This is a genomic window from Streptomyces sp. NPDC028635, assembly GCF_040637635.1.
Lineage (GTDB): Bacteria > Actinomycetota > Actinomycetes > Streptomycetales > Streptomycetaceae > Streptomyces.
Genome location: NZ_JBEZWX010000002.1, coordinates 266,887 through 382,229, shown reverse-complemented (window position 1 = coordinate 382,229; position 115,343 = coordinate 266,887). Strand labels below are relative to the sequence as shown.

95 protein-coding genes, 1 tRNA gene and 2 pseudogenes (2 of these 98 only partly in view) are annotated in these 115,343 nt (G+C 73.5%); 47 read left to right on the top strand and 51 right to left on the bottom strand.

The annotated features are described in order from the left end of the window. Both pepN (AB0E88_RS03880) and AB0E88_RS03875 read left to right on the top strand, forming a co-directional pair. A protein-coding gene (gene pepN / locus AB0E88_RS03880) for an aminopeptidase N (protein WP_361623260.1) crosses the window boundary here: on the top strand, positions 1–1,300 show its 3' portion. 1,280 nt of this gene lie to the left of the window's left edge; the window shows 1,300 of its 2,580 coding nt (coding positions 1,281–2,580); its start codon lies beyond the left edge, outside the window; the stop codon is at positions 1,298–1,300. 446 nt (positions 1,301–1,746) lie between these two features. Next, the gene (locus AB0E88_RS03875; protein ID WP_361623257.1) at positions 1,747–2,814 is read left to right on the top strand and encodes a hypothetical protein; all 1,068 of its coding nucleotides are present in this window, start codon (positions 1,747–1,749) and stop codon (positions 2,812–2,814) included. A gap of 78 nt (positions 2,815–2,892) precedes the next feature. On the opposite strand, the gene AB0E88_RS03870 is transcribed toward AB0E88_RS03875, so the two are convergent. Beyond that, positions 2,893–4,032, bottom strand: a complete 1,140-nt coding sequence (locus tag AB0E88_RS03870) for a serine hydrolase domain-containing protein (RefSeq protein WP_361623254.1) — start codon at positions 4,030–4,032, stop codon at positions 2,893–2,895. Between the two features lie 106 nt (positions 4,033–4,138). Then, positions 4,139–4,609: an NUDIX hydrolase gene (locus tag AB0E88_RS03865; RefSeq protein ID WP_361623251.1), complete on the bottom strand. Its 471-nt coding sequence runs from the start codon at positions 4,607–4,609 to the stop codon at positions 4,139–4,141. A 181-nt stretch (positions 4,610–4,790) separates the two neighbouring features. Between AB0E88_RS03865 and AB0E88_RS03860 the strand changes: the two genes are divergently transcribed. Continuing rightward, positions 4,791–8,081 carry a S8 family serine peptidase gene (locus AB0E88_RS03860; protein WP_361623248.1) on the top strand — a complete coding sequence of 1,097 codons (3,291 nt, stop codon included), beginning with the start codon at positions 4,791–4,793 and terminating at the stop codon, positions 8,079–8,081. Positions 8,082–8,224: 143 nt separating this feature from the next. On the opposite strand, the gene AB0E88_RS03855 is transcribed toward AB0E88_RS03860, so the two are convergent. Both AB0E88_RS03855 and AB0E88_RS03850 read right to left on the bottom strand, forming a co-directional pair. Continuing rightward, entirely contained in the window at positions 8,225–9,148 is a 924-nt protein-coding gene (locus AB0E88_RS03855) for a hypothetical protein (protein WP_361623245.1), read from the bottom strand. Position 9,149: 1 nt separating this feature from the next. Continuing rightward, positions 9,150–9,677 (bottom strand): sigma-70 family RNA polymerase sigma factor, encoded by a 528-nt coding sequence (locus tag AB0E88_RS03850; protein WP_361623409.1) that lies wholly within the window; start codon positions 9,675–9,677, stop codon positions 9,150–9,152. A 331-nt stretch (positions 9,678–10,008) separates the two neighbouring features. Between AB0E88_RS03850 and AB0E88_RS03845 the strand changes: the two genes are divergently transcribed. Continuing rightward, positions 10,009–11,025, top strand: a complete 1,017-nt coding sequence (locus AB0E88_RS03845; protein ID WP_361623242.1) for an aspartate-semialdehyde dehydrogenase — start codon at positions 10,009–10,011, stop codon at positions 11,023–11,025. A 12-nt stretch (positions 11,026–11,037) separates the two neighbouring features. Here AB0E88_RS03845 and AB0E88_RS03840 read toward each other — a convergent pair whose 3' ends face one another. Beyond that, entirely contained in the window at positions 11,038–11,511 is a 474-nt protein-coding gene (locus tag AB0E88_RS03840) for a DUF1203 domain-containing protein (RefSeq protein ID WP_361623239.1), read from the bottom strand. 154 nt (positions 11,512–11,665) lie between these two features. On the opposite strand from AB0E88_RS03840, the gene pepN (AB0E88_RS03835) reads away from it, so the two are divergent. After that, positions 11,666–14,239 carry an aminopeptidase N gene (gene pepN, locus AB0E88_RS03835; RefSeq protein ID WP_361623236.1) on the top strand — a complete coding sequence of 858 codons (2,574 nt, stop codon included), beginning with the start codon at positions 11,666–11,668 and terminating at the stop codon, positions 14,237–14,239. Between the two features lie 430 nt (positions 14,240–14,669). On the opposite strand, the gene AB0E88_RS03830 is transcribed toward pepN (AB0E88_RS03835), so the two are convergent. The 4 genes from AB0E88_RS03830 to AB0E88_RS03815 all read right to left on the bottom strand — a co-directional run bounded on the left by AB0E88_RS03830 (position 14,670) and on the right by AB0E88_RS03815 (position 18,794). After that, positions 14,670–15,566, bottom strand: a complete 897-nt coding sequence (locus AB0E88_RS03830) for a LysR family transcriptional regulator (RefSeq protein ID WP_361623233.1) — start codon at positions 15,564–15,566, stop codon at positions 14,670–14,672. A 43-nt stretch (positions 15,567–15,609) separates the two neighbouring features. Further along, entirely contained in the window at positions 15,610–16,464 is an 855-nt protein-coding gene (locus tag AB0E88_RS03825; RefSeq protein ID WP_361623406.1) for a DMT family transporter, read from the bottom strand. A gap of 97 nt (positions 16,465–16,561) precedes the next feature. Then, positions 16,562–17,500 (bottom strand): EamA family transporter, encoded by a 939-nt coding sequence (locus AB0E88_RS03820; RefSeq protein ID WP_361623230.1) that lies wholly within the window; start codon positions 17,498–17,500, stop codon positions 16,562–16,564. Positions 17,501–17,519: 19 nt separating this feature from the next. Then, entirely contained in the window at positions 17,520–18,794 is a 1,275-nt protein-coding gene (locus AB0E88_RS03815; RefSeq protein ID WP_361623227.1) for an MFS transporter, read from the bottom strand. Positions 18,795–18,917: 123 nt separating this feature from the next. On the opposite strand from AB0E88_RS03815, the gene AB0E88_RS03810 reads away from it, so the two are divergent. Beyond that, entirely contained in the window at positions 18,918–19,469 is a 552-nt protein-coding gene (locus AB0E88_RS03810; protein WP_361623224.1) for a MarR family transcriptional regulator, read from the top strand. A 31-nt stretch (positions 19,470–19,500) separates the two neighbouring features. Here AB0E88_RS03810 and AB0E88_RS03805 read toward each other — a convergent pair whose 3' ends face one another. Then, positions 19,501–20,970, bottom strand: coding sequence for an FAD-dependent monooxygenase (locus AB0E88_RS03805; protein ID WP_361623221.1), 1,470 nt, complete (start codon positions 20,968–20,970; stop codon positions 19,501–19,503). Between the two features lie 281 nt (positions 20,971–21,251). On the opposite strand from AB0E88_RS03805, the gene AB0E88_RS03800 reads away from it, so the two are divergent. The 4 genes from AB0E88_RS03800 to AB0E88_RS03785 all read left to right on the top strand — a co-directional run bounded on the left by AB0E88_RS03800 (position 21,252) and on the right by AB0E88_RS03785 (position 24,845). Continuing rightward, entirely contained in the window at positions 21,252–21,887 is a 636-nt protein-coding gene (locus AB0E88_RS03800; RefSeq protein ID WP_361623218.1) for a TetR family transcriptional regulator, read from the top strand. Between the two features lie 295 nt (positions 21,888–22,182). Beyond that, positions 22,183–22,455 carry a hypothetical protein gene (locus AB0E88_RS03795; protein WP_361623215.1) on the top strand — a complete coding sequence of 91 codons (273 nt, stop codon included), beginning with the start codon at positions 22,183–22,185 and terminating at the stop codon, positions 22,453–22,455. Beyond that, positions 22,456–24,537 (top strand): 4-alpha-glucanotransferase, encoded by a 2,082-nt coding sequence (gene malQ / locus AB0E88_RS03790; RefSeq protein ID WP_361623212.1) that lies wholly within the window; start codon positions 22,456–22,458, stop codon positions 24,535–24,537. It abuts the gene before it with no gap. Positions 24,538–24,593: 56 nt separating this feature from the next. Beyond that, entirely contained in the window at positions 24,594–24,845 is a 252-nt protein-coding gene (locus tag AB0E88_RS03785) for a hypothetical protein (RefSeq protein WP_361623209.1), read from the top strand. A gap of 346 nt (positions 24,846–25,191) precedes the next feature. On the opposite strand, the gene AB0E88_RS03780 is transcribed toward AB0E88_RS03785, so the two are convergent. Then, complete coding sequence (locus tag AB0E88_RS03780; RefSeq protein ID WP_361623206.1) at positions 25,192–25,728, bottom strand: HNH endonuclease; 537 nt, start codon at positions 25,726–25,728, stop codon at positions 25,192–25,194. A gap of 318 nt (positions 25,729–26,046) precedes the next feature. On the opposite strand from AB0E88_RS03780, the gene AB0E88_RS03775 reads away from it, so the two are divergent. The 18 genes from AB0E88_RS03775 to AB0E88_RS03690 all read left to right on the top strand — a co-directional run bounded on the left by AB0E88_RS03775 (position 26,047) and on the right by AB0E88_RS03690 (position 53,597). Continuing rightward, on the top strand, positions 26,047–27,141 hold the full coding sequence (locus tag AB0E88_RS03775) for a mechanosensitive ion channel family protein (RefSeq protein WP_361623203.1): 1,095 nt from the start codon (positions 26,047–26,049) through the stop codon (positions 27,139–27,141). A 238-nt stretch (positions 27,142–27,379) separates the two neighbouring features. Beyond that, positions 27,380–28,591 carry an ROK family transcriptional regulator gene (locus tag AB0E88_RS03770; RefSeq protein WP_361623200.1) on the top strand — a complete coding sequence of 404 codons (1,212 nt, stop codon included), beginning with the start codon at positions 27,380–27,382 and terminating at the stop codon, positions 28,589–28,591. 88 nt (positions 28,592–28,679) lie between these two features. Beyond that, positions 28,680–30,023, top strand: a complete 1,344-nt coding sequence (locus AB0E88_RS03765; RefSeq protein WP_361623197.1) for an ABC transporter substrate-binding protein — start codon at positions 28,680–28,682, stop codon at positions 30,021–30,023. A 2-nt stretch (positions 30,024–30,025) separates the two neighbouring features. Further along, entirely contained in the window at positions 30,026–30,967 is a 942-nt protein-coding gene (locus AB0E88_RS03760; protein ID WP_361623194.1) for a sugar ABC transporter permease, read from the top strand. 3 nt (positions 30,968–30,970) lie between these two features. Continuing rightward, entirely contained in the window at positions 30,971–31,864 is an 894-nt protein-coding gene (locus AB0E88_RS03755) for a carbohydrate ABC transporter permease (RefSeq protein ID WP_361623191.1), read from the top strand. 6 nt (positions 31,865–31,870) lie between these two features. Continuing rightward, positions 31,871–33,136 (top strand): 6-phospho-beta-glucosidase, encoded by a 1,266-nt coding sequence (locus tag AB0E88_RS03750; protein ID WP_361623188.1) that lies wholly within the window; start codon positions 31,871–31,873, stop codon positions 33,134–33,136. Further along, entirely contained in the window at positions 33,127–34,107 is a 981-nt protein-coding gene (locus AB0E88_RS03745) for a BadF/BadG/BcrA/BcrD ATPase family protein (protein WP_361623185.1), read from the top strand. The genes AB0E88_RS03750 and AB0E88_RS03745 overlap by 10 nt, the downstream gene beginning before the upstream one ends. Before the next feature lie 243 nt (positions 34,108–34,350). Further along, the gene (locus tag AB0E88_RS03740) at positions 34,351–35,802 is read left to right on the top strand and encodes a hypothetical protein (RefSeq protein ID WP_361623182.1); all 1,452 of its coding nucleotides are present in this window, start codon (positions 34,351–34,353) and stop codon (positions 35,800–35,802) included. 29 nt (positions 35,803–35,831) lie between these two features. After that, on the top strand, positions 35,832–36,851 hold the full coding sequence (locus AB0E88_RS03735; protein WP_361623179.1) for a glutamate ABC transporter substrate-binding protein: 1,020 nt from the start codon (positions 35,832–35,834) through the stop codon (positions 36,849–36,851). 52 nt (positions 36,852–36,903) lie between these two features. After that, positions 36,904–38,226 carry a hypothetical protein gene (locus tag AB0E88_RS03730; protein ID WP_361623176.1) on the top strand — a complete coding sequence of 441 codons (1,323 nt, stop codon included), beginning with the start codon at positions 36,904–36,906 and terminating at the stop codon, positions 38,224–38,226. After that, positions 38,223–40,805, top strand: coding sequence for a tetratricopeptide repeat protein (locus AB0E88_RS03725; protein ID WP_361623173.1), 2,583 nt, complete (start codon positions 38,223–38,225; stop codon positions 40,803–40,805). The genes AB0E88_RS03730 and AB0E88_RS03725 overlap by 4 nt, the downstream gene beginning before the upstream one ends. A 3-nt stretch (positions 40,806–40,808) precedes the next feature. After that, positions 40,809–42,374 (top strand): PP2C family serine/threonine-protein phosphatase, encoded by a 1,566-nt coding sequence (locus tag AB0E88_RS03720; RefSeq protein WP_361623170.1) that lies wholly within the window; start codon positions 40,809–40,811, stop codon positions 42,372–42,374. A gap of 114 nt (positions 42,375–42,488) precedes the next feature. Then, positions 42,489–43,835: a VWA domain-containing protein gene (locus AB0E88_RS03715; RefSeq protein WP_361623167.1), complete on the top strand. Its 1,347-nt coding sequence runs from the start codon at positions 42,489–42,491 to the stop codon at positions 43,833–43,835. An 84-nt stretch (positions 43,836–43,919) separates the two neighbouring features. Continuing rightward, positions 43,920–45,689, top strand: coding sequence for an FHA domain-containing protein (locus AB0E88_RS03710; RefSeq protein ID WP_361623164.1), 1,770 nt, complete (start codon positions 43,920–43,922; stop codon positions 45,687–45,689). Positions 45,690–45,876: 187 nt separating this feature from the next. Continuing rightward, positions 45,877–46,290, top strand: coding sequence for a globin (locus AB0E88_RS03705; RefSeq protein ID WP_361623161.1), 414 nt, complete (start codon positions 45,877–45,879; stop codon positions 46,288–46,290). 186 nt (positions 46,291–46,476) lie between these two features. Then, the gene (locus tag AB0E88_RS03700) at positions 46,477–49,719 is read left to right on the top strand and encodes an FtsX-like permease family protein (protein WP_361623158.1); all 3,243 of its coding nucleotides are present in this window, start codon (positions 46,477–46,479) and stop codon (positions 49,717–49,719) included. 1 nt (position 49,720) lies between these two features. Further along, positions 49,721–52,471, top strand: a complete 2,751-nt coding sequence (locus tag AB0E88_RS03695) for an FtsX-like permease family protein (RefSeq protein WP_361623403.1) — start codon at positions 49,721–49,723, stop codon at positions 52,469–52,471. Positions 52,472–52,637: 166 nt separating this feature from the next. Then, positions 52,638–53,597, top strand: coding sequence for an ABC transporter ATP-binding protein (locus AB0E88_RS03690; RefSeq protein WP_361623155.1), 960 nt, complete (start codon positions 52,638–52,640; stop codon positions 53,595–53,597). A 106-nt stretch (positions 53,598–53,703) separates the two neighbouring features. Here the strand turns inward: AB0E88_RS03690 and AB0E88_RS03685 are convergent, their stop codons facing one another. From AB0E88_RS03685 to AB0E88_RS03655, 7 genes are all read right to left on the bottom strand, one after another. Continuing rightward, entirely contained in the window at positions 53,704–54,399 is a 696-nt protein-coding gene (locus AB0E88_RS03685; RefSeq protein ID WP_361623152.1) for a hypothetical protein, read from the bottom strand. Beyond that, on the bottom strand, positions 54,396–54,821 hold the full coding sequence (locus AB0E88_RS03680) for a thioesterase family protein (RefSeq protein WP_361623149.1): 426 nt from the start codon (positions 54,819–54,821) through the stop codon (positions 54,396–54,398). The genes AB0E88_RS03685 and AB0E88_RS03680 overlap by 4 nt, the downstream gene beginning before the upstream one ends. Positions 54,822–54,823: 2 nt before the next feature. Continuing rightward, positions 54,824–56,488 carry an energy-dependent translational throttle protein EttA gene (gene ettA / locus AB0E88_RS03675; protein ID WP_361623146.1) on the bottom strand — a complete coding sequence of 555 codons (1,665 nt, stop codon included), beginning with the start codon at positions 56,486–56,488 and terminating at the stop codon, positions 54,824–54,826. Between the two features lie 236 nt (positions 56,489–56,724). Continuing rightward, entirely contained in the window at positions 56,725–58,113 is a 1,389-nt protein-coding gene (locus AB0E88_RS03670) for a TQXA domain-containing protein (protein WP_361623143.1), read from the bottom strand. 311 nt (positions 58,114–58,424) lie between these two features. Continuing rightward, complete coding sequence (locus AB0E88_RS03665) at positions 58,425–58,901, bottom strand: single-stranded DNA-binding protein (protein ID WP_361623140.1); 477 nt, start codon at positions 58,899–58,901, stop codon at positions 58,425–58,427. 379 nt (positions 58,902–59,280) lie between these two features. Further along, positions 59,281–61,662, bottom strand: coding sequence for a YfjP family GTPase (locus AB0E88_RS03660; RefSeq protein ID WP_361623137.1), 2,382 nt, complete (start codon positions 61,660–61,662; stop codon positions 59,281–59,283). A 3-nt stretch (positions 61,663–61,665) separates the two neighbouring features. Further along, on the bottom strand, positions 61,666–63,276 hold the full coding sequence (locus AB0E88_RS03655) for a dynamin family protein (RefSeq protein ID WP_361623134.1): 1,611 nt from the start codon (positions 63,274–63,276) through the stop codon (positions 61,666–61,668). Between the two features lie 314 nt (positions 63,277–63,590). Between AB0E88_RS03655 and AB0E88_RS03650 the strand changes: the two genes are divergently transcribed. After that, positions 63,591–63,663, top strand: a tRNA-Arg gene (locus AB0E88_RS03650). Positions 63,664–63,986: 323 nt separating this feature from the next. After that, positions 63,987–64,703 (top strand): DUF1963 domain-containing protein, encoded by a 717-nt coding sequence (locus tag AB0E88_RS03645; protein WP_361623400.1) that lies wholly within the window; start codon positions 63,987–63,989, stop codon positions 64,701–64,703. Positions 64,704–64,745: 42 nt separating this feature from the next. Here the strand turns inward: AB0E88_RS03645 and AB0E88_RS03640 are convergent. From AB0E88_RS03640 to AB0E88_RS03620, 5 genes and pseudogenes are all read right to left on the bottom strand, one after another. Continuing rightward, a pseudogene (locus AB0E88_RS03640) lies at positions 64,746–65,357 on the bottom strand (histidine phosphatase family protein); the annotation flags it as partial. An 11-nt stretch (positions 65,358–65,368) separates the two neighbouring features. Further along, entirely contained in the window at positions 65,369–65,848 is a 480-nt protein-coding gene (locus tag AB0E88_RS03635) for an SRPBCC family protein (protein ID WP_361623131.1), read from the bottom strand. Between the two features lie 28 nt (positions 65,849–65,876). Continuing rightward, positions 65,877–67,643: a carbamoyltransferase C-terminal domain-containing protein gene (locus AB0E88_RS03630; protein ID WP_361623128.1), complete on the bottom strand. Its 1,767-nt coding sequence runs from the start codon at positions 67,641–67,643 to the stop codon at positions 65,877–65,879. 55 nt (positions 67,644–67,698) lie between these two features. Next, positions 67,699–68,745: an FAD-dependent oxidoreductase gene (locus AB0E88_RS03625; RefSeq protein WP_361623125.1), complete on the bottom strand. Its 1,047-nt coding sequence runs from the start codon at positions 68,743–68,745 to the stop codon at positions 67,699–67,701. Positions 68,746–68,944: 199 nt separating this feature from the next. Continuing rightward, entirely contained in the window at positions 68,945–69,904 is a 960-nt protein-coding gene (locus AB0E88_RS03620; RefSeq protein ID WP_361623122.1) for a hypothetical protein, read from the bottom strand. A 381-nt stretch (positions 69,905–70,285) separates the two neighbouring features. Here AB0E88_RS03620 and AB0E88_RS03615 point away from each other — a divergent pair, with 381 nt between their 5' ends. From AB0E88_RS03615 to AB0E88_RS03605, 3 genes are all read left to right on the top strand, one after another. Further along, the gene (locus AB0E88_RS03615) at positions 70,286–71,281 is read left to right on the top strand and encodes an alpha/beta hydrolase (RefSeq protein WP_361623119.1); all 996 of its coding nucleotides are present in this window, start codon (positions 70,286–70,288) and stop codon (positions 71,279–71,281) included. A gap of 107 nt (positions 71,282–71,388) precedes the next feature. Continuing rightward, the gene (locus tag AB0E88_RS03610; RefSeq protein ID WP_361623116.1) at positions 71,389–72,348 is read left to right on the top strand and encodes a D-2-hydroxyacid dehydrogenase family protein; all 960 of its coding nucleotides are present in this window, start codon (positions 71,389–71,391) and stop codon (positions 72,346–72,348) included. 184 nt (positions 72,349–72,532) lie between these two features. Then, positions 72,533–72,823, top strand: coding sequence for a chaplin (locus tag AB0E88_RS03605; RefSeq protein WP_361623114.1), 291 nt, complete (start codon positions 72,533–72,535; stop codon positions 72,821–72,823). A 90-nt stretch (positions 72,824–72,913) separates the two neighbouring features. On the opposite strand, the gene AB0E88_RS03600 is transcribed toward AB0E88_RS03605, so the two are convergent. From AB0E88_RS03600 to AB0E88_RS03570, 7 genes are all read right to left on the bottom strand, one after another. Then, positions 72,914–73,780 (bottom strand): tyrosinase family protein, encoded by an 867-nt coding sequence (locus AB0E88_RS03600; protein WP_361623112.1) that lies wholly within the window; start codon positions 73,778–73,780, stop codon positions 72,914–72,916. Beyond that, a complete protein-coding gene (locus AB0E88_RS03595) occupies positions 73,764–74,288 on the bottom strand; it encodes a tyrosinase cofactor (RefSeq protein WP_361623109.1) in 525 nt (174 codons plus the stop codon). The genes AB0E88_RS03600 and AB0E88_RS03595 overlap by 17 nt, the downstream gene beginning before the upstream one ends. Before the next feature lie 248 nt (positions 74,289–74,536). Beyond that, positions 74,537–75,046: a hypothetical protein gene (locus AB0E88_RS03590; RefSeq protein WP_361623106.1), complete on the bottom strand. Its 510-nt coding sequence runs from the start codon at positions 75,044–75,046 to the stop codon at positions 74,537–74,539. A 162-nt stretch (positions 75,047–75,208) separates the two neighbouring features. After that, the gene (locus AB0E88_RS03585; protein WP_361623103.1) at positions 75,209–75,706 is read right to left on the bottom strand and encodes a DUF5949 family protein; all 498 of its coding nucleotides are present in this window, start codon (positions 75,704–75,706) and stop codon (positions 75,209–75,211) included. A gap of 287 nt (positions 75,707–75,993) precedes the next feature. Then, a complete protein-coding gene (locus tag AB0E88_RS03580) occupies positions 75,994–76,281 on the bottom strand; it encodes a hypothetical protein (RefSeq protein WP_361623100.1) in 288 nt (95 codons plus the stop codon). A gap of 198 nt (positions 76,282–76,479) precedes the next feature. Then, on the bottom strand, positions 76,480–77,151 hold the full coding sequence (locus tag AB0E88_RS03575) for a hypothetical protein (RefSeq protein ID WP_361623097.1): 672 nt from the start codon (positions 77,149–77,151) through the stop codon (positions 76,480–76,482). 297 nt (positions 77,152–77,448) lie between these two features. Beyond that, a complete protein-coding gene (locus tag AB0E88_RS03570; protein ID WP_361623094.1) occupies positions 77,449–77,688 on the bottom strand; it encodes a chaplin in 240 nt (79 codons plus the stop codon). A gap of 434 nt (positions 77,689–78,122) precedes the next feature. Between AB0E88_RS03570 and AB0E88_RS03565 the strand changes: the two genes are divergently transcribed. Genes AB0E88_RS03565 through AB0E88_RS03530 form a run of 8 tightly spaced genes read left to right on the top strand, consistent with a single transcriptional unit; the run spans position 78,123 to position 87,469 of the window. Further along, a complete protein-coding gene (locus AB0E88_RS03565; RefSeq protein ID WP_361623091.1) occupies positions 78,123–79,298 on the top strand; it encodes a glycosyltransferase in 1,176 nt (391 codons plus the stop codon). Then, entirely contained in the window at positions 79,295–80,698 is a 1,404-nt protein-coding gene (locus tag AB0E88_RS03560) for an exopolysaccharide biosynthesis polyprenyl glycosylphosphotransferase (RefSeq protein WP_361623088.1), read from the top strand. The genes AB0E88_RS03565 and AB0E88_RS03560 overlap by 4 nt, the downstream gene beginning before the upstream one ends. Positions 80,699–80,704: 6 nt before the next feature. Beyond that, a complete protein-coding gene (locus AB0E88_RS03555; RefSeq protein ID WP_361623085.1) occupies positions 80,705–82,015 on the top strand; it encodes an O-antigen ligase family protein in 1,311 nt (436 codons plus the stop codon). Continuing rightward, positions 82,012–83,733, top strand: coding sequence for a lipid II flippase MurJ (locus AB0E88_RS03550; RefSeq protein ID WP_361623082.1), 1,722 nt, complete (start codon positions 82,012–82,014; stop codon positions 83,731–83,733). The genes AB0E88_RS03555 and AB0E88_RS03550 overlap by 4 nt, the downstream gene beginning before the upstream one ends. Further along, a complete protein-coding gene (locus AB0E88_RS03545; protein WP_361623079.1) occupies positions 83,717–84,553 on the top strand; it encodes a polysaccharide deacetylase family protein in 837 nt (278 codons plus the stop codon). Before AB0E88_RS03550 ends, AB0E88_RS03545 begins: the two co-directional genes overlap by 17 nt. After that, positions 84,550–85,716, top strand: a complete 1,167-nt coding sequence (locus tag AB0E88_RS03540; protein WP_361623076.1) for a glycosyltransferase — start codon at positions 84,550–84,552, stop codon at positions 85,714–85,716. Before AB0E88_RS03545 ends, AB0E88_RS03540 begins: the two co-directional genes overlap by 4 nt. Then, positions 85,713–86,372 carry a lipopolysaccharide biosynthesis protein gene (locus AB0E88_RS03535; RefSeq protein WP_361623073.1) on the top strand — a complete coding sequence of 220 codons (660 nt, stop codon included), beginning with the start codon at positions 85,713–85,715 and terminating at the stop codon, positions 86,370–86,372. Before AB0E88_RS03540 ends, AB0E88_RS03535 begins: the two co-directional genes overlap by 4 nt. Continuing rightward, complete coding sequence (locus tag AB0E88_RS03530) at positions 86,369–87,469, top strand: GNAT family N-acetyltransferase (RefSeq protein WP_361623070.1); 1,101 nt, start codon at positions 86,369–86,371, stop codon at positions 87,467–87,469. The genes AB0E88_RS03535 and AB0E88_RS03530 overlap by 4 nt, the downstream gene beginning before the upstream one ends. 42 nt (positions 87,470–87,511) lie before the next feature. Here AB0E88_RS03530 and AB0E88_RS03525 read toward each other — a convergent pair whose 3' ends face one another. The 4 genes from AB0E88_RS03525 to AB0E88_RS03510 form a co-directional block, all read right to left on the bottom strand. After that, a complete protein-coding gene (locus AB0E88_RS03525) occupies positions 87,512–88,870 on the bottom strand; it encodes a glycosyl hydrolase (RefSeq protein ID WP_361623067.1) in 1,359 nt (452 codons plus the stop codon). Positions 88,871–89,074: 204 nt separating this feature from the next. Beyond that, a complete protein-coding gene (locus tag AB0E88_RS03520) occupies positions 89,075–90,073 on the bottom strand; it encodes a chaplin (RefSeq protein ID WP_361623064.1) in 999 nt (332 codons plus the stop codon). 135 nt (positions 90,074–90,208) lie between these two features. Continuing rightward, positions 90,209–90,442 (bottom strand): chaplin, encoded by a 234-nt coding sequence (locus tag AB0E88_RS03515; protein WP_361623061.1) that lies wholly within the window; start codon positions 90,440–90,442, stop codon positions 90,209–90,211. 311 nt (positions 90,443–90,753) lie between these two features. Beyond that, on the bottom strand, positions 90,754–91,152 hold the full coding sequence (locus tag AB0E88_RS03510; protein WP_361623058.1) for a rodlin: 399 nt from the start codon (positions 91,150–91,152) through the stop codon (positions 90,754–90,756). A gap of 256 nt (positions 91,153–91,408) precedes the next feature. Between AB0E88_RS03510 and AB0E88_RS03505 the strand changes: the two genes are divergently transcribed. Then, complete coding sequence (locus AB0E88_RS03505; RefSeq protein ID WP_361623055.1) at positions 91,409–91,807, top strand: rodlin; 399 nt, start codon at positions 91,409–91,411, stop codon at positions 91,805–91,807. A 259-nt stretch (positions 91,808–92,066) separates the two neighbouring features. Then, the gene (locus tag AB0E88_RS03500) at positions 92,067–92,462 is read left to right on the top strand and encodes a rodlin (protein ID WP_361623052.1); all 396 of its coding nucleotides are present in this window, start codon (positions 92,067–92,069) and stop codon (positions 92,460–92,462) included. A 127-nt stretch (positions 92,463–92,589) separates the two neighbouring features. On the opposite strand, the gene AB0E88_RS03495 is transcribed toward AB0E88_RS03500, so the two are convergent. The 9 genes and pseudogenes from AB0E88_RS03495 to AB0E88_RS03455 all read right to left on the bottom strand — a co-directional run bounded on the left by AB0E88_RS03495 (position 92,590) and on the right by AB0E88_RS03455 (position 103,706). Next, positions 92,590–93,453 carry an ABC transporter permease gene (locus tag AB0E88_RS03495; RefSeq protein WP_361623049.1) on the bottom strand — a complete coding sequence of 288 codons (864 nt, stop codon included), beginning with the start codon at positions 93,451–93,453 and terminating at the stop codon, positions 92,590–92,592. Then, positions 93,450–96,107 (bottom strand): CocE/NonD family hydrolase, encoded by a 2,658-nt coding sequence (locus AB0E88_RS03490; RefSeq protein WP_361623046.1) that lies wholly within the window; start codon positions 96,105–96,107, stop codon positions 93,450–93,452. Before AB0E88_RS03490 ends, AB0E88_RS03495 begins: the two co-directional genes overlap by 4 nt. 137 nt (positions 96,108–96,244) lie before the next feature. Beyond that, entirely contained in the window at positions 96,245–97,702 is a 1,458-nt protein-coding gene (locus AB0E88_RS03485) for an APC family permease (RefSeq protein ID WP_361623043.1), read from the bottom strand. Between the two features lie 429 nt (positions 97,703–98,131). Then, a complete protein-coding gene (mmsA, locus tag AB0E88_RS03480; RefSeq protein ID WP_361623040.1) occupies positions 98,132–99,634 on the bottom strand; it encodes a CoA-acylating methylmalonate-semialdehyde dehydrogenase in 1,503 nt (500 codons plus the stop codon). Between the two features lie 227 nt (positions 99,635–99,861). After that, a pseudogene (locus tag AB0E88_RS03475) lies at positions 99,862–99,951 on the bottom strand (5-deoxy-glucuronate isomerase); the annotation flags it as partial. Positions 99,952–100,076: 125 nt separating this feature from the next. Beyond that, complete coding sequence (locus tag AB0E88_RS03470) at positions 100,077–101,072, bottom strand: deoxyribose-phosphate aldolase (protein ID WP_361623037.1); 996 nt, start codon at positions 101,070–101,072, stop codon at positions 100,077–100,079. Continuing rightward, entirely contained in the window at positions 101,069–102,019 is a 951-nt protein-coding gene (gene iolC, locus AB0E88_RS03465; protein WP_361623034.1) for a 5-dehydro-2-deoxygluconokinase, read from the bottom strand. Before iolC ends, AB0E88_RS03470 begins: the two co-directional genes overlap by 4 nt. 185 nt (positions 102,020–102,204) lie before the next feature. Beyond that, positions 102,205–102,405, bottom strand: a complete 201-nt coding sequence (locus AB0E88_RS03460) for a MerR family transcriptional regulator (protein WP_361623031.1) — start codon at positions 102,403–102,405, stop codon at positions 102,205–102,207. Positions 102,406–102,668: 263 nt separating this feature from the next. Continuing rightward, positions 102,669–103,706 carry a zinc-dependent alcohol dehydrogenase family protein gene (locus tag AB0E88_RS03455; protein WP_361623028.1) on the bottom strand — a complete coding sequence of 346 codons (1,038 nt, stop codon included), beginning with the start codon at positions 103,704–103,706 and terminating at the stop codon, positions 102,669–102,671. 164 nt (positions 103,707–103,870) lie between these two features. Between AB0E88_RS03455 and AB0E88_RS03450 the strand changes: the two genes are divergently transcribed. Next, entirely contained in the window at positions 103,871–104,110 is a 240-nt protein-coding gene (locus AB0E88_RS03450) for a heavy-metal-associated domain-containing protein (protein ID WP_361623025.1), read from the top strand. A 102-nt stretch (positions 104,111–104,212) separates the two neighbouring features. Next, entirely contained in the window at positions 104,213–106,474 is a 2,262-nt protein-coding gene (locus tag AB0E88_RS03445) for a heavy metal translocating P-type ATPase (RefSeq protein ID WP_361623022.1), read from the top strand. A 722-nt stretch (positions 106,475–107,196) separates the two neighbouring features. On the opposite strand, the gene AB0E88_RS03440 is transcribed toward AB0E88_RS03445, so the two are convergent. The 4 genes from AB0E88_RS03440 to AB0E88_RS03425 form a co-directional block, all read right to left on the bottom strand. Then, positions 107,197–108,486: a citrate synthase gene (locus tag AB0E88_RS03440; protein ID WP_361623019.1), complete on the bottom strand. Its 1,290-nt coding sequence runs from the start codon at positions 108,484–108,486 to the stop codon at positions 107,197–107,199. Positions 108,487–108,665: 179 nt separating this feature from the next. Further along, positions 108,666–110,957 carry an ATP-dependent RecD-like DNA helicase gene (locus AB0E88_RS03435; protein ID WP_361623016.1) on the bottom strand — a complete coding sequence of 764 codons (2,292 nt, stop codon included), beginning with the start codon at positions 110,955–110,957 and terminating at the stop codon, positions 108,666–108,668. Positions 110,958–110,995: 38 nt separating this feature from the next. Beyond that, on the bottom strand, positions 110,996–111,175 hold the full coding sequence (locus tag AB0E88_RS03430; RefSeq protein ID WP_361623013.1) for a DUF397 domain-containing protein: 180 nt from the start codon (positions 111,173–111,175) through the stop codon (positions 110,996–110,998). Between the two features lie 8 nt (positions 111,176–111,183). Then, entirely contained in the window at positions 111,184–112,020 is an 837-nt protein-coding gene (locus tag AB0E88_RS03425; protein WP_361623010.1) for a helix-turn-helix transcriptional regulator, read from the bottom strand. A 205-nt stretch (positions 112,021–112,225) separates the two neighbouring features. Here AB0E88_RS03425 and AB0E88_RS03420 point away from each other — a divergent pair, with 205 nt between their 5' ends. Continuing rightward, positions 112,226–112,636: an ATP-binding protein gene (locus tag AB0E88_RS03420; protein ID WP_361623007.1), complete on the top strand. Its 411-nt coding sequence runs from the start codon at positions 112,226–112,228 to the stop codon at positions 112,634–112,636. A 13-nt stretch (positions 112,637–112,649) separates the two neighbouring features. On the opposite strand, the gene AB0E88_RS03415 is transcribed toward AB0E88_RS03420, so the two are convergent. The 4 genes from AB0E88_RS03415 to AB0E88_RS03400 all read right to left on the bottom strand — a co-directional run bounded on the left by AB0E88_RS03415 (position 112,650) and on the right by AB0E88_RS03400 (position 114,488). Then, positions 112,650–113,102, bottom strand: coding sequence for a hypothetical protein (locus tag AB0E88_RS03415; RefSeq protein WP_361623004.1), 453 nt, complete (start codon positions 113,100–113,102; stop codon positions 112,650–112,652). After that, positions 113,099–113,611 (bottom strand): RNA polymerase sigma factor, encoded by a 513-nt coding sequence (locus AB0E88_RS03410; protein ID WP_361623001.1) that lies wholly within the window; start codon positions 113,609–113,611, stop codon positions 113,099–113,101. Before AB0E88_RS03410 ends, AB0E88_RS03415 begins: the two co-directional genes overlap by 4 nt. Further along, complete coding sequence (locus tag AB0E88_RS03405; protein WP_361622998.1) at positions 113,601–114,053, bottom strand: DUF3995 domain-containing protein; 453 nt, start codon at positions 114,051–114,053, stop codon at positions 113,601–113,603. Before AB0E88_RS03405 ends, AB0E88_RS03410 begins: the two co-directional genes overlap by 11 nt. A gap of 99 nt (positions 114,054–114,152) precedes the next feature. Beyond that, positions 114,153–114,488 (bottom strand): hypothetical protein, encoded by a 336-nt coding sequence (locus tag AB0E88_RS03400; RefSeq protein WP_361622995.1) that lies wholly within the window; start codon positions 114,486–114,488, stop codon positions 114,153–114,155. A 170-nt stretch (positions 114,489–114,658) separates the two neighbouring features. On the opposite strand from AB0E88_RS03400, the gene AB0E88_RS03395 reads away from it, so the two are divergent. Continuing rightward, positions 114,659–115,343 carry the 5' portion of a ribokinase gene (locus tag AB0E88_RS03395; RefSeq protein ID WP_361623397.1) on the top strand. The gene runs 218 nt beyond the window's last position, so only the first 685 of its 903 coding nucleotides appear in the window; the start codon lies at positions 114,659–114,661; its stop codon lies beyond the right edge, outside the window.

Genomic DNA, 115,343 nt, shown 5'->3' with positions numbered 1-115,343 from the left:
CACCCGCCTCGGCGACCTGCTGGCGGTGCTGGAGGAGACCTCCGGCCGGGACATGGGCGCGTGGGCGCGCTCCTGGCTGCAGACGGCCGGGGTGAACGCGCTGACCCCGCAGGTGCTGCTGGACTCCGGGGGCCGGATCGAGGAGCTGGCGGTGGTGCAGGAGGCCGCCGAGTCGCACCCGGAGCTGCGCCCGCACCGGGTCGCGGTCGGCCTCTACCGGCGCGAGGGCGACGCCCTCGTGCGCTACGCCCGGACGGAGACCGACGTGGAGGGCGCGCGCACGGTCGTCGCGGAGCTTGCCGGGGAACAGGCACCTGAGCTGATCCTGGTCAACGACGACGACCTCACCTACTGCAAGATCCGCTTCGACACGACCTCGCTGGAGACCCTCAAGGGCCACCTCGGCGCGATCACCGACCCTCTCGCGCGTGCCCTGTGCTGGTCGGCGCTGTGGAACATGACCCGGGACGCGCTGCTGCCGGCCCGTGAGTTCGCGGACCTGGTGCTGCGGTTCGCGGGCCGCGAGTCGGAGATCGGCGTGGTGCAGATGCTGCACGCGTGGGCCGGTTCGGCGCTGACGCACTACGCGGCGCCGGCCTGGCGGGAGACCGGGGCCGCGCTGCTCGCCGACGGCGCCCTGCGGGAGCTGCGGGCGGCCGGGCCGGGCAGCGAGCACCAGCTGGCGTGGGCGCGGTTCTTCGCGACGGTCGCCTCGCGGGAGGCGGACCTCGACCTGCTGAAGGCGCTGCTGGACGGCACCGAGAAGATCGACGGGCTGGAGGTGGACCAGGAGCTGCGCTGGGCGTTCCTGGAGCCGCTGGCCACGCACGGGGTGGCCGGCGAGGACGTCCTGGCCGCCGAGCTGGCGCGCGACGACACGGCGTCCGGCAAGCGGCACCAGGTGCGCTGCCTGGCCTCCCGGCCGTCGGCGGCGGTCAAGGCGCAGGCGTGGGCACAGGTCGTGGAGTCGGACGCGCTGTCCAACGCGCTGACCGAGGCGGTCATCGCGGGCTTCGGCCGGCCGTCGCAACGCGAGCTCCTCGCGCCGTACGCGGACAGGTACTTCGCGGCGATCGAGCGGGTGTGGGCCGAGCGGTCGATCCAGATCGGCATGCATGTGGTGTCGGGTCTGTTCCCGATGCTCCAGGACTCCGAGGAGACCCTGGCCGCGGCCGACGCGTGGCTCACCGCCCACGAGGACGCCGCCCCGGCCCTGCGCCGCCTGGTCCTGGAGTCCCGCGACGACCTGGCCCGCGCCTTGCGGGGCCAGGCCTGCGACGCGGCGGCCGCCGGCAGCTGAGAAGGACACCGCGCCCGGCGCTCTCCTGCGCCGGGCGCGGCGACGGCACGGTCCGGGCCGACGGCAGGACAGCCGGTCGGCTCGCTCGCGGGGCCGCTGCGGCGGGCCGCCCCAGGGGCGGCGGGGAACTGCGCGACCGGCCACGGCGAAACCCGGACGGGCCGCCGCAGGCACAAAGGGGCGCGGGGAACTGCGCGACGAGCCACGGCGCACTCGCGGACAAGGACCAGCCCCACCCAAGCTTTGGCCAGCGCCTTAGCGTCTCGTAGCCGTTACGGAATTCAGGCAATCGGAACCGTAACCTCGGAGCCCACCCGATCGGACCTGGCGTTTTCGCCTCCTACTCGGCATCCGAACACTCGTCCTTTAGTGCAGGGTTGTCCGGATTTGTCGACGGCCGTGTAACAGCGGTTAAGGGGCGGATCGGACGCGGGAATCTCCCGGACATGAACCACAACACCCCGCTCCCCCCGGCCACCCCCCACCCCCCGCGTCACCTGCGTCACCTCCCCGACGCCCACCGCCGGGTGCTGACGGTCGCCCAGCTGCGCGCCCACGGCGTGACCACCGCCGACCTGAACGAGCAGTGCCGCTCCGGCGGTTCCTGGCAGCAGCTGCTGCCCGGCGTGGTGCTGCTGCACCCCGGCCCGCCGACCACCGACGAGCGGCTGCACGCGGTGCTGATGTACGCGGCCAGGGAGTCGGGCCCGGCCGCCCCCGGGGTGCCCGTGCAGCCCGGCGCCGGGGACGCGCACCGCCCGCCCGCCTACCGGGAGGCGATGATCACCGGGCTCGCCGCCCTCACCCTGCACGGCTTCGCCGCCACTCCCCCGCTGCTGTCCCTGGACACGATCGACGTCCTGGTCCCGCGGCTGCGCCGGCTGCGCTCCACCGGCTGCGCCACGATCGTGCGCACCGCCGTCCTGCCGGACCCGGAGGAGGTCACGGGGGTCCCGGTCGCCCCGGTGCCGCGCGCCGTGGCCGACGCGGTGGCCGGGCTGTCGGACGCCGCCACGGTGCGCCGGCTGCTCACCGAGGCCGTCCGTGCCGGGCACTGCGATCCCGCCTCGCTGGTGCGCGAGCTGCACGAGGCCCGGCTGCTGACCCGCCCGCACGTGGTGGACGCTGTCGACCTGCTGCTGGCCGAGGGCCGCGCGATCGCCGAGGACCGTCTCTACGCGATGGTCCGTGACCACGGCCTGCCCGACCCGGTGTGGAACGTCGACCTGCGGCTGCCGGGGGGCCCGCACATCGGCGGCGTGGACGCCTACTGGCCGGAGCAGGCGGTGGCGGTGGAGCTGGACACCCGGGCGCCCCGCGAGGAGGACGACGCGCTGTGGTCGGAGTACGTCCGCACCCGGGAGACGCTGGAGCGGCTCGGCATCACGGTCGTCCATGTGACGCCGAAGAAGCTGCGCGAGTCGCCGGAGCAGCAGGCCACGGTGGTCCGCACGGCGCTGATGGCGGCCGCGGACCGGGATCCGGCCGCCTATGTGGTGGTACTGCCCCGATAGCCGGGAACCTGTGCAGGGGTCAGGAGGGGACGGGAGGGGCCGCCGGCGGGAATCGGCGGCCCCTCCCGCTGAGTGGCGTCAGCCGCAGAACTCCGCCTCGACCACCGCGTCGGTGTCGCCGGTCCAGTCGGAGTTGAGGTTGAACGCCAGCGAGTGGCGCCCGTCGGCGGTGGTGACGGCCTCCGACGCGGAGCCGTGGATGCCGCCGCCGTGGCCCCAGACACGCACGCCGCAGCTCAGCTCGCGTTCCATGAGGCCGAGGCCGTAGCGCGCGTGCGGGATGTCCCCGGCGTCCACGGTCGTCTTCATCTCGGCCAACTGCCGCGGCGGGAGCAGGGTTCCGCCGAGCAGGGCCCGGTAGAAGCGGTTCAGGTCGGCGGAGTCGGAGACCATCTCGCCCGAGCCGTAGGCCAGCGCCGGGTTCAGCTCCGTGACGTCGTACGTCGGGCCGGTGGTCACCTCGGCCAGTTTGCCGTAGGCGCGGCTGCTGGGCCGGGGCAGGGTCGGGCGGGTGCCGGGCACCGAGGTGCCGGTCAGGTGCAGCGGGGCGATGACGCGGCGGCGGATCTCCTCGCCGTAGGGGCGGCCGGTGACCTTCTCGACGACCTGCGCGGCCAGCAGGTAGTTGGTGTTGGAGTAGTGCCAGGAGGCACCCGGCGCGAAGTAGGGCTCGTGGGCCAGGGCGATCGCCAGGAGCTGCCGCGGCGCGACCCGGTCGAACCGGTGGGTGTAGAAGCCCTCCTTGGTGAAGTACGTCGCGGCGACGGACTTGTCCTCGGTGTAGTTGAACACGCCGCTGGTGTGGTTGAGCAGCATCCGCAGGGTGATCTTCGAACCGTCGTAGCCGTTCGTGCCGAGCACGCCCGGCAGCCAGTGCTCGACGCTGTCGTCGAGCGACAGCCGGCCCTCCGCCTCCAGTTGCAGCAGCACGGTCGCCACGAACGTCTTGGTGATGGAGCCGACACGGTAGTGGTCGGCCGTCGAGCGCGGTGCGCCGGTGCGCAGGTCGCCGACGCCCGCCGTGGTCCGCCAGGTGTGCCGCCCGTCCTGTGCCGTGAGGGTGACGCCCGGGACGCCGGCCGCCACCTGGGCCTGGACGGCCCCGCGGGTGGCGTCGTGCCCGTGGCCGCCGCGGGCGGCCGCCGCCGTCGCGGGCGCGGCGAGCGCCAGGGACAGCAGGGCGGCGGCCGTGCCCGCCAGTGCGGAACGTGCTCTCATGTCTTCCCCCTTCGCGGTGGCCGGGTCACCCCGTGATGACCCGGTCGCGGGGAGGGACCGGCCGCCGCACCGCAGGGTTGAGCGACCCGCCGGGGTTGACCGTTTTTCAGCCGTGCTCCGGCGCGGGCACGACCACGCGTCCCGTGGCGGGCCGTTCGCGCCACAGCCGCAGGCCGACCTCGACCATCCGGGCCCGGGGCAGGCCGGGCACCGCGTCGAGGTCGTGCCAGGCGGCCATGTCCGTGGAGCCGTTCACCTCGAACGACAACTCGCCGCCGGTCACCCGGGCCTCGTAGACCAGGCGCAGCCCGTGGTGGTCCACGGGGCGGCGCAGGCCGCGGCGGCGGAAGACGCGGTGGGAGGAGTGCACCCCGAGCAGGGCAGTCGGCTCGACGTCGTAGCCGGTCTCCTCGGCGAGTTCACGCACCACGGCATCCGCCGGGTCCTCGCCGTGCTCCACCCCGCCGCCGGGCAGCACCCATTCGGGACTGCCGTCCAGGCCCGGTGAACGGGCCAGCAGCAGCTGCCCGTCGCGCACGCACACGGCGTAGGCCGCCACCCTCGATTTCCGACGCACGTCTGCCCCTCCATAGCGGGTTTTCCCCATACATCCATTTCGATTGGGTCAACTCTCCCCAAACAATCGGACCTTGCGTAAAGCTGTCCGCTCATCCGGGATCGCTTTCCGGACGACCCTCGACCTGGACTGATCGGTCCCGGTCGGTCCTCGCACGCTCCTTTACCGACAAGGGATGCCGATGACCCTCATCCCCCAGCGCGACCCCATACCGGCCGGCAGACGCGTGGCCCGCATCGCCGTGGCCGCGGGTGTGGTGGCCGCGCTCTGCGCCGCCGGGCCGATACCCCTGGCGCTCGCCGCGACCGGCGCCCCCGCCGCCGTCCCGGCCGCCGACCCGGGCGTGAAGCCCGCGCACGACAAGCTCGGCGCCGACGACGCCGACCGGCTCGCCGAGGCCAAGGCCGACGGCGACAAGACGGTCACGATGATGATCGCGACCGCTCCGGGCCAGACCGAGCAGGTCGCCGACCAGCTGGACGGCCAGGGCGGTCTCGTCGGCCGCACCTACGACAAGCTGGGTTACGTCCGCGCCACCGTCCCGACCGGCAAGGCGGACGCGGCCATCGCCGCCGCCGCGAAGCTGTCCTCGGTGCACGCGATCGACCTCAAGCAGGAGATCCCGCTCGACGACCCGGCGCCGAACGCGCAGTCCGCCAAGGGCGCCGCGGGCACCGCGAAGTACCCGGGGCCGGGCAAGGACACTCCCGCCGAGAACCCGTACAACCCGTCCTTCGAGACGGGCGCCGTCGACTTCGTCAAGGACCACCCGAAGGCGGACGGCCGCGGCATCACCATCGGCATCCTCGACTCCGGCGTCGACCTCGGCCACCCGGCGCTGCAGAAGACCACCACCGGCGAGCGCAAGATCGTCGACTGGGTCACCGCGACCGACCCGGTCGTGGACGGCGACGCCACCTGGCGGCGGATGACCACCAAGGTCGACGGCCCGGCCTTCACGGCGGCCGGCCAGACCTGGACCGCGCCCGCCGGGAACTACGCCTTCAACCTGTTCAGCGAGGCCGCGACGGCCGGCGGCGACGCCAAGGGCGACGCGAACCGCGACGGCGACACCACCGACACCTGGGGTCTGCTGTACGACGCGGCGGCCGGCACGGTCCGCGTCGACCTGAACAACAACCACGACTTCACCGACGACACCCCGATGAAGCCGTACAAGGACGGTTTCCAGGTCGGGTACTTCGGCACCGACAACCCGGCGACGGACGTCGTCGAGCGGCAGCCGTTCGTCGTCGAGGTCCGCAAGGACGTCACCTACAACTCCTCCGGCGCCAAGGCCGACTACGTCAACATCGGCGTGATCGAGTCCGAGCACGGCACCCACGTCGCCGGCATCACCGCCGCCAACGGCCTGTTCGGCGGGAAGATGAACGGCGCCGCGCCCGGCGCCAAGATCGTCTCCTCGCGCGCCTGCACCTGGAGCGGCGGCTGCACCAACGTCGCGCTCACCGAGGGCATGATCGACCTCGTCGCCAACCGCGGCGTCGACATCGTCAACATGTCCATCGGCGGTCTGCCCGCGCTCAACGACGGCAACAACGCGCGCTCCGAGCTGTACACGCGGCTCATCGACACCTACGGCGTGCAGCTGGTGATCTCCGCGGGCAACTCCGGCCCCGGCGCGAACACCATCGGCGACCCGGGTCTGGCCGACAAGGTCATCTCGGTCGGCGCGGCCATCTCCAAGGAGACCTGGGCCGCCAACTACGGCTCCGTCGTGGACAAGAAGTACGCGATGATGCCGTTCTCCTCGCGCGGCCCGCGTGAGGACGGCGGGTTCACGCCGACCCTGACCGCGCCCGGCGCGGCCATCAACTCCACCCAGACCTGGCTGCCGGGCTCCCCGGTCGCCGAGGCGGGCTACTCCCTGCCGGCCGGCTACTCCATGCTGCAGGGCACCTCGATGGCCTCCCCGCAGGCCACGGGCGCGAGCGCGCTGCTGCTGAGCGCCGCCAAGCAGAAGGGCATCGCCCTCACCCCGGCGACCCTGCGCACGGCGCTCACCTCGACCGCCGACCACATCAAGGGCACGCAGGCGTACGAGGAGGGCGCGGGCCTGATCAACATCGTGGACGCCTGGGACGCCATCAAGGACGGCGCCACCGCCCACGACTACACGGTCAAGGCCCCGGTCGACACCGCGCTCGACCAGGCGCTGAAGACGCCGGGCTTCGGCACCGGCCTCTACGACCGTGAGGGCGGTCTGAAGGCCGGCCAGAAGAAGACGTACGACATCACCATCACCCGTACGTCCGGCCCGGACAAGGCGCTCCGGCACGAGCTGCACTTCGAGAACAACGCCGACCACACCTTCCGGATCGTGGGCGACGACGAGGTGAAGCTGCCGCTGAACCAGCCGGTGACCGTGAAGGTGCAGGCCGCTCCGAGGTCGGCCGGCATCAAGAGCGCGATCCTCGAGGTCGACGACCCGAGGACGGAGGGCGTCGACAAGCAGATCCTGTCGACGGTCGTCGTCTCCAAGCCGGTCGCCTACACCGTCACCGAGTCCGCCTCGGTGCAGCGCAACAGCACCCAGTCGTACTTCGTGACCGTGCCCGAGGGCGCCAAGTCGCTGGAGGTGGCGATCGGCGGACTGAAGGACAAGAGCCAGACCCGGTTCATCGCGATCCACCCCTACGGCACGCCGGTGGACAACACCTCCACGCCGTACTGCTACAACAACTACCTCGACGGCAACGGCTGCAAGCCGGACGTGCGCTCCTACGCCGACCCGCAGCCGGGCGTGTGGGAGATCGAGGTCGAGGCGCGCCGCACCTCGCCGCTGCTCGACAACCCCTACACCCTGGACGTCGCCGTCCTCGGCGCCGCGTTCGACCCGCAGACGGTCACCGTGCCCGAGGCCAAGGTCGGCACGCCGGTCGCCGCGTCCTGGAAGGTGACCAACCAGTTCGCCGCGCTGGAGGGCAAGCTGGTCGGCGGGCCGCTCGGCTCCGCCAAGGACGCCCGCCCGTCGATCAAGCAGGGCGAGACGCAGACCGGCACGGTCGTGGTGCCGGAGGGCGCGAAGTCCCTCGACGTCGCCATCGGTTCGGTCTCCGACGCGTCGGCCGACCTGGACCTGACGGTCAAGGACGCCTCCGGCAAGGTCGTCGGCCAGTCCGCCGACGGCGACTCGGAGGAGGCGGTCTCCATCCCGTCGCCGGCCGCCGGTACGTACACGATCGAGGTCGCGGGCTACTCGGTGCCGTCCGGCACCACCGCCTACGACTACCGTGACGTGTTCTTCGCCGCCTCCCTCGGCACCGTCTCGGTGGACGGGGCGGCGCCGGTGAAGCTCGGCACGGGCGACAGCGCGTCGGTGTCCGCCACGGTCACCGCCGCGGCGGCCGCGCCGGAGGGCCGCGAGTTCTTCGGCCAGGTCCAGCTGGTCGACGCGCGCGGCACGGTCGCGGGCACGGGCAGCGTGAAGATCGAGAAGGTCACGTCGTAGTCGTTCGTACGACGGTGGGGCGGGCGTCCGGGAACGGGCGCCCGCCCTTTGCCGTACCGGCCGCCGTGCCGGCCGTCGTGTCCGCCTCGGTGCCAGCCGTCGTGCCGGCCGTCGTGTCCGCCCCGGTGCCGGCCGTCGTGTCGTCACGGGCAGGCCGTGGGGGCGGCCCCGGACGCCCCGGGCGCCGCGGAGAGCCCCCCGTCGAGCCGGTCGCGCTCCTGGGCCAGCTCCTGCGGGTCGACGACCCAGGTGTCGGGCACGTCGGCGTTGCGCGGGATGCCGACGAGCGCGTGATCGCCCTTGGCGGGCCGCGGGCCGAGGAACTCCTCCCAGGTGAAGGTGACGGCGGCGGGGGCCTTGGCGGGTTTGTAGGAGCGGGTGACGCGCAGCGTGACCCGCTGCTGCCCGGCCCCGCCGCCCGGCTGTACGGCGGTGACCGTGCCCTCGACGACCAGCCGGGCGCAGGCCAGGTACGCGGCGGCACCTTCCCGGGCCGCGCCGGCGCCGGCGTCCGCCGCCTTGGAGGAGGCGCCGTCCGCGGAGACGTCTCCGCCCGGTGCGTGGGTGATCAGCCAGCTCGCGCCGAGCGCGCCTGAGACGGCGACGGCCGTCACCAGCGTGCCGAGCGCGAGGGCGCGCCCGCGGGGCCGCCGGCGGGTACGGCCGGGACCACGGTTCCCCGCGTCTGCGCCCGCGGGTCCGTTGTGGCCGGTCGCGCAGTTCCCCGCGCCCCTGGGTTGGCTGCCGTGGCCGTCAGCACGGTCGGCACCCTGGGGTGGGGCGCCGTGGCCGTCAGCGCGGTCCGCACCCTGGGGTGGGCCGGCCTCGCCGGTGGCGCGGTCCGCTCGCCGGGGTGGGCTGGCGTCACCGGCGGGTCGGGCCGTGGGCGGGGCGGCGTCGGCCAGGGTGTCGCCGAGCCGCTTCAGCTGGGCTCGGAGCAGGGTCACGTCGGCCTCGGCGGCGTGGTGGGCGGCCAGGAGAGACGGGTCGGTCCGGGCCTCGTCGGGCAGGCCCTCGCCGGTGAGGACCGCCATCAGGGGATCCGGGCCCTCGTGTTCCGCGGGCATGTCACACCACCTCGTCCTCGTGCAGGCGCGTCCGCAGCGCGCGTACCGCCGCGTGCAGGCGGCTCTTGACCGTGCCCTCCGGGATGCCGAGCTGCTCGGCGATGGTGCGCACCGGCAGATCGCCGTAGAAGCGCAGGACGAGGATCTGCCGTTGGGCGTCGGGCAGCTCGTCCAGGCCGCGGGCGACGGCGAGGGAAAGCACACGGGACTCCTCGCCACCGCCGGGGGGCTCGCGCAGCGCCGCCAGGCGCTCACCGAGCCGTTCCTGGCGGCGGCGGGCGCGGTGCCAGTCCATGGCCAGGTTCGAGGCGACGACCGCCGCCCACGCGGAGACGTCCCGCGGGCTCTCCTCGCCCTTGGCGGCGCGTTCCAGCAGCCGCAGGCGTACCTGCTGTACCCCGTCCGGCAGGTCCGCCTGCGGCACTCCCCCGAGCGCGAGCACCGCCCGCACCCGGCGTTCCTGGGCCGCGTCCAGCGGGTCGTCCCCGGCGTTCGTCCCCCGGCCGCGCCGGGCCCTTCTGCGCAGCACAAGCCACCCCCTCACCGTGTCGCTCCTACGACGCCGCGGCGGCCCGGAACGTTCGGCCCGGGTCCCTCCGCACCGGCGAGGCGTACGTCACACTCCGTGTGGGCGAGGGCGCGATGGGCAGGCGAGCTTGCGGTGCGGGAAGCCCGCGGAATGAATTTCTCCAGCTCAGCCGGGGTGGACGCCGAATGTCCGGAACCGTTCACGGGTCCGGGGCGTCCCATTCCGCGGGCACACCGCGCAAAGAATTGGACAGGCGGACCGGGGTCGGCCGCATGATGGAAAGGCCTCGGCCACATGAGCCTCGGCCAAGTGTGAGAGACAGGGAGTCGCCGTGAGGGTCGGAATCGTCGGAGCCACCGGACAGGTCGGCACGGTCATGCGCAGGATCCTCAAGGAGCGGAACTTCCCCCTCACCGAGCTGCGCCTGTTCGCCTCGGCCCGCTCGGCCGGCTCGGTCGTCGACGGCATCACGGTCGAGGACGCCTCCACCGCCGACTACAGCGGCCTGGACATCGTGCTCTTCTCGGCGGGCGGCGCGACCTCCAAGGCGCTGGCCGAGAAGGTCGCCTCCCAGGGCGCCGTCGTGATCGACAACTCCTCCGCCTGGCGCAAGGACCCCGAGGTCCCGCTGGTCGTCGCCGAGGTCAACCCGCACGCGCTGAAGGACCGCCCCAAGGGCATCATCGCCAACCCGAACTGCACCACCATGGCCGCCATGCCGGTGCTGCGTCCGCTGCACGCCGAGGCCGGCCTCGAGGCGCTGATCGTCGCCACCTACCAGGCGGTGTCGGGCTCGGGTCTGGCCGGTGTGGCCGAGCTGCACGGCCAGGCGCAGAAGGTGATCGCGGACGCCGACCAGCTCACCCACGACGGCGAGGCCGTCGACTTCCCCGAGCCCGGTGTCTACAAGCGCCCCATCGCGTTCAACGTGCTGCCCCTCGCCGGCAACCTCGTCGACGACGGTCTCAACGAGACCGACGAGGAGCAGAAGCTGCGCAACGAGTCCCGCAAGATCCTCGAGATCCCCGGGCTGAAGGTCTCCGGCACCTGTGTGCGCGTCCCCGTCTTCTCGGGCCACTCCCTCCAGGTCAACGCCCGCTTCGCCCGTCCGATCAGCCCGGAGCGCGCGGTCGAGCTGCTGAAGGACGCCCCCGGGGTGGAGCTGTCCGACATCCCCACCCCGCTGCAGGCGGCCGGCAAGGACCCCTCGTACGTGGGCCGCATCCGCAAGGACGAGACCGTCGACAACGGCCTCGCCCTGTTCATCTCCAACGACAACCTCCGCAAGGGTGCCGCGCTGAACGCGGTGCAGATCGCGGAGCTGGTGGCGGCCGAGCTGAAGGGCTAGGGGGTTTCCGCCCTAGGCCCGGCGGACCTCGTAGTAGAAGCAGCCGTACTCGACGGCCCGGACGTGGACGAGCGCCACGGACGGGTCGTCGAACGCTTTGTGCAGGTCCTCGTCGCCGAAACCCTCCTCGACCAGCTCTCCGCCGAGGATGCGCCCTTCGGCGGAGTAGCGGCGCAGGACGCGGTGGGCGTTCGTGAACGCCAGGCCGTCCTCCCGCGGGCCCGCGCACTCCTCGGCGTGGATGAACACCGGGCCCTGCTCGTCGTACGGCCCGGGCTCGGCGCCGGTCTCGGCCGCCCAGCGGCGCAGGGGCGCGTAGGAGACCAGGGCGATCCTCTCGCCCGGCTCGCTGTGGCGCAGGCAGCAGCGCAGCGGGGCGCCGCCCTCGTCGTCGGTGATCGCGGAGACGGGGCGGCCCGCGTCGTCGGTGGTGCGCAGGTCCTTCAGGACCTCGGGTGCGATGGGTCGTGCGGTGTACGTGGTCATGTGCTCAGGCTCGCGCGCGGGGGCGGCCGGCACCGGCGGGATCCGGACGTCGTGTCCGGGCGCCGACGTGGCGGCGGGGGTCGTCGGATCATCGCCGAAGCCGGAGCTGACGTGGAAGGATGGCGCAACCGACACATCACGAGGAGATGACCGCGTGCCTGGCACAAACCTGACTCGCGAAGAGGCGCAGCAGCGGGCGAAGCTGCTCACCGTTGACTCGTACGAGATCGATCTCGACCTCTCCGGCGCGCAGGAGGGCGGCACCTACCGGTCCGTGACCACGGTGCGCTTCGACGTCGCCGGGACCGGCGCCACGTCCTTCATCGACCTGGTCGCGCCCACCGTCCACGAGGTGACCCTGAACGGGGACGCGCTCGACCCGGCGGAGGTCTTCCAGGACTCCCGGATCGCGCTGCCCGGGCTGCTCGAGGGCCGCAACGTCCTGCGCGTCGTCGCCGACTGCGCCTACACCAACACCGGTGAGGGCCTGCACCGGTTCGTCGACCCGGTCGACCAGCAGGCCTACCTGTACACGCAGTTCGAGGTGCCGGACGCGCGGCGTGTGTTCGCGTCCTTCGAGCAGCCCGACCTGAAGGCGACCTTCCAGTTCACCGTGAAGGCGCCCGAGGGCTGGACCGTCGTCTCGAACTCGCCGACGCCGGAGCCCAAGGACAACGTGTGGGTCTTCGAGCCGACCCCGCGTATCTCCAGCTACATCACGGCGCTGATCGTCGGCCCGTACCACGCGGTGCACAGCGTGTACGAGAAGGACGGGCAGTCCGTGCCGCTCGGCATCTACTGCCGGCCCTCGCTCGCCGAGTACCTCGACGCGGACGCGATCTTCGAGGTCACCCGGCAGGGCTTCGACTGGTTCCAGGAGAAGTTCGACTACGCCTACCCGTTCGCCAAGTACGACCAGCTCTTCGTGCCGGAGTTCAACGCGGGCGCGATGGAGAACGCCGGCGCGGTCACCATCCGCGACCAGTACGTCTTCCGGTCCAAGGTGACCGACGCGGCGTACGAGGTGCGCGCGGAGACGATCCTGCACGAGCTGGCCCACATGTGGTTCGGCGACCTGGTCACCATGGAGTGGTGGAACGACCTGTGGCTGAACGAGTCGTTCGCCACGTACACCTCGATCGCCTGCCAGGCCGCCGCGCCGGGCTCGCGGTGGCCGCACTCGTGGACCACGTTCGCCAACTCCATGAAGACCTGGGCGTACCGGCAGGACCAGCTGCCGTCCACGCACCCGATCATGGCGGACATCCGCGACCTGGACGACGTCCTCGTCAACTTCGACGGCATCACCTACGCCAAGGGCGCGAGCGTGCTCAAGCAGCTCGTCGCGTACGTCGGTGAGGACGAGTTCTTCCGGGGCGTGCAGGCGTACTTCAAGCGCCACGCGTTCGGCAACACGCGGCTGTCGGACCTGCTGGGCGCGCTGGAGGAGACCTCCGGGCGCGACCTGAAGACCTGGTCGCAGAAGTGGCTGCAGACCGCCGGCATCAATGTGCTGCGGCCCGAGATCGAGACGGACGGCGAGGGTGTCGTCACGTCCTTCGCCGTCCGGCAGGAGGCGCCCGCGCTGCCCGCCGGCGCCAAGGGCGAGCCCGTGCTGCGGCCGCACCGGATCGCCGTCGGGTTCTACGACCTCGACGACGCGGGCAAGCTGGTGCGGGTGGAGCGCGCCGAGCTGGACGTCGACGGTGAGCTGACGGCCGTGCCGCAGCTCGTCGGCAAGCGGCGGCCGGCCGTCGTGCTGCTGAACGACGACGATCTGTCCTACGCCAAGGTGCGCCTCGACGAGCAGTCGCTGGCCGTGGTCACCGAGCACCTCGGGGACTTCACGGAGTCCCTGCCGCGTGCGCTGTGCTGGGCGTCGGCGTGGGACATGACGCGGGACGCGGAGCTGGCGACCCGGGACTATCTGTCGCTGGTGCTGTCCGGCATCGGCAAGGAGTCCGACATCGGTGTGGTGCAGTCCCTGCACCGGCAGGTGAAGCTGGCGATCGACCTGTACGCCGACCCGGCCGGGCGGGACGCGCTGCTGGCCCGCTGGACCGACGCGACGCTCGCCCACCTGCGGTCCGCCGCACCGGGCAGCGACCACCAGCTGGCGTGGGCGCGGGCCTTCGCCGCGACGGCCCGTACGCCCGAGCAGCTGGATCTGCTGGAGGGGCTGCTGGACGGCTCGCAGTCGGTCGAGGGGCTCGTCGTGGACACGGAGCTGCGATGGGCGTTCGTGGAGCGGCTCGCCGCGGTGGGGCGCTTCGACGAGGCGGAGATCGCGGGCGAGTACGAGCGGGACAAGACGGCCGCGGGTGAGCGCCACGCGGCGACCGCGCGGGCGGCGCGGCCGACGGCCGAGGCCAAGGCCGAGGCGTGGGCGTCCGTCGTGGAGTCCGACAAGCTGCCGAACGCCGTGCAGGAGGCGGTGATCGCGGGGTTCGTGCAGACCGATCAGCGGGAGCTGCTCGCGCCGTACACCGAGAAGTACTTCGCGGCCGTCAAGGGCGTGTGGGAGTCGCGGTCGCACGAGATGGCGCAGCAGATCGCGGTGGGGCTGTATCCGTCGCTGCAGGTGTCGGAGGAGACGCTGCGGGCGACGGACGCGTGGCTGTCCTCCGCGTCGCCGAACGCGGCGCTGCGGCGGCTGGTGTCGGAGTCGCGGTCGGGTGTCGAGCGGGCGCTGCGGGCTCGGGCGGCGGATGGTCGCGGAGCGGTCTGAGCGGTCTTAGCGGGCTGAGCGGGCTGAGCGGGCTGAGTCGTCGTTCGGCTGCGGGTGCGTGGGGGGCTGGTCGCGCAGTTCCCCGCGCCCCTTTTTTGCCTGCGGCGGCCCGTTGCCGTCCGGTGGCCGGTTGCGGTCTCGCCTGCGGTGCGTTGTGGGTCGGGGCCGGGGTGGGGGGTGTCCGTCCTCGGTCCGGCCGCCCGTCACTCGATACGGCGCCCTCCGCCGGTGCCGGCCGCTGCGGGCGGACACCCCCCACCCCGTCCCCTTCCCGCCGTACGCGGGTGCGGCCCGTCGCCACTTCCGGGTCCGGTGCGGGGCGCGGGGCGTGCGGTCCGTTCAGGCGGTCGGTCACCGTGGACACCTAGGGGCGCGGGGAACTGCGCGACCAGCCACGACGGACCCGCACAGGGCCTCGCGTGCCGGAGGCCTACGCCAAGGACACCTCGCGTAGCGCTTGCAGGACGCGGGACACCGCCGGTGCCTCCGTCGTGCCTCGGCGGGTTGCCGCCAGGACGTGGCGGACCGGGCGGTCCTCCGTGAGGTGGCGCATCGCCACGCCCGCTCGGGGGACCGCTGCCATCCGGGGGACCAGGGCCACCCCCATGCCCGCCTCCACCATCGCCAGGATCGCCGTCCAGCCGGACGCCGCGTGGCCCTGGGCGGGGCTGAAGCCGGCCGCCTCGCAGGCGGCGCGGGTGATGTCCGACCAGGGGCCGCTGCCGCCGAAGATCCACGGTTCGGCCGCCAGGTCGGCCAGGCGCAGGGCCGGGGCGGAGGCGAGGGGGTGGTCGCGGGGCAGGGCCACGTCCAGCGGGTCGGCCAGGAGGGGGACCAGGTGGAAGCGGGCGTCGCGGGCCGTGGGCGCGTGGGCCGCCAGGGAGAGGGCCACGTCGACCTCGCCGGCCGCGAGGAGGTCGTAGGCCTGTGCCGCCTCCGCCTCGCGGACGCGGACGGTCACGCCGGGCGCCGACGCCTTCAGGCTGCGGACGGCCGGTACGACCAGCGCCGGTACGGCCGTGCTGAAGGCGCCCACTCTCACCTCGCCCGCCTCCCCCTGTACGTAGGCCGTCAGTTCGCTCTCGGCGCGCCGGAGCTGTTCGAAGACCGCTTCCGTGTGGTGCAGGACCAGCCGGGCCGCCGCCGTCAGCCGTACCCGGCGGCCGTGGGCCTCCAGCAGGGGCACACCGAGCTGCCGGGCGAGGTTGGTCAGCTGCTGGGAGACGGCCGACGGGGTCATCCGCAGGGCCTCGGCGGTCGCGGTGACCGTGCCCTCCTCCCGCAGCGTGCGCAGGATCTGCAGTTTCCGGATGTCCCAGTCGACCATGGGCGGCAACCTATCCGGCTCCCGGGCCGAGGGTGGGCCGCGGTCAGCGGCGGGGTGCCGCGCCCAGGACGACACCGCCGAGGATCAGCGCCATGCACAGCACCTGCCACGGGCCGATCGCCTCGCCGAGCAGTGCCCAGGACAGCAGGGCCACGCACACCGGCTGGAGGTAGTAGACGACGCCGGCGCGGCTCGGGCCGACCAGGGAGACCGCCTTGTTCCAGGAGAAGAAGGCGACGGCGGAGGACGCCACGCCGACGTAGAGGAGGGGCAGGACGGTGCCCGGGGTCAGGGCGAAGCCGCCCTGGACGGTCACGCTCGCCGCCTGGGCCGGGAGCAGCATCACCATGCCGAGGAGGAACGTGGTGAACAGGAACGCCGTCCCGTCGATGCCCGCCGGGCGGCGGCGCAGCAGGGCGCTGTAGGAGCCGAAGCAGCAGGCGGCGGCGATCATCCACAGGTCGCCGGTGGAGAAGGCGGCCGTGCCGCCGCGGCCGACGAGCAGCAGGACGCCCGCGCAGGCCAGGAGCAGCCCGGCGACGCGGCGTCCGCCGAGCCGTACGCCGCCCGCCCGTTCCCAGACCGCCATCAGGACCGGTGAGGCGGCCATGATCATGCCCATGTTGGCGGCCGGGGTGGTCACGGCCGCCTGGTTGACGAGGGTGTTGTAGACGGTGATGCCGAGGAGCGAGGCGAGCGTGACGTAGCCGAGGTGGCGGCGGATCAGGTGCCGTTGCCGCCAGGCGTCGCGGGCGCCGAAGGGGGCGACCGCCACGAGCGCGATCACCCAGCGCCAGAACGCGTGCTGCACCGGCGGGACGGTCTCGCCGAGGGCCCGTGAGGCGACGAAGCTGCCGGACCAGACGACGGTGGCCACGGCGGCAAGGGCGATCCCCAGGGCGGCGGCCCTGGGGACGGGGGTGGTGGGGGTGGTGCGGGGTGAGTCGGTGCGGGTGACGGCGACGGTCACGAACCTTCCTTCCTGGGGGGTGCCTCTACCGTCGCAGCGGTTCGACCGTCAGGTCCATCGAAAGTTTTTGAGCCTTTTGTTCAGTTGAGCTGAACGGTTGGGTGGGGGCGGAGACGCGCCGGCCCAGCTGGCCTGCCAGGGTCGCGGTGAAGGCCACGGCCATGCCCGCCAGTTGCAGGGGCGTGAGGCTCTGTCCCAGCGCGGCCCATCCGACGATCGCGGCGGTCAGCGGGGAGAGCGGGCCGAGGAAGGTGACCTGGGTGGCGCTGAGGCGGCCGATGCCGCGGAACCAGAGCCAGTAGCCGACGGCCGTGTTGGCGAGCGCCAGGTAGAGGTAGCCGCCGATCGCCGGGGCGTCCAGGGCGGGCGGGGCGCCCTCGACGAGGAGGGCGAGCGGGGCGATCAGCAGTCCGCCGGCCGTCAGCTGCCAGCCCGTCAGCGCCAGCGGGCCGACGCCCTCGGGGCGGCCCCACTTCTTCGTCAGGACGGTGCCCGCCGACATCGACGCGGTGGAGGCGAGCGCGGCGAGCACTCCGACGGGGTCGAGCGCGCCGGCCGCCTTCAGGACGACCAGGCTCACCCCGAACGCGGCGGCCAGCCCGGTGAGGACGGACCGGGCCGTGGGCCGCTGTCCGAGCAGCAGCGCGGACAGTCCGACCACGAACAGCGGGCCGATCGAGCCGACCACCGCGGCCATGCCGCCGGGCAGCCGGTAGGCGGACAGGAACAGCAGCGGGAAGAACGCGCCGATGTTCAGCGCGCCGAGCACGGCCGCCTTGCCCCACCAGGCGCCGCGCGGCAGCACCCGGGTGAGGGCGAGCAGCAGCAGACCGGCGGGCAGGGCCCGCATCAGGCCGGTGAACAGCGGGCGGTCGGGCGGCAGGAACTCGCTGGTGACGGCGTAGGTGGTGCCCCAGGAGACGGGGGCGAGGGCGGTGAGCAGGACGGTGGCGGTGCGGGACATCGCTGTGTCTCCTTCGGGGTTACGCCGCGACCGGCGCGGTGGCGGTGGCGGGGCCGTGGGCGACGGTGACGGGGCGGGGCCGTACGGCCTCGGCGGGCAGCCGGCGCTCCACGCGGATCAGCAGGGCGGCGGCGACGGCGGAGGTGGCGATCAGGACCGCCCAGGGCAGCCGGCCGTCCGCCGCGAACAGGGTGGTGAACAAGGAGGGTGCGACGGCCTTCGCCAGCGACCAGGAGACCTGGTAGGCGGCCATGTAGCGGCCGCGCGCCTCCTCGGGCGCCGCCGACACGGCGAGCACCTCGGCGGCGGGGCTGTGGATCAGTTCGCCGAGCGTGTAGAGGACGACCACGGCGGTCAGGGCGGTGCCGAGCACCGGGCCGGAGGTGGGCCGCAGGGTGCCGAGCACGATCTGCGCGGCGAACGCGGCCGAGAACAGGGTGGCGCCGAGGGCCGCGGCCCGGGTGCGCCGGGCGCCCGCCCGCCGTACCCGGCTGCCGACGTACACGCCGGCCAGCGCGCACAGCACGGTGTTGACCGTGAACGCGGATCCGGTGAGCGCGCCGGGCGCGTGCAGCCACTCCAGCAGGAACAGCGGGAAGAGGACGGAGAGGGCCGAGTAGCTGAGCGCGTTGAGGAAGTTGGCGCCGGTGACGACGAGGAAGGGCCGGTCGGCCAGGACCATCCGGTAGCCGGCGCGGCGCCGGGCCGTGGCGGCCGTCGTGGACCGCACCGGCTTCAGCGGGCGCAGCAGCAGCGCGGCCAGGGCGAAGGACAGGGCGTTGCCCCAGGCGGTGTAGGTGTAGCCGGTGGGGCCGGCGAAGGCGATGACCAGCGAGGCGAGGAGGGCGCCGGCGCCGTTGCCGCCGTTCTGCAGGGCGCGGGTGGCCGCCTGGAGCCGGTCGCGGTCCGCGCCGCGGGCCACCTCGCCGATCAGCGCCTGCTGTGCGGCGGGGAAGGCGCGGTCGGCCGCCGCGGTGACCAGGGCGACCGCGGCGAACGCGGGCAGGGCGTGGGCGAAGGGGTAGAGCGCGAACCCGGCGACCCGCACGCCGTACAGCACGTACTGCACGCGCTTGGCCCCGTACCGGTCGACGGCCGCGCCGGCGAGCGGGAGTGCGGTGAGGCCGATGAGCCCGGTGACGGTGAGGACGGCACCGACGACGGTGAACGACAGCCCGGTCACGCTGTGGAAGAACACCAGCGTGAACGGGACGTACAGACCGGTGCCGACGCCGTTGACCGCGGCGGCGACGGGCAGGGCCCACTGGCCCGGTTGGCGATCCGGCTTCTTCACGGCGACATCCCCCTCGGTGATTGCTTGGTAGAAAGTAGCTTAGCAGTGAGCTACTTATAGTCAAGCCACTTAGCCGGAAGCCACTTTCTTGCAACTCATCGAGGTGGTGCGGATACTCGGCCCATGACTGCGAAGCCTCAGCCCGGCCCTCAGCCCGATCCCGGCCCCCAGGTCTCCCGGGACCCGGTCGACACGATCATCGAGCAGTGGGCCACCGTGCGCCCCGACCTCGACACCCGGGCGATGGAGGTCTTCGGCCGCATCTACCGGCTCGCGCGCACCATGGGCGACCGCATGGAGAAGGCCTACGCCCGCTTCGGCATCTCCCGCGGCGAGTTCGACGTGCTGGCCACGCTGCGCCGCGCGGGCGAGCCGTACACCCTCTCCCCGCGCCAGCTCTCGGCGACGCTGATGCTCACCACCGGGGGAATGACCGGGCGTCTCGACAAGCTGGAGCGGGCCGGCCTGCTGCGCCGCTCCCCCGACCCGCACGACCGCCGGGGACTCCAGGTGACGCTGACCGACGAGGGCCTGCGCCTGATCGACGAGGCCGTCGGCGCGGGGCTCGCCGTACAGACGCAGGCCGTGTCGGCGGCCCTCGACGACGAACAGGCCGGCCGACTGGCCGACCTGTTGCGGGACCTGCTGGCGGGGACACGGCAGGCGGGCAGCTGACCGCCCCGACCCGGCCCACGTGGGCCGGGGTTCAGCCCACGTGTGCCGCGAGCGCGGCGTCGATCGCCGCCGGGCTCGGCTCGTCGCAGGCCCAGGCCGTGTATCCGTCGGGGCGGACCAGGAGGGCGGTGCGGCGGGCGCTCGCCCAGTGGGCGAGCGTCAGACGGTCCTTGCGGGTGGAGCCCACGTCGTGGGCATCCGGGGTGATCAGGACGAAACGGCCGTCGCGCAGGGCCTCGTAGAGGCGGCCGCCGCCGGCCAGCGCGACGTCGGGGACCCGCGTACCGGTCAGGGGGTGGGCGCCGCGCGGTGCCGGGTAGCGATAGCCGATGCCGGTGATCCGGCCGACGGCACGGCGGCGGGCGGGTGCGGCGTGGTCGAGGACCGTGGTCAGCGCGGCACGCAGCGCGAGGGTCCAGGGGCGCTTGGCCATCGCCAGGCGGACGATGCCGCCGCTGCTGCGCAGCACCGACCTGCCGACGGGATGACGTTCGGCCTGGTAGGTGTCCAGCAGGGCGTCCGGGGCGTGGCCGTGCAGCACCTGGGCGAGCTTCCAGCCCAGGTTGGCGGCGTCCTGCAGCCCGGTGTTCATGCCCTGGCCGCCGGCCGGGGTGTGGACGTGCGCGGCGTCCCCGGCGAGGAAGACCCGGCCCACCCGGTAGGCGGGCGCCTGGCGCTCGTCGCTGTGGAAGCGGGACATCCAGCGGGCGTCGTGCATCCCGTAGTCCCGGCCGAGGGCGAGCCGGGTGATCTCCTTGACCTCCGCGAGGTCGAGGGGCGTGTCGTCGGGGACGTTGCGGCCGCGGTGCCAGCCGATGACCCGGTGGTAGCCGTCACCGAACGGCGCCAGGAAGGCGAACGCGTCACCGACGGCGTTGACCGTCAGCACGTTCGCCGGTTCCTCGGCCAGCCGTACGTCCGCCAGCACGACCGAGCGGATCGCGCTGCGGCCGGGGAAGGGCAGACCGAGCGCCGCGCGTACGGCGCTGCGCATGCCGTCGGTGCCGACGACGTACGCCGCCCGGAGTTCCCCGGTGGCGCCGCTCGCGGTGCGGACCTCGGCCGTCACACCGTCCGCGTCCTGGGTGAGGCCGGTCAGCTCCGTCTCGTACCGGAAGTCCACGCCCGCCGCGACGGCCCGTTCCTGGAGCGCCTTCTCCACCTCGTACTGAGGGATGACCAGCAGGTGGTTGAAGCGGGAGGGGAGGCCGCCGAGGTCTACGGCGAGGCGGCCGAAGAGGCGGAGGCTGTCCAGGGGGCGGCCGACGGCCTCGAGGCCGTCGGCGAGCCCGCGGGCGTCGAGCTGCTCCAGGGTGCGGGCGTGCAGGACGAAGGCGCGGGAGAGGTTGCTGATCTTGCGCGGGCGCTTCTCCACGACGGTGACGGGGATTCCTGCGGCGGCCAGGTCGCCGGCCAGGAGCAGACCGGTGGGGCCGGAGCCCACGACGACGATCTGCGCAGCGTGTCCGGTGGTTCCGGTGTTTCCCGTGGTGCCGTTCATGGGGGCCTCCTGGGGGCGACGCTCACTCGACGACGCGTGCCGGCCGGTGTCCGGCGGCCCACGCTTGCTTGCCAACGCTTGCTTGCCAACGCTTGCTTGCCAACGCTTGCTTGCCAACGTCTGTTTGCCAACGCCTGTTCGCCAACGCCTGTTCGCCGACGCCGGCGCGTCAACGCCTGTTTGCCAACAACTGTTGACCAACGCTTGCCGACCACCGTAGAGGCCCGCCTCGGCGACGTCAACGCTTGTTGGCCAACGGATGTTGGCCTACCCTCGTCGCCATGCAAGCAAGCACGTCCGGTCCCCCCGGCTCCACCTCCGGTCCCCCCGGCTCCACTTCCTCCCGCTCCGGCACCGGCTCCGCCCCCTCCCGCTCCGACGCCACCCGGGCCGCCATCCTCGCCGCCGCCCGTGAGCGCTTCGCCGCCGACGGCTACGAACGGGCCACCATCCGGGCCATCGCCAAGGACGCCCGCATCGACCCGTCGATGGTGATGCGCTACTTCGGCAGCAAGGACGGCCTGTTCGCGGCGGCCGTGGCGATCGATCTGCGACTGCCCGACCTGTCCCGAGTGCCGCGCGACGAGGTCGGGCGGGCTCTGGTGCTCCACTTCCTCGATCTGTGGGAGCAGAAGGAGGAGTTCACCGCCATGCTGCGGGTCGGCGTCACCAACCCGGCGGGGGCGGAGCGCATGCAGGGCATCTTCCGTGACCAGATGCTCCCCGTCGCCCGACAGATCTGCCCCGACCCCGAGCAGACCCCGGCCCGTGCCGCGCTGGTCGCCACCCAGCTGCTCGGCCTCGCGCTGACCCGCTTCGTGCTGCGCCTGGAGCCGGCCGTCGCGCTCGCCCGCGAGGAGGTCGTGGCGTGGCTGGCACCGACGGTGCAGCGGTATCTCACCGCGCCGCACCCGTGACCGCCGCCCGCGCGGCGGGGCCGGCACCCCCCGCCGCGGCACCTTGGACGCCCCCCTTCCCGCCGCCGGCGACGCGACCGCGCTCCACCGCGGCGATGCCGTCGATGTGACCCGTGCGATACCGACAAGAGGCGCACTGCCCCCTATGCCCTGGTCTGTGGCGTATACATAGGCGGGGAAACGGGTCGATGTCGGCGTCGTTCGTCCCGGGGACGTCTGCCGTCGCGCCCGCTGGGTAGGGCTGCGGTAACCCGTTCCGACGCCGCACCCGGCACACGCGACAAGGAGGCCCCCCGTGGCCGCATCGGCACACCTTCTGCTCTCGGCCCTGTCCAAACCCGAGCCGGAGGCCGCCCTGCCCCGCCAGGCCCCGGCCCCGGACATCGAGTACGACACCGCCCTGGCCTGCGTCTTCAGCGCCGAGAGCGCCTGCGTCGAGGCCCCGCTGACCAGCGAACCCCCCCTGCCCGACGCCGAGCCCCTGACCAGCGAGCCGCCCCTGTCCGACGCGGCCCCGCTCACCAGCGAGTCCGACGCGTCCCTGGACCCCGGCACCACGAGGCCGTAGATGACCGCACCCGCGCCGCACGCCGCCGCCCCGGACCCCGATCTGGCGCGCCTCGCCGAACTGCACGGCGTGACGCCCTCCTACCAGCCCTCCCCGGACCGCACGGTGGCCGCGTCGCCGGCCGCGCTCGTGCGTGTGCTCGGCGCCCTCGGCGTGGACGCGAGCAGCCCCGCGGCCGTGGCCGCGGCGCTCGCCGCGCGGGAGCGGGAACTGGCCGAACGACTGCTGCCGCCGACGCTGGTGAGCTGGGACGGCGCCGTTCCCGAGCCGCTGGCCGCGCTGCCGCCCGGCACCCGGCTGGAACTGGTCACCGAGCAGGGCGAGACACGCCCCGACCTGCATGTACTGCCGCAGGGCGTGCACCGGCTGACCGCGACCGCGCCCGACGGCCGCCAGGCGCGGTCGCACCTGGTCGTGGCCCCGCCCCGGCTGCCCACGCCCACCGACCGCTCCTACGGCCTGCTGGTGCAGCTGTACTCCCTGCTGTCCCGGCGTTCGTGGGGCATGGGCGACCTCGGTGACCTCGGCGAGCTGGCGGCCTGGGCCGGGCGGGCGCTGGGCGCCGGGTTCGTGCAGGTCAACCCGCTGCACGCGGCGGTACCGGGCGCGCCGACCGATCCCTCGCCGTACCGGCCGTCCTCCCGCCGCTTCCCCGACCCGGTGCATCTGCGGGTGGAGGACGTCCCCGAGTACGCCTACGCCGACGACCACGGCGCCCTGCGCGGTCTGCTCCAGCGGGCGGCGGGGCTGCGCGAGGCGGTGCTGGACAAGGGCGCGCTGATCGACCGGGACGCGGTGTGGGAGCTGAAGCGCGCGGCCCTGGAGACGGTGCGGCAGGTCCCGCTCGGTCCGGGCCGGCGCGCCGCCTACGCCGACTTCCTCGCCGAGCAGGGGCAGGCCCTGGAGGATCACGCGACGTGGTGCGCGCTGGCGGAGGTGCACGGCTCGGACTGGAGCCGCTGGCCCGAGGGGCTACGCGATCCCCGGTCGGCCGAGACGGCACACGCGCGTGCGGAGCTGATGGACCGGGTGGACTTCCACAGCCATCTCGCCTGGCTCACCGACGCTCAGCTGCGGGCCGCGCAGCGGGCGGCGCGGGACGCCGGGATGGACGTGGGCGTGGTGCACGACCTGGCGGTCGGGGTGCATCCGCGGGGTGCGGACGCGTGGGCGCAGCAGGAGTTCTTCGCCGCCGGGATGTCGGTGGGCGCGCCGCCGGACGCGTTCAACGCGCGCGGGCAGGACTGGGGGCTGCCGCCGTGGCGGCCGGACCGGCTGGCCGCGTCGGGGTACGCGCCGTACCGGGATCTGCTGCGGACGCTGTTCCGGTACGCGGGAGCGCTGCGCATCGACCATGTGATGGGGCTGTTCCGGCTGTGGTGGGTACCGCAGGGCGAGGCACCGACCGAGGGCGCGTACGTCCGCTACGACGCGGAGGCGATGCTGGCCGTGCTGGTGCTGGAGGCGTCCCGGGCCGGCGCGGTGGTGGTGGGCGAGGACCTCGGCACGGTGGAGCCGGGGGTGCGGGAGGCGCTGCGCGAGCGCGGGGTGCTGGGCACGTCGGTGCTGTGGTTCGAACGGGACTGGACGGGCGACGGGCGTCCGCTGGCACCGGAGCGCTGGCGCGCGGACTGCCTGGCGACGGCGACGACGCACGATCTGCCGCCGACCGCGGCCCGGCTCACCGGTGAGCATGTGGACCTGCGCGAACGTCTCGGGCTGCTGACGCGTCCGCTGGAGGTGGAGCGGGAGGAGGCGTCCGCGGACACCGGGGAGTGGCTGGCGCTGCTGACCCGGCTGGGGATGCTGCGCGGGGCGGGCGGTGCGGACGGGTCGTCGGAGGAGGCGGAGATCCAGGCGGTGCACCGGTTCCTGCGGCGTACGCCCGCGCGGCTGGTCGGGGTGTGGCTGCCGGACGGCGTCGGTGACCGGCGGCCGCAGAACCTGCCGGGGACCTGGGACCAGTACCCGAACTGGCGGCTGCCCGTCGCGGACGCGGCGGGCCGCCCGGTGACGCTGGAGGAGCTGGCCGCCTCGCCACGGCTGCACGCGCTGATCGAGGCGGTGCGGGAAGAGCCGTGAGCCCCGTACGGCACCCCGGGCGCGCGGCCCGCGGAGGCGTTCGCTACTTTGGCACCGTGGACAAGAAGAACGCCCTGCGCGCCGGCGCCCTGGCCGCCGGTACGACGCTGATGATGCTGCTCATGTCGTCCCCCGCGCTCGCGCTGACGCGCGACGACGGTGACGACCCCGGCAAGGGCCTCAGCGTCGGCGAGACGCTGGGCCTGTACGTGTTCGCCCCGCTGGTGATCTTCGCGGTGATCACGGGCCTGGTGATGGTCCTGGACCGCTCCAAGATCCGCGTGACGAAGCCGAAGGCACGCGCCTGACGCACGAGCGTGCGAAGACCCGGCCGCACCCGCGGCCGGGTCTTCGCTGTGCCTGCCCGCCTCTGGCCGTGCGGGACCGCCAGGCCGGAGCAGCGGCGGGCAGCCACGACGGCCCCGCCCAGCACGTCACTGGCCCCCGCCACAGGACCCTCCTGCCGTACCGCCGTGCGGAGAGGCCGCGATCCGGGCACCGGAGACCCGCCGTGGTCCGGGCACGGGAAGCCGTCCCGGCGGCTGGGCCGGTCTCAGCCCGGCCGGGGCGGGCCCGGCTGAGACCGGCCCGGCCCGGCGCTGCTCCACGCCCGGCTGATGCGCCCCGCTGGACACGCGGCCGCCCGGGTCGGAGTCAGGCGGAGATGCCGTCGATCCGGGCCAGGGCGTCGTCCGCGCCGAACGGCTGCAGGTAGGGCAGCCAGCGCGGATCCCTGTGGCCCGTGCCGATGATGCGCCAGGCCAGCCCGGTCGGCGGAGCCGGTTTGTGCCGCAGCCGCCAGCCCAGTTCGATCAGGTGGCGGTCGGCCTTGATGTGGTTGCAGCGGCGGCACGAGGCCACCACGTTGTCCCAGACGTGCTTGCCCCCGCGTGAGCGCGGGATGACGTGGTCGACGCTGGTTGCGACGCCACCGCAGTACATGCACCGGCCCCCGTCGCGGGCGAACAGCGCCCGGCGGGTCAGAGGAACGGGCCCCCGGTAGGGAACCCGCACGAATCGCTTGAGCCGGACCACGCTGGGTGCGGGGACGGTGACGGTTGCGCTGTGCAGAAAGGCGCCGGACTCCTCGAGGCAGACAGCCTTGTTCTCGAGGACGAGGACGAGCGCGCGGCGGAGCGGTACGACGCCGAGCGGCTCGTACGACGCGTTGAGGACCAGGACATGCGGCACGGATGCCTCCTTGTACGCCGGCGGCGCGTGGCTCGCGCCGGGACGATCCGTAGTCAGTCTCCCCTCATGCCTGGTGGCGGCGCCACCATGTCCCGGTAACGGGCTGGGAGTGTTTTCGACCACATCTGCAGCATCCCCCGGCGTGCGGCCGGTTCAAGCCCAGGTGAGCACGGTCTCTCCTTGCGGCATCCGGCGGATGCACACACCGTGCCCCGTTAGTGTGGTGCTCCTGCCCTCCGGTGACCTTTCCGTGACCTTGACGACCGGGACCACCGTCCCGTGCCCGGGGGCAGACCGCTGCGCCTGGAGGTATCCGCCGTGTCCTTGTCCGCCGTCCTGTCGGCCGCCGGTCCCTCGCCGTCACCGTCCGGTTCCGAGACGCCGTCGGTGACCGTACCCACGCTCCAGGACGCGCAGGAGAGCGCGACCAACGCGGCGAGCTGGATAGAGCAGAACTGGTCGACGTGGCTCGCGATCGGTCTGCGCGTGCTGCTGATCCTGGTGATCGCGACGGTGCTGCGGGTGGCGGTGCGGCGGGCGATCACCAAGCTGATCGACCGGATGACCCGCACGGTCCAGGCGGTGGACGGCACCGCGCTCGGCGGCCTGCTGGTGAACGCCGAGCGACGCCGCCAGCGCTCGCAGGCGATCGGCTCGGTGCTGAGGTCGGTGGCGTCGTTCCTGATCCTCGGCACCGCCGCGCTGATGGTGCTGGCCACCTTCGACATCAACCTGGCGCCGCTGCTGGCCTCCGCCGGTGTCGCGGGCGTCGCGATCGGTTTCGGCGCGCGCAACCTGGTCACGGACTTCCTGTCCGGCGTCTTCATGATCCTGGAGGACCAGTACGGCGTCGGCGACACGATCGACGCGGGTGTCGCCTCGGGCGAGGTGATCGAGGTCGGGCTGCGCGTGACGAAGCTGCGCGGCGACAACGGCGAGATCTGGTACGTCCGCAACGGCGAGGTCAAGCGCATCGGCAACCTCTCGCAGGGCTGGGCGACGGCCGGGGTGGACGTCACGGTGAAGACGTCGGAGGACCTGGACCGGGTGAAGGCCACGCTCGACGAGGTCGCCGAGACGATGGGCAAGGAGGAGCCCTGGAACGAGCTGCTGTGGAGCCCGATCCAGGTGCTCGGCCTGGACAGCGTGCTGATCGACTCCATGGTCGTCCGGCTCTCGGCCCGGACCATGCCGGGCAAGTCCCTCTCGGTGGAACGGGAGCTGCGCTGGCGCGTCAAGCGCGCCTTCGACGCCGCCGACATCCGCATCGTCGGCGGGGCGACGGCTCCCGCCGAGGAGGAGGCCGCGGACCCGTCGGCCTCGGTCGCGGCCCCGTCCGCGTTCGCCAGCTCCTCCTCTCCGCAGGCTCAGGCGGCCACGCCGCTCGTCCCGCCGCCGAGCTCGTCGAAGTAACCACCGGCGCAGCCCCGCCCCGCACCCCACCGGCGCAGCCCCGCCCCGCACCCCGCCGACGCCCCCGCAGGTAACGACTCCGTTGCCGCGGGGGCGTCGTGTCTTGACGGCCCCTTCCCGGCGGGCTTACGTTCCTGCTCGGCGATAGGAAACTTTCCTAACAGTGTCCGAGGCGGGCTGGACAGCCCAACCCGCGCACTGGAAGGCTGTCCCGCTGGAAAGGCAGGTGTCGCACCCCATGGCAGGAACCGCCGGTACGCCGGGCACCCCGCGCGTGCTGCGCGCCATGAACGACCGTGCCGCCCTGGACCTGCTGCTGGAACACGGCCCGCTCTCCCGCACCCGCATCGGCAAACTCACCGGCCTGTCCAAGCCGACCGCCTCGCAGCTGCTGGCCCGGCTGGAGGCGGCCGGCCTGGTGCTGGCCACCGGCAGGGCCGAGGGCCGCCCGGGCCCCAACGCCCAGCTGTACGAGGTCAACCCCGGCGCCGCCCACGCCGCCGGCCTCGACGTCGCCCCCGGCCGCATCCGGGCCGCCGTCGCCGACATCACCGGACACACCGTCGGCCAGTACGAGCTGCCCACCCCCGGCCGGCGCCCCGCGCAGCCCGTCGCCCAGCAGGTCACCGACGCCCTCGACGGCGCCGTCAAGGCCGCGGGCCTGGCCCGCGCCGACGTCCACCGGCTCGTCATCGGCACCCCGGGCGCCTTCGACCCGGGCACCGGCCGGCTGCGCTACGCCTCCCACCTGCCCGGCTGGCACTCCCCGACCCTGCTCGACGAACTCGCCGCCGCGCTGCCGATGCCGGTGGAGTACGAGAACGACGTCAACCTCGTCGCGCTCGCCGAACAGCGGCTCGGCGCCGCCCGCGGGCACGAGGACTTCGTGCTGCTGTGGAACCAGGAGGGCCTGGGGGCCGCGCTGGTCCTCGGCGGCCGGCTGCACCGGGGCTTCACCGGCGGCGCCGGAGAGGTGGGTTTCCTTCCGGTCCCCGGCACCCCGCTGGTGCGCGGGGTGAGGAAAGCCAACAGTGGCGGCTACCAGGAGCTGGCCGGATCCCAGGCCGTCCCCCGGCTCGCCCGCGAGCTCGGCATGAGCGACGTCCCCTCCGGGCCGTACGACGAGGCCGCGGCGGTGCTTCTCGCCCGGGCCGCCGCCGAGGAGACCGTGCTGGGCCGGCTGCTGCTGCAGACGTACGCCACCCGGCTCGCCACCGGTCTCGCCTCGCTCGTCTCCGTGCTCGACCCCGAGCTGGTCGTACTGTCCGGCACCTCGCTCACCAGCGGCGGGGAGGTGCTGCGCACCCTGATCCAGGACGAGCTGCAGGAGCTGGCCGCCTCCCGGCCGCGGCTGGTGGTCGGTGAGGTCACCGACCATCCCGTCCTGCGCGGCGCGCTGGAGCGCGCGCTGAGCGTCACCCGCGACGAGGTCTTCGACACCTCGCGCTAGCACCGGAGCACCTCCTCCTTCTCTCCCGGCCCCACCCCCTCAAGAGCACCTCCTCCTTTCCCGACCCCGCCCCCTGGGAGGCCTCGCCATGCCCGAAGTCATACCCTCGCTCGCCCGGAAGACGGCGTGTGCCCTGACCGCGTCGCTGGCCCTGCTCGCCACCGCCTGCACCGGCCAGTCCGGCGCCGGGGCGGGCGACGACCCGTCGAAGGAGACGACGATCACCTTCTGGCACGCCTGGAGCGCGCCGAACGAGGTGAAGGCCGTCAAGGAGCTGATCGACGGCTTCCAGAAGGCGCACCCGAACATCCACGTCGACGTCGTCGGCAACATGACCGACGACAAGATCAACCAGGCGCTGCGCGCGGGCGGCACCAAGGCGCCCGACGTCATCTCCTCCTTCACCACCAACAACGTGGGCAAGTTCTGCTCCTCGGGCGCCCTGGTCGATCTGAACCCCTTCTTCAAGAAGGCGGGGATCGACCCGCAGCGGACCTTCCCGAAGGCGATGAACGAGTACACGCAGTTCGAGGGCGACCGCTGCGCGGTCCCGCTGCTCGGCGACGCCTACGGCCTGTACTACAACAAGACGGCGTTCGCGAAGGCCGGCATCAAGAGCCCGCCGAGGACCTGGTCGGAGTTCGAGGCCGACGCCAGGAAGCTGACCCTCCCGCAGGGCGACTCCTTCCGGCAGCTCGGCTTCATGCCGGACTACCACGGCTGGGAGTCCACCACCGAGCACTACCTCGGCCAGTTCTCCCCGACCTACTTCGACCGGGACGGCACGTCGAACCTGGCGAAGGACCCGGCGTTCGAGAAGGGCTTCACGCTGCAGAAGCGGCTCGTCGACGAGCTCGGCGGCTTCGCGAAACTGGAGCGCTACCGGGCGCGGCTGGGGGACGAGTGGGGCCCCAAGCACCCCTTCCACACCGGCCAGGTCGCCATGCAGCTCGACGGCGAGTGGCGGCTCGGCATGGCCCTGGACGCGAAGCCCGGCTTCGACATCGGCGTGGCCCCGCTGCCCGTCCCGGACGACCAGGCCGACCAGTACGGCAAGGGGTACATCACCGGCACGATCGCCGGGATCGCCGCCACCAGCACCAAGCAGAACGCCGCGTGGGAGCTGGTGAAGTACATGACCACCGACACCGACGCGGTGGTGGGCTTCTCCAACGCGATCCACAACGTCCCGTCCACCCTGGCCGCCCTGAAGTCGCCCGAGCTCCACTACGACCCGCGCTTCCGGACGTTCCTGGACATCGCCGCGAACCCGCACTCCACGTCCACGCCCGCGTCCCTCAACGGCGGCCAGTACCTGGTGACGATCCAGCAGCTCGGCTACGACTACGAGAGCGGCAAGGTGACCGATCTGAAGGCCGGCCTGAAGAAGGCGGCGGCGCAGATCGACACGGACATCGCGCAGGCGAAGTAGCGATGAGCACGATCACCCTGGCGTCCAAGCACCGCCGCGCGGCGCTGCGCAACCTCGCCTTCCTGTCGCCCTGGCTGATCGGGTTCGCGGTCTTCTTCGCCTACCCGCTGCTGTCCACGGTCTACTTCTCGTTCATGCACTACGACGGCTTCCGGCCGCCGGCGTGGAGCGGGACCAAGAACTGGTCCTACGTCTTCTCGCACTACCCGCTGTTCTGGCCCGCCCTGCGCAACACGCTGTGGCTGGTCCTCGTCATGGTGACCCTGCGGGTGCTCTTCGGACTGGGCGTCGGCCTGCTCATCACGAAGATCAAGACGGGCACGGGCGTCTTCCGCACGCTGTTCTACCTGCCCTACCTCGCCCCGCCCGTGGCCGCCACGATGGCGTTCGCGTTCCTGCTCAACCCCGGTACGGGCCCGGTGAACTCGATCCTGCAGAAGGCGGGCGTCCCGGCGCCCGGCTGGTTCAACGACCCCGCCTGGTCCAAGCCGGCGCTGACCCTGCTCGCGCTGTGGGGCATCGGCGACCTGATGGTGATCTTCATGGCGGCGCTGCTCGACGTGCCCACCGAGCAGTACGAGGCGGCCGAGCTGGACGGGGCGTCGGCCTGGCAGCGGTTCCGGTTCGTGACCCTGCCGAACATCTCCCCCATCGTGATGTTCGCCGTGGTCACCGGCGTCATCCAGGCGATGCAGTGCTACACGCAGCCGCTGATCGCCGGGAAGGTCGCCTCCGGTGTGATCCAGGGCGCGGGCACCCAGTTCGAGCCCGGCTACCCGGACAAGTCCACGCTCACCCTGCCGCAGCTCGTCTACAACCTCGGCTTCCAGCGCTTCGACTACGGCTCCGCCTGTGTCGTCGCCCTGGTGCTGTTCGCCCTGTCGATGGTGTTCACCGCGTTCCTGATGCGGCGCCGCGGCGGTCTGATCCAGGCAGGTGACTGACCCATGACCCACGTGCTGGACAAGCCGGCGCAGGCCACCGCCGTGCGTCCCGCGGCCGAGCGCGCCGCCCGCCGCCGGGCCCTGCTGGAGTGGATCGCGGTGCACGCCCTCGGCGTCGCCGCCGCGCTCTTCTTCGTCCTGCCGTTCGTGTTCGTGTTCCTGACCTCGCTGATGAGCGACAGCCAGGCCCTCAGCCGGGACCTGATCCCGCACACCTGGGAATGGGGCAACTACCGGAAGGTCTTCGACACCCCCGGCTTCCTCACCTGGTGGAAGAACACGCTGCTGTACGCGGGACTGGGAACAGTCCTCACCGTCGTCTCCTCGGTCCCCGTGGCGTACGCGCTCGCCAAGTTCCGCTTCCGCGGCCGCAATCTGGCGCTGATGCTGGTGATCTCGATGATGATGCTGCCGCCGCAGGTCGTCGTCATCCCCATGTACCTGTTCTGGGCCAAGCAGCTGGACCTGTCCGGCTCTCTGTGGCCGCTGATCGTCCCGATGGCGTTCGGTGACGCGTTCTCCGTCTTCCTGCTGCGGCAGTTCCTCACCACGATCCCGAACGAGTACCTGGACGCGGCGAAGGTCGACGGCTGCGGCGACCTCAGGACCCTGCTGCGGGTCGTCCTGCCGATGGCACGGCCCGGCATCGCCGCCGTCGCCCTGTTCCAGTTCTTCTACGCCTGGAACGACTACTTCGGCCCGCAGATCTACGCCTCCGAGAACCCCGGCGCGTGGACGCTGAGTTACGGCCTGGAGTCCTTCAAGGGCGCGCACCACACCGACTGGAACCTCACCATGGCCGCCACCGTGCTGGTCATGGCCCCTGTGATCCTCGTGTTCTTCTTCGCGCAGAAGGCGTTCGTCGAGGGCGTCACGCTGACCGGAGTGAAGGGTTAACCGCATATGAAACTCACCGTGGTAGGGGGCGGCTCGACCTACACCCCCGAACTCGTCGACGGCTTCGCACGCCTGCGCGACACCCTGCCCGTCGAGGAACTGGTCCTCGTGGACCCGGCCGCCGAACGGCTGGAGCTGGTGGGCGGCCTGGCCCGCCGCATCCTCGCCAGACAGGGCCACCCGGCCCGCGTCGTCACCACCGCCGACCTCGACGCCGGTGTGGACGGCGCCGACGCCGTGCTGCTCCAGCTGCGGGTGGGCGGGCAGGCCGCCCGCGAGCAGGACGAGACATGGCCGCTGGAGTGCGGCTGCGTCGGCCAGGAGACCACCGGCGCGGGCGGCCTCGCCAAGGCGCTGCGCACCGTGCCCGTCGTCCTGGACATCGCCGAACGGGTCCGGCGCGCCAACCCGCACGCCTGGATCATCAACTTCACCAACCCGGTCGGCATCGTCACCCGGGCCCTGCTCCAAGCCGGCCACAAGGCGGTCGGGCTGTGCAACGTGGCGATCGGGCTGCAGCGCAAGTTCGCCGCCCACCTCGGCCTCTCCCCCGACGAGGTGCACCTGGACCACGTGGGCCTGAACCACCTCACCTGGGAGACCGGGGTGCGCCTGGGCGGCCCCGAGGGCGAGGACGTGCTGCCCCGGCTGCTCACCGAGCACGGCGACGCCGTCGCCGCCGACCTGCGCCTGCCGCGCGGCCTGCTCGACCGCCTCGGCGTCGTCCCGTCGTACTACCTGCGCTACTACTACGCCCACGACGAGGTCGTCGGCGAACTGCGCACCAAGCCGTCCCGGGCGGCCGAGGTCGCCGCCATGGAGCGGCGGCTGCTCGAGATGTACGGCGATCCGGCGCTGGACGTGAAGCCGGAGCTGCTGGCCAAGCGGGGCGGCGCCTACTACTCGGAGGCCGCCGTCGACCTCGCGGCGGCGCTGCTGGGCGGTGCGGGCAGCCCGTACCAGGTGGTGAACACCCTCAACAACGGCACGCTGCCCTTCCTGCCCGACGACGCGGTGGTCGAGGTGCAGGCCGCGGTGGGCGCCAAGGGTGCCGCCCCGCTGCCGGTACCGCCCCTGGACCCGCTGTACGCGGGCCTGATCGCGGGTGTCACCGCGTACGAGGACCTGGCCCTCCAGGCGGCCCTGAAGGGGGGCCGCGACCGTGTCTTCCGCGCGCTGCTCGCGCACCCGCTGATCGGGCAGTACGCCCTTGCCGACACCCTCACCGAACGGCTGATCGCGCACAACCGGGAGCACCTTTCGTGGGCCTGACCGGGGGCGTCCTCGCCATCGACGCCGGCAACAGCAAGACCGACGTGGCGGTCGTGGCCGCGGACGGCACCGTCCTCGCCACGGCCCGCGGCGGCCCGTTCCGGCCACCGGCGGTCGGCGTCCAGGCCGCGGTGGACACGCTCGCGCGGGCGGTCGGGGAGGCGTACGCGCGTGCCGGGGTGAGCGCGGTGGAGCATGTCGCGGCCTGCCTGGCCAACGCCGATCTGCCGGTGGAGGAGGAGCAGTTGGCGGCGGCCCTGCACGCACGCGCGTGGGGGGAGTCCGTCGAGGTGCGCAACGACACCTTCGCGATCCTGCGGGCCGGTGTCGCCGAGCCGCGCGGGGTGGCCGTGGTGTGCGGCGCCGGCATCAACTGCGTCGGCATGCGCCCCGACGGCCGCACCGCCCGCTTCCCGGCGATCGGCCGCATCTCCGGGGACTGGGGCGGGGGGTGGTTCCTCGCCGAGGAGGCGCTGTGGCACGCGGCGCGCGCGGAGGACGGGCGCGGCGACCCCACCGAGCTGGCCCGCACCCTGCCCGGGCACTTCGGCCTGGACTCCATGTACGCGCTGATCGAGGCCCTGCACCTGGGGCGCGTCGAGCACGCCCGCCGGCACGAGCTGACGCCGGTGCTGTTCGCCACCGCGGCGGCCGGCGACCCGGTGGCCCGGCGGATCGTCGACCGGCTCGCCGAGGAGATCACCGCCATGGCGGTGGTCGCGCTGACCCGCCTGGACCTGCTGGCGGAGGAGACCCCGGTGCTGCTCGGCGGCGGGGTCCTCACCGCCGGGCACACCCTGCTCGACGACGGCGTACGCCAGTCGCTGGCCGAACGCGCGCCCAAGGCCGCACCGCGCGTGGTGCGGGAGCGGCCGGTGCTGGGGGCGGCGTTGCTGGGCCTGGACCGGCTGGGGGCGACGGCCGGGGCGCAGGAGCGGCTGCGGGCGCATTTCGCGCCCGGCGCGAGCTGAACGGCGCCGCGCACCACCGTGGGGCGGTGACGAACCGTCACCCGTGAGTGACGTCGGGGGAACCGATCCGGTTCCCCCGACGTATTCATGGGCAGGGCAGTTCCACGACGGCCGAGGGGCGGGACATCCGGCGTCGGGCCGCGCACCACACTGCGATCCGATCAAGATCGGGTGACGGCCGGTGCGGATACGGGCCCCGGCAGCGATACTTGCGGCGACGGATGACCATGGGGGAGGTCAGCAGTGACACACCCGCAGCGAAGCAGTGCGGCGCCACCGGCGGGCCCCGGCACGCCCACGGTGCCGGCGATCCCCCCGCAGCCCGCCGTCCGCCCCTCCGCCCCCGAGGCCGTCACGGGCACCGGCTCCCCCGCGCCGGGCCGCGCCCCGCGCCGTACGGCGTTCGCCGAGGGCGTGGAGCGGCTGCGCGCCGCCGCCGTCACCGAACCGGGCAGGCTGCGCACCATCGGAGCCGTCCTCGCGCTGCTCGTCGTCGCGTTCGGCGCGGTCACCGCCTGGCAGGTCACCGAGCGGGCGGCCGCCGCCGACGACGTCCTGCACAAGAGCCGGCCGCTGAGCGCGGCCGCCGCCGACATCTACCGCTCGCTCGCCGACGCCAACACCGCGGCCTCCAGCGGCTTCCTGGCCGGCGGCCAGGAGACCAAGGCCTCGCGCGACCGCTACGAGCGGGACATCCGCACGGCCGCCACCGGCCTGGTCACCGCCGCCGGCAGCTCGGACCCCGGCTCCCCCGCCGCCGCCACGATCACCAAGCTGAACCGGCTGCTGCCGGAGTACAAGGGCCTGGTGGAGCGCGCCCGCACCTACAACCGGCAGGGCTTCCCGGTGGGCGGCGCCTACCTGCGGTACGCCAACGAGAAGATGCAGCAGCAGATGCTCCCGGCGGCCGAGGACCTGTACACCAACGAGAACGAGCGTCTGAACGCCGACTACGCGCACGCCACGCCCTACCCGTGGGCGGCGATCGCGCTCGGCGTGCTGGCGCTGGCCGCCCTCGGCTGGGCCCAGCACCGGCACTACCGGCGCACGCACCGCGTCCTCAACCAGGGCCTGGTCGCCGCCACCACGGCGGCCGCCGTGGTGCTGCTGTGGCTGGTCGTCGGGCACAGCGTCGCCCGCGCCGACCTGGACGACTCCCGCCGCAACGGCGTGCGCTCCCTCAACGTCCTGCAGGGCGCCCGCATCGCCTCCCTGAAGGCCCGCGGCAACGAGAACCTCACCCTGGTGGCGCGCGGCGCGGAGACGACCAAGGACGGCAAGGACCTGTACGACACGTCCTTCCGGACGGACATGGCCGCCCTGGACAAGAGCCTGGCCGAGGCCGGCCGGCTCGCCGACGACACCGCCGGCGCGAAGCCGGTCACCGCGGCCGTCGGCAACATGAAGGAGTGGAACCGGCGCCATGACGCGGCCCGCGGCGAGGACGAGTCCGGCGAGTACGAGAAGGCGCTGGACGGCGTGATCGGCGCCCAGGGAGCCACCGGCGAGTGCTTCGACAGCGTCGACGCCAACCTGGCCGCGGCGCTGGCGCACGAGGAGAAGGAGTTCCGGCAGGCGGCCGGCGACGGCCTCGACGCGCTGGGCGGCCTGGCGTGGGGCGCCGCCGTCCTTGCCGTGCTGGGTGCGGCGGGCGCGGTCCTCGGCATCGGCCGCAGGCTGTCGGAGTACCGATGAGGAACGCACGGTTGGAAGGGGGCGTGACGATGAGGCTGCGACACCTGCGGGCCGGACTGCGGGGCTGGGGCGGAGTCGGCGCGATGGCAGTCGTGTGCGCCCTGGCGCTGGCGTGCGCGCTGCTGCTGCCCCTGACCCAGCGCGGCGGCGGGAGCGCCGCGGCGACGGACGGCGCCTCCCGGGTCGCCGTCGGCACCCAGGCGCGCGCCGACACCTGCACGGCCCCCGAGAAGCAGACCCTGGCGCCCTCAGCGGCCGACGGGCCCACCATCGCCCGCATCAAGGCCAAGGGCAAGCTGGTCGTCGGCGTCGACCAGAACAGCTACCGCTGGGGCTACCGCGACCCGAACAAGAAGGGCGCGCAGCTCGAGGGTTTCGACATCGACCTGGTGCACGCGATCGCCCGGGACGTGCTCGGCGACCCGGACGCGGTGCAGTTCAAGGCCATCCCCACCAACCAGCGCATCCAGGCGATCCAGAGCGGTGTCGTCGACATGGTCGTCCGCACGATGACGATCACCTGCAAGCGTCTGCGGGACGTGGCGTTCTCCGCCCCGTACTTCAAGACCGGCCAGCAGGTCCTCGCCCCCAAGGACTCGCCGGTCACGGGCTACGACGGCTCGCTCGCCGGCAAGAAGATCTGCACGGCGGCCGGTTCGACGGCGTACACGACGCTCGCGGACGACAAGAAGGCGGGCCGGCTGCCGGTTTCCGCGGACATCTCCACCACCGTCCCCAACCAGCTGGACTGCCTGGTACGCCTCCAGCTCGGCGAGGTGGACGCGGTGGTCACCGACGGCGCGCTCGCCGCGAGCCAGGCCGCCCAGGACCCGACGGTCGAACTGAAGGGAAGTGCCTTCACCACCGAGTACTACGGCGTGGCGATGAAGAAGGACGCGGACGATCTGGTACGCCGGGTCAATCGCATCCTGGTCGCCTACAGCGCGAGCGGCTGGCAGACGTCGTACGGCACCTGGCTGTCGGCGACACTGGGGAGGGACGCGGCGACGTCCAGACCGCCCGCGCCGCAGTACCTGCGCACGAGCTGACGAGAGCGCCGACACGAGCGGCAACGACCCACACAGCAGCGAGAGGTGATCGATGGGCGTCACGGACCCCGCCGGGCCGGTGATGGACCGGGACGAGGTGGACCGTGCGCTGGCGCGGCTCGGCCAGGAGCACGAGGCGATCGAGACGTCGCTGCTGGCCCTTCAGGACCACGCGGGCCGCAGGCTCCTGGAGGGCGCCGAGCTGACCGGCGTCACCCACGAGCGCTGGATCGCCACGGAGGCGTCGATCACGCTGCTGTGGACGTACTTCGACGCCTACACGGCCGCGCTGCGCACCGCCCGTGAGATCCGCTCGCGGCGCCGCTGGTCCAGCCGCGAGGACCTGGTGGAGCTGACCGAACTGCTGCGCGGCGAGTGCGTCGCCGTGCCGGGAAGCGCCGGCGCGATGAGCGGGCAGGGCGGTCCGGGCAGGCTGAGCGAGCACTACTCGCTGGTCGCGCTGGTGGACCGGATGAACGAGCTGTACGCGAGCAGCCTGGACATGGTCGTCGCCGCCGACGCGGTCTGGTCGGCGCTGCCCGCCCGCATCGATTTACTCGCCGCCGAACTCCAGCGCACCCGGCAGCTCGCCCACTCCGTCGGGGTGCGCCCCGGCGAGCATCCGGCCGGTGACGACCTGGAGCGCATCACGCGCACCCTGACGAAGCTGCGCGAGCAGGTGATCTGCGACCCGCTCGCGTTCTGGGTTCCCGCGCAGGGCAGTTCGGCGCCCGGCGGCGGCCGTCCGGACACCACGGTCTACGACCGGGAGGCGCGCGCCCTGGACGAGGTGCGCCGGGAGATCGAGGCCGTGCTCACCGTCCGCCAGGACGCCGAGAAGCGGCTGGTGCGGCTGCGGGACGTGCTCTCCCGCGCCGACCGCACCCTCGCCGAGGCCCGCACGGCGCGCGGCGAGGTGCTGGCGAAGATCGCGGCCACCGAGGTGCCGGTGGTCAGCGGCCCGCCGACCGTGCTGCAGGAGCAGCTGGCCACGGCCGCGGAGTACCGCCGGCAGGCCCAGTGGCACCGGCTGTCGCCGCTGCTGGAGTCGCTGGAGCAGCGGGCCGAGGACGAACTGCTGCGCGCCCGCGAGTCGTTGACCGCGGTCACCGCGCCGCTCGCCGTACGCGCCGAGCTGCGCGGCCGTCTCGACGCGTACAAGGCGAAGGTGGCCCGGCACGGGCTGGCGGAGGACCCGCTGCTGATCGAGCGGTACGAGAAGGCGCGCCGCATGCTGTGGAGCGCGCCGTGCGATCTGCGCGTCGCCGAACAGGCCGTGCTGCGCTACCAGCAGGCGGCCGCCGAGGCGCTCGCCGCACCGCGGGTGCCGGAGCAGCAGAGCCGGCCGGAGGACGTGAGGGGGGAGTCGTCATGAGCCGTGCGGGACAGAACTGCCAGCGTCCGGGCTGCGACGGGACGTACGAGGACGTCGGCGGCGGCGAACTGTACTGCGACACCTGCGGCCTCGCGCCGGTCGTCTCCCCGACCGGCATGGTCGGTTCGGTACCGACCGGGCTCACCGCGGGCGGCCGGGGCTCCAGGGGTTCCGCCAGTACGAGCGCGCGCAGCGCGCGTACGTCCTCGCAGTCGTCGAAGTCGCGGCGCTCGGTGTCCGGGCGGCTGTCGCGCTCGCTGTCGGGGAAGTCGACGGGCCGTTCGGTGTCGGTGCGCAGCTCGGGTTCGGGCGCCGCGTCCTCGGGCCGTTCCCGGCTCGGTGCGGGCCTGGTGCAGGTGCCGCCGATCCCGCGGCCCGATCCGCGCGCCATGGTGCTGGACAACCCCGAGGTGCCCGAGCGCAAGCGGTTCTGCTCCCGCTCGGACTGCGGCGCGCCGGTCGGCCGGGCGCGCGGGGACCGGCCGGGCCGCACCGAGGGGTTCTGCACCAAGTGCGGGCACCCGTACTCGTTCGTGCCGAAGCTGAAGGCCGGCGACGTGGTGCGCGGCCAGTACGAGGTCGTGGGCTGTCTGGCGCACGGCGGCCTGGGCTGGATCTACCTCGCCGTGGACCGGGCCGTCGCGGACCGGTGGGTGGTGCTCAAGGGTCTGCTAGACACCGGCGACCAGGACGCGATGGCCGCCGCGATCTCCGAGCGGCGCTTCCTCGCGGAGATCGAGCACGCCAACATCGTGCGAATCTACAACTTCGTCGAGCACCTCGACCAGCGCACCGGCTCCCTCGACGGTTACATCGTCATGGAGTACGTCGGCGGCAAGTCCCTGAAGGAGATCGCCAACGCCCGCCGCACGCCCGACGGCCGCCGCGACCCGCTGCCGGTGGAGCAGGCCTGCGCGTACGGCATCGAGGCGCTGGAGGCCCTCGGCCACCTGCACAGCCGCAACCTGCTGTACTGCGACTTCAAGGTCGACAACGCCATCCAGACCGAGGACGAGCTGAAGCTGATCGACATGGGCGCCGTGCGCCGCATGGACGACGACGAGTCGGCGATCTACGGCACGATCGGCTACCAGGCGCCCGAGGTCGCCGACGTCGGCCCGTCGGTGGCGAGCGACCTGTACACGGTCGGCCGGACGCTGGCCGTCCTGACCTTCGACTTCCAGGGCTACACCACCGTCTACGCCGACTCGCTGCCCGACCCCGACACCATCGAGGTCTTCCGCCAGTACGAGTCCTTCTACCGGCTGCTGGTGCGGGCCACCGATCCCGACCCGGCCCGCCGGTTCGCCTCGGCGCAGGAGATGGCCGAGCAGCTCACCGGGGTGCTGCGCGAGGTGGTGTCGCTGCAGTCGGGGCGGGCGCGGCCGGCGCTGTCGACGCTGTTCGGACCGGAAGTGAAGGTCACGGACACGGAGTTGTTCCCGCGGCTGGAGGGCGAGGTGTCCCGGCTGGGCGCGCGAGCGGTGCGCGGGCGGCGCGGAGCGGAGAGCGGGACTCCCGCCCTCACCGGGGCCGGTGCGGCGGGCGCCGTGGGGGCTGCCGGTGCCGCCGGTGCCGGTGCTGTGGGTGCCGTTGCTGCCGCTGCCGGTGCGGTGGGTGCTTCCGGAATCCCCGCGTCGCTGGTGCGGGCGGTGGACATCCGCGCGGCCGCGCTCGCCCTGCCCGTGCCGCACGTCGACCCCGCCGACCCCAACGCCGGCTTCCTGGCGGGCCTGATGACCTCCGCGCCCGCCGAGCTGCTCAACGCGCTCGCCGCCGCGCCGGCGCCCTCGGTGGAGACCCGGCTGCGGCAGGCGCGCGCCTGGCTGGAGAACGGCGACTTCGACGCCGCGCGCATGGCGCTGGCCAAGCTGGACGACGAACGGCCGGACGACTGGCGGGTGGTCTGGTACCGGGGCGTGGCCGCGCTGGTGACGGGTGACCACGAGGACGCCGCCCTCGCCTTCGACGCGGTCTACGACGCCTTCCCCGGCGAGATCGCGCCCAAGCTCGCGCTCGGCCTGTGCGCGGAGGTGCTGGGCCAGCTGGACAACGCCGCCGAGTACTACCGGCTGGTGTGGGCGAGCGACCCGAGCCATGTCAGCGCCGCGTTCGGTCTGGCCCGGGTGCGGCTCGCCTCGGGTGACCGCGCCGGTGCCGTCCACACGCTGGAATCGGTGCCGGAGGCGTCCATCCACTACACGGCCGCCCGCGTGGCGGCGGTGCGGGCCCGGCTGCGGCAGCGCACGGCGACCGCCGCGGACGTTGCGTTCCTGGACGATCTGACGGCCGCCGCCGCGCAGGTCGAGGCACTTCAGGCGTACGGTCTGGACCCGGGCCGGCGCGAGCAGTTGGCCACCGAAGTGCTCGGGTGCGCCCTGGACTGGATACTCTCCGGGGGCCAGGGCGGCACGCCGGCCGCCCGGCGAGTGCTGCTCGGCAGCGAACTGGACGAACGCGGGCTGCGCTTCGGACTCGAGCGCTCGTACCGCACGCTGGCCCGGCTCGCGCCCGGCGGCGAGGAGAGGATCGACCTGGTGGAACGTGCCAACCGTTACCGCCCCCGGACGTGGGTGTAGTTGATGTCCCAGATGCCCCAGCAGGCAGCCCTGTCGAACTGCCCGAGCTGTGCGGAGCCGCTCGAGTCGGGTGACCGTTTCTGCGGCGCGTGCGGATACGACCTGTCCGCCGTGCCGGCGCCGCCGCGGGACCACCCGACGATGGCGATGAACGGCTCGGCGCAGCCGGCCCCCGGCACGGCCGCGCAGCCCGGCCCCGCCGCGCACGCGGGTCAGGCCCCGGGCGGAGCGGAGCCATGGCCGCACGCGGCCGAGCCGGGGAGCTCGGACACCCCGGCCGCGGTGCATCTGCCGACGGATCTGCCGGGCACGGACTCGGGCGGCGGCGCGCTCCCGGGCCCGCCGCCGCAGATGCCGCCCGCGGCTGCGCCCGCTCCCCCGGCGGTGCCCCCGCAGTCCCCCCCGACGCAGGCCCCTCCGGCACCGCCGGCGGCTCCCGCCGTACCCCCGCACGCCTCGTCGGCGTCGCCGGCGGGTCCCGGCGTACCGCCGCACGCCCCGGCCGCCGTACCGCCGCAGGCACCCGTGGCTCCACCTGCTCCCGCCGCTGCCGCCGCGGGCGTCCGCTTCGACCGGCCGGACGAGCCCGACGAGTACGCGCTGCAGGCCCCCGACCCGCGCGCGGCCGCGGAGGCCGCCGCGGCCGCGCCGGACACCTCGGTGTGCGTGGCGTGCCGGGCCGGCCGGGTGGACAGCGACGGCTACTGCGAGAACTGCGGGCACGCACAGCCCCGCGAACGCGACCACATGGAGCAGGAGTCCGGTCCGGTGGCCGCCGTCAGCGACCGCGGGCTGCGCCACCACCGCAACGAGGACGCGTTCGCCGTCGCCACCACCACGCTGCCCGACGGCTCCCCGGTGTCGCTCGCGATCGTCTGCGACGGCGTGTCCTCCGCGACCCGCCCCGACGACGCCTCCCTGGCCGCGTCCCGCGCGGCCGGCGACGCGCTGCTGGCCGCCCTGCCGCGCGGCACGCACCCCCAGCAGGCCATGCACGAGGCGATCGTCGCCGCCTCGCAGGCCGTCAACGCCCTGGCCGACGAACCCGAGACGGCCCGCGAGCACGCCCCGCACCAGAACGCGCCCGCCTGCACCCTGGTCGGCGCGGTCGTGACGGGCGGCCTGCTGGTCGTCGGCTGGGTCGGCGACAGCCGCGCCTACTGGGTGCCGGACGACCGCGGCGCGCCCCCGGCCCGGCTCACCGAGGACGACTCGTGGGCCGCGCAGATGGTGGCCGCCGGGCTGATGAGCGAGGCGGAGGCGTACGCCGACGAGCGCGCCCACGCGATCACCGGCTGGCTCGGCGCGGACGCCTACGAACTGGAACCGCACACCGCGAGCTACAAACCGGACCGGCCCGGTGTGGTCGTCGTCTGCACCGACGGACTGTGGAACTACGCGGAGGCGGCTCAGGAGATGGCCGACGTGGTCCCCCCGGACGCCGCCGTGCGCCCGCTGCACAGCGCGCAGGTCCTCGTCGGCCACGCCCTGGACGGCGGGGGCCACGACAACGTAACAGTGGCCGTCGTCCCGTTCCCCGCGCCGCCGCAGGGGGCAGGATCGGCCTGAGGCCACGCGCGGGAGACCGGGCCGGCCTCGCACGGGGAAGCTCGCGGGCCGGAGGGGACCGGTCCGCGGTCCGGTCCACACCCGCGAGGGTGGTTGAGGGGGATGCGAACAGGCATGGCCAATTTCTCGAAGTCCGCGGCGCCGCAGTTCTCGGTGGACGTCTACCAGAACGAGTACCTGCCGGAGGGCGGCCGCGAGGTCAACGCCATCGTCACGGTCACGGCGACCGGCGGCGGCACCATCGGCAGCGCGGTGAGCGCGCCGCATCTGTTCACCGCCGGGCAGGGTCCGTCCGCGGCGGTGGCGATCATGGTGGACTGCTCGGGGTCGATGGACTACCCGCCGACCAAGATGCGCAACGCGCGGGACGCGACGGCCGCCGCGATCGACACCCTGCGCGACGGGGTCCACTTCGCGGTGGTCGGCGGCACCCACGTCGCCACCGAGGTCTACCCGGGCGGCGGGCGGCTCGCGGTCGCCGACGCCACCACGCGCGAGCAGGCCAAGCAGGCGCTGCGCCGGCTGAGCGCGGGCGGCGGCACCGCGATCGGCACCTGGCTGCGGCTCGCCGAGACCCTTCTGTCCTCGGCGGACGTCGCCATCCGGCACGGCATCCTGCTCACCGACGGCCGCAACGAGCACGAGTCGCCCGCCGATCTGAAGGCCGCCCTCGAGCACTGCGCCGGGCGGTTCACCTGTGACGCGCGGGGTGTGGGCACCGACTGGGAAGTGAAAGAAGTCACAGGGATCGCCTCCGCGCTGCTCGGCACGGCCGACATCGTCGCCGACCCGGCCGGCCTGGCCGCCGACTTCACGCGGATGATGGAGACGGCGATGGGCAAGGAGGTCGCCGACGTCGCCCTGCGGGTGTGGACGCCGGTGGGCACGACCATCAAGTTCGTCAAGCAAGTCGCCCCGACGGTCGAGGAGTTGACCGGTCGCCGCAGCGAGGCGGGGCCGCGCGCCGGGGACTATCCGACAGGCTCCTGGGGCGACGAGTCCCGCGACTACCACCTGTGCGTCGAGGTCCCGGCCGCGCACGTCGGCCAGGAGATGCTGGCCGCCCGGGTCTCGCTGGTCGTGCCGCAACCGGACGGCGAAGTGCGCAACCTGGGCGCGCAGGGCCTGGTGAGAGCCGTGTGGACCGACGACATGGCCGCCTCCACCTCCCTCAACCCTCAGGTCGCCCACTACACCGGGCAGGCCGAACTGGCCCAGGTCATCCAACAGGGGCTGGACCTTCGCAAAGCGGGCGATATGGATGGAGCAACGGCCAAACTGGGCCGGGCCGTTCAGCTCGCGAGTGCCTCCGGGAACGCGGATACTGCGAAACTGCTTGCGAAGGTGGTGGACGTGGTCGACGCGGCGACCGGTACTGTGCGACTGAAGGCGAAGGTCGCGGAGGCCGACGAGATGACGCTCGAAACCCGGTCGACAAAGACCGTTCGTGTGAAGAAGTGACGCGCCGAGGACCACTGAAGCGCGCCGACGACCACCGACGACCACCGAAGAAGTGACCTAGCAGGAACGAAGGGACGCACCGACATGCCGACCTGCCCGAACGGACACCAGTCGGGTTCCGACGACTGGTGCGAGGTCTGCGGTCACCGCATGGCCGGTGCCGTACCTCCGCCGCCTCCCCCGCCGCCGCCGGGCGGTGGCTACGGCTTCCCGCCGCCCCCGCCGGGTGCGCAGCCGGGCCCTCAGCCGGGCGGGCGTCATCTGTCCTCCGTGCCGGAGCCCGAGCCGGAGCTGTGCCCGCAGTGCCGTACGCCGCGCGAGGGCGGGGCGCCGTTCTGCGAGGAGTGCCGGTGGAACTTCCTGACCAACACGGCGACCACGTACACCCCGGCCGCGCCGCCGCGCCCGTCGGCGCCGGGTGCGCCGCGCTTCCCGCAGGGCCCCGGCCCGTCCGGGCCGTCCTTCGGCGGCAGTGACTCCTTCGACTACCAGAGCTCACGCCCGTCCCAGGTGAACCGTCCCGCCGAGCCGATCCCGCCGAGCCCGTACGGCGGCGAGCCGTCGGGCCCGGGCGGTCCGGGCGGTCCGGGCGCCTCCGGCGGCCCGTTCCCCGCGGGTGGTCCGGGCGGCCAGGGCGGCCCGGGTGGTCCCGGTGCGCCTGCCGGCCCGGGTGGTCCGTTCGGCTCCGGCGGTCCCGGTGGCCCCGGCGGTCCCGGTGGGCCGGGTGGGCCTTCGGGTCCGGGCGGCCAGGGCGGTCCGTTCGGTGCGGGCGGTCCCGGCGGCCAGGGCGGCCCCTCCGGCCCCGGTGGTCCCGGTGGTCCCGGTGGTCCCGGTGCGCCCGGCGGTCCCTTCGGCACGGGCGGCCCCGGCGGCCCGCCGACGCACGGCGGCCCGGGCGCGCCCGGCGGTCCGAACGGCTCCGGCGCCCCCTTCCCCTTCGGCAGCGACCCGTCGCGTCCGGTCCCCCCGCCTCCCGGCCCCACGCCCCCCGCCGGTCCCGGCGCGGCTCCCGGCGGCCAGGGCGGCCCCGGTGGCCCCGGTACCCCGCAGGGCTTCCAGCCCCCCGCGTTCCCGCAGGGCCGTGGCCCCTCGGCTCCGCCGGCTCCCCCGGCCCCGTCCGGGCCGTCGTTCGGCGGTGGTGGTGACGACTGGGTGATCTCCCCGCCGTCCGGCCCCGCCACCGGCCCCGGCGGACCCTCCGGACCCGCCCCGTCCGGCCCGAACGGTCCCAGCGGCCCCGGCGGACCCGGCGGACCCGGCGGTTACGGCTACCCGCAGGCCGGCGCCACCCAGGCACCGCCCGCGCCGAACGCGCCGAACGCTCCGGGCGGCCAGGGCGGTCCCGGCGGCGCCAACCCGCCCGGCGGCCCCGGCGGCTACGGCTACCCGCAGCCCGGTGCCACCCAGGCACCCCCGGCGCCCGGGTTCCCGCAGCAGCCGCAGGGTCCGGCCACCTGGACGGCGACCATCGGCCCGGACCGCGAGTACTTCATGGCGATGATGCAGCGTTCCGGCCCGGAGGCCGCGGGGCTCAACCTGCCCGCGTACTCGCCGGAGCAGCAGCGCACCCTCACCGGTAACCAGGTCAGCATCGGCCGTCGCCGCCACTCCACCGGCGAGACGCCCGACATCGACCTGTCGGTGCCGCCGGAGGACCCGGGTGTCTCGCACCAGCACGCGGTGCTGGTGCAGCAGCCCGACGGCAGCTGGGCCGTCGTCGACCAGAACTCGACGAACGGTACGACGGTGAACGGCTCGGACGAGCCGATCCAGCCGTTCGTGCCGGTCCCGCTCCGGGACGGCGACCGGGTGCACGTGGGCGCCTGGACGACGATCACGGTCCGCCGGGGCTAGAGGTTCCCTCCGGCGGATCACCGGTGCGTCGCGGGGCCCGGCAGGCGCCGTGCGGCCGGACCGGTCCGCCGGACAGGCCCGGCCGGCAGGCGCCGTGCGGCCGGACCGGTCCGCCGGACAGGCCCGGGCCCGGCTCCAGGAGGGGCCGGTCCTAAGTCTTGCGGCCTCGGTCGCCGCGTCTGAGACCATGGGAGGCGTGACAGAGATTCGGCGCGGCACGCTTCAGGAGCAGACGTTCTACGAGCAGGTCGGCGGGGAGGACACCTTCCGCCGGCTGGTGCACCGTTTCTACCAGGGAGTCGCGGGGGATCCGCTGCTGCGGCCGATGTACCCGGAGGAGGACCTCGGTCCGGCCGAGGAGCGGCTGGCGCTGTTCCTCATGCAGTACTGGGGCGGCCCCACCACCTACAGCGAGAACCGCGGCCACCCGCGGCTGCGGATGCGGCACGTGCCGTTCACCGTGGACAAGGCGGCGCACGACGCGTGGCTGCGGCACATGCGGGACGCCGTCGAGGAGCTCGGCCTGTCCGAGGAGCACGAGCGCACGCTGTGGAACTACCTCACCTACGCCGCCGCCTCGATGATCAACACCCCCGGCTGAGCCCCGCCGCCGGCACGTCCACACCCCTCCGGGCCCGGTGAGCGCCGTATGAGCGCCGCATTCCGGTCATAGCACGCCGGATTCCGGTCACGATCCGGTCAAGCCGGGTTCACAACCGCTTACCCGCGCCCGCCCCCTCTGACAACATCGCCGAGAGGTCTGGACAACAACGGCGGGGGGCCGGTGGTGGCGGGGTTCGGGGGGCTTGCCGGGTTCGTGCTGCTGCGCGCCCGGGCGCACCGTCTGCTGCTCGCCGCGGCCCTGCTCACCGTCCTGCTCACCACCTCCGTCCTCGCGGGCCTGACCGCCTACGCCGGCGCGATCGGCGACGCCGCCCTGCGGCACGCGCTGGCGCAGCCCGCCCACGCCGCCGACGCCGCCCTGGTCGTCAAGGCCGACGTCCCCGCCGGCGGCCGCGACGCCGCCGACGCCGCCGTACGCCGGGCGGCGCGCACCGCGTTCGACGGGCTGCCGGTGACCGTGCGGACGTTGGTGCGGTCCGGGCCGTACGCCCTGCCCCGTTCCGTGCAGCCGCCCGCCGAGCGGTCCGGGGACCCCGATCTGACGCACTTCGCGGCCCTGGACCCGTCCCAGGTGCGGCTCGTCGACGGCCGCGCGCCCCGCGTGGGCGCCGGTGACGTCGAGGCCGCGCTGCCCCAGGCGGCCGCGCGCCGCCTGGGCCTGAGGCCCGGCGCCCGGCTCGCCCTCACCGACCGCTTCGGCGGCAGGCCGGTGACCGTGCGGATCACCGGCCTGTACCGGCCCGCCGACGCCGCCGCGCCGTACTGGCGGCTGGACGACGTCGGCGGGCGCGGCGTGAAGAAGACCGACTTCACCACCTACGGCCCGCTGCTCACCGACCCGCGGGTGCTGACCGGCGCCACGGTGAGCACCGGCCCGTCGGCGTGGGTCGTGACCGCCGACTTCTCCACGCTGACGACCGACCGGATCGACGCCCTGCGTTCCTCCGCGGCCCACGCCGGCGCCGCCGTGCGCTCGGCCCCCGCCCTCGCCGGGTCGACGACCGCGGTCACCTCGCTGCCCGGCGTCCTGGACGGGATCGAACGTTCGCTGCTGGTCTCCCGCTCCACGCTGCTGATCGTCGCCCTCCTGCTCGCCCTGCTCGCGGCGTGCGCGCTGCTGCTGGTCGCGCGGCTGCTGAGCGCCGAACGCGCCGCCGAGACGCGGCTGCTGCTGGCCCGCGGCGCCTCCCGCGGCCGCCTGGCGGCCCTGGCCGCGCTGGAGGCGCTGCTGCCGGCCGTGCCGGCGGCACTGTGCGCGCCGCTGCTCGCCGGGCCGCTGACCCGGCTGCTGGCCGGGCAGGGGCCGCTGGCCAGGATCGGTCTGCGGCTGGACGTGCCCGCCGCCGGCCGGCCGCAGGTGTGGCTGGTGGCGGCGGGCGTCGCCCTCGGCTGCGCGCTCGCCGTGACGGTGCCCGCGCTGTCCGCGAGCGCCCGGCGCGCGGGCCGGGCACGGGCGCTGCCCGGCGCGCTGCGGGCCGGCGCCGACCTGGGGCTGCTGGCGATCGCGGGGCTCGCGTACTGGCAGCTCGCCACCCGCACCGCCGTCAGCGGCGACCGCACCGGTGCCCTCGGCATCGACCCGCTGCTGGTCGCCGCGCCCGCGCTGGCCCTGCTCGCCGGCACCGTGCTCACCCTGCGGCTGCTGCCGCCCGTGGCCCGGCTCGCCGAGCGCCGCGCGACCGGCGGACGCGGCCTCGCGACCGCGCTGGCCGGCTGGCAGTTCAGCCGCCGCCCCATGCGCGGAGCGGGACCCATGCTGCTGCTGGTGCTGGCCGTCGCGCTCGGCATGCTGGCCATCGGCCAGGGCGCCTCCTGGAACCGGTCCCAGCAGGACCAGGCCGACTTCCGGGCCGGTGCCCCGGTGCGGGTGACGGCCGCCGGGGACGCCGGCCCCGCCCGTACCGAACAGCTCGCCGCCCTGCCCGGCGTCACCTCGGCCGCGCCCGCCGTACGCACCGCGCTGCCGCTGTCGGACAACCGCACCGCGACCCTCCTCGCCCTGGACACCGCGCACGCCTACGACGCCCTGCTGCTGCGCCACGACCTCGCCGACCGCCCGGTACGGCCGCTGCTCGCCGGCCTCGCCCCGGCCGAGCCGTCGGCGGGCGTGACCGTCCCCGCCGGCACGGCAAGGCTTCGGCTGACCGCGACCCTGCACAGCTCCGACCCCGAAGGGGGCGCCGACGTGACGCTCACCCTGGAGGACCGGTGGGGCGTGCCGTACCAGTTGCCGGCCGGGCGGCTGCCCGCCGACAACCGCCCGCACCCGCTCACCCCGGACCTCGGCGGCGCCCGCGGCCCGCTCGCCCTCACCGGCGTCCAGCTCGTCATCGCCCAGCCCAGCGGCCGCGCCGAACAGCACCGGCTGACGCTGGACGCGCTGACCGCCACGGCCGCCGACGGGAGCGAACGGCGCCTGCCGCTGACCACCGCGTGGAGCGCCGTCTCGCGCGCCGACGGCGCTGTCGCCGGCCCCGACACCGGCTCGATCCCGTCCCGGCCGCGCCTTGTGTCCACCGCCCCGCCCACCCTCACCTACTCCACCGGCCATCTGCCGGCCGGCGACCGCTGGCTGTCCGCCGCGGTGACGGTCCGGATGCGCATCGCGCAGCCGCCGGCGCCCGAGGTCACGGGGGTGGCCACGGACCGTTTCCTCGCCGCCACGGGCGCGCGCACCGGGCAGCGGGTGGACGCCGTCTTCGGCGGGGAGAGCGTGCCGGTGCGGATCGTGCGCACGGTGCGTGAACTGCCGACGACCGGTGACGCCGAGGGCGGCGGCGCCCTGCTCGTCGACCTGCGCGCCGTCGACCAGGTCCTGCAGGCCCGCCACGGCACGAGCGTCACGCCCACCGAGTGGTGGCTGGCCGCCGGCGCCCCGGCCGAGGTGGCCGCCACGGTCCGGGCCTGGCCGGACGTCGACCCCTCGCAGGTCGTGGTGCGCGCGGAGATCGCCGAGGAGCTGCGGGACGATCCGTTCGGCGCCGGGCCCGAGGCCGCGTTCGCCGCGGCGGCCGCGGTGGCCGCCGCGCTGGCCGCGGTCGGTTTCGCGGTCGGCGCGGCCGGGGCGCTCAGGGAACGGGACGCGGAGTTCGCGGTGCTGCGGGCACTGGGCGCCCCGCGCCGCCGCCTGGCCCGCATGATCGCCGCCGAGCACGGGATGCTGGTGGTGCTGGCGCTGGCCGTCGGCGCGGCGCTCGGCGCGGTGCTGACCCGTGCGGTGATCCCGCTGATCCTGCTCACCGCCGAGGCCGCCCGCCCGCTCCCCGGGGTCCTGGTCCAGCTGCCGGCCGGGCAGGTCGCCGTCCTGCTCACGGCCGTCGCCGCCGTCCCGCTGGCCGTCTCCCTGCTCCTGTCGCTGCGCCGCGCGGACCCGGCCTCCGCGCTGCGGGAACAGGGAGGTGAGTGAGATGGCGGCGCTGCGTACGACACCTCGCCCGGCCGCCGTACCCGCGCCGTGGATCCGTACCCGGCTGCGGGCCGCTCCCGCGGCCGCCTGCGCGCTGGCGCTGCTGGTGGCGCTGACGGCCGCTCTGGCCGCCGCCTTCCCGCGCGCCGTCGACCGCTACGAGGACGCCGGTCTCGCCCACGCCGTCGAACGGGCCACACCCGGCCGTACCACCCTGTGGGTGGCCGCCCCCGCGCCCGACGGCGCGTCCTCCGTGCAGGAACTCGAACAGTCCCTGCGCCCGGGCACGTTGGGCGCCCAGAACCGGAAGATCCTGGCCGCCCTGCGCGCTCCCCTGGCCGCGGACCCCGGCCAGTCCACGTACGGGGTGCGCACGTTCGAGGAGCTGGAGGTGCCCGACGCCTGGCTGCCGCGCCCCTACGGCCTGCCCGCGCGCGTGCTCCTCACGGCGCAGTCCGGCCTCGGCGAGCACGGCCGGCTGCACGCCGGACGGCTGCCCCGCGCCACCGGCCGGGTGAGCGCCACGACCGCCGAAGTGGAGGGCGCCGTCACCACGGAGACGGCGAAGGCCCTGCACGTGCAGGTGGGCCGCGTCCTGCACGTCCCGGCCGTCGGACGTCCCCCGCTGACCGTCCGCATCACCGCGATCGTCGCGCCGCGCACCCCCGACGGCGCCTACTGGTCGGCCGACAGCCTGCTGCGCGGCCCCACCCTGAAACCTGTGCCCGGCGGCGGCACGGACCCGCTGCGCTACTGGCTCGGCACCGTCCTGCTCCCTCCCGACGCGGCCCCCGCACTGCTCGGCACCGGCGGCGCCCCGCAGCGCTTCTGGCGGTTCGCCCCCGACGCCGCCGCGCTGCACGGCCGGGACGTCGCGGCGCTGAAGTCCTCGGTCGCCGCCCTGGAGTCCGGGCCCGCCCTGCGCGAGATACGCTCCGCCGTCGACCCGAACGCCGACGCCGACACCGACCTCGACACCGTCCTCACCTCCTACGACGGGCTGCGCTCCGGTGTCTCCCCGCTCGTCGCGGTCGCCGCGTTCGGCACCGGCACGGTCGCCGCCGTCATCCTGGCCATGGCCGGGGGCCTCGCCGCCGACCGCCGGCGCACCGAACTCGCCCTGCTGCGCGCCCGCGGCGCCTCCCTGCCCGGGATGGCGGGACGCCTGGCCGCCGAGACGGGCGTGGTGGCCCTGCCGGCCGGGGCGCTCGGCCTGCTCGCCGCCGTCCTCGCCGTGCCCGGCGGCCGTCTGCTGCCCGCCGTGGCCGCCGCCCTCGCCGTCACCCTCGTCGCCTGCGCCGCACTGCCGGTGCGCGCCGCGGCCGCGCACCGCGTGGTCCGCGTCCACTCCGGCCGCCAGGACGTGACGGTCCGGCGCCCCTCCCGGCGTCGTACGGTCGCCGAACTCACCGTGCTGGCGGGCGCGGCAGCCGCCGTGGAGACCCTGCGCCGGCAGGGCGGCGACGGCGGGCAGCTGGTGTCCGCGGCGCCCGTGCTGGTCGCGGTGATCGCGGCGCTGGTCCTGGTGCGGCTGTACCCCTGGCCGCTGCGCCGGCTGGCCCGCCCCGCCGGACGGCTGCGCGGCGTGGTCGGCCCGCTGTCCCTGGCCCGCGCCGGCCGCTCCTCCGCCTCGGCCGTGCTGCCCCTGCTGGCGCTGCTGACGGCCCTGACCACGGCCGCGTTCGGCGGCTCGGTACTGGCCGGTGTGCGCGACACCCGCGACCACGCCGCCCTGCTCGCCGTCGGCGCCGACGCCCGCGTGGAGGCCCAGACCACGACCGTGCTGCCGGCCGGCCTGGCCGACCGGGTGCGCCGCGTGCCGGGGGTGAACGCGCTGACCGAGGTCAGCATCTCCTACCAGGCGACGGCCGCAGACAGCCCCGCCTCGGTGCCGGTGGCCGGAGTGGGCCCGGCCGACTACGCCGCGCTGACCGCCCGCACCGGCCTCGGCGCCCTCCCGGCGAGCGCGCTGCGCGCCCCCGCCGCGTCCGGCGCGGTCCTGCCCGCCCTCGCCTCCCCCGCCGTCGCCCGCACCTACGGCACCCGGCCCTTCCCGGTGCGCCTGGACGACGGCAGCACCGTCACCGTGCGCATCGCACTCGTGCGGAAGCGGACCCCGGCCGTGCCCGGCGACCGCTTCCTGGTCGTGGACCGGGGCGCGCTCACCCCCGAGGCCGCCCGCCCGGCCGCACTGCTGCTGAGCGGCGACCACATCGACGCGACCGCACTGCGCCGGACGGCCGGCGGCACCACGGGCGTGCAGCTGCGGTCGGCAGTGCGCGCCGGATACGTCGACTCACCCCTGCAGTCCGGCGCCGAGGACGTCTATACGGCGGCGGTCCTGGCCGGAGCGGGATACGCCGTGCTCGCCCTGCTGCTGTCCCTGCTGCGCGCCGCACCCGAACGCACCGCGCTGCTCGCCCGGCTCCGCACGATGGGCCTGACCCGGGCCCAGTCGCGCCGGCTGCTGATCCTGGAAGCCCTGCCGCAGGCCGTCCTCGCCACGGCGGGCGGCGCCCTGACGGCCTGGGCGGCGATCCGCCTGCTCGCCCCCGGCATCGACCTCACCTCGATCGCCCTGGCCGCGAACCCGGCCGCGGGTCCCCCCGCCGCCCTGCGCACGGACGCCCTGTCCCTGACGCTCCCGGCGCTGGCGGTACTGGCGGTGGCGGTCGGCGTCGCGGCGGCCCAGGCATGGTGGACGGGCCGCCGGGGGGCGGTACGGGAGCTGAGGGTGGGGGACGCACGGTGAGGGCCCACGCCCTGCGGCGAGGCGGGGGTGAAAAGCCGTGCGGGGGCGGGCCCGGGGAGCCGTACCGGGGCGGTCGCGAGGAGCCGTGCCGAGGCCGGGCCGAGGAGCCGGGCCGTGGGCAGCGACGCCGCCGTACACCGAAGAACACTCCGCGCCGGAGGTCCCGATGACAACCAACCCCACGCTCGCCGATCTGGCGACCAAGGCGGCGGCCGCCCGCAACACGCCGGCCTACGGCCATGACGCGCTGATCACCTGCGACCGTCTGGTGCGGATCTTCACCGCCGACGGCGTCGAGGTGCAGGCCCTCCAGGGCCTCGACCTCCTCGTGCGCGAGGGCGAGCTGATGGCCCTCGTCGGGGCGTCCGGCAGCGGCAAGTCCACCCTGATGAACATCCTCGCCGGCCTGGACACCCCCACCGCCGGCGCCGCCCGGGTCGCCGGCCACGACCTGCTGGCCATGACCGCCAAGGACCGCCTGGCCTACCGCCGGGAGGTCGTCGGCTTCGTCTGGCAGCAGACGTCGCGCAACCTGCTGCCGTACCTCACGGCGGCGCAGAACGTCGCCCTCCCCCTCCAGCTGAGCGGCAACCGCACCTACGCCCGCCGCCGTGCCCGCGCCCGACGCGCGCTGGAACTACTGGAGTTGCTGGCCGTCGCCGACTGCCGCGACCGGCACCCGCACCAGATGTCCGGCGGGCAGCAGCAGCGCATCGCCATCGCGGTGGCTCTCGCGAACGACCCGGCGGTGCTGCTCGCCGACGAGCCCACCGGCGAGCTGGACTCCCACACCGGGGAGCAGATCTTCGCCGCGTTCCGCACGGCGAACGAGCACCTGGGCACGACCATCGTGATCGTCACCCACGACCAGGCGGTCGCGAGCGAGGTCCGCCGCACGGTGGCCATCCGCGACGGCCGTACGTCCACGGAGGTGCTGCGCCGCAGCGAGGTCGACGCGACGACCGGCCACGAGACGGTGGTGGCGCGCGAGTACGCGATGCTGGACCGGGCCGGCCGCCTTCAGCTGCCCGCGGAGTACACCCGCACGCTGGGCATGCGCGACCGCGTGGCGCTGGAGCTGGAGTCCGACCACATCAGCGTGTGGCCGGACCGGGAGGAAGAGTAAGGGTGCGCCTCCGCGCACGCCGGAGCCTTGGGCGCGAGCGAACGGCGGTGCGGGTGAGGGGGCGTCAGCCCGGGCCGGGAGGCCGCGCACCGCTCTCGCGGCGCCGTCAGCGCACGCTGACGCCGAGTGCCCCGAGCCCGCCGAGCGCCCCGGTCCCCGCCGTGCGCACGGCGATCGAGCCGTACGGCGTGCTCAGTCGCAGCCACGCCCCCGAGGAGAAGAGCGCGGGCTGCTCCGCGGCCTCACCGGGCCGCAGGAAGCCGAGGGACTGCGCGGCGTGCACGACGCGCACCGGCAGCCGGGTCTCCCCCACGGTCCGGGACCAGATGTCCCTACCTATGAGGTCGAGTTCGGTCCGGGTGCGCCGGTCGGGTGCCAGTTCCTCGGTGCGGGTGCGGAACTCGGTGACGACCGCGCCGACCAGGCCGCGCAGCTCGCTCGCGGACGGCAGCCCCGGCTCGCGCCGCCAGCCGCCGCGCGGGGGCAAGACGCCCGCCCAGGGCGGACCGGTCACCGCGGCCGGGACGACGGCCGTGGCGGCCGCCTCGTCGACGGACTCCAGCAGCTCACCGGCGGAGACGGTGACGTCCAGGGTGACGTCGAGCCCGTTCTCGTACGGCTTCGCCAGCCGTACCGCGCGAACGGCGAGCACCTCGAACGACGGCGGCCGCCCGAACACGGCCAGCGCGGTGCCCGCCGCCTGCAGGCGCACCGCGGCCGACCGGTCGTAGTGCAGCAGCCGGGAGAGGAAGGCGGCGAGGTCCGCCGCCTCCGTCTCGTCGGCGAGGTGCAGCACCGTCATGCGGCGACGGCCTCCTCGTCGGCGCCGTCACCGGCGTCGTCGGTGTACCGGGTGAGGAACTCCCGTTCCTGTTCGGTGATCCGGCGCGGCCGCTGCGCCTCGAAGTCGAACGGGACGATCACGGTGGAGGCCCGCACGTAGACCGCGTCCGCGTCCTTCACCTCGTAGGAGACGGTGAAGGAGGCGGCCCTGATCTGCGTGACCCACAGCTCCACGTCCACCGGCGTGGGCCGGTGGACGAGCTGCCGCTTGTAGTCGATCTCGTGGCGCGCCACCACCGACCCGTCCCGTGACTCGGCGTCCCGGAGGGACAGGAAGTCGATGCGGGCCTCCTCCAGGTAGCGGAGGAAGACGGCGTTGTTGACATGGCCGTAGGCGTCCATGTCCGACCAGCGCAGCGGGCAGGGGTAGATGTGCCGCAAGATCAGCCCCGGGTCAGCTTCTTGTAGGTGGCGCGGTGCGGACGCGCGGCGTCCGCGCCGAGCCGCTCGACCTTGTTCTTCTCGTAGGACTCGAAGTTGCCCTCGAACCAGAACCACTTGGACTCACCCTCGTAGGCGAGGATGTGGGTGGCCACGCGGTCCAGGAACCACCGGTCGTGGGAGACGACGACGGCGCAGCCGGGGAACTCGAGCAGCGCGTTCTCCAGGCTGGACAGGGTCTCGACGTCCAGGTCGTTGGTGGGCTCGTCGAGGAGCAGCAGGTTGCCGCCCTGCTTGAGGGTGAGCGCGAGGTTCAGGCGGTTGCGCTCACCGCCGGAGAGCACACCGGCCGGCTTCTGCTGGTCCGGGCCCTTGAAGCCGAACGCGGAGACGTACGCGCGGCTCGGCATCTCGACCTGGCCGACGTTGATGTAGTCCAGGCCGTCGGAGACGACCTCCCACAGCGTCTTCTTCGGGTCGATGTTCTCGCGGCTCTGGTCGACGTAGGAGATCTGGACGGTCTCGCCGACCTTGATGGAACCGGAGTCCGGCTCCTCCAGGCCCTGGATCATCTTGAACAGCGTGGTCTTGCCGGCGCCGTTCGGGCCGATCACGCCGACGATGCCGTTGCGCGGCAGCGTGAACGACAGGTTGTCGACGAGGACCTTCTCACCGAAGGCCTTGTTGAGCTGGTCGACCTCGACGACGACGTTGCCCAGGCGGGGGCCCGGCGGGATCTGGATCTCCTCGAAGTCCAGCTTCCGCATCTTCTCGGCCTCGGCGGCCATCTCCTCGTACCGCGCGAGGCGGGCCTTGGACTTGGCCTGGCGCCCCTTGGCGTTGGAGCGGACCCACTCCAGCTCTTCCTTGAGGCGCTTGGCGCGCTTGGCGTCCTTCTGCCCCTCGACCTTGAGACGGGTCTGCTTGGTCTCCAGGTACTTGGAGTAGTTGCCCTCGTAGCCGTGCAGACGGCCGCGGTCGACCTCGCAGATCCAGCCGGCGACGTTGTCCAGGAAGTACCGGTCGTGGGTGACGGCCACGACGGTGCCCGGGTACTTGGCGAGGTGCTGCTCCAGCCAGTTCACCGACTCGGCGTCGAGGTGGTTGGTGGGCTCGTCGAGCAGCAGCAGGTCGGGCTGCTGCAGCAGCAGCTTGCACAGCGCGACGCGGCGGCGCTCACCACCGGAGAGGTTGGTCACGGGCCAGTCGCCGGGCGGGCAGCCCAGGGCGTCCATGGCCTGCTCGAGCTGGGCGTCCAGGTCCCAGGCCTCGGCGTGGTCCAGCTCCTCCTGGAGCTTGCCCATCTCCTCCAGCAGCGCGTCGGAGTAGTCGGTCGCCATGAGCTCGGCGATCTCGTTGAACCGGTCGAGCTTGCCCTTGATCTCGGCGACACCCTCCTGGACGTTCTCCAGGACGGTCTTGTCCTCGGTCAGCGGCGGCTCCTGCAGCAGGATGCCGACGGTGAAGCCGGGCGCGAGGAAGGCGTCGCCGTTCGACGGCTGCTCCAGCCCCGCCATGATCTTCAGGATCGTCGACTTACCGGCGCCGTTCGGGCCGACAACACCGATCTTTGCGCCAGGCAGGAAGTTCAGGGAGACGTCGTCAAGGATGACCTTGTCGCCGTGCGCCTTGCGCGCCTTGCGCATGGTGTAGATGTACTCAGCCAAGAGAAACCGTCCGGCAGCTTGAATCTGGCAGTGGGCAGATACACCCCATCTTGCCTGACCGCCACCCCTGGGGGGAAACGCGTCGGGCCGGGGGGCTGTGACCTGGGGTTCCTTGCGTCCGCCACCCGCTCGTCGTCACGGTCGGCCTCCGTCGTCGGCCCTGGTCGCCGTCACATCGCCCGGCGGCGCGCCCGTGGACGATCATTCGTCGGGCTCCGGTCACGTGAGGAATGCGATCAGCCACCTTCGGCTTCCCGGCGCCGGAGCAGTACCAGGACTCCGCCGCCGATGACCACCAGGCCGATGGCCGAGCCCGCGATCAGCGGGGTGAGGGCGCCGCCGCCGGTGTCGGCGAGGTTGGTGGGCACCGTGGCGCCGGTGGAACCGCCGACCGTGGCCGGACTCGGCTCCGCGACGGTCTGCGTGGACAGGGTGGTGGTACCGCCCCGCGTCTTGCAGTCCAGCACTCCGGTGAACCGCTGGGACAGCCCGGCGGGGCCGGTGATCGTGACGTCGTAGGGCTGGTCCTCCTGCAGCGGCATCGTCACCGTGCGCGGCGCGCCGGCCGGGACGGTGTACGTGGTGCCCATCAGCTCGAAGGTGAACGGCTGGTCACCGTGGTTGACGGCGGTGATGTCCACCCCGCCCTCGACGCAGTCCTCCTTCGCCGACAGCGCCGGTATCGGCCCCTGGGCGGCCCAGGTCGCGCTGGCCCGCGCCGAGACGGTGGACTCGCTGGACCCGGCGAGGATCTGCGTCTGGCTGCGGCTGTCGGAGGTGAAGGCCCTGCCCACGGGCACGGTGGTGGAGGCCTGCACGGTGAGCTGGGCGGCGCCGGGCGCGGCGTCCTTGGGCACCGCGAAGAACAGCTTCGCGCCGTCGGACGCGGTCGTCACCGGCTTGCCGTCCTTGCCGACGATCCGCACCCCGCTCAGTGCCGCGTCGGCCGGCGGTGACACGACCGCGCCGGCCGCGCCGGTGTGCACGGTCACCGGACCGAGCAGCTCACCGGGGTGGCCGGAGACGGCCGGCGGGTCCAGGGTCAGCGAGGCCGCCGGCTCGGGCAGCTCGCGGGCGCTTTTGAAGAGGTGGTCGGCGAGCTGCTCGGCCTGCGGGTCCACCGCGTCGACCCGCGCGCCGTCGGAGTAGCGCCAGATGGCCACCTGCGTGCCGGCCGCCGCGTCCTGCTCGGTGAGTCCCCCGCGGATGCCCGCATTGTCGGCCAGCGCCGCCAGGTCGTTCACCTGCGGATAGGAGTGCTGCAGGATCCAGCGGATGCGGCCCGCGTTCTTGTTCGCGCCGAGGGAGGTGCCGCTCCACGGGGTCTCGTGGTACTTGGCGTCCCGCTGTGTGGGGTTGTACAGGTCGACGCAGTACGTCTGCAGGGTGCCGCCGCCGTCGACGGACATCTCGAACAGTCCCGCCGACACCTGCTGGTCGGTGCCGCCGTCGTGGACGACCGCCGTTCCGAAGGTCTTCAGACCGCCCATGGTCGCGCCGGCCCCGGCCGGGCTCTGCGGGACGTCGGTCGCCGAGGCCGGTGCCGCCCCGGTCAGTGCGCCCGCCGCGACGAGGCCGGACACCAGTGCGGCGGCGGCGAACCGGCTCGTTCCTCGCCCGCGCACGGACCGCGCCGTGAGCGCGGCGAACGAACAAAACACAGCAATTCCCCTTCGCGCAGGACCCCTTGACGTGGGGGGTATGCGGTCCCACCAGCAGAATCGGGAGCCCCGAGAGCTCTCCCGCATCCTAGGGAGGCCGTCGCACCGGCATTCGCCGTCATCTTGTCGGACCGGTGATCCGACTCGTAATCGTTATCGCGGACACGGCCTGCGAGCTGGGCTTATCGACAAATCCACCGAATACTTCGGCATGCATGTGCCGATAAGCCGCAGTCGTACCGCCTCGGGCGCTTCCCGACATCGAGCGCCTGACGTCACGTCACCGCCATGGCCTTCGCCTTGCGTTGGGGCTCCTCCTGACGCGGCGGCGTCTCCCACTCGGGCTCGGGGCGGTCCGGCTGCACGGTGACGGTGGCGGTCGCCCCTTCGGGCCGGCTCGCCCGCTTGAACGCCGTGGTGCCCCGCGCCAGATCGTGGCCGATCGCCACCGCGTCCACGTCGGCGGACGTCCAGCCGGGCTGGCCCTCCCGCACCTCCGTGCGCACCTTCAGCCGGCCCTGCACGACGACCGGATCGCCCACGCTCAGCGACGCCGCCACGTTCACGGCGAGCTGCCGGTTGGCCCAGACCGTGAAGAAGTTGGTGTGCCCGTCGGTCCAGGTGTTCTTCTCCCGGTCCAGATAGCGCGCGGTCACCGCCAGCCGGAAGCGCGCCGACGCGCCCGACGCGAGTTCCCGGAACACCGGCTGCGTCGCCACGTTGCCGACCGCGCAGATCATCGTCTCGTTCATCTCGGTAACCCCTCCCGGATACGCCGACGGGCCCGTCCCGACGGCGGCGTCTGGCCACGGCGGCCGCTCGAAACCTCTGCCGCCGCGCACGGCGACCGCGTTCGTAGCGGTCGCCGGTGCGACAACCGCGTCCGTCGCGATCGCCGCACAGCCAGACTGCCTCCCTCGGGCCGGGCCCGCTGAGCGCTGTGGATCAGCCCCGACCTGTGGACAACTCCGCCACCCGCACGGGTGAACCGTCGTCCCGCGACACCTCACCCACCCCCGTCACCGGCCCACCGACTCACGGGCTCACGGGCTCACCAAGTCACCGAGTCACCGAGTCACGCACACACGGACTCACGGACTCACGGAGTTCAGACCGTCCCGCCAAGGCGCGTCACCGCCCCGACGCCACCCCCACCCCCGTGACCCGGGCGTACTGCTCCCGCACCTCGCGGTACCTCAGCAGCTCCGCGGCGAGCGGATCGAGTACGCGGGCCCGGCCGCACGCCCCGGCCGCCTCTCTGAGCCGCCGTTCCGCCTCCTGCCCGTACCGCCGGGCCGGGCCGCGCGCCGCCATCCGGCATGCCCACTCGATGAGGGGGCCGCCGACGATCCCGCACACCATCAGCAGTACCGGCACGCCCAGGTTCGGCGCCATCACCCCGATGATCTGCCCCGCCAGCCACAGTCCGCCCACGATCTGAAGCAACGTCATCGACGCCTGCGCCAGCACCGCCACGGGCCACCAGCCGGGACGCGGCGGCCGCCCCGGAGGCAGCCCGGCTCGCGTCGCCAGCTCATCCAGCGCCTCCGGCAGCCCCTGCGCGCCGCGCACCGCCGCCTCCCGCACCGCCTGCGCCCAGGGCACCGGCAGCCCGGCCGAGGCCTGGTCGGCCACGGTGCGCACCGCGTGCTCGACGCGCTGGCGCGCGGTGGCCTCCTCGTCGGGCTGCGAGCGCAGTGGCAGCCGGCCCGTCGCGGGTTCGCGGCGGTCGTGGTACCAGCGCCACAGCCGCAGCCACGGCGTCCCGCAGGCCCGGTTGGCGTTGCGCAGCCAGGCCCGCTCGGCCGCCTCGCCGGCCGCCGTGGCCCCCACCGCGTCCGCGAGCTGCGCGGAGAACTCCTCGCGCGCCTCCTCGCTCAGCCCGGGCCGCCGTCGCGTGGCGTACACCGGCCGCAGTCCGACCGCGGCCGCGTCGACATCGGCGGCGATACGGCGGGCCGCGGCGCCCCGCTCGGCGACGAACTGCCCGAGCGCCTCCCGCAGATCGCCGACGCCGTCGCCGGTGAGCGCGGACAGCGCCAGCACGGTCGCCCCCGGTTCGCCGAACTCGCCGAGGGCGATGCCGTCCTCGTCGAGGAGCCGCCGCAGATCGTCCAGGACCAGGTCGGTGGCCTCGCCGGGCAACCGGTCGATCTGGTTGAGGACGACGAACATCACCTCCGCGTGCCCCGCCATGGGCCGCAGATAGCGCTCGTGCAGCATCGCGTCGGCGTACTTCTCCGGGTCCACGACCCAGATGACGGCGTCGACCAGCTTCAGGATGCGGTCCACCTGCTCGCGGTGCTGCACCGCCGCCGAGTCGTGGTCGGGCAGGTCGACCAGGATGAGCCCGCGCAGCTGCTGCTCGGAGTCGGCGTTCTGCAGCGGGCGGCGGCGCAGCCGGGGCGGGATGCCGAGCCGTTCGATCAGGCCGACGGCACCGTCGCTCCAGCTGCACGCGATGGGCGCGGCGGTGGTGGGCCGCCGTACGCCGGTCTCCGAGATGGGCACTCCGGCGAGCGCGTTGAACAACTGCGACTTGCCGCTGCCCGTGGCGCCCGCGAGCGCGACGACGGTGTGCTGTCCGGACAGCCGGCGCCGCGCGGACGCCTCGTCCAGGACCCGGCCGGCCTCGGCGAGGGTGCGGTTGTCCAGGCGGGTGCGGGAGAGACCGACGAGCTCGCGCAGCGCGTCGAGCCGGGAGCGCAGCGGCCCGTCGTACGCCATCGGCGCGACGCTCAGCGGCCCGGGGGCCCGTGGCTCCAGCGGCGTCTGCTCGGCGGCGGTGGCCTCGGTGACCCGCCGGGCGATGAGCCCGTCGTCCCAGACCCCGGTGTCGTCATGACCGGGGGCGCCGGCCTGGCTGCGGTCGTCGGGGGCGGACTCGGCCTTGACCGGGTCGTCGGCGCCGCGCTCGCCCTTCGCGCGGTCGGACGTCGTACGGCCGCCGACGGGCCGCTCGTCCTTCGCGCGATCGGACGTCGCACGGTCGGCGGCGGGCCGCTCGTCCTTCGCGCGGTCCGTTCTCGTACGGTCGCCGGGGGCGCCGTCGGGCTCGGTACGGCCCCCGGGCACGCGCGCGTAGCCGCCGACGGAGCCGGAGGAGGTCTGGGGCTGAGCCTCCTCATGGCCGGTGTCGGAGGAGTGGGCGTCCTGCGTGGCCCCCTGCGTCACGAGGGCACCGGCGGCACCCTCGGGCGCGGCGTCGTCCGAGAAGGCGCCTCCCGGGCCGTCCCCGCCTTCCCCTTTCCCCGCGAGGTCCGGCCCGGCGCCCGTGACGGCGGAGCCGTCCTCCCCCCGGCGTTCGTCATCGTCCACGGCCTTCTCCACTGAGTGATCCGGGTGGTCGGGTTGATGCAGCTGGTCAAGATCGTCATCGTGAGGAACGTGACGGACGTGATCGACGTGATCGACATGACGGACGTGACCGACGTGATCACTGTCATCGGCACGATCGACGTCACCGAGGTGATCGGTGTGCTCGGTGTGGTCCTGGTCAGTGACGGCGGTCACCGGTCACCTCTCCTTCTGCAGTACGGACAGTGCGGCGATGAGTTCGGCCTGCGGTTCGGGGTGGACGTCGAGTTCGTCCAGAGGCGCCAGCCGGCGTTCGCGTTCGGCCTGCAGCACCCGGTCCACGTGCTCGGTGAGCAGCCGCCCGCCCCGGTCGCGCAGCCGCAGCGCGCCATGGGCACCGATCCGTTCGGCCAGGCCCTCACCGGCGGAGCGCGCCCGGCGGCCGCCGAGCAGCGCGGTGGCGACGAGCGCGGCGAGCGCCTCCGGATCGGGCGCGGTGCCGCGTTCGATCTCGCGCACCTCTTCCTCGGCGTACTCCTCCAGTTCGCGCCGCCAGCGCCGTACCGCGAGGCCGATGCGGTGCTCGGCGCTCTCCAGGCCGGCGTCGCGGTCGGCGAGGCCGGGGGCGTCCGCGCCCGGTTCGCGGCGCCAGGCCTCGTCGATGCGCTCGTCGGCGGCGGTCACGGCACACAGCAGCAGCGTGGCGAGGCTCTCCACGAGCGCGTCGAGCAGTTCACCGGCCGTGCAGTCGAGCGGGAAGGCCCGCCAGCGCTTGAGCGCGTCGCCGGCGAGGACGGCGCCGGCCTGGAGCCGGTTCCGCACGCGCGCGTGCTCGCTGTCGTAGGCGCCGTCGACGGCGGAGGTCAGCCGTAGGGCGGCGGCGTACTGCTGGGCGGCGGCGCTGGCCAGTTCGGGCATGCGGGACTTGAGGCTGTCGAGGACTCCGTGGACGGTACGGGCCATGGCGTGCCGGCGGGCGGCGGGGTCCTGCGTCTGGTGCACCAGCCAGGTGCGCAGCGACGCGACGGCGCTGGCGGGGAGCAGACCCGCGCCCCAGGCGGACTCGGGCAGTTCGGGCACCGTGAAGCGGGGTACGTCGCCGAGACCGGCCTTGGTGAGGAGGGCGCCGTACTGCCGGGAGACCTCGGAGACGACCTGGTGGGGCACCCGGTCGAGAACGGTCACCAGGGTGGCGTCGTACTCCTTGGCGGTGCGCAGGAGGTGCCAGGGCACGGCGTCGGCGTAGCGGGCGGCGGTGGTGACCATGACCCAGATGTCGGCGGCGCAGATCAGCTCGGCGGCCAGGACACGGTTGTCCGCGACGAGGGAGTCGATGTCGGGGGCGTCGAGGAGGGCGAGACCGGGCGGAAGGTTGTCGGCGGTCTCGATGCGCAGCGCGCGCGTGGGGTTGTCCCCGTGCAGGAGCAGTTCTTCGTCGCCGGGTTCCTGAGCGGGCACCCACACGCGGGTGAGGGTGGGCAGGATCCGTGTCCCGCTGAACCAGTGATGGTCGTCCGGGTGACAGACCAGCACCGGTGTCCGCGTCGTCGGCCGCAGTACGCCCGCCTCACTGACGCGTCTGCCCACCAGGGAGTTGACGAGCGTCGACTTGCCCGCGCCGGTGGATCCGCCCACGACGGCCAGCAGCGGGGCGTCGGGCCGCCGCAGGCGGGGCACCAGGTAGTCGTCGAGCTGCGCGAGCAGTTCGTCCCGGTTGGCACGCGCGCGTGGGGCTCCCGCCAGAGGCAGCGGAAAGCGTGCGGCGGCGACACGGTCGCGCAGGGCGGAGAGTGCGTCGAGCAGCTGAGGCCGTACGTCCAAGGTCACCACATGCGAAGAATGCCCAATTTTGAGGGAATTCTGAAGCATATAGGCATGTCTGCGCGCCGATAGAACACAAGGGACGGAAGGGATGACCGGGACATGAGCACAGCGCAGGCATAACGAGTGCACAACACCCGGCCCGCGACGCGCCAAAAGCGCTGCACGATTCGCACCTGCCTGCGATTATCGGGACCGCTTCACCGAACCTCCACACCGAGCCACGGAGGCGAAGCGACAGGGTCAGGGAACCGGGAGCCCTATCCTTGTCCCCGGCACGTCAGGGTGCGGCCCGCCCGCCCCCACGACCGAGGCCACACCAGGCCCCCGTAGCTCAGTGGATAGAGCAGGCGCCTTCTAAGCGCTTGGCCGCAGGTTCGAGTCCTGCCGGGGGCGCACGTCTCCGCCCTCCCCCTGGGGAGGGCTTTTTGCTGATCAGAGGCCCTGCGGGGGCGATCCGCCCAAGCCAGCCGGCCCTCTCGGTGATCACAGGCAGACCCCCTTACCGCCCCCCCGGAGGCGCCCCGTGGATCAGTGGGTGGAGCCAGGGCCGCCCGCAGTGGGGCAGCATTGCGCAGAAGGTGTGGAGCCGCTCACACGGCTTGCCCTGTTGATCCGAGGAGGCAGCCCCCGTGGCGCAGAGCTTTGCCGGTCCGCCCTACGACCTGGATGGCCTGATACCCGAGCTCGCGGCTCTCGGCCGGCGGACGACACTGCTGATGCCGAAGAGCGGAACCCCCGGAGTCCGGGAGAGCTCACTCGGTGGCCCCATGCTCTGGCCCTCCGATGAGCCCTGGCCCTTCTGCGGGCAACCGGGCCACTGGGCCCCACCCGACGGACGGAACCCTGCCGGGACCGTCCCCATGGTCCCGGTGGTCCAACTCTTCGCACGTGACGTGCCCGAGCTGACGTTCCCCGAAGGCATGGACGTGCTTCAGCTGGTCTGGTGCCCGTTGATTCATCCCGAGGACCAGGCGTGCGCCGCCTTGCCGAGGCTGTACTGGCGCAGCGAGGCGGACGTGCTCGGCGCGGGCGTTCTGCGGACGGTCCCCGCCCCGCAGGAGGGCGAGTTCGAGGAAGAATTCATGCCCAGCCCGTGCACGGTGTCCCCCATCTCGGTTGTGGAGTACCCGAACTGGGACCTTCCACAGGACCTGCGGCAGACCTTGCAGCCCCGCATCGACGAGCTCGAAGAGCGCTTCGGTACGGACTACGCACTGCTGGCGTGTGCGCTGCAGAACAAGATCGGCGGGTACCCGGCCTGGAACCAGAAGCCCGACTGGCCGGACTGCGCTCGCGGCCATCGCATGGAGCACCTGCTCAGCATCACCGCGGAGGACGACCTGGACATGGTCATGGGCGACCTGGGAGGCATATACGTCTTCCTCTGCCGCCAGTGCCCCGAACTGCCCTACGCGCACCGCTACGACTGTTAGAAGGACCCGGCGCATCTCGTATGCGCCGGGTACCTCGTGTCGTCAGTTCAAGTGGTGGGTGTCGTTCAGGGTCTGCACCGTGGCCGTGCCGTCCTGTGTGTAGGTCACCGTCGACAGGGAGGCTGCTGCCACCTCCATGCGGAACAGGGTGTGGGGTGGGGCCTGGAGGGCCAGGCGGAGCAGGGTTCTGACGGGGACGACGTGGGAGACGACCAGGACCGTGGCGCCGGCGTACCGGGTCAGGAGGGCGTCCCGTACGGCGGCGACGCGGCGGGTGACCTGCTGCATGGTCTCGTCCGCGCCCGAGGGGGGAGCCTCGGGCGAGGCGAGCCATGCGGCCAGGTCGTCCGGGTGGCGTTCGCGGACCTCGGCGAAGGTCAGGCCCTCCCAGGCGCCGAAGTCCGCTTCTCGCAGGTCCCGGTCGACCTGGACGCTCAGGCCGAGGCGCGCGGCGACGTACTGCGCGGTCTCCCGGCAGCGCCGCATCGGTGACGTGACGACCGCGTCGATGCCGCCGCGGTGGGCGAGGGCGTCTGCCGTCGCCCGGGCCTGGCGGCGGCCGGCCGGTGAGAGTCCCGGGTTGGATCCTCCGCTGCCGGAGAGCCGCCGCTGCGGGGTGAGCAGGGTTTCGCCGTGCCGCAGCAGGACGAGCGTCGTCACGTCACTCACTTCGCGGTCTGCGCGAAGTGGTCCCGTACGCAGTCGGTCTGCTTCTCCATGATGTCGATGATGCCCTCGACCACGTTCAGGTCGGCGTCCTCGGCGATCTCCAGGGTCCGCGACCAGTCGAAGAAGCTGCGGGAGGGGTCGTTGGTGATGGGGAACACCCGGATGGTGGCTTCGTAGTTGGCGACGCCGCTGGTGGGGGCGACGGCCCGGTAGGACTGGGTCCGGTTGATCTCGTCGCGAGCGGCGATCTCCTGCTGGACGACCTTGCCGCTGAGCGTGAGCTTGAAGTCGTAGCGGGCGGGCACCGTTTCGACCGAGCCGCCCTCCACCCAGCTGACGTCCCGGTGGACGTCCAGGTCGCCGGGGGAGACGATCTCCAGGATCTGCATGGCGTCGCGGATGGTCGCCCACACGGTGTCCGGGTCGGCGTCGAGGATGGTGGAGTGGTACATGGTGTGCTTGCGCTGGATCGGCACGGGGTGCTCTCTCTTCTAAGAAGGGACGTCAGGACGCGTTCTTGGCGATGAGGTGGTTTCCGAGGATCAGGTAGTCGATCTCGGTGCCCAGGAAGCAGTTCAGGGCGTCGGTGGGGGTGCAGACGATCGGTTCGCCGGCGACGTTGAACGAGGTGTTGATCAGGCAGGGCGTGCCGGTCAGTTCGGTGAACCGCCGCAGCAGCGCCGTCAGTCGCGGGGTTCCCTCGTCCGTCAGGGTCTGGATCCGGGAGGTGCCGTCCACGTGCACGGCGCCGGGGATGCGGTCCTTGTACGCGTCGCGCACGGGGAAGACGAACGTCATGTACGGGGAGCTGGTCTTGCGCCCCATGTCGAAGATCTCCGGCGCCTGCTCCTCGAGGACCAGGGGGGCGAACGGGCGGAAGGGTTCGCGGTGCTTGACCCGGGTGTTGATGATGTCCTTGATGTCCGGGAAGCCGGGGTTGGCGAGGATGCTGCGATGCCCCAGGGCCCGTGGCCCGTGCTCGACGCGACCTTCGAACCAGCCTATGACGACCTTCCTAGTCAGCAGCCGCGCCACCTGCTCGACGACCTGGTCGTCGTCCAGACGCGATACGACGACCCGGCCGGAGAATGCCTCGAGGGCCTCCTCGATCGCGGCGTCGTCGTAGGCCGGGCCGAGATAGGGCGTGACGGGTGCGGCGGCCGCGAGGATGCTCGCGGGGCCGGTGCCCGGGTCGTTGAGCCAGGCGTGGGCCGCCGCCCCGATGGTGATGCCGGTGTCCGAGGCGCCGAAGCTGACCTGCATGTCCGCGAAGCGGGAGCCCTCGAACAGAGGGGTGTTGTTGAGGCAGTTGAGGGCGACGCCGCCTTCGAACAGCAGCCGGTCGAGGTCCGTCCTCTTCTCCAGGTGGCGGACCTGGTGGGCGGTCGCCACGTTCAGCATCTGCTGCGCGGCGGCGGCCACGCGGGCCTTGTACTCCAGGGTGTCCTCGAAGGCTCCGAAGTACGCCTCGAACAGGGCGTCGTGGCTGCGCGGGTTGTCGGTCTGCAGGGGTGTGGTGAAGGTGTAGCGGCCGTCGTCGTGCAGCCTCAGAAGGCGCTCGATGAACGGGTTCGGAGCCGGCGGTTCGGTGTACCCGGCCAGGCCCATCACCTTGTACTCGTCGTTGTTGGGGACGAAGCCGAGGAAGCGGGTGATGGCCGAGAACAGGGTGCCCATGGAGTACTCGGACCCGGTGACGGTGTCCTCGAAGACGGTGATCCGGCCGTCGCGGATCTCGCCCGTCAGCGTCGAGAAGCGTTCGGCGCGGCCGTCGCTGACGAGGAACGCGGCGTCCTTCATCCCGGCGAGGTAGTAGCCGGTCGTCGCGTGGGCCAGGTGGTGCGGGACGAAGCGGACCTTGGCGCGGTCGGGGCGGTGCCCGGTGCGGGCTTCGAAGTCCGCGAGGATCGCTTCGGGGCTGACGATCTGGTCGAACAGGTCGGCCATGTCGGCCATGAGGTTCGTCTTCGCGGCCTGCGGGATCGGCGCGCTGCGGATGCCGTCCAGGATCTCGTTCAGAACCTGGGCGGACCAGTTCCACGGGAAGGCGAACAGGTCGACGTCGTCGAAGGTGATCCCGGCTTCCTCCAGGCACCAGGCGATCGCGTTCTCGGGGAAGTCGGTGGTCTTCTTCTCCCGGTTGAGGCGTTCCTCCTCCACCGCCGCGACCAGGCGGCCGTCGATCAGGAGCGCCGCGGCGGCGTCGTGGCCCAAGAGGTAATGCTTGTTGATGCCGGTCGCGCCGAGGCGTTCGGCGAAGAACTCCGACACCCGGCTGAAACCATTACATCCAAGAACTATCACGGCAATCTTTCCGGTTATGGGGCTACTTGGCGATCAGCAGATCGCGGAGCTTTTCTCCGGCCGCGGGTGCCTGGCACAGGCCGGCGCCGGTGAATCCGGCCGCGTACAGGAAGCGGCGGGTGGGGTGTTCGCCGATGAAGGCGGTGTTGCCGGGGCTGGCGTCGAAGTCACCGCTCCACGCGCGATGCAGTCCGATGCCGTCCAAGGCGGGGAACAGGGCGCCGAGACGGCCGGCGATGCGGCCGAGCCAGGCCTCGCGCGCCTCGCCGGCCTTGGGGGCGCCCATGGCGAGGAGGATGCGGTCCTTCCACGAGCGGATCCGCAGGCCGGATGCGGCGTGCATCGTCATGGGCAGCTCGCGCTGCGGGGAGGGCGGGACGTCGGTGAACAGCATCTCGATCGCGTGGGGCGTCAGCGGCAGGTCGACCGACGCCATGGACGCCACCTCGCCGGACCACGGCCCGGCCGTGCACACGACGCTGTCCGCCTTGATGCTGCCCCGCGGGGTGTGGACGGTGTTGTCGTCGTCGATGCCGGTGACCGGGGTGTGGGTGAACAGACGGGCACCGTGATTGCGGGCGGCGGCGGCGTAGCCGCGGACGATGTCGAGGCCCTCCACGTGGTACGCCTCGGGTGACCAGGCGGCGGCCAGGACGGCTCGCTCGTTGATCAGCGGGTTCAGTGCGGACGCTTCACGGGCACTGATCAGGCCGACCTCGACGCCGGCGTCCTGCTGGGCCTGACGGGTGTCCTCGAAGTCGGCGATCTGCTGTTCGTCGGTGAACAGCACCATGAAGCCGAGCCGCTTCAGGGCGAGGGGGGCCGCGGTGCGACGGGCGAAGTCGTGATAGGCGTTCATGCTGCGCACGGCCCTGCGCCCGGTCTCGGGGTTGCCGGGGAAGTAGGTGCGGACCATGCCCGCCGTGTGGGCGGACGCCCCGCCGCCGAGGCTTCCGCGTTCCAGCAGCACGGTGTCCACGCCGGCTTCGGCGAGGTGGTAGGCGGCGGAGGTTCCGATCACTCCCCCGCCGATGACGACGGCGTCGGCGCGGGCAGGCAGAGCGCTCAAGGTCTTCCTTCTCCTGTGGTGTGGGTTCAGGCGGCGCGATGAGTGCCGGGGTCGTCATCTCCGTGACGACGACTCGGCGACGGCGACTCCGCGGCGGGCTTCACGTCGGATTCCGCGACGGCCTCAGCTGCGGCCCCCGCCACGGGCTTCACGTCAGACCCCGCGACGGGCTCCGCCACGGACTCCGCCGCGGCCCTCGCTACGCCCCTTGCGCGACGTCCTGCTGGCGCAGGTGGTCGCCGGTCTCCCACGGGTACAGCTGGAGGTTCCAGCCGCCGAGGCAGTTGATGTAGAGGGCCATCTGGCTGGTGACGGCGTAGAAGTCGGCACGGTCGAGGTCGTCGAGCACGTCGAGGAAGCGCTGGGTGAACGCCCACAGCTTCTCCAGGCCGCAGTAGCCCAGGAACTCGGCGGGGACGCCGACCAGGAGCCGGGTCATGTGGACGAGGGAGTCCATGGGCATGTCCTGGACGGCGGCGCGGACGAGGCCGCCGTAGGCCGCGTAACCCAGGGGCCGGGTCTCGCCGTTCACGAACAGCAGGGTGGGCAGGACGGTCCCGAAGTTGCCCGCCCGGGAAGGGATGATGCCCTGGTGGAGGGCGTCCAGCTCGACCGGGGGCGCGAGCCAGATCCGCTCGGTCTCGGCGAAGACGTCGGCGATCAGCCGGTCGGCGGCCGGGTTGGTGGCGTGGAGCATCGGGATGCGGTGGCCGCCCGGCTCGCCCGCACGGCGGACCTCGGCGTGGATCTGCTTCTTCGTGGAGTAGACGGCGTCCCAGATCGCGGCCCCGGCTTCCAGCAGGGCGGGCATGTCCGCCTCACGGATCCGGCCGACGGGGGTGGCGGGCATCGGCTCGGTCAGGGTGCCGTACTTGATGCCCAGGTGCTGCAGTCCCGAGCAGAAGACCGTGCCGTCGGGGGCCTCGCGCCGGTCCGGGATCCGGGTGGAGTGAGGGGTGTGCAGCAGGCTGGGTATCGGCGCGACGTGGTAGAGGTGCTCCCCCGCGATGAGGGCGTGTCCCTGGAGGCTCTGGTAGGGCAGCGAGTTCCACAGGGCGTCGGCGAGCGCAGGGTTGCGGTCGTCGAGGTCGGCGGTGACCGTGATGCCGAGGTCGGGCCAGGAGATCTCGATCTGACGTCCAGGCAGCTTCTCGGACAAGGCTTTTCCCCGTTCTTTGGTTCGGCTTGTCCGAGGAGTACATCGTCAACAGGCCTGTTTCAGACAGGCGTTGAAAACATGAAACAAGAGCAGCTTGAGCCGGGTGGTTCGTAGGTTCCTACGACAACCACCATGTGCGTGGATTGGTGAACTGCGGCTTCCCGGGCCCTCGCACAGGGGCGTGCCCGACCCTTCCCGACGGGTTTGCCGGACCGGCAAAAGTGCTCGCCCCCGCGCCCCATCCTCCGCATGATCGACGGTGAAGCAGCCCGCCCGAGTGTCAGGGCGAAGCAGACCGCCCGAGTGTCAGACGGCGCTGCCCACCCGCGTGTCAGACAGCGCTGCCCGCCCGAGTGTCACCCCAGCCCCCTGGAGCAGACCATGGCCCAGTCCGCCTCGCCCCCCGTCCACCGCACCGTCCCCTCCCCCGCCGGCCGGGTCCATCTCGTCGAGCAGGGCGACGGTCCCCTCGTGCTGCTCGTTCACGGGTTCCCGGAGTCCTGGTACTCGTGGCGGCGGCAGTTGCCCGCGCTGGCCGGCGCCGGGTACCGGGCGGTTGCCGTCGACGTGCGCGGGTACGGGCGGTCCTCCAAGCCGGACGACACGCGCGCGTACCGGATGGCCGAGCTCGTCGAGGACAACGTCGCCGTGGTGCGTGCCCTGGGTGAGGAGTCCGCCGTGGTCGTCGGCCACGACTGGGGCGCCACCATCGCCGCGCACTCGGCGCTGCTGCGCCCCGAGGTGTTCCGCGCGGTGGGCATGCTGAGCGTGCCGTACACCCCGCCCGGCGGCCCGCGCCCCCGTGACGTCTTCGCCGCGATGGGCGGGGAGGAGGAGTTCTACGTCTCCTACTTCCAGCAGCCCGGCCGCGCCGAGGCCGAGATCGAACCCGACGTGCGCGGCTGGCTCGCGGGCTTCTACGCCGCCCTGTCCGCCGACACGCTGCCCGCGGCCGGCGCCCCGGACCCGCACTTCGTCGGCAAGGGCGGCACCCTGCGCGACCGTTTCCCGACCGGGCGGCTGCCCGGCTGGCTCGACGAGCGCGCTCTCGACGTCTACGCCGCCGAGTTCGAACGCACCGGTCTGACGGGGGCGCTCAACCGCTACCGGAACATGGACCGTGACTGGGAGGACCTCGCCGCCCTCCACGGCGCTCCCCTCACCCAGCCCTCGCTCTTCGCCGGCGGCACCCTGGACGCCTCCACCACCTGGCTGGCCGACGCGATCGACGCCTACCCGGTCACACTGCCCGGGCTGGTCTCCTCGCACCTCCTCGACGGCTGCGGCCACTGGATCCAGCAGGAGCGCCCCGAGGAGATCAACGAGATCCTCGTCGGATGGCTGGCCTCCCTGCCCCGGCCCGTCCGGGGCCGCTGACCGGCAGCGCCCGACCACCACCCCGGTCCGGCACCACCGACGAGCCGGCCGCCCCCTCCTCACTAGCATGAGCATGACGTGCCGCCGACCCCTGATCGGACACCACCGTGCCCCTGCGCTGCGCCGTGCTCGACGACTTCCAGAACGTGGCCACCGACCTCGCCGACTGGTCACCGGTCGCGGACCGGGTCGAGGTCGTCCCGTTCGACACGCACTTCACCGACGAGGACGCCCTCGCCGCCGCCCTGGCCGACTTCGAGATCGTCGTCACCCTGCGCGAGCGCGTCCCCTTCCCGGCCTCCCTCCTCGCCCGCCTGCCCAGGCTGCGGCTGCTGATCGCCTCCGGCATGCGCAACAGCGTCATCGACTACGCCGCGGCCGCCGAGCAGGGCGTCACCGTGTGCGGCACCTCCAGCTCCTCCACCCCGCCCGTCGAACTGACCTGGGCGCTGCTGCTCGGCCTCGCCCGCGGCATCGTCGAGGAGAGCGGCGCCCTGCGCTCGGGCGGCCCCTGGCAGTCCACGGTCGGGGCCGACCTGCACGGCAGCCGACTCGGCCTGCTCGGGCTCGGGAAGATCGGCAGCCGGGTCGCCCAGGTGGGGCTGGCGTTCGGGATGCGGGTCAGCGCCTGGAGCCAGAACCTCACCCGGGAACGCGCCGACGAGGTCGGTGTCGAACGCGCCGCCTCCAAGGAGGAGCTGCTGGCCGGCAGCGACTTCGTCTCCGTCCACCTCGCGCTGGGCGAGCGCACCCGCGGCCTGCTCGGCGCCGCCGAACTCGCCCTGCTGAAGCCGTCCGCCTACCTGATCAACACCTCGCGTTCGGCCATCGTCGACCAGGACGCGCTGCTCGCCGCCCTGCGCGAGGGCCGTATCGCCGGAGCCGGCGTCGATGTCTTCGACGTCGAACCCCTCCCGCCCGGCCACCCGATGCGCACGGCCCCCCGCCTGCTCGCCACCCCGCACCTGGGCTATGTGTCGCAGGCCAACTACCGCAAGTACTACGGCCAGGCCGTGGAGGACATCGAGGCCTACCTGAACGGCTCCCCCGTACGCCTTCTGCCGTGACCGCGCAGGCTGCCGTGCCCGTCCGCGCCGTCCGCTCGCCCGCTGCCGCGCCCGTCCGCCGGAACTCCCTGTTCAAAAAGGGTGACGCGGGCGAATACGCCGTGACCCCGCGTCAGCAGCCGCGTTGAACGGGCAGTGCGGCGGACGATCCGCCGCCGTGCTCACCGATTCAGAAGGAGATGTGATGTCTCGCATCGCGAAGGCGGCTGCCGCCACCCTCGGCACGGGTGCCCTGGTGCTCAGCGGAGCCGGTCTGGCCGCGGCGGACGCGGGGGCCGGTGCCGCCGCGATCGACTCGCCGGGTGTCATCTCGGGCAACGCCGTCCAGGTCCCGGTCAGCGTCCCGATCAACCTGTGCGGGAACACCGTCAACATCATCGCCCTGCTCAACCCGGCGTTCGGCAACACCTGCGCCAACGTCAGCGACCACGGCGGCGGCCACGACGACGGCAAGGGCGGCGGCTACGGCAACTGACGTCGCCTCACCCGGCTTCCTCCCGAGTTCTGCGGAACTCCCCGAGAGCCCCGGCACCTCGAGCGCCGGGGCTCTCCCCGTGGGCGCGCCTCAGACGTACCGGTAGATCCGGCTCACGTCCTGCAGCGAGTCCGGCGTGACGTCCCACGGCGGCAGCTTCTCGTACCGGGCCACGACCCGGCGGTACTGCGCGGTGCCCCGAGCCGGCGGCCGCTCCGGCTGGTAGGCCGCGCCGCGGTGCCGCTGCTGCCAGCGTGTCCACTGCAGGTCGATGAAGGCGTGGTGCAGCCAGAAGACCGGGTCGTTGACGGACGCGCCGCCCAGCATCACCCCGCCCACCCAGCGGTGCACCCGGTTGTGGGTGTGCCAGGAGGCGCTGCCGCGGCCGGTGCCCCAGCCCTCCAGCTTGTTGCGGAACCCCCGGGTGACCGTGGAGTCCCACGGCGAGACGTCGTACACCGGGTCGTTCAGCGCCGCCTCCAGCTCGGTGCGCGTCGGCAGCTCCAGCGGGTCACGGGCCCGGCCCAGGTCCCGGGTGAGGAACCGGCCGTCGGTGACGTTCTCCTTGATCGTCCAGTTGCCCTCTCGGTAGGCGAACGGCCCGGTCGTGACCTGCTGGTCCCAGCTGCGCCCGTTGCCGCCGAGCAGGTCGTCGCTCCACGGCAGCGACCGTGCGCTGCGCAGATGCGTCCAGTCCCAGTACGGCACGGTCACCGAGTCGTCGATCCGGCGCAGCGCCCGTTCCAGCTCCAGCACGAACTTGCGGTGCCAGGGCAGGAAGGACGGCGCCATGTGCGCCGTGCGCAGTCCGTCCTCGCCGTCGGAGGTGTAGTACTCGATGTGCATCCGCACGTAGTCGTCGTACTCACCGCGCCGTTTGAGTTCCAGCAGCGCGCGCACGAACCGCCGCTTCTCGGTGGCGGTCAGCGTGCTGACGTCCTTACGCGTGTACGCCATGGTCTCCCCCCATGTGGTCACGCCCGGCGTGCTCCCCCTGCCCGCCGTGCTCCTCGTGCCCGCCCCGGCCGCCGTGGCTCAGCGGGGTCGCGCGCAGCTGCTGTCCGGGGCCGAGGGCGTCGACCGCGGCCCGGGTCGCCTCCAGCGGTGTGGGGTACGACCGGTAGTGGTCGACCATGCTGAGCCAGGTGCCGTCGGCCCGGCGCATCAGGTGCAGCGGGCGCCCGTCGACGGTGACCTGCCACTGGCCGGTGTCGAAGGCGCGCGCTCCGGCGACCTTCACGCCCTGGATGCGGCGGCCGCGATAGGTCTCGTCGAACGCGGTGCCCTCGTCGCCGTCCGCCGCGTGCCGCGGCCACGCGGCCAGTGCCGGGGTGAACGCCAGGGCCACCGCCGGCACGAGCAGTCCGCGCAGCACCTCCCGCCGGGTGCCGTGCAGGGGCCCGGGTCTGGCCGGCGCCGCCACGCCCTCGCCCTTCGCCGTCACCTGGCCGACGCTCACGACCATGCTGTGCTCCTCGTCCGCTCCGGGCCGCCGGTGACCTCCGCCTGCTGGGCACCGGCAGCTCGCTCCGCTGTGTCGACACCGCTAACCGCCCGGCGGCCGCCCGGGTCACCGCTCGGCGCCCATCCGGCTCACACGACACGCGTGACGGCACGGCGGCGGGCCCGGGTGGAGCGCCTCCACCCGGGCCCACGTGAGCCATGCCGTGCGGCGAGGCCGGGGCCGCGGCGCCCCGGTCCCCGCCCTGCCCGCTACAGACCGGAGCCCAGCCCCAGGGCCGCGTGGGGCACCGTCTGGAGCACCGGCGTGATCAGTCCCACCTCCGGCAGCTTCGGCTGCGGGAGGCCGGCCCTGCCGGGGTGGGGCGCGGTGAGCGGGGCGTCCAGGTCGAGGCCCGGGCCGAGCGTGCGCAGGTCGGAGGAGGGCGCGTCCAGGCTGAGGTGGTCGAAGTCGTCGCCGAGCAGGTGCGGCAGCGGGGCGCGCAGCCCGGCACCGGGCAGTCCGGCCCCGAGCGGCAGCTGCGGCAGCACCCGCTCCGGCAGCAGGCGGCCCTCGACGAACCGCGGGCCCTCGGGCGAGCCGGGCTTGGGCAGCGGCACCTCGCCGCCCACCTCGGGCAGCTCCATGTGCAGGGCCTTCTCCGCACCCTTCAGCGGCACGGGGACGGGGATCGCGTCCACCGCGGCGGCGGGGGCTGCGCCGGCCGCGGCGGCCACGCAGGTGAGCACGGCGGCGAGGGTTCCTCGGGTGGTCGACTTCATTTCGGGTACGGGCCCTTTCACGAGTTCGGGGGCTGGGCGTGCGTACCGCTCAACGAGCCGGAATTCGCCACCAGCGCACAATTCGCCCGGCTGCCGCAGTAGTAGGACGGGGTAATTGTCAGTTCGCCCGCATGTCCCACCCATCCGGAAAGCCTGCGGGTGTCAGCGGCGCACGCTGCGGACCGGCAGGACCAGGTGCGCGGCGGCCTGCAGGGTCTCCTCGGCGCCGGCGAACTCCGCCAGGGCCTCCGGTTCGACGGCCTTGCCGGGTTCGGCCGCGGGCCACGCGCGCGTGGTGAACACCAGGTAGGCGTAGCCGCGTTCGGTGGCCGCGGCGAGCCACTCCGGCGGCGGGGCGCACTGGGCGACGAGCGGGTGCAGGGTGACGACGGCCGCGCCGGACTCGACGAGCAGGGTGACCGGCACGCTGGGCCGGCTGGTGCCGTCGACCAGGTCACCGCCGACGGGCAGGCCCTTGTCGCGCAGCAGCCGCTCCACCGCTGCGGCCGTCCCCTCGGGGCCGTCGGCGGTGTCGCCGAGGGAGTAGACGAGGAGGTAGGGCATGTCGGCGCCGTCGGGCGCCTCGCCGCTCCAGGGCATCATCACGAGGGTGCCCAGGTCTGCGGTGCGGAACGGGGCTTCGCTTGAGGTTGAGGTCACCGCGCGACCATATCGGCGGGCCCGTGCGCCGCCCGGCCCGCTCTCACCCGACCGGACGACGGCCGGGGGGTGCTCCACACGATCGAGGGACGCGCCTCGAACAGCGCGTCGCGGACACGACCGAGGGCCGGTATCGCGTACGGGCGGGTGCACTCGCACCCGGCCCTGCGCGGTACCGGCCCTCGGCGCCGGGACACCTCACCGGGAACACCTCACGACCGCGGCCCCGGGGCGCCAGCGGCGGTGCCGCTCCCCGGCCGCCGATGCGGCCGTGCACCGAAGTGCGCTCAGCCGCCCAGCGGCAGGCCGCCCAGCAGACCGCTCTTGTTGACCGTGGCGGTGGCGCCGTTCAGCGTGCTGAGCGCGGAGTCCTTGTTCTCGGTGTCCAGCGCGTCCGACTGGTGCTGGAGCGGCATGGCGTCCGCGAGACCGAAGTGGCCCTTGGCCAGGGAGTCCACCGCGCCGTTGAGGCTGGTCGGCGTGAGGTCGGAGGTGGGCTGGGCGAACGCCGGCGCGGCGGCACCCGCGAGGACCATCGACCCGGCAACGACCGCTGCAGCCTTCAGGGACTTCATCGTGTTCCTTTCGTCGGCGACTCGCATCGCCTCAGGGAATTCTGACGTCGTGCCTAACGACTTGTTCCGGACGCGGAAACCGGGTGCGCGCAAACTCGTCGCGGCGCACCCGGAATCCCACCCTGGGAAAGGGTGCGTCTCATCGGCGTTTCCCGATGTCGTACGAGAGCTCAGGAATGCCGGCGGTCGTCCCGTGACTCACGACGCCGACGGCGCGGGCGTCGCCGTCAGGGGGGCCGGAAGCGTCGAGACCGCCGGGACGTCGGTCAGCCCGGTGATGCCGGACGTGGACAGACCGCTGTCCGCCAGCGTGGCGTTGACGAGGTTGACCACGCCGGTCACGAGGCCGTTCGTGGCGGGGCCCACCTGGGTGTTGTCCGCGGAGCTGGTGGCCTTGACCAGGGCGTCGACGGCCTTCTGCAGGTCGGCGAGCGCGGCGTCCGCGTGCCCGGAGGCGGTCGTCGCGGGGGCGGCCGGGGTGGCCGGGGTGCTCGGGGTCGCGGCGGTGCTCGGCGTGGTGGTGACGGTGGAGGCCACGTTCGTCGCCGACGGCAGGTTCGCCTGGACTTCGGCGAGGGCGTCCTGGACGGTGCCGGTGAGGTCGGCGGCGTCGTCGGCGCCGAGCTGGCCGCTGCCGGTGCCGAGGAGGTTGCCGAGCAGGTCGGTGACCGGCTTGAGCAGTGCGCCGAGGTCACCCAGGCCGGCCACCTGGTCGAGCACGCCGTCCGCGTCGGGGGCGGGCGCCCGGGACGCCGCACGGTGGCCCCCGGGGACGGCGTCGGCCGCCAGGGCGGCAGGGGCGGCGATGCCGAGGGCGAGGGTGGCGCAGAGTGCGGTGGACGCGACACGCCGGACGGACAGACCACGCATGGGGGTTCCTTTCGATGCGCGAAGGGTGGTGGATCCCACCGTGCGAGCGGTCACTGCATCGCGCAACCGATCGAATCCGCAGGGTGATCACCCGTTCGTCGCAGCATCGCCGTCTGCCCTGGTGGGACGCCCGGCCGGAGGGGCGGAGCCGTGAGACGCGACGGCACCCCCGTCCGCCCGTCCGGGGGACACGCGCGCACCCGCCCTCGACGCGGCCGGTCCCTCGACTCGGACGCCCCTGAACGCGGACCGGCCGCCCTCCTCGCGGAAGGGCGGCCGGTCAGGAGGCGTACGACGTCAGTCGTTGACGCAGGTGTTGCCGAAGGCCGGGTTCAGCAGACCGATGATGTCGACGGTGTTGCCGCAGACGTTGACCGGGATGTGGATCGGAACCTGGACGACGTTGCCCGAGATGACGCCGGGCGAACCGTGAGCGGCGGCACCCGCGCCGGCGTCGGCGGCGGCCACACCGGCACCGCCGGCGACGGCCGCGACGGCGGCGGAGGTCAGGACCAGGCCCTTCGCGATACGCGACATGGAGAGGTGCTCCTTGGGTTGAAACAAAACACCCGGGCGATTGCCCGGCGCTGTGTCAACGCGTGACGCCGCCGGGAGTTGTGCCGCCAAAGGGGTGATGCACCCGCCCCTGGACTTCACGGTTCCGACACACTTGCCGCATTTCACCGGATTAGTCCGGTTGGCAACTAGAGTTGCGGACCTCCGAGGCACCGGCCGAGGCCCCCGCCGGGGGTCCCCCGGCGGGGGCGTCCTCCGACCACCTGTGCGAACAGGACCGCCCATGCGTTCGATCTGGCCAAGGGGTTGCGGCGCGGTGGTGACCAGCCGGCCCGCCGGCTCGTTTCCCAGCGGGACGGGGCGGGGGCCGACGCGCTCTTCGTCGCCGTCGACGGCCGGCAACAGACGCGTTCCCGCCCGTGACGAGGACCATCCGTGAGCGAGGAAACCGCGCCATGCACCAGCAAGCCACCGCCCCTCGGGCCCGGGTCCTGCATGTCACGCAGCCCGTGGACGGCGGGGTCGCCCGGGTCGTGAGCGACCTGGCGCGCGCCCAGCTCGGCGCCGGCCTCGACGTCGTGGTGGCCTGCCCCGACGGCCCCCTCACCCCCGTACTGCGCGCCCTGGGCGCGAACGTGCGGCCCTGGCCCGCGACCCGTTCGCCCGGCCCCGGTCTCGGTCCGGAGGTACGGCGTCTTGCCCGGCTGCTGGAGGACGTACGCCCGGACGTGCTCCATCTGCACAGCGCGAAGGCCGGGCTGGCCGGACGGCTGGCCGTGCGCGGGCGAATCCCGACGGTGTTCCAGCCGCACGCCTGGTCCTTCGAGGCGGTGGGCGGGCCGGTGGGTGCGCTCTCGCTGGCCTGGGAGCGATGGGGGGCGCGCTGGGCGTCCCGGGTGGTGTGCGTGAGCGAGGCGGAGCGCGCGCGGGGTGTACGCGCCGGGGTGCGCGGGCGCTGGTCCGTCGTGCCCAACGGCATCGACCCCGACCGCTTCCGACCGGGCGACGCCCGCCCCGCACGGGCCGCGCTGCTGCCGGGAGCGCCGGCGGGGGGCCCGCTCGTGGTGTGCGTGGGACGGCTGTGCCGGCAGAAGGGGCAGGACGTCCTGCTCGACGCATGGGACGCCGTCGTCCGTGACGTACCCGACGCCCGGCTGGCGTTGGTCGGCGACGGGCCCGCAGGGGCGTCCTTACGTGCCCGCGCCCCGCGGTCCGTGCTGTTCCCCGGCGCCGTCGCCGACCCCCTGCCCTGGTACCGGGCCGCCGACCTGGTGGTGCTGCCCTCGCGCTGGGAGGGCATGGCGCTGGCTCCGCTGGAGGCCATGGCCTGCGAACGGCCGGTGGTGGTCACCGACGTGGACGGCGCCCGTGAGAGCCTGCCGCCCGCCCTCGCCGGACCCGGGCCGGTGCCCCCCGCGGACCCGGCGGCCCTGGCCGGCGCCGTCACCGCGCTGTTGCGCGACGCGTCGCTGCGCGCGTCGCTCGGCCGGCTGGGACGCCGTCACGTCCTGTCCACGCACGACGTGCGGCACACCGCCGAGGCGATCGCGGACGTCTACCGCGCGCTGCTCGACGGCCGGCCCGCACCCCGCGTCGTGCCCTCCGAGTGCAGGGAGTCCATCCACTCGTGACCGCGGAAAGCACCGTTCCCCCGCCCGGCGCGCAGCCGTACGCGCCCGTCGCGGTCAGGCCCCGGCCCGCCGACGGCTTCCGGTTCCCGCTGCGCCGGCCGCCCGCGCGGCCCGCCTCGCCGCTGCCGCTGCTCGCCGCCGACGCGCTCGCCGCGCTGACCGGCGCGCTCGCCCTCACCGGGGCGCACCACCACCCCCTGACGGCCGCCGCCCTCCTCGCGGTGACACTGCTGCTGCGCCCGCGCGCCGCACGGCCGGTGACCGGCGTGCTGGACGAACTGCCCGCCGTCTGCGGGCGGATCGCGGTGGGCTGGCTGGCGCTCGCCGCCGCCGTCGCCGCGTACCGTCCGGAGCACGCGCTGTCCGCCCGCGCGCTGCTGCTCGGCGTGGCCGCGCAGTCGGTGGCCGCCTGCGCGGCCCGCGCCGCCGTGCACTGGCGGCGCCGAGCCGCGCTGCTGCGCCGTCCCCGCCCGGCCCTGGTGGTCGGCCCGGCGCCCGCCGCGCAGCGGGTGGCGGCGGCGGTGCTCCGCCACCCGCGCTGCGGGGTGCGCCCGGTGGGCGTGGTCGCCGAACACCCCGAGGGCGCCGACGGCCTGCCCGTGCTCACCACCGGTGAGGAGGTGCGGCGGGCGCTGCTCCAGAACGGCGTACGGGACGTCCTCGCCGTCCACCCGGCGCTGCGCTCGGCGCAGGGGCCGCTGCTGCGGGCGCTGGCCGAGTCGGGCTGCACGGTGTGGGAACTCGACGCGGACTGCCCCTCGTACGCCTCCCGGGACCAGCTCGCCGGGTTCGCCTGCCGCCGGCTCCCTCTGGGCGCGCCCAGGACCAGCCCGGGCAAGCGGCTGCTGGACGTCGCCGTCGCGGCGGCGCTGCTGGTGCCGGCCGGTCCGGTGCTGCTGGTGTGCGCGGCCGTGCTGCGGATCACCGGCGGACCGGGGGTGCTGTTCCGGCAGGAGCGGATCGGCAAGGACGGGCGGCCCTTCACACTGCTGAAGTTCCGCACCCACCGGCCCGTCGACGCGCACGAGGCCGCCACCCGCTGGAGCGTGGCCGGTGACGGCCGGATGAGCCCGTTCTGCCGTGTGCTGCGCCGCACCTCCCTCGACGAGCTGCCCCAGCTGTGGAACGTCTTCCGCGGCGATATGAGCCTCGTCGGGCCGCGCCCCGAACGCCCCTACTTCGTCGCCCGGTTCAGCCAGACCCACCCCGGCTACGCCGCCCGTCACCGCATGCCGGCCGGTCTGACCGGGCTCGCCCAGATCAACGGGCTGCGCGGCGACACCTCCATCGAGGACCGGGCCCGCTTCGACAACGCCTACATCGACAACTGGTCGCTGTGGCAGGACGTGTGCATCCTGCTGCGCACCGCGGCCGCGCTGCTGCGCCCCAGCGGGAGCTGACGCCCCATGAGCCTCGCCCTGCCGCAGCCGCTGCGCCCGCCGAAGTCGCCGGTGTGGGCGGTGGTGGCCGTGCTCGCCCTGCTCGCCCTGCCGCAGAACCCGGACGCCGAGGGCGGCGCGGGCCCCGCCGACGCGGTGTCCGCGCTGGTGGTCCTGGTGTGCGTCGTACGGCTGCTGCGGCAGCGGCGGCGCCCCCTGTCCCGTACGGCGGCGGTGGTGCTCGCGCTGCCGGTGGCCGGGGTGTCGCTCGCGGCGCTGCACGCGGCCTCGGCCGGGGCCGGGATCAGCGGTCTCGGCCGCTACCTCCAGATCTTCGTCCTGGTCCCGGCGGCGGTGCTGCTCACCGTCCGGGACCGGCGCGACGCGCGGCTGCTCGCCTGGGCGCTGATCGGGCTCGCGCTGTGGCAGGGGGCGGTGGGTGTGCAGCAGTTCGTCACCGCCACCGGCGCCTCCTACCAGGGCGAGGACGTCCGCGCCGTCGGCACGTTCGGCCCGCAGGACGTGATGGGCATGGCGACCGTGGTCTCCCTCGGTCTGGTGACCGCCGTCGGTCTCGCGCTCGGTCACGCGGACGTACGGCGCCGCACGGCCGCCGCCGTGTGCGCCGTGGCCCTGCTGCTGCCGCTCGCGGTGTCCTTCAGCCGCGGCGCGTGGATCGCGACCGCCGTGACCTGCGCCGTACAGCTGGTGCTGGGCGGGGTGCGGCGGGCGCTGAAGGTCGCGGCGGCCGTGGTGGCGGCGGGCGTGGTCCTGGTGGGCGGGCTCGGTGTCGGCTCGGCGATGCTGCAGGAGCGGATCGACAGCATCACGCGGGTCACGGACGCGCCGGACCAGTCGGTGACCGACCGGTACACCCTGTGGGCGGCCGCCGTGGACATGTGGCGCGAACAGCCGCTGACCGGCGTCGGGTTGAAGGGCTTCCCCGAGCACCGCGACGCGCACGCCTCCCTCGCGCTGTCCTCGGGCAGCGACACCGAGGGCGCGGGCGCGGCGTACCGCCGGCAGCCGCTGCTGTCCCCGCACAACATGTACCTGCTGGTGCTGAGCGAACAGGGTCTCGTCGGCCTGCTCGCCCTGGCCGGCAGCTGGCTGGCGCTGCTGGTGTGCGCCCTGCGCGGACTGGTGCGCACCCGGCGGCACGCGGACCCCGCCCTCGACTGCGCGCTGATCGCCTGCGGATTGCTGCTGTGGCAGCTCGTCGACTTCGCGTACGCCGACATCGGCGGCCCCTCGACGGTGCTGACCGCGGTGTGCCTGGGCCTGACAGCGTGGTGGGCGCTGACGCAGCCCTCCGGGCGAGGGGAGCCGCCGCGATGACGGTCACCCCTCCCGGTACCCCGCGCACCGGTCCGCCGGCCCCGGCCGCTGAGGCCCGCCCACCGGCGCCCGCCGTCCCCCTGCCGCCGCCCGCCGTTTCCCTGCCGCCGCCCGCGACCGCGCCCCATGGCTCTCCCGCCGACCACCTCACCCCCGCCTCGCCCCGTTTCCTGGCCCGGGCCGCGCTCGTCACGGCCGCGCTCTCCGTCGCCGGGGCGCTGCTCGGGCTGGTGCGGGACCAGGCGCTGGCGCGGCTGTTCGGCGCCGGGAGCGGCACGGACGCGTTCCTGGTCGCCTGGACCGTGCCGGAGTTCGCGGCGACCCTGCTCATCGAGGACGGGCTGGCGTTCGCGCTGGTGCCGGCGTTCAGCGGGGCGCTGGCGCGGCGGGCCCAGGGCGCGCCGGGCGACCCGGTGCGCGCGCTGCTCGCCGCGACCCTGCCCCGCCTCGCGCTCGCCTTCGCCGCGACCGGCGCGCTGCTGATCGCGACCGCGCCCTACGTCGTGGAGGTCCTCGCCCCCGGCCTGCCCGACGCCGCGCTCGCCGCGGACTGCACCCGGCTCACGGCGACCTGCGTGCTCAGTTTCGGGCTCGCCGGGTACGGCAGCGCCCTGCTGCGGGCGCACCGCCGCTTCACCGCCCCGGCGGCGATCTACGTGGCGTACAACGCGGGCATCATCACCGTGATGCCGCTGCTCGGCGGGCGGCTCGGGGTGCGGGCCGCCGCGGCCGGTGTCGCGGTCGGCGGCTGCCTCATGGTCGCCGTACAACTTCCGTCGCTGGTACGGCAGTTGCGGCGGCACAGCGTTCCGCCGACGGCTGCCGGGCAGGTGCCCGGGGCGCAGCCGGTGGCGCTGGCGCTGTTCGGCAGCGTGCTGCTGTTCGCGCTGTGCCGGCAGTCGCAGGTGCTGATCGAGCGGTACCTGGGCTCCGCCCTTCCGGCCGGGGCGATCTCGCACCTGAACTACGCGCAGAAGGTCGCGCAGATCCCGATGACGCTGTCGGTGATGCTGTGCACGGTCACCTTCCCGGTGGTGGCCCGCGCGCTGGCCGACGGCGACACCGAGCGGGCCCGCGGCCGGGTGGAGCGGGACCTGGCGCTGGCCACCTGCCTGGTGCTGCTCGGCACCGCGGTCGCCTGGGCCTGCGCCCCGCAGATCGTCGAACTCCTCTTCCAGCGCGGCGCGTTCACCGCACGCGACACGGCTGCGACGGCCGGGGTGATGCGGGTGTACGCGCTCGGGCTGCTCGGCCAGACCCTGGTCGGCGTGCTGGTGCGCGCGTACTTCTCGGCGGGCCGCGCCACCTGGTACCCCCTCGCCGCGATGGCCGCCGGGATCGCCGCGACCTGCTGGCTGGGCGCGGCGACCGTGGGCCCCTGGGGGGTGCGCGGCATCGCGGCGGCCAACGCCTGCGGCATCAGCGTCACCGCCGTGCTGCTGCTCGCGCGGGCCGGCGCCCTCGGCGTCCCGGTCCGTGTGCCGCGCGTGCTGCGCGAGCTGGTCCGGCCGCTCACGGCGGCGGTGGCCGCGGCGGCGGCCGGGGCGTTCGCGGCGAGCCGCCCGGAGTCCGCGGTGGCGGGTCTGGCCGCGGGCGCGGCCACCGTCACGGGGGTGTTCGCCCTGCTCTGTCTCGTCCTGGGCGCCGAGGGCTGCGCCCCCGTATTCCGCTCCGTAGGAACCGTCACACGGAGGATCACGCATGGCCGCACCCGTTGAGCACTCCACCCGGGGCGTCCGCGTCGGACCGGGCCCCTTCCCCTGGGTCGCGATGTACCACTCGGTGCACGAGAGCCGGGACGACCCCTACCGCATCACCGTCACCCCCGACCGGCTCGCCGCGCAGTTCCGGTGGCTGCGCCGGCACGGGCTGCGCGGGGTGTCCCTGGCCGACCTGCTCGCCGCCCGCGCCCAGGGCGCCGGGCGCGGCCTGGTCGGGCTGACCTTCGACGACGGGTACGCCGACTTCGTCGACCACGCGCTGCCGCTGCTGCGCCGCTTCGGCTTCGGCGCCACCCTGTTCGTGCTGCCCGGCCGGCTCGGCGGCGACAACGCCTGGGATCCGCTCGGCCCGCGCAAGCCGCTGCTGACCGCCGACGGGGTGCGGCGGGCGGCGGCGGCGGCCGGAGTCGAGATCGGCTCGCACGGTCTGACCCATGTCGACCTCACCCGTGCCGACGAGGCGACGCTGCACGCCGAGACCGCCGCGAGCCGCGCCCTGCTCACCGAGGTCACCGGCCGGGAGGTGCGCGGCTTCTGCTACCCCTACGGCGCCGTCGACGACCGCGCGGTGGCCGCCGTGCGCGGCGCCGGGTACAGCTACGCCTGCGCCATCGACCCGGGCGCGCTGACCGGGCCGCACGCGCTGCCCCGCGTCCACGTCGGCCAGCGCGACACCGCCGTGCGGCTCTACCTCAAACACCGGCTGCACCGGCTGCGCCGCCGGCCGCTCGCGCCGGGTGCGGCGAGCAGGACGAGTGGGGCGAGTGCGGCGAGTACGCCTGGTGCGCCGGCCTCGGGCCGGGAAGGAGCGCGATGAAGGCCCTGCACATCATCACCGGCCTCGGTGTCGGCGGCGCCGAGCAGCAACTGCGGCTGCTGCTGCGGCATCTGCCCGTCCCGTGCGACGTCGTCACCCTGACCAACCCCGGCCCGGTCGCCGCGGGGCTGGTCGCCGACGGGGTGCGGGTCATCGACCTCGCCATGGCCGGCAACCGCGACCTGGCCGCGCTGCCCCGCCTGGTGAAGGTCATCCGCGCGGGCGGCTACGACCTCGTCCACACCCACCTGTACCGGGCCTGCCTGTACGGCAGGATCGCGGCCCGCCTGGCCGGGGTGCGGGCGGTCGTCGCCACCGAGCACTCCCTCGGCGACACCCAGATGGAAGGCCGTCCGCTCTCCACCGGGGTGCGCGCGCTGTACCTGGCCGGTGAGCGCCTCGGCGCCGCGACCGTCGCCGTCTCCCCGACGGTCGCCGCCCGGCTCGGGCGGTGGGGTGTGCCCGCCGACCGCGTCGCCGTCGTCCCCAACGGCATCGACGCGGACCGCTTCCGCTTCGACCCCCTGCGCCGGCTGCACACCCGCCGCTACCTGGGCCTGCCGGAGGACGCCTACGTCGTCGGCGGCATCGGGCGGCTCGCCCCCGGCAAACGTTTCGACGTGCTGATCCGCGCGGTCGCCCGCCTGCCCGGCGACTGCCGGCTGCTGCTGGTGGGCGGCGGCCCGCAGGAGCCGTCGCTGCGCCGCGCCGCACAGGAGGCCGGGGTCGCCGACCGGGTGCTGTTCACCGGCGAACGGCCCGCCCTGCCCGACGGCGGCCCGGGACCCGACCTGCCGGCGCTGGCCTGCGCGATGGACGTCCTGGTCTCGCCGTCCGCGGAGGAGGCGTTCGGCCTGGCCGTCGTCGAGGGCCTCGCCTCGGGCCTGCCCGTGCTGTACGCCTCCTGCCCGGCCCTGGAGGACCTGCCCCCGCACACCGCGGCCGGCGCCCGCCGGGTCACGGGCGGCTCCGCGGAGTTCGCCGCGGCGATCGCCGAGGTACGCGCCCGGGGGCCGCTCCCGCGCACCGCCCCGGAGGCCGCCCGCCATTACGCCATCGCCCGCAGCGCCGCCCGGCTCATGGACGTCTACACGGCCGCCCTCACCGCCACCTCCACCCCGTCACGCACCACCGCACCCGCGCAGAAAGCCGGCACGTCATGACCGACACCCCCGCCCGCGCCCACCGCCGTCCCCTTCTCGCCCGGGCCCGGGCGCTGCCGCCGTGGGCGCTGCTCGCGGCCGGCGCGCTGACCGGTGCCCTGGCCGGAGGGGCGTACGGCGTGCTGACGCCCGCTCAGTACACGGCGACCGCCTACGTCGTCGCCGTCCCCACCGACAAGGCGGACCCCGCGTCCGCGCTCGGCTTCGCGCAGGCCTACGGCCGGGTCGCCACCCAGCTCGCGGTGCTCGGCGACGCCCAGGTGTGGGCCGGGGTACCGGTGGCGGAGCTGCAGAGCAGCGTGCAGACGGCGACGTCCCCGGACGCCCCCATGGTCTCCGTCACGGCCACCTCCTCCCGGCCCGCCCTGGCCGCCGACATGGCCAACGCCGTCGCCCGCGCCCTGACGAAGCACGCCGACGACAACAAGGGCACCACCCATGTCGAACTGCGGCAGTTCGCCCGCGCGCTGAAGCCGTCCGGGCCGTCCTCGGCCTCCCCCGCGCTCACCACGCTGGTGGGGGCGAGCGCGGGCGGCCTGCTCGGCGGGCTGGCGCTGCTGGTCCGCCCGCGCCGCGAGGGCGAGGACGCCGCCGGTGCGCGCCCCGCGTCCGTGCCGAGCCCGGCCCTGGCCGCCGACGCGCAGGGAACGCTGTGACCCTGCTCCCCACCCAGGCGCCGACGGCGTACGCCACCGAGGTCGTCACCGACGAGGCCGCCTTCGCCGCCCTCGGCCCGGCCTGGACCCGGCTGCACCGGCGCTGCTCCACCGCGACCCCGTTCCAGACCCACCCCTGGCTGCACTCCTGGTGGCTGTCGTACGGCCGTCCGGGCCGGCTGCGGCTGCTGCTGGTGCGGCACGGCGCGGACCTGGTCGCCGCCGCCGCGCTGACCGCCGTGCACCGGCCGCTGCCCGCGCTGGTGCCGCTGGGCGGGGCGATCTCCGACTACGGCGACGTGCTGGTGGACGACGAACACGCCGACGCCGCGCTCACCGCCCTGACCGGGCTGCTCGCGAACGCCGCCCGCACCGCGCTGATCGACCTGCGCGAGGTACGGCCCGGCGGCGCGGCGCAGGCCATCCACGACCGCTGGCCCGGCCCCCGGCGCCGGGTGGAGGACTCCCTGTGCCTGGAGCTGCCGGCCGTCCCGCTCGCCGACCTGGTGGCGCGGCTGCCCTCGGCGAAGGCGCAGCAGCGGGTGCGGGCCAAGCTGCGCAAGCTCGACGCGCTCGGGGTGCGGCGCCGGAGCGTGGACCCGGACCGGGTGCCCGAGGCGGTGGAGCGCCTGCTCGAGCTGCACCGGTTGCAGTGGCAGGGCCGCGGGGTGACCGGTGAGCATCTGCGGCCGCGGTTCCGCGACCACCTGGTGCGCGCGGCGCAGGCGATGGTGTGCTCGGGCGACGCGGTGGTCACCGAGTTCCTGCTGGACGGCGAGGTGGTGGCCGTCGATCTGACCCTGTGCTCACCGCTTCTGACGGGCGGTTACCTGTACGGCGCCCATCCCTGCCTGCGCGAGCGCAAGGCCGACGTGGCCGTGATGCTGCTGGACGCCTGCGCCGGGCAGGCCCGCGGGCCCGGCACGCTGAGCCTGCTGCGCGGTGACGAGCCGTACAAGCGGCACTGGCGGCCCGAACCGGTGGTCAGCCGGCGGCTGCTGCTGGCCCGCCGGCGTACCGCGCCGCTGCTGGCGTCGGCGCTCGCCGGGGTGACCGCGCGGCGCGCCGCCAAGGAGCTGCTGCGGCGCCGCCGGTGATCCCCGGCGGATGCGGGACTTCCGGCGGCGCCACGCCGGGCCCTATCGGCCGCGGGACCACCAGTCGACCTTGACGCACAGCTTCCCACCGAGCCAGTACTCCACCCAGTCGCCGAGATCCAGCGGCGAGCAGCTCTTCGACGGCTTCGGCGTCGTCGGGGGCTCGGGGGTGACCGGCGTGGCCGGCACGGTGGGCTCGGCCGGGGTGGCGGGCGTGGTCGGGGTGGTGGGCTTGGCCGGCTGCGGGGCGGTCGGGTGGCCCTGGCCGGACAGGATCGTCCGGTAGACCTGGGCGGCGCGCGGGTTGCCGGAGCACTGCCAGACGCCGTGCGGGCAGTAGTCGGTCAGCGTGTTGTACACCGGCTTGTGCTCGGCCATCCAGGCGAGCATGCCGCGCATGTACTCCGGGTTGTCGCCGTTGCGGAACAGGCCCCACTCCGGGAACGAGATCGCCTTGTGGTGGGCCTTGGCGAAGTCCACGTGCGCCTGGAGGCCGTAGGGTTCGCGCACCTGCTCGGCGAAGGGCATCCCGGACGGCTGGTCGTAGGCGTCCATGCCGATGATGTCGACCGTGTCGTCACCGGGGTAGCACTCGGTCCAGGGCACGGCGTCCCGGCCGCGGCTCGGGGTGAAGTCGAAGCGGAAGCGCTGCCCCGGCACCGACCGCATGGCGGTGACGATCCGCTGCCAGTACGTCTTCCAGGCCGCGGGGTCGGGGCCGCAGCGGTGGGTGTAGGTGATGCCGTTCATCTCCCAGCCGAGCACGATCACCGTGTCCGGCACCTGGAGCTGCACCAGCCGCTCGGCGAGCCGGCGGAAGTGGTGGTCGTACTGCCCGGCGGCGCCCTGCCGCAGCATCCGGCGGACCTCCGCGTCGGGGACGCCCTCCTCGTTGCGCTCCAGCATGGGCACGTTCAGCACGAGCATCCGGTCGGCCTGCTGCCGCCGCCAGTCGGCCCAGACGTCGAGGAAGCCGGGCGGGCCCTCGATGTTCCGCCAGCGGTCGCCGGGCAGATAGGTGTGGCCGACGCGGATCTCGGCGCCGCCCAGCCACTGGCTGAGCGCGGCCATCCGTGCCACCCCGCGCGGCCCGTAGTCGAGGTAGGCGCCGAAGGCCGGGGCGACCGGTTCGGGGCTCTTCGACGCGCCGGACGGGGCGGGGGTGGGCGCGGCGGGCGCGGTGGGCGCGGTGGGCGCCGTACCGGGCGGGGTCGCCGCGGACGGTGCCGGTGCGGGCGCGGCCGGTGGCGCCGAGGTGACCGGTGCGGGAGCCGGCGGGTCGCCGGCCCGGGCCGGGCCGGCGGCGAAGCCGGGGACCGGGGCCAGGGCCGCCGACGCGGCGACCACGGCCGCGAGGACCGCCGTCCGCCGGCACCGTGCGCGTCGCTGCTGTGGGGCCATGCCTGCTCCTCTCTCGACTCCCGCGCCGCCGGCCGCAGCCGGCTGACACGCCGTGAGTTACTGACACTCAGTCATATGAGAGGACGATCTGCCACCGTGCCGCCGCGTCCGGGTGAGGCGCTCCACCGCACAGGTGACGGTCGGGGCCCGGGCATGGGAAGGCCCCGCACCCGGGGGCGGGTGCGGGGCCGGAGCCCGAAGGCGTCATCGGTGGGACGCGGAACGGCCCCGTCGGTACAGGATCACGCCGCCCGCGATCAGCGCGGCGCTGGCCCCGGACGCGGCCAGCATGGCGGCGCTGCCGGTGTCGGGCAGGCTCGGGTGGTGATGCCCGTGGTGCCCGTGCCCACCGTGTTCCCCGCCGGGCGGAGTGCTGTACGGCGGGGTCGTGTGGGGCGGAGGCGTCGTGTGCGGAGGTGAGGTGTGGGGCGGCGGCGACGTGTGCGGCGGCCTCGTGGTGGGAGGCGGCGACGTGTGCGGCGGCTTCGTCGTGGGAGGCGGCGTCGTCACCGGCGGACTCGTGTGCGGCGGCGGAGACGTGTGCGGGGGCGGCGAGGTGTGCGGTGGGGGCGACGTGTGTGGCGGCTTCGTCGTGGGAGGCGGCGTCGTCACCGGCGGGCTCGTGTGCGGCGGCGGCGTGGTGTGCGGCGGTGACGAGTGGTCCCCGTATCCGCCACCGGGCGTGTCGCCGTAGCCCCCGCCGGGGGTGTCGTGATCTCCGCCCGGGGTGTCGCCGTAGCCCCCGCCGGACGTGTCGTGCCCACCGCCCGGGGTGTCGCCGTAGCCCCCGCCGGAGGTGTCGCCGTACCCGCCACCGGACGAGTGGCCGTGGCCCGCGCCCGGGACGTCCGGGACATGGACTCCGCCCGGGACGTCCGGGACATGGACGCCGCCGGGGACGTGACCCACGCCGGCGCCGGGGAAGTCGTCGCCGTAGCCGTCGTCGTCGGACGACCTGGTGTGGGCGCGCGGGGCGTGGGAGTGCCCGGCGTCGGCACAGGAGTTGCCGAACGCGGGGTCGAGGGCGGCGATGACGTCGATGGTGTTGCCGCAGGCGTTCAGCGGCACTTCGACCGGGACCTGGACGCTGTTGCCGGACAGGGCGCCCGGCGAGTTGTGGGCCGTCCCGGCCGCGTCCGCGCCCGCGAGGGCGGGGCTTCCGTACAGGGACAGAATGCTCGTCGCGGCGGCGGCAGCGACCATTCCCCTGCTCAGGCTCTGTCGCAATCTCGTGGTCTTCCTGCTGGGAGAGGTAGGAAAAGGCCGGCCTTGGCACAGTGAAGCCGTGGTCCAAGGCCGGCCCTGTCACAGCCGAGCGGCTATGAGATGTCCGAAGCGTCAGTCGTTGACGCAGACGTTGCCGAACGCCGGGTTGAGCAGACCGATCACGTTGATGCTGTTGCCGCAGACGTTGGCCTGCAGGTTGATCGGAACCTGGACGACGTTGCCGGACAGGAACCCCGGGGAGTTGACGGCGGCACCCTCGGCCGACGCGCCGCCGTCGGCGAACGCGGGGGCGGCAGCGCCGAGAGCCAGGACCAGGCCGGCGACGACAGCGGCACACTTCTTCATGGAATTTCCCTTCTCTGCGGTCATGCACCGTGTCGGCCGGCCCTTTCGGGCAGAACCGAGCGAGCGCAGTCGGAACGGCTCGCACCATGACCTGCAGGCTGCAGAACGAGAGATAGACATCCGCTGAACCGACGGAACGTGTGTCGCCGGGTAATTCACTCGAACGCCTTGTCACATGAACACATAGGTATCCGTATGCACCCGTTTGCAGGCAAAGGGAGAACGCACCGGGCGGCCGAGGGGCCCGGAGCGTGCCCCGGCCGCCCGCACGAGGAGTGCGGACGGCCGGTGCGCGAGGCGTACGGCGTGGATCAGCCGTTCGCGGCCAGGACGGAGATGTCGTCCAGGATGTGCGACGCCGGGTCGTCGCCCTTGGCCTGGGTGGAGTTCTCGGCGCACTCCTGGAACTGCGGCGCGGACAGGACCGGGATGTCCTGGACGCCCACGTTGACCAGGGCGACGATGTTCTGCACGTCCGCCTTGGCGGGCAGACCGACACAGAGCTTGTTGAGGGAGCCCTGGACCAGGGTGGCCTGCGGGCTCATCTTGCCCTTGGTCACGCTGTTACCGAACGACTCGTGGGCGCCGTTGCCGCTCGCGGACCACGTGGAGTTGCCGTCGCCGGTGGCAAGCGCCTGGGGGGCTGCCGCAGCCGTGACACCGGCGACCGACGCGGCGACCGCCACCGCGGCCATTGCCTTCTTCAGCATTTCGCTTTTCCTTTCCTGGCACCTGGCCAAGACGCGTGTTCCTGCCTCCGCATCAACCCGGCGCGGGCGGAATGGTTGCGGGTCTTCACCCGATCGGCGCGTTCGGCGGCGCGGAATTCACGGAAAGCCGCGCGGGGCCGGGGGCCCGGCCGGTTCCGCGGTGTGGGCCATCGGAGTGAATGGCAGGAACCAAGGCCGCCGTGGGGAGTTGACCAGGACGCTCCGGTGACGGGGTTTCTTCAGAAGGGACAAGCAAGTGATCAAGAAGGTACTGGCTTCCGCCGCGGTCGCCGCCTCCGTCGTCGGCGCCTCCGCTGCCGTCGCGCCGCAGGCGTTCGCGCACGGCGACGGCAACGGCACCTGGTCCGCCAGCGGCAACGGCGCTCAGCAGTCGTTCGGCAACTCGGCCACCTACGGGAACATGAGCCCGCAGCTCGCGCTGATCCAGGGCTCCTTCAACAAGCCCTGCATCGGCCTGCCGGCCAAGGCCGACGTCCAGAACATCCTCGCCCTGGTCAACGTCGGCGTCCAGGACATCCCGATCCTGTCCTCGCCGCAGAACCAGCAGTGCGTGGAGAACTCCACGCAGGCCAAGGGTGACGACTCGCTGTCGCACGTCCTCGACGACCTCGCGGTCCTCGCCTCGAACGGCTGACGGGTCCCTCCCGGGCATCGGGCTCGCCCCGTCGAGTCCTGGGCCGGCCCCGCCGGTCCCTCAGCGAGCCGCCGCTCCCCCGGCGGCTCGCTGCTTCGTCGTACCGGGGAAAGCTCACCGGGTTTTCCGGTGAGGCGCGCGACCCGCACCGGAGTGCGCTACTCCAATCGGGGCACAAGCCGCAACCCGGGCGGCCCCCCGACCGTTGACGATCATGCAGCTCCTCCCCTGGAGTCCGCTTTTTCGAAGGGAAAAGAACATGAAGAAGCTGTGGGCCACCGCGGCTCTCACCGCGACGCTCGCCGGTGTGACGGCGGCGACCGCCCCCATGGCCCTCGCCCACGGTGACGGTGACGGCACCTGGTCCGCCAGCGGCAACGGCGCCAAGTCGGAGTTCGGCAACTCGGCCACGCTCGGTGACCAGAGCCCGCAGCTCTCGCTGGTCCAGGGCTCGCTGAACAAGCCCTGTGTCGGCCTGCCGGCCAAGGCCGATGTCCAGAACATCCTCGCCCTGGTCAACGTCGGTGTTCAGGACATCCCGGTCCTGTCCTCGCCGCAGTACCAGCAGTGCGCCGAGAACTCCACGCAGGCGAAGGGCGACGACGCGCTGTCGCACGTCCTCGACGACATCTCGGTCCTCGCCGAGAACGGCTGACCGGACGCATCGCCTCCGCGAGACGGCGGGTCACCGGGTTTCCCCCGGCGGCCCGCCGTTCGTCTGTCCGGGGGCAGGGCAAGCGGCACGAGCAAGGGCCCTGTCAGGGTCAGGGTCAGGGTCAGGGTCAGCTGACGACGTCCTTGCGGGCGAAGCCCCGGTAGGCCAGCGCGAACAGCACCAGCGCGTACGTGACCGACACGGCACTGCCCTGGATCATGCCGGACCACTCCGGGCGGGGCTGGACGGCGTCCGCCCAGGCGAACTGCCAGTGCGCCGGCAGGAAGTCGCGCCAGTGGCCGAGGGCGGTGACGGCGTCGAGGACGTTGCCGACGATGGTCAGGCCGACCGCGCCGCCGACCGCGCCGAGCGGGGCGTCGGTCCGCGTCGAGAGCCAGAAGGCGAGGGCCGCGGTGACCAGCTGGGAGACGAAGACGTAGGCCACGACCACCGCGAGCCGCTGCGCCGCCGTGCCGGCGTCGAGGGCGCCGCCGGTGGGGAGCTGCAGCGGCCCCCAGCCGTACGCGGCGGTGCCGACGGCGAGGGCGACGAGCGGCAGCAGCACCATCGCGGCCAGGCTGAGGCCGAGCCCGACGAGCAGCTTCGACGTCAGCAGCCGGGAGCGGGGCACGGGCGCGGCCAGCAGATAGCGCAGGGAGGACCAGCTCGCCTCCGAGGCGACGGTGTCCCCGCAGAACAGGGCGACCGGGACGACCAGCAGGAAGCCCGCGGAGACGAACAGGTTGACGGCGGCGAAGTTGGCGCCGGACGCGGTGGCCGTGTCCATCAGGGTGACCCGGCCGTTGCGGCCGCCCGGGTCGCCGCCGATGGCGAAGGCGACGACCAGCACGAACGGCAGCAGCGCGAGGATCGCGCCCATGACGAGCGTGCGGCGCCGCCGCAGCTGGCGGACCAGCTCGACCCGCAGCGGCAGGGTACGGCCGGGACGGTAGCCGGAGGCCGTGGCGCCCCGCTCGGTCAGCGTGCTCATGCGGAACCTCCGATCAGCGTGAGGAAGGCGTCCTCCAGGCGGCGGTGCGGGCCGACGGACGTCACGGGTACGTCGAGCCGGACCAGCTCGGCGACGAGGGCCTGCGCGGTGCCCTCCGCGCCGAGTCTCACCAGGAGTCCGGTGTCGGCGCGGACCGCGGAGGCGACGCCGGGCAGCGCGGCGACCTTCTCCACGAGCACGTCCTGCACGGGGGCGGCGGTGCCGACGAGCAGGGTGTCGCCGGAACCGGTGATCTCGGCGACCTCGCCGGCCTGGACGAGCCGGCCGCGGTCCATGACCACCAGGTGGGTGCAGGTCTGCTCGACCTCCGCCAGCAGATGGCTGGAGACGATCACCGTGCGGCCGGCGGCCGCGTAGCGGGTCATCACCTCGCGCATCTCGCGGATCTGGGGCGGGTCGAGCCCGTTGGTCGGCTCGTCCAGGATGAGCAGGTCCGGCAGGCCGAGCATGGCCTGGGCGATGGCCAGGCGCTGGCGCATGCCCTGCGAGTAGGTGCGCACGGCGCGGTCGAGGGCGCCGCCCAGGCCGGCGATCTCCAGGGCCTCGTCGAGGTGGGCGTCGCCGGGCGGGCGGCCGGTGGCCCGCCAGTACAGCTCGAGGTTCTCCCGGCCCGACAGGTGCGGCAGGAAGCCGGCGCCCTCCACGAACGCGCCGACCCGGGACAGCACCGGCGCGCCGGGCCGGATCGCGTGCCCGAAGACCCGGATCTCCCCGCCGTCGGGCCGGATCAGGCCCATCAGCATGCGCAGGGTGGTGGTCTTCCCGGCGCCGTTCGGCCCGAGCAGGCCGAGGACCTGGCCCTTGTCCACGCGGAAGGACAGCTCGCGCACGCTGTAGCTCTGGCCCCGCGCGTACTTCTTGCTCAGCCCGGTGATCTGCAGCGGCACGTCGGCCAGGGCGGGGTCGGGCGCCGGGGCGGAGGTGGGGCGGCGGGCGGTGAGCAGCAGGGCGAGGGCGGCGACGGCGCCCGCGAGGGGCAGCCACCACACCCAGGACGGCAGCGGCGTGGCGGCGGTCGTGACCCCGGGCGCGGTGGGCACGCTCAGGTCGCTCTTGAGGGAGACGGTGTACGTCGCCGGGGCGGCCGGGGAGGCGTAGGCGAGGTCGGTGGAGGCGAGGACCAGGCGCAGCCGGTGACCGCGCTGCACCTCGTGGTCGATCGCCGGGAGGGTGAGGGTGACGTCCTTGCCCCGCCGGGCGCCCTCCACGCGGACGGGGGCGACGAGCTGGGCGGGCAGCACGGGGCGGGCGGCGCCGGGCCCGACGTCGTAGACCTTGCCGAACAGGACGGTGTCGTCGCTGGTGGAGGTGAGGTGCACGGTGGCGGTCGGGGAGCCGGTGATCGTCAGGTCGCGGGTCAGCGGGGCCGACTCGAAGGCGGCGTACTGCCCGGGGAAGTCGAGGGAGACGCCGAGGCCGAGGGAGGACAGCTGGGCGAGGCCGGTGCCGCCGCCGAGGCCGGGCAGGGCGGAGACGGCGGGCGGGGAGGCGCCGGCCGGGTTGTCGACGCGCTGGGGGCCTCCGGTCAGCGGGATGGCGCGCGGGCTGCCGTGCAGGCCCGGGTAGGTGTCGCCGCTCGCGCCGCGCAGCTGGGCGGTGCCGTCGGTGGAGTCGACGCCTCCGGTGCGGGTGACGCGGAAGGCGGGCCCGGTGGCGGTGCTCTTCCCGCCCTTGAGGTAGCGGTCGAACCAGGCGGTGACCCGGCCCTGGACGCGGCCCGCCTCCAGGTCTCCGCCGTCGTGGCCGCCCGCGATCCAGTCGACGTCGACGGGGGCGCCGTTGGCGCGGATGGCCCGCGCGGCGGCGTCGGCCTGACCGAGCGGGAAGAGGGAGTCGCTCTGCCCCTGCACCAGCAGGGTGGGCACCTTGATGCGGCCGGCGACGGCGGACGGGGAGCGCTGCTCGAGCAGCCGCCGTGCTTCGGCGTCCGGCCGGCCCGTCTCGGCGACGCGCTGGTACATCCGGCACAGCTCGGGCTCGAACTTGGCGCAGCCGCCGCCGGTGGAGAAGAAGACACCGGTCCACAGCTTCTTGAACACGCCACCGGGGAACAGGGCGTCGGCGAGGTTCCAGTAGGTGATCGCCGGGGCGATGGCGTCCACCCGCTGGTCGTGGCCGGCGGCGAGCAGGGCGGTGGCTCCGCCGTAGGAGGCGCCGGCGACGCCCACGCGCGGGTCGCCGGGCTTGTCGAGCCGCACCTGCGGCTGCCGGGCGAGCCAGTCGATCAGCGCCCGCACGTCGGCGATCTCGCCGCGTGGGTCGTTCAGCCCGATCTCGCCGCTCGACCTGCCGAAGCCGCGGGCCGACCAGGTCAGCACCGCGTAGCCGTCCCGGGCCAGGTCCTCGGCCTGCTGCCGTACGTCGTCCTTGCTGCCGCCGAAGCCGTGACCCAGCAGGACGGCGGGGCGGCGGCCCGGGGCGCCTGCGGTGAACCAGGAGGTGTCCAGGCGCACCCCGTCGACGGCCAGCACCTGGTCGGTGCGGTGCACCGGGTCCGGGTCGCCGGAGGCGGCGGCGGCCGTCCAGGTGCCGGCTCCGGCGAGCACCACCAGGGCGGCCCCGGCGGCCAGCAGCCGACGGGGCCCGCGCAGCAGCCCTCGCACGCCCCTCGGGACGCGCCCGCGAAGATCCATGCGTCAACGGTACGGCGTGCCGCTGACAACGGCGGCAGCCCGGGGGCCGAGGGCGGTGCCCTCCCGGGGGAGTACGCGAGGCGGCGGCGTACCGCAGTCGCGGTACGCCGCCGCCTCGTCGTGCGGGCCGGGTCCGGTCAGACCGTCGCGGCCGCCGTGTTCTCGGTGTGCGCGGGGATCTCGGTGTGCTCGGCGCTCTCGGCGTCCTCCGGGATCGCCACCAGCCAGCGGGTGTCGCGGCGCGGGCGCAGGTACAGGGCCCAGTAGAGGGTGGCGACGGCGGTGATGCCGCCGGTCCACATCAGGTACGACGGCTCCTGCTCGACCAGGATGTACAGCAGGACGGCGATGAGCAGGACCGGCATGGCCGGCCACAGCCGCATCCGCCAGGCGGACCGGCCGGCGTGCGCGCCCCGGCGGGAGAGCAGCGAGGCGACGGCGACCAGCAGGTACAGGCCGGTGACGGCGACGCCGGTGACGCCGTAGAGCGTGTCCAGGTTGACGAAGCAGAGGAAGGCGCCGGGGACGCCGACGACGAGGGTGGCGACCCAGGGGGAACCGAACCGGCCGAGCTTGGACAGGGCGTTGTTGACCGGCGACGGCCACGCCTTGTCGCGGGCGGAGGCGAACAGGACGCGGGAGTTCTGGATGACCATGACGATGCCCGCGTTGATGATCGCGAGGGCGACACACAGGCTGACGAAGGTGCCGACGGCGGAGTTGCTCCAGGCGATGACCATGCTGCTGATGTCGCCGCCGCTCAGGGTGTTCAGGTCGTCGGCGCCCAGGGTGATCGCCACGACCGGCACCAGGATGACCACGCTGGAGATGGCCAGCGTCGCGAGGACCGTGCGGGCGACGTTGCGGCGCGGGTTCTCCAGCTCCTCGGAGAGGTAGATGGCGGTGGAGAAGCCCTGGGTGGCGAAGAGCGCGATGGCGAGCCCGGACAGCACCATCATCCCGGTGACCGGGCTGACGTGCGCGTGGTCGCCCGCCACCCGCAGCGAGCTGACGAGGCTGCCCGCGCCGCGCTGGGAGTGGCTGAAGCCGAGCAGGGCGACGACACCGGCGGCGACGACCTCCAGCACCAGGAAGATGCCGGTGATCCAGGCGTTGGCCCGCAGGTCCAGCAGGCCGGCCAGAGTGGCCGCGATCATGACGCCGGCGCCCGTCATGGACGGGTCGAGGTGGACGATGGGGGCGAGGTAGTCGGCGGTTCCCATCGCGATGACCGGAGGGACGATCATCACTACGAGGAGCGACATCACGAAGGCCAGCCAGCCGGCGAGCCGTCCGGCCAGGGTGGAGACGATGGCGTACTCGCCGCCCGCGCTGGGGATGAGGGTGCCGAGCTCGGAGTAACAGAAGGCGATCGGGATGCAGAGCAGGGCGCCGATGGCGATGCACAGCGCGGTCGCGGTGCCGAGGCTGGAGAACAGGTCGGGCACGATCACGAAGAGCGTGGACGCGGGGGTGACGCAGGACAGGGTCAGCAGCGTGCCGCCGACCACTCCGATCGAGCGCTTGAGCTTCCGGGGGGCCTCTGAAGCAGTCTCCAGGACGGCGTTCTCGACTGAGCGGAGCGTGTCGGTCATGCGGCGGTTCCGATCGACTCGTGTGACTGCGGTGGGGGCGGGAGCGCTATCGCCTCCGGCGGATCGTCTGCGTCTGTGTCGTCCACTCCCGGCGCTGAATGGAACCCCGACGAAAACCGTCACGTCAATGGCCGGTTACCTTCGGATTTCGCACTTGCGGAAGGCCGTGTGCGACATCACTTTCCCAGGCTGTGACGTCCTGTTGGCGGTACCAGCAAGACTCTTCGACAGGTGACCTTGATTTCCAAGGTCATCCAGCGGCCACCCCTTCGTCATCCGTTTCGTCCGTGGTAAACGGGAACCGCAGCGAACGTGTCAAAAAAATGTCAGCCCGTCCGGTATCCGGACGGCTTTCGAAGGCGCCGACCACACGCGGGTGCCCCGCTCCTCTCCTGGAAAGGCGCGGGGCACCGGTGTCGTGCGGGGGTGTCAGTGGTTGCGCGGGAAGCCCAGGTCCACGCCCGCCGGGGCGTCGGACGGGTCGGGCCAGCGGGTCGTGACGACCTTGCCGCGGGTGTAGAAGTGCGTGCCGTCGTTGCCGTAGATGTGGTGGTCCCCGAAGAGGGAGTCCTTCCAGCCGCCGAAGGAGTGGTAGCCCACCGGGACCGGGATCGGCACGTTCACGCCGACCATGCCGGCCTCGATCTCCAGCTGGAAGCGGCGGGCCGCGCCGCCGTCCCGGGTGAAGATCGCGGTGCCGTTGCCGAACGGCGAGGCGTTGATGAGGGCCACGCCCTCCTCGTAGGTGTCCGCGCGCAGCACGCACAGGACGGGGCCGAAGATCTCGTCCTGGTAGGCCTTGGCGCTGGTCGGCACCTTGTCCAGCAGCGACAGGCCGATCCAGTGGCCGTCCTCGAAGCCCTCGACGGTGTAGCCCGTGCCGTCCAGGACGACCTCGCAGCCGTCGGCGGCGGCGCCCTCGACGTAGGAGGCGACCTTGTCGCGGTGGGCCTTGGTGATCAGCGGGCCCATCTCGGACGCCGGGTCGTTGCCCGGGCCGATCTTGATCTTCTCGGCGCGCTCGCGGATCTTCTCCACCAGCGTGTCGCCGATCGCGCCCACCGCGACGACCGCGGAGATGGCCATGCAGCGCTCGCCGGCCGAGCCGTAGGCGGCGGAGACGGCCGCGTCGGCGGCGGCGTCGAGGTCGGCGTCGGGCAGGACCAGCATGTGGTTCTTGGCGCCGCCGAGGGCCTGCACCCGCTTGCCGTTCGCGGCGGCCGTGGTGTGGATGTAGCGGGCGATCGGGGTGGAGCCGACGAAGGACACGGCCTTGACGTCCGGGTGCTCCAGCAGCCGGTCCACGGCCACCTTGTCGCCGTGCACGACGTTGAACACGCCGTCCGGCAGCCCGGCCTCGGCGAGCAGCTCGGCGATGCGCATCGACGCCGACGGGTCCTTCTCGCTCGGCTTGAGCACGAAGGTGTTGCCGCAGGCGATGGCGATGGGGAACATCCACATCGGCACCATCGCCGGGAAGTTGAACGGGGTGATGCCCGCGACCACACCGAGCGGCTGGCGGATGGAGGAGACGTCGACGCGGGTGGCGACCTGCGTGGACAGCTCGCCCTTGAGCTGGACGTTGATGCCGCACGCCAGGTCGACGATCTCCAGGCCGCGGGCCACCTCACCGAGGGCGTCGGAGTGCACCTTGCCGTGCTCGGCGGTGATCAGCTCGGCGATCTCGTCGCGGTGCTCGTCCAGCAGCGCCCGGAAGCGGAACATCACCGACGTGCGCTGGGCCAGCGACGACTGGCCCCAGGTGAGATAGGCGTCCTGGGCCGCCGCGACGGCCGCGTCCACCTCTTCCACCGACGCGAAGGCGACCTTGGTGGTGACCTCGCCGCTCGCCGGGTCGGTGACCGGACCGTAGGTGCCCGACGTGCCCTCGGCGGTCTTGCCGCCGATCCAGTGGTTGACGATCTTCGTCATGCCCAGTTACTCCTTCGCAGATGGCGGCGTCGGGTCGAGACGTGCCGTGGGTAGTGCTCGTGTGCCGGGACCGGCGACGGTCGGACCGCGATCGCGGCACAGGTCCATCCCAGCAGGCCGGGGCCGGTGGCGCGCCCGACACTCTGTCTGCCGTTTGGGCGTCGGAATGGACACCGGGGCGGAAACGGGCGGATGGGGCGGGTCCGCGGGGGGACGGAAACGGTGGCGGGGACCTCCGGCGCGGGGCCGTAGCGGGCGGGGAGTCGTCGCTCGCACTTCGCTCCTGCCAGGGCGAAGCGGCCTCCCGCGCCGGAGGCGTTCGGTGGGATTCCCTCACCCGTGGCACCGGGCCCTGACTGCACCGTACAAGCAGCGCGGGGCGCGAGGCGGGGAATTGCCGTCACGGCAGCCGTCGTCACGTCAGCTGTCACGGCCGTCGTCGTCACGGCAGCCGTCCCGGCAGCAGGGCGACGGCCGCGTCGACGGCGCGGGCGACGTCGCCGTCCGGCGGGTACAGCAGGGAACGGCCGACCATCAGGCCGCGCACGGTGGGCAGCCGCAGCGCGCCGCGCCACTTCTCGAACGCGGCGGCCCGGTCGTCGTCGCCGTCGCCGACGTCCCCGCCGAGCAGCACGGCGGGCAGCGTGGAGGCGGCCATCACCGCGGGCATGTCGTCGGGGTCGTCGGTGACGGGCACCTTCAGCCAGGTGTAGGCGGAACTGCCGCCGAGGCCCGAGGCGATCGCGATCGACCGGATCACGGCGTCGGCGGACAGGTCGTTGCGCAGCCGGCCGTCGCCGCCGCGGCGGCTGATGAACGGCTCGACGAAGACCGGCAGCCGGCGCGCGGCCATCGCGTCGACGGCACGGGCGGCGGCCTCCAGCGTGGCGAGCGAGCCGGGGTCGTCGTAGTCGATGCGCAGCAGCAGCTTGCCGGCGTCGAAGCCGAGCCGCTCGATGTCCTCGGGGCGGTGGCCGGTGAAGCGGTCGTCCAGCTCGAAGCGGGCGCCGGCCAGGCCGCCACGGTTCATCGAACCCATGACGACCTTGCCGTCCAGGGCGCCGAGCAGCAGCAGGTCCTCCAGGACGTCGGCGGTGGCGAGGACGCCGTCGACGCCGGGCCGGGCGAGCGCCACGCACAGCCGGCGCAGCAGGTCGGCCCGGTCGGCCATGGCCAGGTGCCGGCCACCGACACCGAGGGCGCCGCGTGCCGGGTGGTCGGCGGCGACGATCATCAGCCGTCCGGCCTCGGCGAGCAGCGGCCGGCGCGCGCGGCGGGCGGCGGCCTCGGCGATCGCCTCGGGGTGGTGGCTGCGGATGCGGACGAGTTCGGCGACATCGACCTCGACGCCGGGGCCGCCGTGGGTCGTCCGCCCGGACCCGCCGCCGTCCTCGTACGGCACCGTGTGGTCGGCCCCGCCGACCCTGCCCGCTCTCACCGGACCGCCCCCGCGTCGAGGGCGGCCTCCACCTCGGCGGGCGTCGGCATCGCGGAGGAGCATTCCAGGCGGGAGGCGACGATGGCACCGGCGGCGTTGGCGTGGCGCATGCTGGTCTCCAGGTCCCAGCCGGCGAGCAGCCCGTGGCACAGCGAGCCGCCGAAGGCGTCCCCGGCGCCGAGGCCGTTCAGCACGTTCACCGGCAGCGGCGGGACCTCGGCAGTGTCGCCGTCGCGGTGGACGGCGAGGACGCCCTTGGGTCCCTGTTTGACGACGGCCAGCTCGGCCCCGGCGGCCAGCAGCGCGCGGGCGGCGGCGTGCGGGTCGCGGTGGCCGGTGGCGACCTCCACCTCGTCCAGGTTGCCGACGGCGACGGTGGCGTGGCGCAGGGCCTCGGCGTAGAAGGGGCGGGCGGCGTCCGGGTCGGCCCAGAACATCGGGCGCCAGTCCAGGTCGAAGACCGTGTGGCCGGCCTTGGCCCGGTGGGCGAGGGCGCTCAGGGTGGCCGTGCGGCTGGGCTCCTCGCTCAGACCGGTGCCGGTGACCCAGAAGACGCGCGCCTCGCGGATCGCGGCGAGGTCGAGCTGGTGGGGGTCGATCTCCAGGTCCGGGGCCTTGGGGCGGCGGTAGAAGTACAGCGGGAAGTCGTCCGGCGGGAAGACCTCGCAGAAGGTCACCGGGGTGGGCAGGCCGGGGACGGGCGTCACCCAGCGGTCGTCGACGCCGAACCCGCGCAGCGCCTCGTGCAGGTAGGTGCCGAACGGGTCGTCGCCGGTGCGGGTGATCACGGCGGTACGGCGGCCGAGGCGGGCGGCGGCGACGGCGACGTTGGTGGCGGAGCCGCCGAGGAACTTCCCGAAGGTGGTCACCTCGGACAGCGGGACCCCGGTCTGCAGCGGGTACAGGTCCACGCCGATCCGCCCCATGGTGATCAGGTCGTACGCCATCGGCTTCCCTTCGTCACCCGGGTGGTCCCGGCGCGCGGCCGCCCTCCCGGCTTCTCCCGGCTCTCCCCGGTTTTCTAGTCCCGTACGCGAAGCCCTGTCAATGTTTTGTCCGGACATTCGGACGAGTTTCTGTCCACCGGGTGCCCGCGGGCCACTTCCGTGGCCCGCGGGCGCGGCGGGGGGTGTCACTCCTGGAGGCGGCCGCGGTTGCGCGGACGGGAGGCCACCCAGGCCCGGACGGTGTCGGCGTACCAGTAGGGCTTGCCGCCCTCCACCTGGTCGGGCGGCGGCAGCAGTCCGTGCTTGCGGTAGGAACGGACGGTGTCCGGCTGCACATGGATGTGCGCCGCGATCTCCTTGTACGACCAGAGCCTGCGGTCGGTCATGTCGTGCACCTCCCTGCGCGCGCCGCGGCGGCGGCCGTCGGGCGGCCGTCGGGGGAGCCGGGCGCAGCGCTGGCGATCATCAAGCGTCTGCTCGGTGAACGACGCGGACGAACGGCGGGCAGGGGCTGTCGACCGGGTGTGACGCAACGCCCGCGTACACGCGACATGTGTGACAGGAACGGGGCGTTTGTGACACGCGTGCAGCAAAGGCGTACACCGGCGCAAGCGCGCGGCGCGTCGCGCTCAGTGCGGCGCGGCGGCCGTCACGGCTCGACGACCGTCACGCCCGCGCCCGCCGCCGTCCCCATCGCCGCCAGCGCGGCCGGCGCGTCCGCCAGCGGGATCGTGGAGGTGACCAGCAGGTCGGGGCGCAGGGCGCCGGAGCGGACCAGTTCCAGCATCGCCGGGTAGGTGTGGGCGGCCATGCCGTGACTGCCCAGCAGCTCCAGCTCCAGGGCGATGGCACGGGCCATGGGCACGGGCGTGGTGCCGTCGGCCGAGGGCAGCAGGCCGACCTGGACGTGACGGCCGCGGCGGCGCAGCGAGTTCACGGAGGCGGCGCAGGTGACGGGTGCGCCCAGGGCGTCCAGGGAGAGGTGGGCGCCGCCGCCGGTGAGGTCCCGTACGGCCGCCGCCGTGTCCCCGGCGCGTGCGGCGCCCACGCACTCCACCGCGCCGAAGCCGCGCGCCAGTTCCAGGGCCCGGGGCGAGACGTCGACCGCGACGACCCGGGCGCCCGAGGCCGCCGCGATCATCACCGCCGACAGGCCCACGCCCCCGCAGCCGTGCACCGCGACCCACTCCCCCGCCGCGACCCGGCCCTGCTGGACCACCGCGCGGAACGCCGTGGCGAACCGGCAGCCGAGGGAGGCGGCCGTCGCGAAGGCCATCTCCTCGGGTACGGCGACGAGGTTCACGTCGGCGTGGTCGAGGGCCACGTACTCGGCGAACGATCCCCAGTGGGTGAAGCCGGGCTGGGTCTGCCGCTCGCACACCTGCTGGTCGCCGGCCGCGCAGGCGGCGCAGCGGCCGCAGGCGCAGACGAAGGGCACGGTGACCCGGTCGCCGGGCCGCCAGCCGGTCACCCGGGCGCCCACGGCCTCCACCACGCCCGCCAGCTCGTGCCCGGGGACGTGCGGGAGGGTGATGCCGGGGTCGTGGCCCTGCCAGCCGTGCCAGTCGCTGCGGCACAGCCCGGTGGCCACCACCCGCACGACGACGCCGTGCTCGGCGGGCGCCGGGTCCGGCACCCGCCGTACCTCGGCCGGCTCGCCGAACCGCTCGAACACCACAGCGCGCATACGCCCTCCCTCGCCCCGGCGGTCTCCCCGCACGGTATCCGGCGACCGCCGACGCGCCGAGGCCACCCGAAGATGACGTCATACCCCCTAGGGGTATACTCTGGGAGAAGTGGCGGCCCGTGCGGCCCCCACCGAACCCACACGCCTCGATGAGGAGTAACGACATGACCGCCCACACCGACACCCCCGGTTCCGTCACCACCGTCTACAAGGTGAGCGGCATGAGCTGCGGACACTGCGAGGGCTCCGTCTCCGCCGAGATCTCCGGGATCCCCGGCGTCACCTCGGTCAAGGCGGTCGCCGCCGCCGGCGAGGTCACCGTCGTCTCCGCCGCCCCGCTGGACGAGGAGGCCGTGCGCGCCGCGGTCGACGAGGCCGGCTACGAGCTGGTCGGCAAGGCCTGAGCCGCACGGCAGCGCACCCTCGCGCGACCGACCCCGACCGGGCCGTACCGACCAGTTGATACTGGATCCGTACGGCCCGGTCCGTTTCCCAGGAGTACGTGCATGTCCAGCACCGCACCGGCACCCATGAGCGCCTCCACCGCCTCCGCCGAGACATCCGAAGTCGAGCTGCTCATCGGCGGGATGACCTGCGCCTCCTGCGCGGCGCGCGTGGAGAGGAAGCTCAACCGGATGGACGGCGTCAGCGCCACGGTGAACTTCGCGACGCAGAAGGCGAAGGTCGTCCACCCCGCCGGTGTCGCGGTCGCCGACCTGATCGCCACGGTGGAGAGGACGGGGTACACCGCCGAGGAGCCGGCGCCGCCGCCCGCCGAGGAACAGCCGGAGGACACCGCGGCGCGGCCGGACCCCGAGCTGACGGCGCTGCGGCAGCGGGTCGTCGTCTCCGCCGTGCTCGCCGCGCCCGTCGTGCTGCTGGCGATGGTGCCGTCCCTGCAGTTCGACAACTGGCAGTGGTTGTCACTGACGCTCGCCGCACCCGTCGTCGTCTGGGGCGCGTGGCCCTTCCACAAGGCCGCGTGGACCAATCTGCGGCACGGCGCGGCCACCATGGACACCCTGGTCTCGGTCGGTACGGCCGCCGCGTTCGGCTGGTCGCTGTGGGCGCTGTTCCTCGGCGACGCCGGGATGCCCGGCATGCGGCACGGCTTCGACCTGACCCCCGTGCGCGGTGACGCCTCCTCCACGCTGTATCTGGAGGTCGCCGCCGGTGTCACCGCGTTCATCCTGCTGGGCCGCTATCTGGAGGCCCGGTCCAAGCGGCGTGCCGGTGCCGCGCTGCGGGCGCTGCTGGAGCTGGGCGCGAAGGACGTGGCCGTGCTGCGCGACGGCCGTGAGGTGCGCGTCCCGGTGTCCGGGCTCGCCGTCGGCGACCGGTTCGTGGTCCGGCCCGGCGAGAAGATCGCCACCGACGGCACGGTCGTGGAGGGTGTCTCCGCCGTCGACGCCTCCATGCTGACCGGCGAGTCCGTGCCGGTCGACGTGGGCGTCGGGGACGCGGTGACCGGGGCGACCGTCAACGCCGGGGGCCGGCTGGTCGTCGAGGCCACCCGGGTCGGGGCGGACACGCAGCTGGCCCGCATGGCCCGGCTGGTCGAGGACGCGCAGAGCGGCAAGGCTCAGGTGCAGCGGCTCGCCGACCGGGTCGCGGGGGTCTTCGTGCCCGTCGTCCTGCTGATCGCGGCCGCCACCTGCGGCGGCTGGCTGGGGGCGACCGGGGACGCGACGGCCGCGTTCACGGCGGCCGTGGCCGTACTGATCATCGCCTGCCCCTGCGCGCTGGGCCTGGCGACGCCGACCGCGCTCATGGTGGGCACCGGGCGCGGCGCGCAGCTCGGCATCCTCATCAAGGGCCCCGAGGTGCTGGAGTCCACCCGCCGCGTCGACACCGTCGTCCTGGACAAGACGGGCACGGTCACCACCGGCCGCATGACCCTTCAGGAGGTGTACGTCGCCGACGGCGCCGACGAGAAGGAGGTGCTGCGGCTCGCGGGCGCCCTGGAGCACGCCTCCGAGCACCCGGTGGCCCGCGCGATCGCGGCCGGCGCGGAGGAGCGGGCCGGTGCGCTGCCGGGCGTGGAGGAGTTCCGGAACGTGCCGGGACGGGGTGTGCGCGGGCACGTGGAGGGGCGCGAGGTGGCCGTGGGGCGCCTGTTCGACGCGCTGCCGCCGGAGCTGGCCCGGATGCGGGAGGAGGCCGAGCGCGGCGGCCGTACGGCTGTCGCGGTCGGCTGGGACGGTGCGGCGCGCGGGGTGCTCGCGGTGGCGGACGCGGTGAAGGAGACCAGCGCGGAGGCCGTGGCGCGGCTGCGCGGGCTCGGGCTGACGCCGGTGCTGCTGACCGGGGACAACCGGACGGTCGCCGAGGCGGTGGCGAAGGTCGTCGGTATCGACGCCGCGCACGTGTACGCCGAGGTGCTGCCCGAGGACAAGGCGGACGTCGTACGGCGGCTCCAGGGCGAGGGGCGGACGGTCGCCATGGTCGGCGACGGCGTCAACGACGCGGCCGCGCTGGCCACGGCCGATCTGGGACTGGCCATGGGGACGGGGACGGACGCGGCGATCGAGGCGAGCGATCTGACGCTGGTGCGCGGGGATCTGCGGGTGGCCGCGGACGCGATCCGGCTGTCCCGGCGGACGCTGTCCACGATCAAGGGCAACCTGGTGTGGGCCTTCGGCTACAACGTGGCCGCGCTGCCGCTGGCCGCGGCGGGCCTGCTGAACCCGATGATCGCGGGCGCGGCGATGGCGTTCTCGTCCGTGTTCGTGGTGACGAACAGCCTGCGTCTGCGGGCGTTTCGGTGAGCGCTCCGTGAGCTGCCCCATGAACCGTCCGTGACGTGTTCGTCACGGACCAAGGGCCGGACCCCTCTGGAGTCCGGCGCGTACCTCACATAAGCTCTTCACAAGCCTCGCGCATCTTCCTTACGCGGGGGCTCCGATCGTCATATCGGGGCTCTTGCGCATCTAAAGGACATATGCAAGAGACACAGATCACAGTGATGTGAAGGTAACCATCGAAGGGGTTCGACGGTCTAAGTTGGCGATGTCAGGAAGCGTCTTGGGGGGCGCCGACTGACATCTGGAGTCGTCTTGGGGGACTTCTCCAGAGCTGCGTTGCCGGGACGCGTACACCGGGAAGCTTTGAGCGGCCCTCCCAGCGTGCGCCGTCCCGGCACACATCACTGGGGTACGGCGGGTTCGCTCGCCGTGCTCATCACAGCGATTCAGGCGCTGTTCTCACAAGCGCCCGGCCGGATCCCGTGGGGGGAATCCGCACCGGGACACGGGAAGGCGCCCTGGTCGTCGGCCCGTGGGGGGACCGACGCACCGGGGCGCCTTCTGCTGCCCGCGCCGCGCGAAGCGGCCCACCGAGCCACCTCCAGGCGCACATCCCTGCCCCTGTGCCCGTTAGCCGCCCACGGGCGTGTGCCCGCCACCGCACACGGGTGTGCCCCGCACCCGCGCCGGCGGATACGGGGCACACGGCCGTTCGTCACGGATCTGTGCGGACCGTGAGGTACGGCTCAGCGCTCCTCGACCGGGACGAAGTCCCGCTCCACGACGCCCGTGTAGATCTGGCGGGGGCGGCCGATGCGGGAGCCGGGCTCCTTGATCATCTCGTGCCACTGGGCGATCCAGCCCGGCAGGCGGCCGAGGGCGAAGAGGACCGTGAACATCTCGGTCGGGAAGCCCATGGCCCGGTAGATCAGACCGGTGTAGAAGTCGACGTTCGGGTAGAGGCTGCGCGAGACGAAGTAGTCGTCGGAGAGCGCGTGCTCCTCGAGCTTGAGCGCGATGTCCAGCAGCTCGTCGGACTTGCCGAGCGCGGAGAGCACGTCGTGCGCGGCGGCCTTGATGATCTTGGCGCGCGGGTCGAAGTTCTTGTAGACCCGGTGGCCGAAGCCCATCAGGCGGACGCCGTCCTCCTTGTTCTTCACCTTGCGGATGAAGGTGTCGACGTCGCCGCCGGAGTCGCGGATGCCCTCGAGCATCTCCAGCACGGACTGGTTGGCGCCGCCGTGCAGCGGGCCCCACAGGGCGTTGATGCCGGCGGAGATCGAGGCGAACATGTTCGCCTGCGAGGAGCCCACCAGGCGGACCGTGGAGGTCGAACAGTTCTGCTCGTGGTCCGCGTGCAGGATCAGCAGCTTGTCCAGCGCGGAGACGACGACCGGGTCGAGCTCGTACTCCTGGGCCGGGACCGAGAAGGTCATGCGCAGGAAGTTCTCGACGTACCCGAGGTCGTTGCGCGGGTAGACGAAGGGGTGACCGATCGACTTCTTGTACGCGTAGGCCGCGATCGTCGGCAGCTTCGCGAGCAGACGGATGGTGGAGAGGTCGCGCTGCTTCTCGTCGAACGGGTTGTGGCTGTCCTGGTAGAAGGTGGACAGCGCGGAGACCACCGACGACAGCATGGCCATCGGGTGGGCGTCACGGGGGAAGCCCTTGTAGAAGTTCTTGACGTCCTCGTGCAGCAGGGTGTGCCGCGTGATCTCGTCCTTGAACGCGGTGAGCTGGTCGACGGTCGGCAGCTCGCCGTTGATCAGCAGGTAGGCGACCTCCAGGAAGGTGGAGCGCTCAGCCAGCTGCTCGATGGGGTAACCGCGGTACCGGAGGATGCCGGCCTCACCGTCGAGGTAGGTGATGGCCGATTTATAGGCGGCGGTGTTGCCGTACCCGCTGTCCAGGGTCACCAGACCGGTCTGGGCGCGCAGCTTCCCGATGTCGAAGCCCTTGTCGCCGACGGTGCTGTCGACCACCGGGTAGGTGTACTCGTTGCCGTCGTACCGCAGTACTACAGAGTTGTCGCTCACGTCTTCCCTCACCGACGTTGTGCCTCATCTTCGAGGTTGCCCTGACTGTCTCTACCATCCCCCATTTGGCTCAGGAGAGTGCACTCGGGGTCGACCATTGGGCTTATCGACGGCACTCAGTGCCGCCAACTTGCACATCCTGCCCCCTTCCCTGCCCATCTGGAAGTGCTCTGTGACCTTCACGACTCATTTGATCGATCATTTTTTGCGAGGGAGCCCCTGAGCCGGAAGTCCAGGGCCGTGCACCGCCGTCCCGCCGACACGGTCCGCACCGCCTGACCGATCGCCTTGCGTGAACCGACGAGCACCACCAGCTGCTTGGCCCGGGTCACGGCCGTGTACAGCAGGTTCCGTTGCAGCATCATCCAGGCGCCGGTGGTGACCGGGATCACCACGGCCGGATACTCACTGCCCTGGGAGCGGTGGATGGTCACGGCGTAGGCGTGCGCCAGCTCGTCCAGTTCGTCGAAGTCGTACGGCACCTCCTCGTCCTCGTCGGTCAGCACCGTCAGGCGCTGGTCGACCGGGTCGAGCGAGGTGACCACGCCCACGGTGCCGTTGAAGACACCGTTCTCCCCCTTCTCGTAATTGTTGCGGATCTGGGTGACCTTGTCGCCGACACGGAAGACCCGGCCGCCGAACCGCTTCTCCGGCAGGTCGGGCCGGCCGGGGGTGACGGCCTGCTGGAGCAGCCCGTTGAGCGCGCCCGCGCCCGCGGGCCCCCGGTGCATCGGCGCGAGCACCTGCACGTCCCGTCGCGGGTCGAGCCCGAACTTGGCCGGAATCCGCCGGGCCGCCACGTCGACGGTGAGCCTTCCGGCCTCCTCGGTGTCCTCCTCGACGAAGAGGAAGAAATCCTTCAGGCCGTCGGTGAGCGGGTGCTGCCCCGCGTTGATGCGGTGCGCGTTGGTGACGACGCCGGACTGCTGGGCCTGGCGGAAGACCCGGGTGAGCCGGACGGCGGGGACCGGGCTGCCGTCGGCGAGCAGGTCCCGCAGCACCTCCCCCGCGCCGACGCTCGGCAGCTGGTCGACGTCCCCGACGAAGAGGAGGTGGGCGCCCGGCGGGACGGCCTTGACCAGTTTGTTGGCGAGGAGCAGGTCGAGCATGGACGCCTCGTCGACGACCACGAGGTCGGCGTCCAGGGGCCGCTCCCGGTCGTAGGCGGCGTCCCCGCCGGGCTTCAGCTCCAGCAGCCGGTGCACGGTGGAGGCCTCGGCGCCGGTCAGCTCGGCCAGGCGCTTGGCGGCACGCCCGGTGGGCGCGGCCAGCACCACCTTGGCCCGCTTGGCCCGGGCCAGCTCCACGATCGAGCGGACCGTGAAGGACTTGCCGCAGCCGGGTCCGCCGGTGAGAACGGCGACCTTCTCGGTCAGCGCCAGGCGGACGGCCGCCTCCTGCTCGGGCGCGAGGTCGGCCCCGGTGCGGGTCTTCAGCCAGGCGAGCGCCTTGTCCCACTGGACCGTGCGGAAGCCGGGCATCCGGTCCTCGTCCGTGCGCAGGAGCCTCAGCAGCTGGGAGGACAGGGAGAGTTCGGCGCGGTGGAAGGGGACGAGGTAGACGGCGGTGACGGGCTGGTCGGTGTCCACGCCCGGCACCTTCTCCTGTACGACCCCGGGCTCCTCGCCGTCCTCGCCCGGTCCGGCCAGCTCGGCCAGGCACTCGATGACGAGCCCGGTGTCGACGCCGAGCAGCTTGACGGCGTCGGAGATGAGCCTCTCCTCCGGCAGATAGCAGTGCCCCTGGTCGGCGGACTGCGACAGGGCGTACTGCAAGCCCGCCTTCACCCGCTCCGGACTGTCGTGCGGGATGCCCACGGACTGGGCGATCTTGTCGGCGGTGAGGAAGCCGATGCCCCAGACGTCGGCGGCGAGCCGGTAGGGCTGCTCCTTGACGACCTGGATGGAGGCGTCGCCGTACTTCTTGTAGATGCGCACGGCGATGGAGGTGGAGACCTCCACGGTCTGGAGGAACAGCATGACCTCCTTGATCGCCTTCTGCTCCTCCCAGGCGTCGGCGATCTTCCTCGTCCGCTTCGGTCCGAGCCCGGGCACCTCGATGAGCCGCTTCGGCTCCTCCTCGATGATCCGGAGCGTGTCCGTCCCGAAGTGCTGCGTGATGCGGTCGGCGAAGACGGGCCCGATGCCCTTGACCAGCCCGGACCCGAGATACCTCCGGATGCCCTGGACGGTGGCCGGCAGCACGGTCGTGTAGTTCTCGACGTGGAACTGCTTGCCGTACTGCGGATGCGAGCCCCAGCGGCCCTCCATCCGCAGCGACTCCCCCACCTGGGCACCGAGCAGCGCGCCGACGACGGTGAGCAGGTCGCCGGCGCCTCTGCCGGTGTCCACCCGGGCGACGGTGTAGCCGTTGTCCTCGTTGGCGTACGTGATGCGCTCCAGCACGCCTTCGACCACGGCGAGCCGCGGCGCCTCCGCACCGCGGTACCGGGTCCCCTCCTGCTGAGCCATGAGGTGACGGTACCGGTGGGGTGTGACACCGGGGTGGGTCAGGAGGGGTGCTTCAGGGCTTCCAGGAAGAGGGTGAAAGCGGGGGTCCGGAAGGTGAGGGTGGCGCGGGCCGGGGCCTTGGTGTCGCGGACGGCTGTGTGGGTTTCGGTGGCGGCGACCTCGACGCATTCGTTGCCGTCGCCGGGGCCCGAGTACGACGACTTACGCCAGTTGTCCATCGGGGACCTCACAGCTCCTTCGCCAGTCTGTGAATGAACTCGCGGGACTGTCCCGGGTCCAGTGACGCGGCGTCCACTGTACGGAAACTCGTTCGATAGGTGTTGAGCTGAGCCTCGGAGTCGATGAACGCGGTGCCGTGCAGCGCGTCACGAACCACCGTGTCCAGCTTGGGCACGGAGCCGCCGACGTACGTCATCGTGCTGGAAGCACCGGCGAAACCGTCCAGGTCGAAGGGGACGACGCGCACAGTGATGTGGGGCGCTTCCGAAAGCTCCAGAAGGCGGACGAGTTGAGCCCGCGATGTGGCACGGTCGCCGACCCTGATGCGAAGCGCCGCCTCATGGATCACCGCTTCGTACGGGACGGTGAACCGCTGGCGGGCGTGCCGATGCCGAATGCGCAAGTCGATCTCTTCGGCTGTCAGCTCCGGCAGCCTGGCGGAGAAGACGGCCCGCGAGTAGTCCTCCGTCTGCAACAGGCCCGGCACGTAGAGGATCGCCACGTGGCGCAGAAAGCGGGCGTGATGCTCCAGCTCGGACAAGTCCAGGAATGACGTCGGCAGCAAGCCCCGGTATTCCTCCCACCATCCCCGGGTCCTGTCGACGGCCATCGCCACCAGGGCGTCGACGAACTCGTCGTCCGTACAGGCATAGTGAGATGCGAGGCGGCGCACGCGCTGTTCGCTCACACCCTTGACCCCGGATTCGATCTGGCTGATCTGCACTCGATTCACTCCGAGCAGCGCCGCCGCCTCGATGGCGGTGAGCCCTGCCGCCTCGCGGAGCCTGCGCAGCTCGACCCCCAGGCGCAGCTCACGTGCGGTGGGTTCACGCCTCGGGCCCATCGGTTGCTCCTTACTTCAACGCATCGGCGGCCGCCGCTCGTTGGGGTTCAGATTACGCGATCAGCTTGCCCCAAGTTACATGTAACCCCTACCGTCGGTGACGTACCGCACACGCACCGGAAGTGCACCGTGCCGTCCTGCCAGGACGCCCGCGGCGATGCCACCGTGCGCGAAAACCCTTTCCAGCGAACGGAGTTGCCTCCGCATGCCCGAAACCGACACCTGGGACTACACGCTCTACATCCCCAACGACGTCAGAGCCGTGACCGTGTGCCGCCGCACCCTGCGCCTGATCCTGACCCTGCACGGTCTCATCGGCCTCGTGGACACGGCCGAACTCCTCGCCGCGGAGCTGATGTCCAACGCCGTACGGCACACCAAGGGGCCGGCCGCGCTCCGGGTGCGCCGTACCCCGGAGGGCGTCGTGTGGATCGGGGCGTGGGACACGGACCCGGCGCCACCCGACCCGCCACGGCCGTGGGATCTGGCCCTGGAGTCGGAGGACGGCCGGGGACTGGGACTGGTCGTGGCCTGCGCCGACGTATGGGGCTGGCAGCCGTCGGCCCGGTTCGGGGACCGGGGGAAGTACGTCTGGTGCCAGCTGGGGGCGGCGTGATCGCCGGGCCCGTTCACAGCAGTGCCGTCAGCCGACCCACGCTGCGCTCGCCCTCTCGGCGTACCCCCGCAGGGATCAGCGCCGCGCGGGTCGGTACGCGGACGCCGCCGGTGAAGGCGACCCTCGTGCCCGCGCCCTCCGGTGCCGCCGCCACGCCGATCAGGAGGAAGCGGCTCTGCAGCCAGCACCAGCCCGGGCGGTGCACCCCGCGCAGCCGGGCCCGCATGCCGAACCTGCTGCGGGCCAGCGCCTCGACACGCTCGCCCCGCCGGTGAACGACGCGCAGCCGCTCCATGTCGGTGACCACCTGCCCGAACCCGCCTTCCAGGTCACCGAGCAGGGACCACACCCGCTCGAAGGGCGCGTCGACGTACGCCTCGGCGACGTGGGCGCCGCGCACGCCGGCGGCCAGGACCTTCAGGCGGCGCACGGGGTCGAGGTCCGTGGTGGGCCAGAGCTCGTTCATGACGTCCACGCCTTCCGGAAGGTGTCGCGCGCCCGGTGGAGCCGCGATTTGACGGTGCCCGTGCGCACGCCGAGCAGAGCGGCCGCTGTGCGCTCGTCGAGGCCCTCCACGTCACGGAGCATCAGCACCGCGCGGTGTTCGGGGGAGAGCCGGTCCAGTACGTCCCTGATGTCGGCGGACAGTTGGGGGTCGCCCCGGGCGGGGAGCGTGGTCAGATCGGCCGGTACGGTGCGGGCGGCTCGTCGCGCGGTGCGGACCGCCTCGCGCACCGCGATGGCACGGACCCAGCCGTGCAGGGCGGCCGGATCCTTCAGGGTGCGCAGCGACTTGAAGACCGCTGTCAGGGCCTCCTGGGCCGCGTCCGCTCCCTGGTCCAGTGCGATGGACGCGCAGACGCGGCCCACGTACGGGGCCAGGAGGTCCAGGAGTTCGGCCATGGCGAGGGTGTCGCCGCGCTGGGCCGCGCGCACCAGCGCGGCCGTGCGGTCGCCGGATCGCTCAGTGGGCACGGACCTCGTCCTTCCACCGCGCCACGCGCAGGGCGGCCACGGCCAGCACGGCGCACAGCGGGGTGTACAGCGCGAGGTTGAGCCAGTAGAAGGCGGTGCCGGTGTCCTTGGCGAACAGCCAGTAGAGGCCGGCGAGGGCGCGCAGCGACAGACCCGCCGTCACGGCCAGGGTGGCGAGCCGCAGGACCGGGTGGCGGGGGCGGAGCCAGTGGGCGGACACGCAGGCGGCGCCGGTCAGGAGGACCACTACGAGGGGCAGCAGGACGGGCGGTGTGAAGGGGACGTCCGTGCCGAGGACCGCCTCGGACAGGCTGCCCGCGTCGGCCGCGGGCCAGGTCGCTCCGGTCGTCCAGTACAGGTGGAGCAGGGCGTCCGCGGTGAGCACCGACGTGACGAGCACGGCGGCGCGGGCCGGGGCGGGGGTGCCGGGCCGGTTCGGCATGGGGGTCCTCCTGGGGCGACTTCGGTAATCCGTCGCCCACCAGAGGAGCCGTCCGGCCGAAAGGTTCCCCCGGTCCCGGACATTGTTCCGCGCCGTGCGCTACGCGGGCTGGAGCACGCAGGTGCCGACCACGTACCCCGTGACGCCGTTCTTGGTGACCTTCACCCAGCGCGTGCTGGTGATGCCGCAGGCCGTGTAGGAGCCGCCGTAGTACATCTGGCAGGGGGACGAGGCGGTCTCGCCCTTGTTGAGCTGGCCGAGGGCGGTGCCGCCGGTGCTCGTGCGGTCGCGGATCAGGACGGTCTCCAGGGCCTTCGCCGTGCAGCTGGAGGCGGCCGCGTTCGTCTGGGCCACGGCGGGCGTACCGGCGATCACGGCCGTACCGACGAGGGCGGCGGCCGCGAGCGACGCGCCGAGGACGCGGTGTGTGCGCATGTGTGTGCTCTCTCCCGTTTTTGGCACGGGCATGCCACCCGTACCTCTGCGTGGAGCAGCCTAGTTGCCCTGGTCCGGGTCACGATCCGGTTCACGGGGGACGATCGGCGGGGGTTCGGCGTTGAAGAGGCGAGAAGGCAGCGGCTGACGGCGGGAATTGGGGTCACATGATGTACGACTACGACCTGCTGGTCGTGGGCTCGGCCAACGCCGATCTGGTGGTCGGCGTGGAGCGGCGTCCGGCGGCCGGGGAGACCGTCCTCGGCTCCGACCTGGTCGTCCACCCGGGTGGCAAGGGCGCCAACCAGGCGGTCGCGGCGGCCCGGCTCGGGGCGCGGACGGCGTTGCTGGCGCGGGTCGGTGACGACGCGTACGGCCGGCTGCTGCTGGACTCGCAGCGGGCGGCCGGGGTGGACACGGTGGGGGTGCTGGTCGGCGGGGCGCCGACCGGGGTCGCGCTGATCACGGTCGATCCGTCCGGGGACAACAGCATCGTGGTGTCGCCGGGCGCCAACGGGCGGCTCACCCCGGCGGACGTACGGGCCGCGGCCAGCCTGTTCCAGGCGTCCAGGGTCGTGTCGGCACAGCTGGAGATCCCGCTGGAGTCGGTCGTGGAGGCCGTGCGGTCGCTGGCGGAGGGCAGCCGGTTCGTGCTGAACCCGTCGCCGCCGCGGCCGTTGCCGCGGGAGGTGCTGGACGCCTGCGATCCGCTGATCGTGAACGAGCACGAGGCGAAGGTGATCCTGGGCGAGGCCGCGATCGGCGACGCCCCGGAGGACTGGGCGCGGGTCCTGCTCGCGAAGGGGCCGCACTCGGTGGTGATCACCCTGGGCGGCGCGGGGGCGCTGGTCGCCT

Coding starts and splice junctions, on each gene's coding strand:
- AB0E88_RS03875 (WP_361623257.1), top strand. CDS start 1,747: ATGAACCACAACACCCCGCTCCCCCCGGCCACCCCCCACCCCCCGCGT.
- AB0E88_RS03870 (WP_361623254.1), bottom strand. CDS start 4,032: ATGAGAGCACGTTCCGCACTGGCGGGCACGGCCGCCGCCCTGCTGTCC.
- AB0E88_RS03860 (WP_361623248.1), top strand. CDS start 4,791: ATGACCCTCATCCCCCAGCGCGACCCCATACCGGCCGGCAGACGCGTG.
- AB0E88_RS03855 (WP_361623245.1), bottom strand. CDS start 9,148: ATGCCCGCGGAACACGAGGGCCCGGATCCCCTGATGGCGGTCCTCACC.
- AB0E88_RS03840 (WP_361623239.1), bottom strand. CDS start 11,511: ATGACCACGTACACCGCACGACCCATCGCACCCGAGGTCCTGAAGGAC.
- AB0E88_RS03830 (WP_361623233.1), bottom strand. CDS start 15,566: ATGGTCGACTGGGACATCCGGAAACTGCAGATCCTGCGCACGCTGCGG.
- AB0E88_RS03820 (WP_361623230.1), bottom strand. CDS start 17,500: ATGTCCCGCACCGCCACCGTCCTGCTCACCGCCCTCGCCCCCGTCTCC.
- AB0E88_RS03810 (WP_361623224.1), top strand. CDS start 18,918: ATGACTGCGAAGCCTCAGCCCGGCCCTCAGCCCGATCCCGGCCCCCAG.
- AB0E88_RS03805 (WP_361623221.1), bottom strand. CDS start 20,970: ATGAACGGCACCACGGGAAACACCGGAACCACCGGACACGCTGCGCAG.
- AB0E88_RS03800 (WP_361623218.1), top strand. CDS start 21,252: ATGCAAGCAAGCACGTCCGGTCCCCCCGGCTCCACCTCCGGTCCCCCC.
- malQ (WP_361623212.1), top strand. CDS start 22,456: ATGACCGCACCCGCGCCGCACGCCGCCGCCCCGGACCCCGATCTGGCG.
- AB0E88_RS03770 (WP_361623200.1), top strand. CDS start 27,380: ATGGCAGGAACCGCCGGTACGCCGGGCACCCCGCGCGTGCTGCGCGCC.
- AB0E88_RS03765 (WP_361623197.1), top strand. CDS start 28,680: ATGCCCGAAGTCATACCCTCGCTCGCCCGGAAGACGGCGTGTGCCCTG.
- AB0E88_RS03760 (WP_361623194.1), top strand. CDS start 30,026: ATGAGCACGATCACCCTGGCGTCCAAGCACCGCCGCGCGGCGCTGCGC.
- AB0E88_RS03755 (WP_361623191.1), top strand. CDS start 30,971: ATGACCCACGTGCTGGACAAGCCGGCGCAGGCCACCGCCGTGCGTCCC.
- AB0E88_RS03750 (WP_361623188.1), top strand. CDS start 31,871: ATGAAACTCACCGTGGTAGGGGGCGGCTCGACCTACACCCCCGAACTC.
- AB0E88_RS03735 (WP_361623179.1), top strand. CDS start 35,832: ATGAGGCTGCGACACCTGCGGGCCGGACTGCGGGGCTGGGGCGGAGTC.
- AB0E88_RS03730 (WP_361623176.1), top strand. CDS start 36,904: ATGGGCGTCACGGACCCCGCCGGGCCGGTGATGGACCGGGACGAGGTG.
- AB0E88_RS03725 (WP_361623173.1), top strand. CDS start 38,223: ATGAGCCGTGCGGGACAGAACTGCCAGCGTCCGGGCTGCGACGGGACG.
- AB0E88_RS03720 (WP_361623170.1), top strand. CDS start 40,809: ATGTCCCAGATGCCCCAGCAGGCAGCCCTGTCGAACTGCCCGAGCTGT.
- AB0E88_RS03715 (WP_361623167.1), top strand. CDS start 42,489: ATGGCCAATTTCTCGAAGTCCGCGGCGCCGCAGTTCTCGGTGGACGTC.
- AB0E88_RS03710 (WP_361623164.1), top strand. CDS start 43,920: ATGCCGACCTGCCCGAACGGACACCAGTCGGGTTCCGACGACTGGTGC.
- AB0E88_RS03705 (WP_361623161.1), top strand. CDS start 45,877: ATGGGAGGCGTGACAGAGATTCGGCGCGGCACGCTTCAGGAGCAGACG.
- AB0E88_RS03695 (WP_361623403.1), top strand. CDS start 49,721: ATGGCGGCGCTGCGTACGACACCTCGCCCGGCCGCCGTACCCGCGCCG.
- AB0E88_RS03690 (WP_361623155.1), top strand. CDS start 52,638: ATGACAACCAACCCCACGCTCGCCGATCTGGCGACCAAGGCGGCGGCC.
- AB0E88_RS03685 (WP_361623152.1), bottom strand. CDS start 54,399: ATGACGGTGCTGCACCTCGCCGACGAGACGGAGGCGGCGGACCTCGCC.
- AB0E88_RS03665 (WP_361623140.1), bottom strand. CDS start 58,901: ATGAACGAGACGATGATCTGCGCGGTCGGCAACGTGGCGACGCAGCCG.
- AB0E88_RS03645 (WP_361623400.1), top strand. CDS start 63,987: ATGCCGAAGAGCGGAACCCCCGGAGTCCGGGAGAGCTCACTCGGTGGC.
- AB0E88_RS03615 (WP_361623119.1), top strand. CDS start 70,286: ATGGCCCAGTCCGCCTCGCCCCCCGTCCACCGCACCGTCCCCTCCCCC.
- AB0E88_RS03605 (WP_361623114.1), top strand. CDS start 72,533: ATGTCTCGCATCGCGAAGGCGGCTGCCGCCACCCTCGGCACGGGTGCC.
- AB0E88_RS03600 (WP_361623112.1), bottom strand. CDS start 73,780: ATGGCGTACACGCGTAAGGACGTCAGCACGCTGACCGCCACCGAGAAG.
- AB0E88_RS03595 (WP_361623109.1), bottom strand. CDS start 74,288: ATGGTCGTGAGCGTCGGCCAGGTGACGGCGAAGGGCGAGGGCGTGGCG.
- AB0E88_RS03590 (WP_361623106.1), bottom strand. CDS start 75,046: ATGAAGTCGACCACCCGAGGAACCCTCGCCGCCGTGCTCACCTGCGTG.
- AB0E88_RS03580 (WP_361623100.1), bottom strand. CDS start 76,281: ATGAAGTCCCTGAAGGCTGCAGCGGTCGTTGCCGGGTCGATGGTCCTC.
- AB0E88_RS03575 (WP_361623097.1), bottom strand. CDS start 77,151: ATGCGTGGTCTGTCCGTCCGGCGTGTCGCGTCCACCGCACTCTGCGCC.
- AB0E88_RS03570 (WP_361623094.1), bottom strand. CDS start 77,688: ATGTCGCGTATCGCGAAGGGCCTGGTCCTGACCTCCGCCGCCGTCGCG.
- AB0E88_RS03565 (WP_361623091.1), top strand. CDS start 78,123: ATGCACCAGCAAGCCACCGCCCCTCGGGCCCGGGTCCTGCATGTCACG.
- AB0E88_RS03555 (WP_361623085.1), top strand. CDS start 80,705: ATGAGCCTCGCCCTGCCGCAGCCGCTGCGCCCGCCGAAGTCGCCGGTG.
- AB0E88_RS03550 (WP_361623082.1), top strand. CDS start 82,012: ATGACGGTCACCCCTCCCGGTACCCCGCGCACCGGTCCGCCGGCCCCG.
- AB0E88_RS03545 (WP_361623079.1), top strand. CDS start 83,717: ATGGCCGCACCCGTTGAGCACTCCACCCGGGGCGTCCGCGTCGGACCG.
- AB0E88_RS03540 (WP_361623076.1), top strand. CDS start 84,550: ATGAAGGCCCTGCACATCATCACCGGCCTCGGTGTCGGCGGCGCCGAG.
- AB0E88_RS03535 (WP_361623073.1), top strand. CDS start 85,713: ATGACCGACACCCCCGCCCGCGCCCACCGCCGTCCCCTTCTCGCCCGG.
- AB0E88_RS03525 (WP_361623067.1), bottom strand. CDS start 88,870: ATGGCCCCACAGCAGCGACGCGCACGGTGCCGGCGGACGGCGGTCCTC.
- AB0E88_RS03520 (WP_361623064.1), bottom strand. CDS start 90,073: ATGGTCGCTGCCGCCGCCGCGACGAGCATTCTGTCCCTGTACGGAAGC.
- AB0E88_RS03515 (WP_361623061.1), bottom strand. CDS start 90,442: ATGAAGAAGTGTGCCGCTGTCGTCGCCGGCCTGGTCCTGGCTCTCGGC.
- AB0E88_RS03510 (WP_361623058.1), bottom strand. CDS start 91,152: ATGCTGAAGAAGGCAATGGCCGCGGTGGCGGTCGCCGCGTCGGTCGCC.
- AB0E88_RS03500 (WP_361623052.1), top strand. CDS start 92,067: ATGAAGAAGCTGTGGGCCACCGCGGCTCTCACCGCGACGCTCGCCGGT.
- AB0E88_RS03495 (WP_361623049.1), bottom strand. CDS start 93,453: ATGAGCACGCTGACCGAGCGGGGCGCCACGGCCTCCGGCTACCGTCCC.
- AB0E88_RS03490 (WP_361623046.1), bottom strand. CDS start 96,107: ATGGATCTTCGCGGGCGCGTCCCGAGGGGCGTGCGAGGGCTGCTGCGC.
- AB0E88_RS03485 (WP_361623043.1), bottom strand. CDS start 97,702: ATGACCGACACGCTCCGCTCAGTCGAGAACGCCGTCCTGGAGACTGCT.
- mmsA (WP_361623040.1), bottom strand. CDS start 99,634: ATGACGAAGATCGTCAACCACTGGATCGGCGGCAAGACCGCCGAGGGC.
- iolC (WP_361623034.1), bottom strand. CDS start 102,019: ATGGCGTACGACCTGATCACCATGGGGCGGATCGGCGTGGACCTGTAC.
- AB0E88_RS03460 (WP_361623031.1), bottom strand. CDS start 102,405: ATGACCGACCGCAGGCTCTGGTCGTACAAGGAGATCGCGGCGCACATC.
- AB0E88_RS03455 (WP_361623028.1), bottom strand. CDS start 103,706: ATGCGCGCTGTGGTGTTCGAGCGGTTCGGCGAGCCGGCCGAGGTACGG.
- AB0E88_RS03450 (WP_361623025.1), top strand. CDS start 103,871: ATGACCGCCCACACCGACACCCCCGGTTCCGTCACCACCGTCTACAAG.
- AB0E88_RS03445 (WP_361623022.1), top strand. CDS start 104,213: ATGTCCAGCACCGCACCGGCACCCATGAGCGCCTCCACCGCCTCCGCC.
- AB0E88_RS03435 (WP_361623016.1), bottom strand. CDS start 110,957: ATGGCTCAGCAGGAGGGGACCCGGTACCGCGGTGCGGAGGCGCCGCGG.
- AB0E88_RS03430 (WP_361623013.1), bottom strand. CDS start 111,175: ATGGACAACTGGCGTAAGTCGTCGTACTCGGGCCCCGGCGACGGCAAC.
- AB0E88_RS03425 (WP_361623010.1), bottom strand. CDS start 112,020: ATGGGCCCGAGGCGTGAACCCACCGCACGTGAGCTGCGCCTGGGGGTC.
- AB0E88_RS03420 (WP_361623007.1), top strand. CDS start 112,226: ATGCCCGAAACCGACACCTGGGACTACACGCTCTACATCCCCAACGAC.
- AB0E88_RS03415 (WP_361623004.1), bottom strand. CDS start 113,102: ATGAACGAGCTCTGGCCCACCACGGACCTCGACCCCGTGCGCCGCCTG.
- AB0E88_RS03405 (WP_361622998.1), bottom strand. CDS start 114,053: ATGCCGAACCGGCCCGGCACCCCCGCCCCGGCCCGCGCCGCCGTGCTC.
- AB0E88_RS03400 (WP_361622995.1), bottom strand. CDS start 114,488: ATGCGCACACACCGCGTCCTCGGCGCGTCGCTCGCGGCCGCCGCCCTC.